This is a genomic window from Citrobacter sp. RHB35-C17 (genome assembly GCF_013816795.1).
GTDB lineage: Bacteria > Pseudomonadota > Gammaproteobacteria > Enterobacterales > Enterobacteriaceae > Citrobacter_A > Citrobacter_A amalonaticus.
The window spans coordinates 2,017,963-2,131,416 of sequence record NZ_CP057150.1 but is presented as its reverse complement, the minus strand read 5'-3'; the positions used below and the strand labels follow the sequence as shown (position 1 = coordinate 2,131,416).

Genomic DNA, 113,454 nt, shown 5'->3' with positions numbered 1-113,454 from the left:
CTGCGCTTTATCTGTTCACCGGCGTGGCGTTCGGTCTGCTGTTGACCCATCTGGGGCCCGCCCCCCGACTGGAAAAAAAGTCGCAACTCCGCCGGTTCCGGTTCAGGAGTCCCCAGCATGATCGCTAATATTGCGGTGATAACCGACAATCTGGATTATCTTCTGTGGGGACGACTGGCCGACGGTCAACCTGGCGGTGTATTGTTGACCCTGATGATGGCGCTGGGTGCGGCGGTGCTGGCCTTACCTGCCGGTATTGCCCTTGCCGCTCTCGCCTGGCGTTTTCCGGGCGTCATCCGTAAGGGATTGTTCATCTGGGCAGAGCTCATACGCGGGATACCACTGATCTTCGTTATTTTCTGGATGTGGTATCTGCTCCCTATGCTTACCGGCAGCGATCTGCCCGGTGCGGCAACGGTGACGCTGGCGCTGGCCTGGTTTACCGCTGCGTCGGTGATGCATTCTGTGTACGCGGGACTCAACGCACTACCCGCCGGACAATATGATGCGGCAATGGCGCAGGGTTTTAGCCCTGTTCAGGCATTAAGAAGGGTTCTGCTACCGCAGGTGTTACGCCATATCCTGCCCTCCCTGACCGGGATATGCATTGGTCTGCTGAAGGACACATCGCTGGCGTTTATCGTCAACGTGCCGGAACTGACGACGGTGGCGGGACAGGTTAACAGCCGGGAACAGATTTACCCGGCGGCTATCTTCATCTTTACGGGCCTGGTCTACTATCTGCTTTGCTACGGGCTGGAGAAAGCGACCCGGCGACGGTTTGCGCTTCGTTGAACGATCAGCACTCAACAAACTGGTGCGCGTCGTCGAGTCGGTATTTCACACCGGCGCGGATCCCGGCTTCACCTTCAACCGCGACGGCGAAACGCATGCGTTTGCCGTCATGATACGCCAGCGCCGCGCAGCCGCCCGGTCCCAGCACGACGGAATCCACTACCCCGCTACTGGCAACGATCGCGTTATCGCCGTTACAGATGATATGCACATTATCGCCGCTGTTAGCGATTTTCGTATTGGCGCCAAAGCTCACTATCTGGCTCAGGTCACCGTTACTGGCGACATGATTTCTTTCACCGAGCGAACTCACCCGCACACGCATCCCGCTGCTGGCGATCCGCGTTCCGTTACCGGCGCTGCTGATTCGCGTCGAATTTCCTGCGGCGGCCAGCCGCGCGCGATCCCCGGAACTGCTGATATGGCTGTTGTAGCCAACGCTGCCAATGCGCACGCAGTATCCCGCACTGGCAATTTGTGACGCATAGCCTGCGCTGGCGATCTTCATGTTATCACCCGCACAGCCCAGATTCGCGTTATCACCCGCGTTCGCCACCTGCTGATCGCCCATTGAGGCGTCTGGCCGCGCCAGTCGCGACATGGCGGAGATATCCTGGCGGGCAAAATTTTCTTCATCCAGCCAGCGCGACCAGGCGTATTCCACCAGGCTGTTCGCCCAGTCGAGATAACCTTCGCGACTCAACGCCCGATGCACATCAGCGTAGTTGCCGCCTTCAGGAAAACGGCGCAGAAACCAGCGGTACATCACCGCGCCAACCCGCCAGTTGCGTATATCTTCCCGCGTGATCAGCATACGTTAATGCCGGTGATAGCCATCGACCATGCAGCGGAACGTTTCGCCAGGCGTGCGGCCCGTAGTGCACAGGTAGAGGTGACCAAAAATAAAGAACAGGCTGATGATTGCCAGCGCGAAATGCGCCTGCAACAACCAGTAGCGTACGCCGGGGAACAGGTCGCCCACGACCTGCGGATAGAGCGCCAACAATCCGCTCAGCAGCAACAATGGCAACAATCCGTACATCACCCCGACATAGGCCGCCTGCTGTAACGGATTAAACTTCGAACGCGGTGTTGCCGGGAACGGATGCGCTTCCCCCTGCATAATGCCAAACAGATAGAAACGGGTCTGTTTCATCGCTCGCGCCACCCAACCCTGGGGACGGATAATGTAATGATGACCGTTCCCGCCCAACGCATTGATCAGCACGAAACCGACCCAGCACGCCAGCAGCAAAAATCCGCAGACTTCGTGCACCGTCAGCAAGCTTTTCATTACCGCCGCGCTGACCAGAGAGAAATGGTTGATTAGCCCGCTACCGAGCAGGAGTAAAAACAGCAAGGCATTCGACCAGTGCCACAAGCGTACCGCGCGAGAATACAGGTAAACCTTCTCACCATGCCCGGCGGCTGCCTTGTTGGCCGCGCGAAAGCGAAGCCAGGCGTGTAACCCCAGCACCAGCCACATCGCCACCAGCAGAAGTCCGGCGATCACCAGCCAGACGGGCCAATACTCGGGAGAAAATACCGGCACATAATTTGCCAGTTGGGCCTGGAACTGTTCAGCATTCTGCGACGCGTTCATACATTATCCTTTTTAATCAAATGTTGACCGAACCGACGATACAGATGGGGCTTGCCCGCGCCCGGAAGTTGATACTGGTAATAGTTATTTTCCTGTAGCCAACGCTGGATGTCCGGGCTGTCTTCGCGTCCAAACAGCAGCGCATGTTCCGGGCAGGCGGTCACGCAAATGGGCGGAAAACCTTTTGCCAGTCGTGACTCGGCGCAAAAATCGCATTTGTCCGCCACTTTGGTTTGCGGATTCAGGTAACGCACCTGATAGGGGCACGCGCCGATGCAGTAACTACAGCCAATGCAGCGCGAACTGTCGACACGAACGATCCCGTTCTCATCGCGCCACGACGCACCGGTCGGGCAAACCTCAATGCAGGGGGCATCATCGCAGTGCTGGCAGGACTGACGGAAGTAGTGATACAGCGTCTCGTTGTCATTATCTGAAACGGGAATATGCGCAATCGACAGGCGACTTCCCTGCGCGGGAACATGATTCGTTTTGCGACAGGCGCGGGTACAGATGTTACAGCCATTACATCGCGATTCATCATGGATCATGACGTAACGAACGGGGCCGCTGGCTGTTGTCTTCGCCAGCAGCGTCTGGCCGGGTCCGCTGAAGAAAATGACCGTTCCCATGCCAAGCACAAATTTTCGTCGAGTGAAGGACATCTTGTTATCCTCTAATGCTGTGGTCGCGCTCGTCCACGCTTTCCATGAATTCAGGGATTCTGAAACTGCTCAACTTCCAGCCATTCGCATAAGCCGTATGCTTTGCCGTAACTCATAAAGCGTTCGCTGAATAAATACGGCACGTCGTTCGACGACGAGACCGGGCGAATATCGGCATAGTCGGGGTGCGTTTCAATCGCGGCCAGCGCGGCTTCTATCTGCTCAGGCGCGAAACCGTAAGGTGATTGTTCCAGCATGGCGATTTTGTACGGACGCGGATAGGTCTGACAGTCAAAGCGCACCGCCAGTGCGATTGCCCGACAGATATCCTTTTCCACCACCTGAACACACATGCCGGCATAGTTGGCGGTCATGGTCTGGGTTGAGTAGTAATATTCATCCTGAGAGCCCTGCACACAGGCGATATCCTCGCCGGCGAGCCCCTCTTTGAGCGTGTCCAGTAGCGGTGTGAGCGCCGCCTCTTCTACGGAGTACGGCGGCTGCAAGAACAGCTCGCGCGCGACAAGCTGGCCGTTCGCCGAATGCTGGCGGATAAAATCCGCCATAATCTCAGCAGGGCTTTCTGCTACCGCCTGTTCATCCGCGCAGGCTATCGGCTCATGTCGCCCCTGCAACCACTGCCGCTTTTCGAGATCGACATCCGGCGCGATAAGTTGGCTCACTTCCTCTGGTTGGCTCATGTTTTTTCCTTACGCCGGCAACAGATTCTGCGCGGCCAGGTCATCGGCGACATCTTCCAGGCCGAGTCGATTCAACGTCTCACGCGTCGGGCAGCCCAATTCAGGGTGCCAGCCCATCTCTTTATAAAACAGCGTCAGGGATTCACGCATATCGTCGCGGTCCATCTTGTCGGTGCCTTCGCTAAAGACCGGAATCTTCGGATCCTTATCAAACACCCACGAGCAGATCAGATCGTGCGCATTGCGCATATCGTTGGTCTGCATCAGTTTCACCGTGTAGGCGCGATGTAGAGTGAAGATACGTTCTGCGGCTAAATCGAGACTGGCCTGAGTGGTTTCATCACCGGTTACGGCCTGAAAGAATTTGGCTTCCAGATCGAGATCCCCGCGATAGTTGCGACTTTTCAGCGGCGACACGGTCATCGGCCAGACCCAGTTACACAGCGTGACGGCGTTATGCAGGCACACTTTCAGCAACGTCCATTTGGCATATTTAATTTTTGCCGCGTTGATGGGCGTGTAATTTTTCGTTTCATCGTAGGCGTCTGGTGAACCAAACAGTTCCGCGGCGACTTCCCGCTGGAGTGTTAAAGGCAAACCCGAGCCGATGAAATTGATGTGGGTGTGGGTCATACAATCGCGGTTGAACATGCAGTTGGTGATGGCCCCCACCTGCGCCGAGGCTTCGTTGGCGTGGTGAACCGGAAAACCAAACGGTGACCACAGTTTATTTTTTTCATACGCCCAGTATTCATCACCCAGTTGCCAGCGCTCGGCAATGGCATACGACCCATCCGCCAGATGGCTAAGTTCACCCACGCGATGCGCCAGACGATAATAGAAATCCTTGATGAAATTCGGATCGCCCGCTTCCAGTTGATCCCAGCGGATCTGGGCATATTCTTCCGCCGGCAGGACGCGTTTAAACACCCCTTTGCTGTAGCAATACGTAAAGTCGCGGTGCAACTGGCCGTAGTTACACCAGATACCGTAGTCATCAAACAGATTCAGACCCACCAGGTTGCCGATGACCCGGCCATCGCCTTTGTCTTCAAAGTCCTTCGGACCGTTCGGGAAAATGGTGGTATGGACGAAGTTCGCCACGCAGGTATTCCCGCCGGTGCTCGGCACGCCAAAGTCCTTCACGCGAGGAATGTTCATCTGCGTCATGCAGCGAATCGGACAAGAATGGCAGCCGCTCATTTTCACCGTGTACTTTTCCGCTGCCGGACCTAAATCGAAGACCGATTTGTAGGTCCTGAAGCCGACGGTGTTCTGATTACCCGGCGGGATCTCGCCGGTCTCGATCGGCCCACCTTCCGCCGCGCCCCAGAACAACCCTTTGCGTGCAGTCCAGCGTGACGCGGGCGAGGAATATTCCGCCCATGCCTGCGGTGTGCTGGGCACAACATGGTTATTATTCGCGCCAATCAGCTCCGTCATCATGTAATCATTCAACCGCTTCATCTCTTTGCGATCGGCAATGTTGACACCTTTGGTCCCTTCCACGGCGATGGCTTTCAGATTTTTCGACCCCATCACCGCGCCGGTCCCTGCGCCACCGCTGTGGTTGCGGCTATTGAGCATACAGGAGAGCGGCACGAGGTTTTCACCCGCCTGACCAATCGCCGCCACGCAGGTTTCTGGTGACGTCATCCGGCAAATTTCTTCCGTGGTTGCACGGGTGCCTTTCCCCCACAGAAAATCGGCTTTTTCAATCGTGACCTTGTCGTCTTTAATATTGAGCCAGACGGGGGATGCCGCCTTGCCTTCAATGATGATGGCGTCATAGCCGGCAAATTTCATTTGTGCGGCAAAAAAACCGCCCATATGTGCATCGACAACCAGATTGCCTTTTGTGAATGTAGAGAGCGACGTGATATTAACGCGAGAACTGCATGGAGCGCCGGATCCGGTAAGCGGTCCCGTCGCAAAAACTAATTTATTGCCTTCATCAAAGGGTTTAGTGCCAGCGGGAACTTCGTCGTACATAATTTTGTAGCCGAACCCCATACCGCCGACAAATTTTTTAAATTTACTGGAATCTTCAAGGGTAATATCGCCTGTTGTAAGATTGACCCGTAAAATATTACCTGTCCAACCGTTAGCCATAATGTTTTCCTTTGCAAGATTCAAACAGTAATATCTTTCCACTCGATGATTTTTAATGCCCCGGTCGGGCAGGCACTGGCGCACTCACCGCATAACACACATTTTGATGATTTCTTCGTTTCGGTATTGACGGTGGCCATCATCCAGGGACACGCGGTAGTACAGGCGCTGCAACCGATACAACGTCGGTGGTCAACGGCAATGCAACCGTCTTCCTGGCTCCAGGTAATCGCCCCAATGGGGCACACCTTCATGCACTGCGGATCTTTGCACTGACGACAGGTGTCCGGGGTGTAGTTCAGATCGCCATACAGGCCGCCGCCGGAGCCTGGTCCCTTGTCGCCAAAGAAATAATGACGGTGAATTTTAATGCGGGAAAAGAAGGTGCCGACGGCACCATCATTGTAATTGGTACAAGAAATTTCACACCGATGGCAACCGGTACAGCGGGCGCGTTGGGTTACCAGCACCCCTTTCGGCGTGGAGATCAACCCCACGGTGCCGCTATCGATATCTTCTTGCTTACAGCCAAAAAGTGACAGTAACGCGGGCGCGATGGTTAACCCTGCCAGGCCTTTTCCTGATATACGCAGGAATTCCAGCCGCGTTAAGCCAGTATCTAATAATGGACGATCAACCTGGTTCATTTATTTTGCATCCTCTTCGCAAACGCAGTGCCGACAACACGTCCCAGGCTGATGCTAATTATGCTGAAACAGAGCCTCTGATGTTGCCTCCCACAGCTGAAGTTCTGCCATAACCGGATTGCATAAATAACGCAACTTAACGCAAATAAACTAATCCTTTAGGGTTAGGCGAAATAAATAATGGGAGTTATTGGTAGGTATGACTTTGATCATTATCAATTAAAAATGGGAAGGGAAATATTAAATGCGTAGTGATATTTATTATCATAAAGACAGTGAAACACTGTTCCACCAGATTACAAATAAATGTGAAATTGTTCCCAACTATAAATTAAAAAGCGGCCGTGATATATTAAAAAATATAGCGAATTAGCCAATAACGGTAATATTGCCCCTGAATAATTCGCGTTTCAGGAAATAAGGGATGCGTTCATCCCCTAATGCGGTTAGCTGGCCAGCGCTTTGATTACCGTTTCCATTGCCTGTTTTTCGAGGTCGCTACGCTGAATACGCTGGTTCGCCAGTGCGGTTCTCAGTACCCCGGCAATCACGATATGTTTGGGTTCCTGTCCCAGATCGCGCATTTCCAGCACCACTTTGCCAACCACTCTGCACATCTCACGGTACAGTTCATCGTCTTTTGTCAGGTTTCCCATTATTGTCTCTCATTGCTGGTCCAGTTAAACAGCATATATCAGACTGCAGGGGATGACAAAAAACAAAGAAAATCAAATAAATAACTCACGGTACTATTCAACGATATGCGTTTCTTTCAATTGTTGCCATTTGTTGACCAGTGCCGCCAGATTTGCCGCCTGCATTTTTTCCATCACCCTGGCGCGATGTACTTCTACCGTGCGTACCGCGATGTTCATCATCTGCGCAATCTCGCGGTTCATCAGTCCATTAACGACGAAACCTGCTAACTCACGTTCTTTTGCCGTAAGTGCGCGATAACAGGTGATGATCTGTTGTCGGGCTACGGCCTGTTCCGATACCACCAGCGCACGCTCCAGCGCCGTTTGCAGTGGTCTGGCGCTGACCGGTTTTTGCAAAAAGTCTACCGCCCCCTGCTTCATCTGCTCGACGGCCATCGGCACGTCGCCATGTCCGGTCAGAAACACCACTGCCAGCGTACTTTCGCGCTGGCGCAACACCGCATGGACATGCTTACCATCCATGACCGGCATCCGCATATCCAGCAGCAGTACGCCGGTCTGATACAAATCGGCCTGCGCAAGAAAAACAGCCCCTTCTTCCCAGCACGTGACCGGATAGCCCAGGCTCTCCAGAAGAAAGGCGCAGGCATCGGTGACCGCCACATCATCATCCAGTAAATGAATTATCGTCATTGCCGCTCCTGTCCTCCCGTTGAGTAAAATCCAGTACAACCGCCACGCCAGGCAGCCCGTCAGGCGCGGTCTGATTTCGCAGGTTAATCTCTCCCTGACCGTAACGTACCAGCCGCTGACAAATCACCAGCCCCAGTCCCATCCCCTCTTTCCGACTGGTTTTGAAGGGCTGAAAGGCTTGCTGCAATAATGCATCGTTGATACCGCCGCCATTATCCTGCAACGTCATGTGCACGCCCTGTGTCGACGCTGAGGCGTCAATCCACAACGCGGTGGCACCCGCCTGCGCCGCGTTGAGGATCAGATTAGCCAGCACCTGCTCCAGCAAAACCGGCGGCAGCAACATCGTCAACGCGCGATCGATATTGCTGTGTAAAATTAACATCGGAAACTGTTGTGCCATGCGTAACAGTTGCCAGACATGTTGAACCGCCTCGCGGATGCTGATGTTCTCCCACTCTTCCGTGCGGATCGGGCTTCCCTGAGCCTGACTCACCCAGCGTCGCAAATTTCGCAGCGTCTCGGCCCCGCGCTGCGCCTGCCGATCGATATGCTCGAGCGCAGGCAGTAACGCGTGCGCCGGATCCTGAGACTGCAGGCGAATCAGGCTGCCCTGCGCGTAATGGCGAATAGCCGACAGCGGTTGATTCAGTTCGTGCGCGAATCCGGAGGTCATTTCGCCGAGAACGCTCATCTGCCTGGCCGTTTCCAGCGCCTGCTCCTGCTGGCGCAACTGGACGCTGTTGCGTTCAAGTTGTTTACCACGGCGACGAACCAGCAGCATCACCCAGATGTAGTTCAGGGTCAGCAAAAGCAGGATCAGCGCAGTCCCGCCCATCAGCCACTGATGTTGTATCAGCCAGCTTTTCACATCCAGCCATAAGCGTCGCTGCTGTGGATGCTGCTGTACGTCGCGCAGTAACGCCTCCACCTGGCTGGTCGACGCCGGCGCTCCCCAATGGAACGCGGAGGTGTCAGGTGCAGCCAGCAGCGCGCGGGTGACGCGATCGGCCAGCGCATCACTGACCGCAGGCAACGCGGCAAACGACCAGTCAGGATAGAGCGGCGTACTGGCCAAACATGCAATATTTCCGGGACGGTTGAGCACCGCGACAAAATCGGTTTTATCAACCAGTCCCTCTTCGTCCATTTTTTCCAGCAGGCAGACCGGAACAATCACCGCCTGCACCGCGTTTTCACGGAGTAAATAAAGAAGCGCATCGGCTGGAAAACCAGTAAATCGCAGGTTGAGGTCGCGCTCCGGGCGCAGGCCGGCGTCGCTCAACGCTTTGTATCCCAGCAGGTAGCCGCCGAACGCCTGAGGATCAATGGCCCCCACTGTTTTACCGATCAGATCGTGCACGCTGGTGATACCGCTGTCGCGCCGGGCAAGGATCGCACTGCCAATGACGTTCCCCGTGCCGCGCGCAGAACGCAGAGACGCCAACCAGCGCAGCGGTGAATGGCTGTTCAGTTGCACAAACTGTGCCGGGTTGGTCACCACAAATTGTACGCTTGCGTTGTTGACCGCCGCCTGCATCTGGTGCAGATCCAGCGGCAGAATGTGGAACCGTTCTCCGGGAATCTGCTGATTAAGCTGCGTTTCCAGCGCCTGCCAGTGATTACGGGTGGAGACCTCACCCCGCATCGCCAGAATCCCGATATTCCATGCGCCCGCCAGCGAAGCGCCGCTGAACATTAAGGCCGACGCCAGCAGCGTCAGCCTCATCACCTTTTTACCTCTCACACCCTTATCCCCGTTGATTATGTTGTTTTAGATCAACAACCCGCCGGGTATGTGGTTAACCACAATAGAGCTGCCCCCGCCACGATTTTTACACTGTAAATCATCGACATTCTTTATTCATCACACGCAACCCAACGGCGTGACAAATGTTTCGTTGTTGCCTTGAGACGGGAGAAAAAATGGACAGCAGTAAACGGCAGTTTCTCCAGCAACTGGGCGTCCTGACCGCAGGCGCGTCGCTGGTTCCACTGGCGCAGGCGAAATTTTCTTTTTCACCTGAACGCCACGGCGGTTCCACACAGCAGCGTTACGCGATGCTTGTCGATCTGCGCCGCTGCATCGGCTGTCAGGCCTGCACCGTCAGTTGTGCGATTGAAAACCAGACGCCGCAGGGCGAGTTCCGTACCCATGTGAATCAGTATCAGGTCCAGGTGGCGGATGAGGTGACCAATGTGCTGTTACCGCGTCTGTGCAACCACTGCGACAATCCGCCCTGCGTACCGGTTTGTCCGGTGCAGGCCACCTTTCAACGCGAAGACGGCATCGTCGTGGTCGATAACACCCGCTGCGTCGGTTGTGCCTACTGTGTGCAGGCGTGTCCTTATGACGCCCGTTTTATCAATCATGAAACGCAGACCGCCGATAAATGCACGTTTTGCGTCCATCGTTTAGAGGCCGGACTTCTCCCCGCCTGCGTGGAGTCCTGTGTTGGCGGCGCGCGCATCATCGGCAATATCCGCGATCCGCAAAGCCGTATTTCGCAATTAATCCGCACCCATCATGACACCATCAAGGTGTTGAAACCGGAAAACAACACCGTGCCCCATGTCTTCTATCTGGGACTGGATGAGGCGTTTGTCTCCCCGTTGATGGGCCGCGCACAACCCGCACTCTGGCAGGAGGTCTGATAATGTCACCCTTAATCATTGAAGAGGTGCTGACCCGTCCACAGGCGGTGAGTTGGCTTCCCTGGGCAGTACAGTATTTCTTTTTCATCGGTATTGCCGCCTGCGGGGCGCTGTCTGGTGCCGTCCTGCACTGGCGGAAAAAGGATAATCCCGCCCTGGAAAACCTGACGCTGCTGATTACGCTAACCTGCGCAATCACCGCACCGCTGGCGCTAACCGCCGATCTCCACCAGACAGCCCGTGTCTGGCATTTCTATGCGTACCTTACGCCGTGGTCATGGATGCCGTGGGGTGCCCTGTTTTTGCCGCTGTTTACCGCGTTCCTCGGACTCTGGTTTCTGGCGCAGGTTTACAGGCAACTCACTGGTAAAAGTTACGTTGTCACAAAATGGTTCGCGTGTGCCAGCGCGCTGACCGCGATAGGGTTGTTGCTCTATACCGGGCGGGAAGTCTCTGTGGTGCAGGCTCGCCCCGTCTGGTTCAGTTATGCCTTTGTGCTGGTGATGTTCCTGAGTGCGCTACAAACCTTTTTAGCGTTGTTAATCGTCGGGCTGCGCGATGATTTTCCAACGCAAAAGCGCCTCGCGCTCGGACAACTGCTGACACTGCTCGCCCTTGCAGCCGTCATTATTTTCTGGGTCTGCGGCGATACGCTTTCCGGTATGGCCATCCGCCAGTGGCTGGCAATCTCCGCATCGGCACGCCATTACGCCTCAGGCTGGCTGGCATTCTGGCTGATCTCATTGCTGTTTAGCGTTATCGCCCTGCGTCGTCCGCTGTCATTGCCTCTGCGTAGCCTGCTGGCGTTGAGCGCGATGGCGCTATGCTGGCTCATGCGCTGGACGCTGCTGATTCAGGGGCAGACGCTGCCGAAATTCAACGCCCAGTTCAACCCATACGCCCTGCCCGCCGGAACCGACGGTTGGCTTGCCATCCTCGGCACCTTCGGCCTGTGGATAGCGCTGCTTATTATTATTCGCGAAAGCGTGAACGGACTCGCAAGGAGACTGCAACATGGCTAATTTAACCCGTCGTCAGTGGCTCAAAGTCGGCCTGGCCGTCGGCGGTATGGCGACATTCGCCCTCAGCTATCGTGACGTCGCGAAGCGTGCCATTGACGGCTTGATCAACGGCACCTCGGGTAAAATCACCCGCGACCACATCACCGGTAACGTGCTGATCCCGGAAGCCAACGCGCACCCGCGCTGGCAGCAGAATACGCAGCAAACCATCGCCATGACCCAATGTTTCGGTTGCTGGACACAGTGCGGCGTCAGGGTACGCGTTGATCAACAAACCAACCGGGTGCTACGTATTGCCGGCAACCCGTATCATCCGCTTTCTCATGAGCATCATATTGACGCGTCAGTGCCATTCAGCACGGCGATGGCGCAACTGGCAGGCGAGAACGGTCTTGATGCTCGCTCGACGGCCTGCGCCAGGGGCGCGACGCAACTGGAAGGCCTGTACAGCCCGTTGCGTATTCTTGAGCCGATGAAACGCGTCGGTAAACGCGGCGAAGGTAAATGGCAGCGCATCAGCTTTGAACAATTGATCAATGAAGTGGTGGAAGGCGGCGACCTGTTTGGCGAGGGTCACGTTGACGGCCTGCGCGCCATTTATGCCCCGTCGACCCCCATTGATCCGCAACATCCGGGGTTTGGTCCTAAATCCAACCAGCTTCTGGTCACCAATACCAGCGACGATGGGCGAGATACATTTTTACGCCGCTTTGCTCTCAACAGTTTCGGTAGCAAGAACTTTGGCGCGCATGGCTCCTATTGTGGACTGGCCTATCGCGCAGGTTCCGGCGCGCTGATGGGCGATCTCGATAAAAACACCCACGTAAAGCCCGACTGGGATAACGTCGAGTTCGCGCTGTTTATGGGCACCTCGCCCGCACAGTCGGGCAACCCGTTTAAACGCCAGGCCAGACAGCTTTCCAGCGCACGCCTGCGCGATGATTTCAGCTATGTGGTCGTCGCCCCGGCGCTGCCGTTAACCACCGTGTTAGCTGACGATCACGGTCACTGGTTACCCGTGATCCCCGGCAGCGACTCTGCGCTGGCGATGGCAATGATCCGCTGGATTATCGAAAACCAACGCTACAACGCCGATTATCTGGCGCTGCCCGGCGCAAAGGCCATGCAACACGCTGACGAGAAGAGCTGGACCAACGCCACGCATCTGGTGATCGCCGACGATCTTCCCGGACTGGCGGGACAGCACTTAACGCGTCGCCATCTGGACCCTTCCGCGGCCAATGATCCACTGGTTGTTAATGAACACAACGAGCTGGTCCCCGCCAGTGATTGTCTGCACGCCACGCTGTTTGCCACGCGCCAGGTCACGCTCGCCGACGGACGTAGCGTGACGGTGAAAAGCAGCTTCCAGTGTCTGAAAGAATCGGCGGAAAAAATGACGCTCACGCAGTACAGCCAACAGTGCGGTGTGGCTGAGGACAACATCATCGCGCTGGCGGATGCCTTTACCCGTCACGGACGTAAAGCGGCGGTCGTCACCCACGGCGGCATGATGGCAGGAAATGGTTTCTATAATGCGTGGGCGGTGATGATGCTGAACGCGCTGATCGGCAACCTCAGTCTGGAAGGCGGCGTCTTTGTCGGCGGCGGAAAATTCAACGGCGCAACGGACGGCCCACGCTACAACATGGCGAGTTTTCAAGGAAAGGTGAAGCCTAAAGGGCTGAGCATCGCGCGAAGCAAAACGGCGTATGAATCTTCTGAAGAGTACCGTGACAAGGTCGCCGCCGGGCGTTCCCCCTTCCCGGCTAAAGCACCGTGGTATCCGTTTGTCGCCGGTCAACTGACTGAGTTGCTGAGTTCCGCGCTGGAGGGGTATCCGTACCCGCTGAAAGCGTGGATCTCCAACATGACCAATCCCTTGTATGGCATACCCGGTTTGCGCGCGGTGGCTGAAGAAAAGCTGAAAGATCCGGCACGGTTGCCGCTGTTTATTGCCATCGACGCGTATATGAACGAAACAACAGCCCTTGCGGATTACATCGTACCGGACACGCATAATTTCGAAAGCTGGGGATTCAGCGCGCCGTGGGCTGGCGTCGCCAGTAAAGCCACCACCGCTCGCTGGCCGATTGTTACCGCTGCCACCGCCACAACCGCCGACGGTCAGCCGGTTTCGATGGAGGCATTCTGCATCGCGGTGGCAAAGCAACTGCATCTGCCGGGGTTTGGCGACAATGCGATATCCGACAGCGCAGGGAACCATTATCCGCTCAATCGTGCCGAAGACTACTATCTGCGCGTTGCCGCCAATATCGCGTTTATGGGGAAGGCCCCGGTCGCCGAAGCGGTAACGGAAGATATTGAACTCACAGGCGTCCGCCGCATTATGCCCGTCATTGAGCAGACGCTAAAGACAGAAGAAGTGCGTCGGGTGGCGTTTATCTACTCACGCGGCGGGCGTTTCGCACCGGACAAGAGCGGACGGGCAGAAAACCGGGTCGGCAACGCGTGGGAAAAACCGCTGCAAATCTGGAACGCTGAGGTTGCTGCTCATCGTCATGCTATCACTGGCGAGCGCTACAGCGGCTGTCCGGCGTGGTATCCGGCAAGACTCTCTGACGGACGTTCGGTGGACGACCTGTTCCCGCTGGCACAGTGGCCGCTCAAACTTATCTCGTTTAAGTCCAATACCATGGCCAGTGCGTCTGCGGTAATCCCACGTTTGCACCACGTTAAGCCGGTCAATCTGGTGGCGTTGAACCCGCAGGACGGTCAGCGTTTCGGGCTTTCCCATGGCGACACGGTGCGGATCACCACACCGGGTGGACAGGTTGAGGCGCAAATTAGTTTGCTGCACGGCGTAATGCCTGGAGTCATCGCGATCGAGCACGGCTATGGGCATCGGGAGATGGGCGGTGCGCAACACACGCTGGACGGTGAACCGCTGCCGTTTGATGCGAAAGTGAAATCGGGGATTAACCTGAATGACCTGGGATTTGCCGATCCGACGCGAAAAATCAGTAACACCTGGCTGGACTGGGTGTCCGGCGCCGCGGTCCGTCAGGGGCTGCCAGCAAGAATTGAGCGGGTCTGACACTTGCACGGATGGCAATGCTCGCGCGTTTTACCCGGCCTACAGGACAACGTAGGCCGGGTAAGGCGAAGCCGTCTCCCGGCAAAAACGGATCAGTTATTCACCGGAATGACCGCGCCTTTGTATTTGGCGCGGATCCACTCCTGAATCTCTTTTGAGTGCAGGACGTCAACCAGTGCGACGATATCCTTTTTCTTCTCGTCGCCACGATGCACAGTAATGATGTTGGCATACGGGTTGTTCTCACCGCTTTCCACCGCGATCGGGTCGTGGACCGGATCCAGACCAGCGTCGATAGCGTAGTTGGCGTTAATCACCACCGCATCACCTTCATCGTTGTTGTACATTTGCGGCAACAGCGCGGCTTCCACGTTAGGCAGGAACTTCAGCTTCTTCGGGTTATCCACGATGTCGCTGATGCGTGCGGTCACTTTGTCCACGCCCGGCTTCAGTTTGATTACGCCTTCTTTCTCGAAGATAGACAGAATACGCCCCTCTTCCGACACCGCATCACGCATGATGATTTTGCCGCCTTCCGGCAGATCCTTCAGTGATTTAACTTTTTTCGAATAGATGCCGATAGGCTCAATGTGGATGGCGCCCGCACTGACAAAATCGTAGGTCTTATCCCCGGCATGGTCTTTCAGCACGCTGTTCAGATAGGGAATATGCTGGAAGTAGTTGGCATCAATCTCACGGCCCGCCAGCGCGGTGTTCGGCAGGATGTAGTCCTGGAACGGTTTAATCTCCAGATCGATCCCCTGTTTCGCCAGGATCGGTTTGGCCTGTTCGAGGATTTCGGCATGCGGTACGTTAGACGCGCCCACGGTCAACGTGTCCGCCCAGGAGGCGAAGCTCAGGGCACTTAAGGTGGCTGCGGCGAGAAGTGTCAGTGATTTTTTCATGATAATGGTTTCCGTATTTTATTAGCGTTTATCTAACAGAGAAGTGATCACATCGCCGCAGAACTGGATAATGAAGACGATAACCAGAATGGTCACTGTCGCCACCAGCGTGACGTCGTTGTGGTTGCGCTGGAATCCTTCCAGATAAGCCAGATTCCCTAAACCACCTGCCCCGATCACCCCAGCCATCGCGCTGTAACTGACCAGCGCAATCAGCGTCACGGTGATACCGGACACCAGAGCGGGTGACGATTCAGGTAACAAAACCCGAAAAATTAAGGTGCCAAGACGAGCGCCCATTGAACGTGTGGCTTCAATGACGCCCTTATCCACTTCGCGCAGGGCGATCTCAACCAGGCGCGCGTAGAATGGCGCGGCACCGACAATCAGCGCCGGTAAGGCGGCATTCGCGCCAAGAATGGTGCCGACAATCGCTTTGGTAAACGGGATCAGTAAGACGATCAAAATAATGAACGGGATCGAGCGGAAAATATTCACCACCAGCGAAATGCCGCTGTACAGCGCACGGTTCTGGAACAGCCCGCCGCGTGCGGTAAGAAACAGCGCCAGTCCGAGGACGATACCGAGAACAAAGGTCGCAATCCCGGAGAGCGCGGTCATGTACAGCGTCTCCTGAGTAGCGGCAAACAATTGATCCCATTTCAGATGGGGAAACAGACTCTCAGCCATGTTGAATCACCTCACCGTCAATGCCGCTTTTTTGCAGGTCGTCCAGAATGTTATTGAGTTGCTCTTCCGACGCCACCACGTGCAGCCACAGCTGGCCGAACACGCCATGCGCCGTCTGGGTCATTTTGCCGTGCAGGATATTGAATGGCAGACCGTAGCGCAGGGTCAGTTCGCCAACGATCGGCTGATGCGTGCTGTGCCCGGTAAAGGTTAATTTAATTACCGTGCCGCCCAGTTCGCTCGCCAGTTGCGGGTTAAAGGCTTCTTCATCAGCATACTGTCCCACCTGGCGGACAAACTGCCGGGTAATCGGCTGTTGCGGATGCGTGAAGACGCTCAAGACGTCGCCCTCTTCCACCACCTGACCGTTCTCCATCACTGCCACACGATCGCAGATTTTGCGCACCACGTGCATTTCATGGGTGATCAACACAATCGTCAGTTGGAAGCGGCGGTTGATATCAAGTAGCAGATCAAGAATTTGATCGGTTGTTTGCGGGTCCAGCGCCGACGTGGCTTCATCGCACAGCAATACATCCGGGCTGTTGGCCAGCGCGCGTGCAATCCCCACGCGCTGCTTTTGCCCGCCGCTCAGCTGTGACGGAAAGGCATTTTCGCGCCCCGTCAATCCTACCAGTTCAATCAGTTCCGCCACGCGAGCCTGAATTTTTGCTTTTGGCGCACCGGCGATTTGCATTGAAAAGGCGATGTTGTCGCGCACGGTGCGCGACCACAGCAGATTAAAATGCTGGAAGACCATGCTGATTTTCAGGCGCGCCTGGCGCAGCGATTCGCCGCGAGCGGCAGTAATATCATGACCGTTGATGGTCACGCTGCCCGTGGTTGGTTTTTCCAGCCCGTTGAGCAGACGAATCAGGGTGCTTTTGCCGGCACCGCTGTAGCCAATAATTCCGTAAATCTGTCCCTGCTCCACGGTCAAATTGACATTATCAACTGCAGTAATGGATAGCCGGCCTGGCGTGAACACTTTCGAAATATTTTTCAGGACAATCATGTCGTTTGGGTATCCGCGGCTGCTTATTGTTATCCTGCCAGCGCTTTCAGCTATTTAGCAGTATGGATGTCCAAACGAGTGTAATCAGGGTAATTTAGATTTGAAATGATTTAAAAGTCATTTGTTATAACTTGAAGGAATAAGCTGGGTTGCGCAACACAGCCTGGTTTTTGCGTTTGCGCAATTGGCAGACACGACTTGTTTAATAACAATTTGTTGTGTAACTGCCTGGATGTATTCTGAAACACCGTTTCCATTTTCCTTTTGTGTCTGTTTCAGCGTATAATACGTGACAATTGTCACTTGAATGGTTTCAGCACATTGACCTGTCATACTCAGAGACTACAAAACGTCCCTTTTTGTCGGGCTGAACGACGAGCACACATTCCTCTGCACGCTCTATCGATGTCACCTATCCTTAGTGCGAGGCATCACAACTTTCGTAATACAGGTTTAGCTTCCAGTCAGTGCGTTCCGGAAGCCGGCTTTCCATATCCTTCTCAACTTAAAGACTAAGACTGTCATGAAAAAGACGAAAATTGTTTGCACCATCGGTCCAAAAACCGAATCTGAAGAGATGTTAACCAAAATGCTGGACGCGGGCATGAACGTCATGCGTCTGAACTTCTCTCACGGTGACTATGCAGAACACGGTCAGCGTATCCAGAACCTGCGCAACGTGATGAGCAAAACCGGCAAGAAAGCGGCCATCCTGCTCGACACGAAAGGTCCGGAAATCCGTACCATCAAGCTGGAAGGCGGTAACGACGTTTCCCTGAAAGCGGGCCAGACCTTTACCTTCACCACCGATAAATCCGTGGTGGGGAATAACGAAATCGTTGCCGTGACCTACGAAGGTTTCACCTCCGATCTGTCCGTGGGTAATACCGTACTGGTCGACGATGGTCTGATCGGTATGGAAGTCACCGCGATCGAAGGCAACAAAGTCATCTGTAAAGTGCTGAACAACGGCGACCTCGGCGAAAACAAAGGCGTTAACCTGCCAGGCGTTTCTATCGCCCTGCCGGCGCTGGCAGAAAAAGACAAACAGGACCTGATCTTTGGTTGCGAACAAGGCGTTGACTTTGTTGCGGCCTCTTTTATCCGTAAGCGTTCTGACGTGGTTGAAATCCGTGAGCACCTGAAAGCGCACGGCGGCGAGAAGATCCAGATCATCTCCAAAATTGAAAACCAGGAAGGCCTGAACAACTTCGACGAAATCCTCGAAGCGTCTGACGGTATCATGGTTGCCCGTGGCGACCTGGGCGTTGAAATCCCGGTTGAAGAAGTGATCTTCGCGCAGAAGATGATGATCGAAAAATGTATCCGTGCGCGTAAAGTGGTTATCACTGCGACCCAGATGCTGGATTCCATGATCAAAAACCCGCGTCCGACTCGCGCTGAAGCGGGCGACGTGGCGAACGCCATCCTCGACGGCACCGATGCGGTGATGCTGTCAGGCGAATCCGCAAAAGGTAAATACCCGCTGGAAGCGGTCACCATCATGGCGACTATCTGTGAGCGTACCGACCGTGTGATGACCAGCCGTCTGGACTTCAACAATGACAGCCGCAAATTGCGCATCACTGAAGCCGTCTGCCGTGGCGCGGTGGAAACCGCGGAAAAACTGGAAGCACCGCTGATCGTGGTGGCCACTCAGGGCGGTAAATCCGCTCGCGCAGTGCGTAAATACTTCCCGGACGCCACCATTCTGGCGCTGACCACCAACGAAGTCACAGCCCGTCAGCTGGTGCTGAGCAAAGGCGTTGTGGCGCATCTGGTGAAAGAAATCGCGTCTACTGATGATTTCTACCGTCTGGGTAAAGAGGTTGCTCAGCAGAGCGGTCTGGCTCAGAAAGGTGACGTAGTGGTGATGGTTTCTGGTGCTCTGGTACCGAGCGGCACGACTAACACAGCATCTGTTCACGTACTGTAATAATTCTCGAGTGAATTAATTCGATTAAAAAGCGCCCTCGCGGCGCTTTTTTTATTTTTCCAATAGCCACTATTAATAAAAAAGCAAATCGGATTGAGCTATCTAATTACAGATTATCTAAGACGAATCCGATGGAAGCAGCCTGTTTTCACACGGTTTTTTAGCCGTTTTTGCGCATTTCGATGCTTCTTTGAGCGAACGATCAAAAATAAGCGTCTTCTCATCAAAAAAATATTCTCAACATAAAAAAGTTTGTGTAATACTTGTAACGCTACATGGAGATTAACTCAATCTAGAGGGTATTAATAATGAATCGTACTAAACTGGTACTGGGCGCGGTAATCCTGGGTTCTACTCTGCTGGCTGGTTGCTCCAGCAACGCTAAAATCGATCAGCTGTCTTCTGACGTTCAGACTCTGAACGCTAAAGTTGACCAGCTGAGCAACGACGTGAACGCAATGCGTTCCGACGTTCAGGCTGCTAAAGACGACGCAGCTCGCGCTAACCAGCGTCTGGACAACCAGGCTACTAAATACCGTAAGTAATAGTACCTGTGTAATAGAAATGGCGCACATTGTGCGCCATTTTTTTGTCTCGCGTTCTTCCTTCCCGCTACTCTCACTACTGCGTCTGCGTCTCTTCCTGTACTGATCCATTTTGCGCTGACTGAACAGCAGGTGTAGCTTCAACCGTTGGCGTTTGCCCGGCAGAGACCGCCACCGGATAACCCGCGCGACGATACAACGCTTTATCCACCAGAGCGTCATCCACCTCTTTCGTCGCCTTAAACTGGCTGAACCCGGCAGGCAGCACATACGGCATCGTCTGTACGTTTTGTTCTTCTTCCGGCGACAGTGGTCGGTGGACCTCAACGTAGCGCAGTCCGCTCGGCTCCACAGAATATTTCACCGGTTCATTAATCACTCTCACCGGCGTTCCCGTGCGAACCTGGGAGAACAGCGCTTTGATGTCCGGGGCATTCATCCGGATACAGCCGGAACTGACGCGCAGACCCACGCTGTCTGGTTGACTGGTGCCATGAATGAGATACTCTCCATTACCGTGCGCCAGACGAAGTGCAAAGAGCCCCAGCGGGTTATTCGGCCCGGCGGGGACCACCGGCGGCAACGTAATGCCTCGCTCCAGAGAGCGCTTACGGATGCCTGCCGTTGGCGTCCAGGTCGGATTCGGGATTTTCTGCCCAACGCGGGTTTCCATCACCGGCGTTTCCAGTCCCTGTAAACCAATACCGATCGGATAGACCTGGACGATATTTTCGCCCGGCGGATAGTAGTACAGCCGCAGTTCAGCCAGATTAACGATGATGCCTTCTCGGGGCGCATCGGGCAGCAATAGTTGTGACGGGATCGTTACCAGGGTGCCCGGCTTTGGCACAGGCGCAATGGTATTATTTGCCTCCAGAATAAGCATCGCGGCAGTATCAAAACGACGGGCAATCGCCTGCAGGTTTTTATCGCCTTCCTGCACCGTATACGTTTGATTCTGTCCAACAAGGCGACTGCCTGCTGGCGGTAAGGGGTAATCCACCGCCCAGGCAGCCTGTATGGCGCTGTAAGCGCCGATAAGCATTAGAGTAATAAGAGACGCGCGTTTCATACCCAACCTCCTGTATTCACTGGCATGGCCAGAATGCTGATAATCCTGTAAGACAGCCGGCTGCCTTACCTGACAGGATGAAAGCTGTCTATTGAGTTTAGCTAAGCGTTGCTGCTTTGGTACGGATCGCGCGAATCATCGCTTCCAGACCCTGCGACCGAGACGGTGTGAGATGCTGCGCGAGCGCCATCTGTTCAAACCACGGCCGCACATCAAAATTCACGATATCCTGAGCCGTCATCTGGTGATACAGAATGAAGACGACCGCAATCAGCCCTTTCACAATGGCAGCATCACTGTCGCCCTGCAGTTCAATAACGCCTTGCGCATTCTGGCGCATCACTATCCAGACCTGACTCTGACATCCCTGAATCGTATTTTCAGGACAACGGTCCGCTGCGGATATTTCCGGCAATCGCTGTCCCAGGTCAATGATGTACAGATACTTCTCTTCCCAATTAGCGCAACGCTGAAAATTACGCAACAATTTTTCTCTATCCGGCAGCGCAGCCATAGTGCCTCCCTGTTACCCCAGTAAGCGATGAATTCGTTGCAAGCCTGTCACCAGGCGATCCACTTCTTCATGGGTGTTATACATTGCCAGCGACGCCCGGCACATCGCCGGCACCTGATAAAAAGCCATCAGCGGCATCGCGCAATGGTGTCCGGTCCGCACGGCGATCCCGTAATTGTCGAGAAAACTGCCGACGTCATAGGCGTGATGTTTGCCGAGATTAAAGGCAATCACGCCCAGACGGTCAGTGGGGCCGTACAGCGTGAGATCCGGCACCGCCTTCAGTTGCTCCAGTGCATAGTGCATCAGGTTCTGTTCGTATTCGTTAATCGCCTCCAGTCCCAGCGCTGAAACATACTCCAGCGCGGCGCCAAAGCCGATAATCCCGCCGGTATTCGGCGTCCCCGCTTCGAAGCGCCACGGCGCTTTCGTCCAGGTCGTCCCCTGCGTCAGGCTGACGGTGGCGATCATCGACCCGCCCCCTTCCCAGGGCGGCATCTGTTGCAACAGCGCCTCTTTGACATAGAGCACACCAATACCGGTCGGGCCATACAGCTTGTGACCCGAGAAGACGTAAAAATCGCAGTCCAGCGCCTGAACGTCTACCGGGTGGTGCATCACCGCCTGCGCACCGTCCACCAGCACCTTCGCGCCATGCTGATGCGCCAGCGCGATCATTTCGGCGACAGGATTTTCCGTACCCAGCACATTAGAGACGTGCGTTATCGCCAGCAGCCGGGTTTTCTCATCAAACAGGGTGGGTAGGATCTCCTGTTGCAGTGTACCGTCGGCGTTCAGCGGGATCACCCGCAGCTCAGCGCCCACCCGCGCGCACAGCATCTGCCACGGCACAATGTTGGCATGGTGCTCCATCTCACTGATGATGATGTTATCGCCCGCGTGGACGTTCTCTGGCCCCCAACTGTTGGCGACCAGGTTAATGCCTTCCGTTGTACCGCGCACAAACACCAACTCTTCCGCAGAGCGTGCGTTAATAAACAGCGATGCCAGCTTGCGCACGTTCTCCATTTTTTCGGTGGCCTGAGCGCTGAGGGTGTGGATCCCCCGGTGCACCGCCGCATAACCGTGACGATAAAACCCAGCTTCCGCGTCAATCACCTGCGCCGGTTTTTGCGCGCTGGCGGCGCTGTCGAGATACGCCAGCGGCAGACCATTCACTCCGCGCGTGAGGACTGGAAAATCCGCACGTACTGTGTCGATGGGAAATGTCATGCTACGCCTCCCGGCAGACGTTGGCCGATCCGCGCCAGCACCTGTTGTTTCAATGCCTCGTCGCTCAGCGCTTCCGTCAGTTCTGCGGCAAAGGCATAAAGAATCATCTGTTGCGCATCCCGTTTAGCAATCCCGCGCGAGCGCAGGTAGAACATCTGCTCATCGTCAATACGCCCTACCGTCGCCCCGTGACTACACTTCACGTCATCGGCGTAAATTTCCAGCTGCGGTTTGGTATCCACTTCTGCAAGCTTGCCGAGCAGCAGATTATTGTTCGTCATCTGCCCGTCCGTTTTGATCGCGTGTTGGGCAACGTTAATCAGCCCGTTAAATACCGCCCGCCCCTTATCGCTGACGATGGTTTTATGCAACTGACGACTGTTGCAATAGCCTTTGTTGTGCTCAAGCCATGTGCGGGTATCGCAGACCTCATTTTTCACCGGCATCGCCAGGCTGTTGATCCTGAGGGTCGTATTCTCGCCGTTCAGTTGTGTGCTGGTGTTGTGACGCAACACCGCATCGCCGAGCAGAAAGCTGTGGCTGTGCGCCGACGCGTCTGCCGCCAGCAAGATGTCGTTATGGGCGAAGTGATGGCTGAGCGGGTTTTCAAATACCAGCTTTATGTGATGCAGGTGCGCGTTTGCCGCCACGTTCATGGTCAGGCGCGCGCCGGTGAAATGTCGGGCATCATTCAGACTGACGTAATGCTCGATAATCGTCGCCTCCGCCCCTTCCGCCAGCTCAAGATGGTGACGATAGTGCGCCGTGTTCACCTCTTCTGCGGATACGCCCTGGGTGATGTGCATCAACAGCAGCGGTTTTGCCGGGCGCTGGTTACGCTTAACGCGAATATGGGTCACGCTACGCGCCAGGCTTTCGGTGAGATGCAAAAACACTTCCGGTTGTACCGCGACCGGCAGGGTCTGGCGCTCGTCGTTGATCGCCACCTCAAAACCGCTGTTCTCCCAACTGTCGCTGAGCGTCGGGTTGAACTGCCCGTCGACAAACACCAGTCGCAATGCCTCCACGTTAAGCGCTAACGCATCGCGCTGCGCCGGGGAAACATCGGCATAACGACTGACGAACAAGCTGTTGCTGAGTCCTTCCAGCGGTGTGTATTTCCAGTTCTCATGTTTGCGCGTTGGCAGCCCCAGACGCAGAACCTGCTGGAGATGCTGTTGTGCCTGTTCAGAACGCGTCTCACCCTGAGCTTCAAACAGGTGATGCCATTGTTGCAGCGCATTACTGCTGTTCGGTAAGCCAGCCATATCCCTGCTCCTCCAGTTGTTTGACCAGCGTGAAATCGCCAGACTTCACAATCCGTCCCTGATACAGGACGTGGACAAAATCCGGCTTGATATAGTCAAGGATGCGCTGATAGTGGGTGACAATAATGAACGAGCGCTTACCGTCACGCAGTGAGTTGACCCCATCGGCAACCACTTTCAGGGCATCAATATCCAGCCCGGAGTCCGATTCATCGAGAATGCACAGTTCCGGCTCAAGCACCGCCATTTGCAGAATGTCATTCCGCTTCTTCTCGCCGCCGGAAAAACCGACGTTTACCGAGCGAGTTAGCAGATCTTCCGGCATCTTCAGCAGCGCGATTTTCTCTTCCATCAGATCCTGAAAATCGAAGCGATCAAGCGATTCCTGGCCGCGATACGTACGCACCGCATTGAGCGCTGTTTGCAGGAAAAACTGATTGCTGACGCCGGGGATTTCCACCGGATACTGGAAGGCCATAAAGATACCTTCGCCTGCTCTTTCTTCCGGCGCCAGGTCGAGCAGGTCTTTGCCTTTAAACATCACCGACCCGCCGGTGACCTCGTAATCTTCACGCCCTGCCAGCGTCGCAGAAAGCGTACTTTTCCCGGAGCCGTTCGGTCCCATAATGGCATGCACTTCCCCCGGACGAACCTCAAGGTTCAACCCACGCAGGATGGCTTTTTCTTCCACACTGACCTGTAAATCTTTAATCGTTAACATGTTTCTTCCTTAACCGACGCTGTGTTCAAGGCTAATGGCTAAAAGTTTTTGTGCTTCGACGGCAAACTCCAGCGGCAACTCGGAGAACACGTCTTTACAGAACCCGTTGACGATCATTGAGATCGCATCTTCTTCGCTGATACCGCGCTGCAGACAATAGAACAGCTGATCTTCACCAATCCGTGAGGTGGTCGCTTCGTGCTCCAACTGCGCGCTGTTGTTGCGGCATTCAACATACGGGAAGGTATGCGCTCCGCAGTCGGCGCCAATCAGCATCGAGTCGCACTGGGTAAAGTTACGGGCATTGGTGGCGGTCGGCATAATTTTGACCAGTCCGCGGTAGCTGTTCTGGCTGTGTCCGGCGGAAATCCCCTTCGAAATAATGGTCGAGCGGGTGTTCTTGCCGATGTGGATCATCTTGGTACCGGTGTCCGCCTGCTGATGACCGCTGGTTAACGCCACCGAATAAAATTCGCCGATCGAGTTGTCGCCGCGCAGAATACAGCTGGGGTATTTCCAGGTGATGGCTGACCCCGTTTCCGACTGGGTCCAGGACATTTTGCTGTTCTCGCCCTCACACAACGCGCGTTTGGTGACGAAGTTCAGAATGCCGCCGGTGTTGTTATCGCCAGGGAACCAGTTCTGGACGGTGGAGTATTTCACCTCGGCGTCTTTGTGGATGATGACCTCCACGACCGCCGCGTGCAGCTGATAGCTGTCGCGCACTGGTGCGGAACAGCCTTCGATATAGCTTACATAGCTGCCTTCATCCGCTACCAGGATCGTGCGTTCAAACTGCCCGGTCTTTTCGGCGTTAATGCGAAAATAGGTTGAAAGCTCCATCGGGCAGCGCACGCCTTTCGGCACATAGATAAAAGTGCCATCAGAGGCGACTGCGGCATTCAACGCGGCGAAGAAGTTATCGTTGCCGGGCACGACGGTGCCAAGATACTGTTTCACCAGTTCGGGATGATCGTGTATCGCCTCACCAAAGGAGCAGAAAATGATCCCCTGCTCCGCCAGTTTTTCACGATAAGTGGTGGCAACGGAGACGGAGTCAAAAATGGCATCCACCGCGACTTCACGGCCTTCGCGTACCGGTACGCCAAGTTGTTCAAACGCAGCCTCAACTTCTTTGCTGAGAAAGGCGTTTGCCCCGGTTTGCTGGACCGCCCCCGGCTCAGAGGCGCAGGTCTCATCGCAATTCCCGCACGACGGCGCGGAATAGTAGCTGTAATCCTGATAATTCAGTTTCTCGTAGTGCGCCTTCAGCCAGTGCGGCTCCGGCATGTCGACCCACGCTCTGTACGCATTCAGGCGAAACTCCAGCATCCACTCCGGTTCATTACGTTTGGCCGAAATGGCGCGCACCACCTCTTCGTTGATCCCTTTCGCCAGCTCGTCTGTTTGCAGTTGGGTAAAGAAACCCTCTTTATAATTCAGGGGGCCGCCGGTCCAGGTTTTGACATCGTCAGTTGCTTCAGTATTACGAGACATAGTACCGCCTATACCCCAAAGCTTTCGCCACAGCCGCATTCGTTCTGGGCTTTCGGGTTATGAAATTTGAATAACTGGTTTAATCCTTCACGGACGTAATCCACTTCCGTGCCGTCGATAAACGGCATCGCCTGTAACGGGACATAGAGCTTCGCGCCTTCAACCTCAAACAGCAGATCGTCTTTTTCCGGATCGCTGACGGTATCCAGCACATAGCCAAAACCCGCGCATCCCGTCTGTTTAACGCCCAGGCGCACGCCCAGCATGCCCGGCTGCTTTGCGACCAGTTCGCGAATATGGGCCGCTGCCGCCGGGGTTAGCGTCAATCCGCGCCAGGCAAAATCGTCCGGATTAAATGTTCCTGAATGCAATTCCATAGGGTTACCTCGCATAGTGAGCCATCAGGCTATAACACCATGTTAGTGATAACGATTCTCACTTCAACCCCTCAACAGCAAGGGCATTACGGTGTTTCACCTGTTTTGACCGCTTTTATTAAGCATAGACCCTGCCACGTGGGTTAAAAGGAATGGATGAATTTGTTCAATGTACTGATTAATAATGACTTTATCGTCTGTCATCGACCGGACTGGTCAAAACAGTAAAGATGTATAGAAAATGACTATTTCAGGAATAGGAATGACGTGAGAAGCGTGAAAGCACAGAAAAACAAAACCCTTAAGGTTGTCAGTAACAGCCCTAAGGGTTCCGGCCCCATCCGGCGCTTATCTCCGGCACTCATGATGGCTTAGCTCTTGAAGGGGCGATAAGAATAGTCTCATATCGGCAAAGGTCATTTTTAACACAAATTGCTATCTGCTGTTTTATACGTCAGATCAATTCATGGATTTTACGGCATGGCGGTCTGGATCGCCTCCAGAAACAACCGAAGCCCGGCGGGCTGATGTTCACGGGAAAGATACAGGCCGTACACGGCAAGGCGTCGGGGTTGCAAGGTTGGTAGCAGGCGAACCAGTCGTCCCTGAGCCAGTCCGTCACGCGCTTCCTTTTCCGGCACCAGCGCTATCCCCATGCCTGCCAGCGCGGATTCACAAAGTAAAGACGAGATCCCGGCACTCAAATTCCCCTTGATCGCCACCGAGACCGCCTCGCCCTGCTCGTTGAGAAAGTGCCACGTTTTTCCTGCAAACCCACTGTAATACAGACAGTTATGCTGAGTGAGATCCTCCAGCGTCTGTGGGGTGCCGTGCTGACGCAAATACGCCTCTGATGCGCAGAGAACCGATTCGCAATCGCCAAGCCGGCGGGCAATCGCGCCAGGCTCCGGGTTATCGGTAATGCGAATTGCGACATCAATACGTTCACCGACCAGACTGACTGGCTGATTGTTTATCTCAACTTCAATGCGCAGTTCGGGATAACGCGCTAAAAATCCCGGCAGCATCGGGGCGAGAATATGCATTGCCGTAAAGTGCGCGCAGGCGACGCGTAGCGTTCCGCTGGGAATATCTGCCGCCGACGCCGCGCTAATCGCTTGTGAGAGCTGTGCCAGCGTTCGCGTCTTCACCAGCGCCTCCTCCCCGGCGGGGGTAATTGTCAGCCTGCGCGAGGTGCGATGAATCAGCCGCGCCCCGGCCCATTTCTCCATCTCATCAAGATAGCGGCTCACCATCGGCCGGGAGAGACCCAGTGCCCGCGCCGCCGCACTCAGACTGCCTAAATCGCAGATATGATTGAATACCGTCGCCGCCATCACTCTGTCCATCGCCACCCATCCGATCGTTTTATGAAACTCAGCATGTTCTGATACGGGAATTCTAACAGATCTCAATTCCCTTAAAATACAGGCCACACACAAGACCATTTCATCTGCATAAGGCTATTCCTCATGAAAAGTAAACTGCTGGCCCTGCTGTTGCCTGCTGTCGCCTCCCCCCTGTTTGCCGCGCCGCTGCAACTTGACGTCTATAACCCGCAGGAGAACGCCATTTTCCCTGTCTCCTCAACGTTAGTATCCGGTCCGACGGAAGCGATATTGTTTGATGCGCAGTTCAGCACTAAAGACGGTGAAAAGCTGGTGGAGATGATTAAATCCCGTGGCAAGACGCTGAAAACCATCGTGATTACCTCCGGCGATCCGGATTTCTATTTCGGCCTGCAGCCGATTGTGAAAGCCTTTCCTGACGCGAAGGTACTGGCCACGCCACAGGTTGTTGAGCATATTCGCGCCACCAAAGAGGCTAAGTTGCAGTACTGGGGACCTCAGATGAAAGAGGGTGCGCCAACGGCGCTGACCGTCCCGCAGGCAACCACAGAAACGCGTTTTCGCATCGATGGTGAAACGCTGGAACTGCGTCATCCCAGTGATTACGCGGCCTATGTTTGGGTGCCAGCGAACCGGACCATTCTCGGCGGCACGGGCGTGGCGTCAGGCATTCACGTCTGGACCGCTGACACCCAGACACCAGCGCAACGCGCATCATGGCGTCATGTTCTGACTGAAATGGATAGTCTAAAGCCTGCACAGGTTATTCCGGGTCATTACCTTGGTGAGCGCCCTGAAGGCGATCGGGCCATCCGCTTCACGCAGGATTATCTGCAATCGTTCGAACAGGCGCTGGCGGCGAAGCAAGGTTCGCCCTGGGTCATTAAAACGATGAAAGCGGCGTGGCCGGGACTGGCAGAGGAAAGTTCGCTGGAATTGAGCGCGAAAGTGAATTCTGGCGAGATGGCGTGGTAATACCGCCAGTGAGGAACAAAAAAACCCGACGCGCATGTCGGGTTCTTTTTACGTTAACGATCGCTGAATCAATGAACGCCAAGGCGCCAGGCAAAGTAGATCTCTTCTTTTAATTCAGTGGAAGAGAGCGTCAGTAAATCGGCAAATTCCAGCTCAAGTTGTTTCAGTCTTTTGAGATACTGGGCTGGAGAAAGCTCTGTTTTATCACGACGTAAAAACTCAATTGCCAGTTGGGCCGGGTCTAGTTGGCTAGTCATATCATCCTCGCTTATGGTCAAAACCTGCACAGTATATCACCTTTCGCTGTGCAGATTATGACCAAAAGCAATACTGATCACACTTTTTTTGTGACAACGTCACACAACTGCCGTGGTCAGCCGCGAAGTACAGCACAGTCGCTGCTGCTCATCATAGATGTCAATCTGCCAGACCTGATGACGGGCGCCGGTATGAATCGCCTTACAGATCCCCTTCACGCGCCCTTCCCGCGCTGAGCGAACATGGTTAGCGTTAACTTCCAGCCCCACCACTTTCTGCTCGCCCTGGGTGCACAGATAACCGGCAACCGAGCCGATGCTTTCTGCCAGCACGACAGAAGCGCCGCCGTGCAGCAGACCGAACGGCTGCTTCGTGCGTCCGTCGACGGGCATTGACGCTTCAAGCGTATCGTCGCCGATATGCTCAAAGCGAATATCCAGCAGGCCGACCATATTGCCTTCACCCATCGCATTGAGGGCGTCGAGGGTCACTTCACGTTTCCAGATCATCCAATAATCTCCAGTAATGCCTGTACAGGATGACGCACGCCCGTGCCTTCAACCCGTTTCACCTGGCTGCGACAGGAATATCCCGTTGCAAGGCAACGGCTACGCGGTAGCCGTTCCATCGCCTGATGCCATGACAGTTCATAAATGCCCAGCGAACTCGCATGGTTCTTCGCCTCATGACCGTAAGTACCAGCCATGCCGCAACAGCCCACGCTCACGTTTTCCAGCTTCGCGCCAACGCGGGCAAAGATCGACGCCCATTGCGCGGGCGCGCCGGGCAGCGCGGTCACTTCGGTACAATGGCCAAAGAAATACCAGGATTCGCCGCTAACCTCGCGCGGTTCCTGCGAAGCCAGCGCGGTTGCCAGCCACTCATTGGCGAGCTGGACGTGGAAATCACCGCGCGCGTCACCTAACGCCAGCTTGTACTCATCGCGATAACAGAGCACCAGCGCCGGATCAACACCGACCATCGGCATCCCCAGTTTTGCCACGCGGTTCAAAAACTCAGAGGTTTTTTTGGCGGTCTTCGCAAAGCGGGTCAGGAATCCTTTAATGTGCTGCGCTTTACCGTTTGGCGAGAACGGCAACAGAACCGGCTGCATCCCCAGCTTCTCAATCAAACGGACGAAATCAGCCACCACCTGCGCATCGTAATAGCTGGTGAACGGGTCCTGCACCACCAGCACCGTATTGGCTTTCTGCGCAGCCGACAGCGCTTCAAGCTGTTCCAGCGTCATATTCGCCGATCGATGCCCGACCATCTGTTGTTGCAGCGACGGCGTCGAGAGCAATGGCAGATCGACCATGCCGATATGCTTTGCGGACAGCTTGCGCACCAGCGGCTGATTAATAAAGAAGTTAAAGGTTTTCGGCGCCCGGGCCATCAACGGCGCATAGGTTTCAACCGTCGCCACCAGATAGTCACGCAGCGGACGCAGGTAGCGGGTATGGTAAAGTTGCAGGAAACGCGAACGGAATTCCGGCACATCGATTTTGATCGGACACTGCGTCGAGCACGCCTTACAGGCCAGACAGCCGGACATCGCCTCTTTTACTTCATGCGAGAAATCATACTCGCCCTTGTTGGCGTGCCAGGTGTTACGAGTACGCGCGATCAGAGAACGCAGGCTGGGTCGTTTACTTGCCAGCGCATTTTCCAGTCGCACCGGATCGACACCGCGATCCGCCAACAAACGTAACCATTCGCGCACCAGCGTCGCACGCCCTTTGGGTGAGTGGATACGATTGAGGCTGATTTTCATCGATGGGCACATCGGGCTCTTCGCATCGAAATTAAAGCACAAACCGTTGCCGTTACATTCCAGCGCGCCGCGCCAGGTCTGGCGCACGGCCAGCGGAATTTGCCGGTCCCAGGTGCCGCGTTTAACCGCGTCGACTTTCATCATCGGTGCGTCGATGCCTTCAGGCGGACATATTTTCCCCGGATTCAGCCGGTTTTGCGGATCGAACGCCGCTTTAATCTTCCGCAGTTCCGCGAAAAGTTCATCACCGAAAAACGCCGGGCTGTACTCAGCGCGGAAACCTTTGCCGTGTTCCCCCCACAGCAGACCGCCATATTTTGCCGTCAGCGCCACCACTTCATCGGAGATTTGCTTCATCAGCACCTCCTGCTGTGGATCGCACATATCCAGCGCAGGACGCACATGCAGCACCCCGGCGTCAACGTGACCGAACATGCCGTAGCTCAGACCGTGACCATCAAGCAGTGCGCGGAACTCCGCGATGTAATCAGCAAGATGTTCCGGCGGTACGCAGGTGTCCTCGGCAAAGGGAATCGGTTTTGCCGCCCCTTTCGCATTACCCAGCAGGCCCACCGCTTTTTTACGCATGGCATAGATACGCTCAACGCCCGCCAGTTCAGTGCATAGCTGCCAGCCAATCACGCCAGCCTCTTCACGGGCAATCAGTTCATCAAGCCGCTCGCACAGGGAAGCCACCTGCGCGTCGATAACCGTTTCATCATCCCCGGCGAATTCGACAATGTTCAGGCCGAGCATTTCTTTGTCCGGGACATCGGTAATCAATTCGCTCACTGAATGCCAGACGATGTCTTCACGCGCCAGGTTCAGCACTTTTGAATCAACCGTCTCCACCGACAGCGCGCGCGCGTCCACCATAAACGGCGCATTGCGCAGCGCGGAGTCAAAAGAGTCGTATTTCACGTTCACCAGTCGACGCACTTTCGGCAGCGGCGTAATGTCCAGTCGCGCTTCCGTAATGAACGCCAGCGTCCCTTCCGAGCCGGTGAGAATTCGGGTCAGATCGAATTCGCTCATGTCATCGTTAAACACGTGACGCAAATCGTAGCCCGTCAGGAAGCGGTTCAGTTTGGGAAATTTATCAATAATTAACTGACGGTTATCGCGGCAGCGTTCAAACACAGTGCGATAGATACGGCCAATCGTGGTGTTGCTCTGACCGAGCGTTTGCGCCAGTGCGATCGGCAGCGGCTGAGTGTCGAGAATATCGCCGCCCAGCAGCACGGCCCGCACCCCCAGCACGTGATCGGATGTCTTCCCGTAGACCAGAGAACCCTGTCCGGAGGCGTCGGTATTAATCATCCCACCCAGCGTTGCCCGGTTACTGGTGGACAATTCCGGGGCGAAAAAATAGCCGTATGGCTTCAGAAACTGGTTCAGTTGATCCTTGATCACCCCCGCTTCCACCCGCACCCAGCCCTCTTCCGGGTTGATTTCGATGATGCGGCTCATATAGCGGGACATATCGACAATGATGCCCTGATTGAGCGCCTGTCCGTTCGTGCCGGTACCGCCGCCGCGCGGTGTGAAAATCAGCGAGGCAAAGCGTGGCAGCGCCGCCAGGCGGGCAATGAGCGCCACATCAGCCGTTGAACGAGGGAAAACCACGGCATCGGGGAGAAGTTGATAGATACTATTATCTGTCGACATTGTCAGACGATCGGCATAACTGGTTGCCGTATCGCCGGTAAATCCTTGTTGCTCCAGCTCTTGCAAAAAATTGAGCACCAGCTGAACGACGCCGGGTGCCTGAGAAATTTGTGGAATCATTATCGTGACCCTTTCCTGCGGTCTGTGTGTTGTGGGAGTTAATCGTTTGCTTATTGTTGTATCACATTTTTTTCTAATACACCCAACAGAAATACTGGCAGAATCCGCCTGTCAAAAACCGCTGAAATTGCTCATCATTATGAGACGTGTTTCGAGCGGTCGCGTCGCGTCAACGATCTGACGCACTACATAGGTGAAAAGAGTTTATGGTCAATATTCGTCAGCCCAGGGATATCGCACAAGTGCTGCTGTCGGTGCTGTTTTTAGCCATCATGATTGTGGCGTGTCTCTGGATTGTTCAACCTTTTATTCTGGGCTTTGCCTGGGCCGGGACGATCGTCATTGCGACCTGGCCCGTTCTACTGCGCCTGCAAAAATTACTCTGGGGCCGCCGTTCGCTGGCGGTTCTGGTGATGACACTTTTATTAGTACTGCTGTTTGTGATCCCGATTGCCCTGCTGGTCAACAGTATCGTTGACGGCAGCGGACCGCTGATCCACGCCGTCACGAGCGGGGATATGACGTTGCCGGACCTGGCCTGGTTGAACAGCATTCCGCTGGTTGGCGCCAAACTGTATGCCGGCTGGCATAACCTGCTGGATATGGGCGGTACGGCGATTATGGCGAAGGTTCGCCCGTACATCGGTACCACAACAACCTGGTTTGTCGGTCAGGCCGCTCACATCGGTCGTTTTATGATGCACTGCAGCCTGATGCTGTTATTCAGCGCCCTGCTGTACTGGCGTGGAGAGACGGTGGCGTTGGGTATTCGTCATTTTGCCTACCGTCTGGCGGCAAAACGCGGAGACGCAGCGATGCTGCTGGCCGCCCAGGCGATCCGCGCGGTGGCGCTGGGCGTGGTTGTCACTGCCCTGGTGCAGGCGGTGCTGGGCGGCATCGGTCTGGCCGTGTCCGGCGTACCCTATGCCACACTGCTCTCCGTGGTGATGATCCTCTCCTGTCTGGTTCAACTGGGGCCGTTACCGGTATTGATTCCGGCCATTATCTGGCTTTACTGGAGCGGCGATACGACCTGGGGCAGCGTGCTGCTGGCCTGGAGTTGCGTGGTGGGCACACTGGATAACGTCATTCGCCCGATGCTGATTCGTATGGGCGCGGACTTGCCGCTGATCCTGATCCTCTCCGGCGTCATTGGCGGCCTGATTGCGTTTGGCATGATTGGGCTGTTTATCGGTCCGGTACTGCTGGCCGTTTCATGGCGACTGTTCTCGGCCTGGGTTAACGAAGCGCCTGTGCCGACCAGCGAACCTGAAGAGATCCTCGAAGAACTGGGTGAAATCGAAAACCTTAAAAAATAGCACGATAGCAGGCGACTGCGGTCGCCTGAATGTTTAGCACAGCTAATCAATAGTGTAGCGCGATGCCTCTGTCTTTCCTGTTCCCGCTTCGTTGTCCCTGATTTGTATCGCAAATTCTTTACAGTCTTTAAACTATTGAGACGAATCTGATCGACGCTAAAACACCCCATACCCTATTATTAGCTCACGGTTATAGATCAAGACATTGATTTATAAGTATGGAAATCCCCTGAGTGAAACAACGAATTGCTGTGTGTAGTCTTTGCCCATCTCCCACGATGGGCTTTTTTTTATCCTGACATGGCGGCTGTCTCACCGCAAAATAATCCTTCCCTCTGCCTTTATCCCTCTTTTTTTCAGGGGAATTCCCCTTTTCACATGCCGATAACAAATAATATTGCACAAGATACTGCGACTCTCTTCACGCCGAAATCAACCTGATAATGTTATTTATGCTTTACTGTTTTTTAATATGAGGTCATTCAATGATGAACGCTTATGAGCTACAGGCATTACGTCATGTTTTTGCAATGACCATTGATGAGTGCGTATCGTGGATTGCGCCAGATTATAATGCCGCCGACTGGCAGCGGTGGGAAAATGGCGAATGTGAACTCCCTCCCGCCATTGTTGAAACGCTGCTGGAAATGCGTAGAAAAAGAAAATTACGTATTAATGCTATTATAGAGAAGATAAACAATCGCATTGGTAATAATACCATGCGTTTCTTTTCTGATTTAACCGATTTTCAGTCGGTCTATCGTGATGGCAGTTTTCTTGACTGGAAGATTTATCAATCCGTTGCTGCCGAACTCTATGCCCACGACCTGGAACGATTGTGTTAGACCACATATTTCCTGCCACTGGCGATTCATACTAAGAAACTTCAAATATAGAGACTCATTGTACTTTTAAGGCACGGGTATTTACCCCGTACCAGGGAAAATCATTAGCCATTTCGCTGAGCAGGCATCATGAAAAATCACTATTTCCCCACTGCGATGGGGCTATATCTCAATTACCTGGTGCACGGTATGGGAGTCATCCTGATGAGTCTCAACATGGCATCGCTCGAACAACAGTGGCAGACCAATGCCGCTGGGGTGTCAGTCGTGATCTCCTCATTAGGCATCGGGCGCTTAAGCGTGCTGTTTTGCGCCGGATTATTATCCGATCGGTTTGGCCGCCGCCCCTTCATCATTCTGGGGATGCTTTGTTATGTGACGTTCTTTTTCGGTATTCTGACGACCCATAATATCATCATCGCTTATGCGTTCGGCGTCCTCGCGGGCATGGCGAACAGTTTCCTGGACGCCGGGACCTATCCCAGCCTGATGGAGGCCTTTCCCTCTTCGCCGAGCACCGCCAACATTCTGATTAAGGCGTTTGTCTCCGGCGGACAGTTTTTACTGCCCATCATCATCAGTCTGCTCGTCTGGGCAGAACTGTGGTTTGGCTGGTCATTTATCGTTGCCGCCGCCATCATGCTGGTTAACGGTCTGTTTTTACTGCGCTGCGCCTTTCCACCGCATCCTGGACGCCGCCTCGCGCCGGTCACACCGACACACGAACCGCACCAGCGCCCGGCTGAAAGACATCGCTGCGCATTTATCGACCTTGCCAGCTATACCCTGTACGGCTACATCTCAATGGCGACGTTTTATCTCATCAGCCAGTGGCTGGCGCAGTATGGTCAGTTTGTCGCCGGGATGTCGTATACCCTGTCGATCAAACTGCTGAGTATCTACACCTGCGGTTCGCTGCTTTGCGTTTTGATTACCGCCCCGCTGGTGCGCAAAACGGTGCGTTCAACCACCTTGCTGATGCTGTACACTTTTGTTTCGTTTGTCGCGCTATTGACGGTGTGCCTGCATCCCACGATGTATGTCGTGATCGTCTTTGCCTTTGTGATCGGCTTTTCATCAGCCGGGGGCGTAGTGCAAATCGGTCTGACCCTGATGGCCGCCCGCTTTCCGCATGCCAAAGGGAAAGCCACCGGCATTTATTACAGTGCGGGCAGCATTGCTACCTTTACGATCCCGCTGGTCACGGCCCATCTCTCACAAAGGAGCATCGCCGATATTATGTGGTTCGATACCGGTATTGCCGCCGTGGGGTTCTTGTTGGCGCTATTTATTGGCTATCGCAGCCGTCTCGAAACGAAACGTCAATTGATGATGTCACCGGTGGCGCAATAAGGCTGAATCCGCCGAATGCAATATTCTTATCACTGACTGCAATATAGTTTGTATAACACCGTTATTAACAATAAAACGTCGCAGGATACGTGGGTTTTCACACTTTCGTCTGCAATATACCTGGTAACGAAAACGTCATGTTATGTAGTTCATGTCGTTTCACCATCGTATATTAATAAAAAATCGCCGGATATAAAAACGCTGGCGAAAGCAGAATTAAATTAACCGGCAAGGAGCTTTGAAAAAATGTCACAGAATCAGGCTTTCAGCACGCCATTTTTCCTGGCGGTCATCTGTATTTATCTCAGCTATTTTCTCCACGGTATTAGCGTCATTACGCTGGCGCAAAATATGACCTCACTCGCCGCGAAGTTTTCTACCGACAGCGCAGGGATCGCCTATTTAATTTCCGGCATCGGACTTGGTCGTCTGGTGAGTATTCTGTTTTTTGGCGTCCTGTCGGATAAATTCGGTCGTCGGGCGATCATTTTGTTGGGTGCCGCGTTATATATTCTCTTTTTCTTCGGCATCCCTGCCAGTCCTAACCTGATGGTGGCCTTTGTCCTCGCCGTCTGCGTTGGCGTGGCCAACTCTGCGCTTGATACCGGAGGCTACCCGGCACTGATGGAATGTTTCCCGAAAGCGTCAGGTTCCGCGGTGATCCTCGTCAAAGCAATGGTCTCCTTCGGACAGATGCTCTATCCGATGCTGGTCGGCTATATGCTGCTCAACAACATCTGGTACGGCTATGGCGTGATCATTCCTGGCATTCTGTTTGTACTGATCACCCTGATGTTACTGCGCAGTCAATTCCCCGGCCAGTTGGTGGATGCCAGCGTCGCTAAAGAGTTACCGCAGATGAACAGCAAACCGCTGGTCTGGCTGGAAGGAGTGGCTTCCGTCATGTTTGGCGTGGCGGCGTTTTCCACCTTTTACGTTATCGTGGTCTGGATGCCGAAATACGCCATGGCCTTCGCCGGAATGGAAGAAGCGGATGCGCTGAAAACCATCACGTATTACAGCCTGGGTTCGCTGGTCTGCGTCTTTATCTTTGCCGCACTGCTGAAAAAAATGGTTCGCCCCATCTGGGCTAACGTCTTTAATGCCGGACTGGCCACCGTTACCGCAGCTGTCATTTATCTCTGGCCGTCACCGCTGGTGTGTAACGCGGGCGCGTTTGTGATTGGCTTCTCTGCCGCGGGCGGGATTTTACAACTGGGCGTGTCGGTGATGTCGGAATTCTTTCCGAAGAGCAAAGCCAAAGTCACCAGCGTTTATATGATGATGGGCGGCCTCGCGAATTTTGTTATTCCGCTGATTACCGGTTACCTCTCCACCATCGGCCTGCAATACATCATTTTACTGGATTTCGCTTTTGCCCTGCTGGCCTTTATCACCGGCATTATCGTTTTTGTTCGCTATTACCGGGTCTTTAATATTCCACAAAACGATATCCGTCTGGGCGAACGTTATTTTTCAACAAAAAGTTAAGCGACAATTTAAGGAGTCATGTTATGGATGTAACCGCGAAATATGAACTGATCGGCTTAATGGCTTATCCAATCAGACACAGTTTGTCGCCTGAAATGCAAAATAAGGCGCTGGAGAAAGCCGGATTGCCGTTTACCTATATGGCCTTTGAGGTCGACAACAGCACCTTCGCTGGCGCTATCGAGGGGCTGAAAGCGTTAAAAATGCGCGGGACCGGCGTATCGATGCCCAATAAACAGCTGGCCTGTGAATTTGTTGATGAACTGACCCCGGCGGCGAAGCTGGTTGGCGCGATTAATACCATCGTCAATGATGACGGCTACCTGCGTGGTTACAATACCGACGGCACCGGTCACATTCGCGCAATCAAAGAGAGTGGTTTCGATATCAAGGATAAAACCATGGTATTACTGGGTGCGGGTGGCGCCTCCACGGCCATTGGTGCGCAGGCAGCCATTGAGGGGATCAAAGCGATTAAACTCTTTAACCGCAATGATGAATTTTTCCAGAAAGCAGTGGACTTCGCTAAGCGGGTGAATGAAAACACCGACTGCGTGGTGACGGTGACAGACCTTGCTGACCAGCAGGCCTTCGCTGACGCGCTGGCGACAGCGGATATCCTGACCAATGGCACTAAAGTCGGCATGAAGCCGCTGGAAAATGAATCGATTGTCAGTGACGTGAGCCTGCTACGTCCGGAACTGCTGGTTACCGAATGCGTTTACAACCCGCATATGACGAAGTTATTGCAACAAGCGCAACAGGCCGGTTGCAAAACAATCGATGGTTACGGCATGTTGTTGTGGCAAGGCGCTGAACAGTTCAAACTGTGGACCGGCAAAGATTTTCCGCTGGAATACGTAAAACAGGTGATGGGGTTTGCGGCCTGACGGCCAGGAACTAAGACTGATAAAAGGTATTAAATGAAAACCGTAACCGTAAAAAACCTCGTGATTGGCGAAGGGGCTCCAAAAATAATCGTCTCGCTGATGGGCAAAGATATCGCCAGCGTCCGCGCAGAAGCGCAGGCCTATCGCGACGCGGATTTCGACATTCTGGAATGGCGCGTTGACCATTTCGCCGATGTCGCCTCTGCTGATGCCGTCCTGGAGGCTGTCCGCGCGATCCGCACTGAACTGCCCCAGACTCCCCTGCTGTTTACGTTCCGTAGTGCGAAGGAAGGGGGTGAACAGGCCATTTCAACCGACGCCTATCTCGCGCTGAATCGCGCGGCGGTCGATAGCGGCCTGGTGGATATGATCGATCTCGAACTGTTTACCGGTGATGAATTGGTCAAGGCGACAGTAGACTACGCGCACAGCAAAAACGTCAGCGTGATCATGTCCAACCATGATTTCCACAAGACGCCAGCAGAAGAAGAGATCGTTGCACGGCTGCGCAAAATGCAGGAACTGGGTGCCGATATTCCGAAGATCGCCCTGATGCCGCAGAATCACAGCGATGTTCTGACGCTGCTTTCCGCTACGCTGAAAATGCAGGAACAGTACGCTGACCGTCCGGTGATCACCATGTCGATGTCCAAAACCGGTGTGATTTCACGGCTGGCCGGTGAAGTCTTCGGCTCCGCGGCGACCTTTGGCGCGGTTAAAAAGGCTTCGGCACCGGGACAAATATCCGTTAGCGATCTGCGTACGGTATTAACGATATTACATCAGGCGTAATTAACGAAATAAAGGCGGGACAGATTCTCTCCCGCCATTAAATATATATTTTATTCCACAGTGAATATTCCACATGAATATTCAGCGGAGGCCTGCGCCTGAACACAGCGGCGTAGGGCTTCTGCCGGGTATCCAGGAGTTTATATGAAACCTGAAAGACCACCACGCGTTAATGGTCGCGTGCCTGTGCTCTCGGCCCAGGACGCAGTAAATTATATTAAAGATGAAGATGTACTGTGTATATTAGGCGCAGGCGGCGGTATTCTGGAAGCCACCACCTTAATTACCGCTTTAGCCGATAAGTATAAGCAAACGCAAACGCCACGGAATTTATCGATTATCAGTCCGACGGGTCTGGGCGATCGCGCCGATCGCGGAATCAGCCCGCTGGCTCAGGAAGGCCTGGTGAAATGGGCTCTGTGCGGGCACTGGGGGCAGTCGCCGCGTATTTCGGATTTAGCGGAACAAAATAAGATTGTCGCCTATAACTATCCACAAGGGGTGCTGACTCAGGCTCTGCGTGCGTCTGCCGCCCACCAGCCGGGGATCCTCAGCGATATCGGGATTGGCACCTTCGTCGACCCGCGCCAACAGGGGGGCAAGCTCAATGAGGTCACCAAAGAAGACCTTATCAAGCTGGTGGAGATTGATAACAAAGAATATCTCTACTACAAAGCGATTGCGCCTAACGTCGCGTTTATCCGCGCCACCACCTGCGACAGCGAAGGCTATGCCTCGTTTGAAGATGAGGTGATGTACCTCGACGCGCTGGTGCTGGCTCAGGCGGTGCACAACCACGGTGGCATCGTGATGATGCAGGTGCAGAAAATGGTCAAGAAGGCCACGCTGCATCCTAAATCCGTACGTATCCCCGGCTATCTGGTGGATATCGTGGTGGTCGACCCAGACCAGACGCAACTGTACGGCGGCGCGCCGGTGAACCGATTTATCTCGGGCGATTTCACCCTCGACGACAGCACCCAGCTCTCCCTGCCCCTCAACCAACGCAAACTGGTTGCCCGTCGCGCCTTGTTTGAAATGCGTAAAGGTGCGGTCGGTAACGTTGGCGTCGGCATCGCGGATGGCATTGGACTGGTGGCCCGTGAGGAAGGCTGTGCAGATGACTTTGTACTGACCGTTGAAACCGGCCCCGTGGGTGGGATCACCTCCCAGGGTGTCGCTTTTGGCGCAAACGTCAACACTCGCGCCATTCTTGATATGACCTCACAGTTTGACTTCTACCATGGCGGTGGGCTGGACGTCTGCTATCTGAGCTTTGCGGAAGTTGACCGCCACGGCAACGTCGGGGTGCACAAATTTAACGGCAAAATCATGGGAACTGGCGGCTTTATCGATATCAGCGCGACCTCAAAGAAAATTGTTTTCTGCGGCACGCTAACCGCTGGCAGTCTGAAAACAGAAGTGGCCGACGGTAAATTAACCATCGTCCAGGAAGGCCGGGTGAATAAATTCATCAGCGAACTGCCGGAAATCACCTTTAGCGGAAAAATCGCCCTCGAGCGCGGTCTGGACGTGCGCTACATCACCGAACGCGCGGTATTTACGCTAAAAGAGGACGGTCTGCATCTTATTGAAATTGCCCCTGGAGTGGATCTGGAGCGCGATATTCTGGCGAAAATGGATTTCGCACCGGTTATTTCACCAGACCTGAAACTGATGGATGAAAGATTATTTATCGACGCCACCATGGGTTTTGAACTGCCGGAAGCGGCGAATTAAAAGGAGTATGATGATGGACTTTTCTTTAACCGAAGAGCAAGAGCTGCTGCTTGCCAGTATCCGGGAACTGATCACCAGCAATTTTCCGGAAGAGTATTTCCGCACCTGCGACCAGACGGCGACCTACCCCAGAGAGTTTATGCGTGCGCTGGCGGATAACGGGATTTCCATGCTGGGCGTACCGGAAGAGTTCGGCGGTATTCCGGCAGACTATGTCACCCAAATGCTGGCCCTGATGGAAGTGTCAAAATGCGGCGCCCCGGCCTTTCTGATCACCAACGGGCAGTGTATTCACAGCATGCGCCGTTTCGGCTCGCCAGAACAACTGCGGAAAACGGCGGAAAGCACGCTGGAGACCGGCGATCCGGCCTATGCCCTGGCGTTAACCGAGCCAGGTGCGGGTTCTGACAACAACAGCGCCACCACCAGCTACACGCGCAAAGACGGCAAGGTGTACCTGAACGGCCAGAAAACGTTTATTACCGGCGCCAAAGAGTACCCATACATGCTGGTGCTGGCGCGCGATCCCGAGCCAAAAGATCCGAAGAAAGCCTTTACCCTCTGGTGGGTGGAGTCCAACAAGCCTGGGATCAAAATCAATCCGCTGCACAAAATCGGCTGGCATATGCTCAGCACCTGCGAAGTCTATCTCGACAACGTTGAGGTGGATGAAAGCGACATGGTGGGCGAAGAAGGCATGGGCTTTCTCAACGTGATGTATAACTTTGAGATGGAACGTCTGATCAACGCTGCGCGCAGTACCGGCTTCGCCGAATGCGCCTTTGAGGATGCCGCACGTTATGCCAACCAGCGCATTGCGTTTGGCAAACCGATTGGACACAACCAGATGATCCAGGAAAAGCTGGCGCTGATGGCAATCAAAGTCGACAACATGCGCAATATGGTGCTGAAGGTGGCATGGCAGGCCGATCAGGAGCAGTCACTGCGTACCAGCGCCGCGCTGGCGAAACTGTATTGTGCCCGCACCGCGATGGAAGTGATTGACGATGCAATTCAGATTATGGGCGGGCTGGGTTATACCGACGAAGCGCGTGTCTCCCGATTCTGGCGCGATGTCCGTTGTGAACGGATTGGCGGCGGGACGGATGAGATCATGATTTATGTCGCAGGTCGGCAGATCCTGAAGGATTATCAGAACAAGTAAGCGACAGGCCGGATACGGTACTTGCATCGTATCCGGCCATTCAAACGCTTACCGATGATGACACATATACTCAGACGTCGGACAACAGGCAGGCCTGCTCTGTCAGGCTGTTTTTAAACTGTTTACGATAATCGCCTGGCGAACAGCCGACGTGGCGCAAAAAAAGCTTCGCGAAGTGGTCGACATTTTCATACCCGACGCGCCAGGAAATTTCGGCCTGTGAATAATCAGTATTGGTTAAGGCAAATTTCGCTTCGGTCATCCGCCGCTGAATCACATAATTAATCGGTGAAATATGGTACTCGCGGGTGAATTCGTGACAAATATAGCTGACGCTGGCACGAAATTTTTTTGATAACTGCTCAAGCGTAATTTTCTCCCGATAATTATTATTGAGATAGACCAGAATATCTTTAATCAGAACATCTTTTTTAATATGTCCTTGTTCCGAACGATATGCATTTTTAAAGTTCTCAAAGAAGAGCACCGTCAACGCATAGGCAAAAGCATCGCAGACGGACGACGTCAGGCCATTTTTACTTTGCGGCAGCATCACCCCGAGCTCATTAAAAATACTTTTGATCACTTCTTTTCCCTGGCCGACGGCAACCACCGGACAGGAATGCGATTGTAGCAGTTGGTTTTCCTCCCAGCCCTGAAAGCGAAAGCCATACAGCGCACAGGTGTAGGTGGTGGCTGGCGCGTTCACATCCGATGTCACGGCGTGTAACCGCCCCCGCTCCACCACGACAATATCATCTTCGTGAGCCACATAAAGGGAAGAGTCGATCGTTAATCTGACGATGCCTTTTTTGACATAAATCAGCTCGGTCTCATTGTCATGAACATGATGACCGGACTCCCAACGGGGATCATCACTAATGACAAATCGGGAAAATCGCGGGGTTTTGCCCTGGTCAAAAAGGCTTTCCATGGCATTATCAAAGCAGCGTTGATACATGACAACCTCCACAAGCAGAAATTTATCCTGAACAATATAATGAGGATAAAATAAAGCGAGTATGGCGGTTATACAACTGTATTTAGTAAGGGCAAAACAAGATTATTTCCCTCACCTGCAAGATAATACGTTTAATTTTCTCAAATGATTTTCTACTCATTTCTTTTGTACGAGCGATCCCACTTTTTTTGCAAGATACCTGGTAACGAAAACAGATTGCTCCGTCGATAAAAAGCCGCCGTCTGTCGCACACTATTTCCAGTCAATTTTCACTTTCCGCCGGGGTGGCCTGATTGTCACTGTCGGTATGCGACTCACAGGAGATGCCATGAAAATAATAACCTGCTTTAAGCTGGTGCCTGAAGAACAGGACATTGTTGTTACGCCCGAGCAAGCGCTGAGCTTTGACAATGCGGACGCCAAAATCAGTCAGTTCGATCTCAACGCCATTGAGGCCGCAACGCAGTTGGCCACCGAGGCAGAGGATGAGATCGTGGCACTGACGGTGGGCGGCTTATTATTGCAAAACTCTAAAGTGCGTAAGGATGTGCTCTCCCGCGGGCCACATGCACTGTATCTGATGCAGGATGCACAGCTGGAACACGCGCTGCCAAAAGACACGGCGCAGGCCATTGCCGCCACGGTGGAAAAAATCGGATTCGATCTGCTCCTGTTTGGTGAAGGGTCTGGGGACCTTTATGCACAACAGGTTGGTCTACTGGTCGGTGAGATCCTGCAACTGCCAACCCTTAACGCCGTCAGCAGCCTCCAGCGTCAGGGCGATAAGCTGCTTGTAGAACGTACGCTGGAAGAGGACGTTGAGGTGATAGAACTGACACTTCCGGCCGTTATCTGCGTGACATCGGATATTAACGTGCCACGCATCCCCTCAATGAAAGCCATTCTTGGCGCCGGGAAAAAGCCCGTACACACATGGCAGGCAAGCGACATCGGCTGGAGTCAGGGCGAGCTGCGAGCAGAACTGGTTGCCATTACTGTACCACCACAAACGGCGCGTAAGCACATCATTCTGGATAACGATTCGCCGGAAGCCATCGCCGAACTGGCTGAACACCTGAAAAAAGCCCTGAACTGAGCCCAACGGAGAACACAATCATGAGTCAATTAACCCACGTCTGGGTATTTAGCGATAACGTTGAACGCTACGCAGAGCTGATGGCTGGCGCACGTCAGTGGGGTCAACAGGTCTATGCCATTGTTCAGGGTTCTGAGCAGGCGGCGCAGGTTAAGCCGCTCGGTGCCGACGGCATCATCGTACTGGATAAACCCTCCGACCTGCAGCGAATCGAAAATTACGCCGAAACGCTGGCCGCGCAAATCCGGGAAAAAGGCGACGGTCTGCTGCTGATGGCTGCAACCAAGCGCGGCAAAGCGCTGGGCGCGCGTCTGAGTATTCAGCTGGATGCGGCCATGGTTAACGATGCGACGGCAGTGAGCGTTGAAGAGAACGCGCTGTTTGCCGAGCATCGTATGTATGGCGGCCTGGCGTTTGGCAAAGAAAAACTGAACAGCCCGCTGGCCATTATCACTCTCGCCCCTGGTGTACTGGAGCCGATTGAGGCGGATCACATGCATGACTGCCCGGTGGTTACCGCCGAGTGGGTGGCCCCGCGCCAGGAGATCTTGTGTCAGGAACGTCGCGCCAAATCGCTCAGCAGCGTTGATTTAAGCAAAGCAAAACGCGTGGTAGGCGTCGGTCGCGGCCTGGCGGCACAAGACGACCTGAACATGGTGCGCGAACTGGCCGCCGTACTCGGCGCGGAAGTGGGCTGTTCACGCCCTATCGCCGAAGGGGAAAACTGGATGGAGCGCGAGCGTTACATCGGCGTTTCCGGCGTACTGCTGAAGTCCGAACTGTATCTGACGCTGGGTATTTCCGGACAGATCCAGCATATGGTGGGCGGCAATGGCGCGAAAGTGATTGTCGCCGTGAACAAAGATAAAAACGCGCCAATCTTTAACTATGCCGATTACGGACTGGTGGGCGATATCTACAAAGTGGTCCCTGCCCTGATCGCGCAGTTGCGCTAATTCTCTCCTTGACCCACATCTCCCGCTGTGCAAACGGCGGGAAGGGAGCTTTAAGCATGTCGGATGAAAAATTTGATGCCATCGTCGTCGGTGCTGGCGTAGCGGGCACGGTGGCGGCGTACATCATGGCAAAAGCCGGACTCGATGTTCTGGTCATCGAGCGCGGTAACAGCGCGGGCAGTAAAAATATGACCGGGGGGCGTCTCTACGCCCATGTGATTGAGCGGATTATGCCCGGATTTGGCGAGAAGGCGCCCGTTGAACGCAAAGTCACCCGCGAGAAAATCTCGTTTATGACGGAAGAAAGCGCGATCACGCTGGATTACCATCGCGAACAGCCGGATGTACCGACTCAGGCATCGTACAGCGTGTTGCGCAACCGTCTCGACCCGTGGCTGATGGAGCAAGCCGAAGCGGCTGGCGCACAATTTATCCCTGGCGTGCGCGTGGATGCGCTGATTCGTGAAGGCAACCAGGTCACAGGCGTACAGGCTGGCGACGATATTCTCGAAGCCAACGTGGTGATCCTCGCTGATGGCGTCAATTCAATGTTGGGCCGTTCGCTGGGCATGGTACCTGCCTCATCGGCGCACCATTACGCTGTCGGTGTGAAAGAGTTGATTGGCCTCTCCCCGGAGCAAATCAACGACCGTTTTAATCTGTCCGGAAATGAAGGCGCGGCGTGGTTATTCGCAGGATCACCGTCAAACGGCCTGATGGGCGGCGGGTTCCTTTATACCAATCGCGATTCCGTCTCCCTCGGTCTGGTATGCGGGCTGGGCGACATGGCCCATGCGCAGAAAAGCGTACCGCAGATGCTGGAAGATTTTAAACAGCACCCTGCCGTTCGTCCGTTGATTCAGGGCGGCAAATTGCTGGAGTACTCGGCACATATGGTGCCAGAAGGCGGACTGGCGATGGTGCCGGAGCTGGTAGGCGACGGTGTGATGATTGTCGGTGACGCTGCGGGCTTTTGTCTGAACCTCGGTTTTACGGTACGCGGAATGGATTTAGCCATCGCCTCTGCCGAAGCGGCGGCACACGCCGCAATTGGGGCCAAAGAGCGCAAGGACTTCTCTGATCGCACGCTTGCGCAATACAAACACGAGCTGGAGAAAGGGTGCGTTATGCGTGATATGCAGCATTTCCGTAAGATCCCGGCGCTGATGGAGAATCCGCGCCTGTTCACCCAGTACCCGCGAATGGTGGCGGACATCATGAATGACATATTCACCATTGATGGCAGCCCGAATCAGCCGATGCGCAAAATGATCCTGTCACATGCAAAACAGATCGGGCTGATGAATCTGCTCAAAGATGGCATTAAGGGAGTCACGGCGCTATGAGCCAGGAAAATCGCGTTAACGTCGACGTCAAACTGGGCGTCAATAAATTCCATGTTGATGAGGGCCATCCGCACATCATTCTGGCGGCGAACCCGGACAGCAAAGAGTTTCAAAAATTGCTGAATGCCTGCCCTGCCGGACTCTATAAGCAGGATGAGGCAGGTACGATTCACTTTGATTCCGCGGGCTGTCTGGAGTGCGGAACCTGCCGGGTGCTGTGTGGTGAGACGATCCTCGAAAAATGGGAGTACCCCGCAGGCACGTTTGGCGTGGATTTCCGCTACGGCTGAAACGACGGATGGGCACAAATGCCGGAGAGTGACGCCAGGCGTCTTATCCGGCCTGCAATCCCCTACTACCCCCTTGATAGACCGGGAACCTCCGATGAGTGTCACATTAACGTTTGACGCCGGGCGGCGGGACGCATACCGCAAGCTTGGCTTTTGGGGCGATGCCTCGCTGGGAGACTACTGGCAACATACCGCACGCAGCGTGCCAGACAAAATCGCCGTCGTGGATAACCACGGTACGGAATTCACTTACGCCGCCCTCGACCACGCGGCAAGCTGTCTGGCGAGCTGGATGTTGGCGAACGGCATTCAGCCCGGCGACCGCGTCGCTTTTCAGCTTCCCGGCTGGTGCGAATTTACCGTTATCTATCTCGCCTGTCTGAAAACCGGCGCCGTATCCGTTCCCCTGCTGCCCGCCTGGCGCGAAGCCGAGCTGGTGTGGGTGCTGAACAAGTGCCAGGCAAAACTGTTTTTCGCCCCAACCGTGTTTAAACAGACGCGCCCGGTCGATTTGATCTTGCCCCTGCAAAACCAGTTGCCACATCTGCAACACGTTATCGGCGTCGATAAACTGGCACCGGCGACAACCTCGCTCGCCCTCAGCCAGATCGTTGCGGACAACGCGCCACTTGCCCGTCATATTCAGGTTCACGGCGACGAGCTGGCCGCCGTGCTGTTTACCTCTGGCACCGAGGGACTGCCAAAAGGCGTCATGCTCAGCCACAACAATATTCTCACCAGCGAGCGGGCCTACTGCGCGCGTCTGAATCTGACCTGGCTGGACGTCTTTCTGATGCCAGCGCCGCTGGGACACGCCACCGGTTTTTTACACGGCGTGACGGCACCGTTTCTGATCGGCGCGCGCAGCGTGCTACTGGATATTTTTACCCCAACGGCCTGCCTTGCGCTTCTGGAGCAACAGCGCTGTACCTGCGTCTTAGGGGCGACGCCGTTTGTGTACGACCTGCTCTGTACCGTGGAACAGCAGCCTGCCGACCTCTCTTCGCTGCGTTTCTTTTTGTGCGGAGGAACGACCATTCCGCAGCGCATTGCTCGCGACTGCCAGCAGCGCGGCATTAAACTGCTCAGCGTTTATGGTTCGACGGAAAGCTCGCCGCATGCGGTAGTGAATCTCGACGATCCCCCTTCCCGTATGATGAATACCGATGGCTACGCGGCGGCAGGCGTGGAGATCAGAATTGTTGATGAGGCGCGTAATCCCGTGCCTCCGGGCGTTGAAGGGGAAGAGGCATCGCGCGGACCGAACGTCTTTATGGGCTATCTTGACGAGCCTGAGTTAACCGCCCGGGCGCTGGATAGCGAGGGCTGGTACTACAGTGGCGATCTCTGTCGGATGGACGAGGCGGGCTACATTCAGATAACCGGGCGCAAGAAAGATATTATCGTTCGGGGCGGAGAAAACATCAGCAGTCGCGAAGTGGAAGATATTCTGTTGCAGCACCCCCGCATTCACGATGCCTGTGTGGTTGCTATGCCGGACGAACGTTTAGGCGAGCGTTCCTGTGCCTACATCGTGCTGAAAGCGCCGCATCATTCACTGTCGCTGGAAGAAGTGGTTGCCTTCTTTAGCCGTAAACGGGTAGCGAAATATAAGTATCCAGAGCACATTGTGGTGGTCGAAAAGTTACCCAGAACGGCATCCGGGAAGATCCAAAAGTTCCTGTTACGCCAGGATATTATTCAACGATTAGCGTCGGAATGCCGTGAGGCATAAATTGCCGGATGGCGGCGCATCGCCATCCGGCAGTACCTTACTTCTTCAATTCCGCCAGGCTCAGCCAGGTCTGGACAACGGTATCCGGGTTCAGCGACAGGCTGTCGATCCCCTCTTCCATCAGCCAGGCGGCAAAGTCTTCATGGTCAGACGGACCCTGACCGCAAATCCCGACGTATTTACCCTGTTTCTTCGCGGCGCGAATCGCCATCGACAGCAGCGCTTTCACCGCGTCGTTACGCTCATCAAACAGCTCTGATACCACACCAGAGTCACGATCCAGACCCAGCGCCAACTGTGTCATGTCGTTAGAACCGATCGAGAAGCCGTCAAAGTATTGCAGGAACTGTTCAGCCAGCAGGGCGTTGGACGGGATCTCACACATCATGATGATCTTCAGACCATTTTCGCCGCGTTTCAGCCCCTGACGCGCCAGCTCTTCCACGACCGCTTTTGCCTGCTCAACGGTACGGACGAACGGGATCATGATTTCGACGTTAGTCAGTCCCATCTCATTACGCACGCGTTTCACCGCGTCGCATTCCAGCGCAAAGCAATCACGGAAGCTGTCCGACACATAGCGACCCGCGCCACGGAAGCCCAGCATCGGGTTCTCTTCCTCTGGCTCGTAGCGTTCACCACCCACCAGGTTTGCGTACTCGTTCGACTTAAAGTCGGACAAACGCACAATCACGCGTTTCGGCCAGAACGCCGCGCCGAGGGTGGCGATCCCTTCCGTCAGGCGACCTACGTAAAATTCACGCGGAGAATCAAAGCCTTTCATCATCTCGCGGATTTCGTTTTGCAGTTTGGCATCTTGATCGTCAAACTCCAGCAGCGCACGCGGGTGGACGCCAATCATACGGTTGATGATAAATTCCAGACGCGCCAGGCCAACGCCTTCGTTTGGCAGACAGGCGAAGTCAAACGCCCGATCCGGGTTACCGACATTCATCATCACCTTCAGCGGCAGATCCGGCATCGTATCGACGCTGGAGCTCTTAACGCTGAAGTCGAGCATGTCGGCGTACACGTAGCCTGTATCGCCTTCTGCGCAGGAAACGGTGACCTTCTCGTCATCCTTCATGCGCTCAGTGGCATCGCCGCAGCCTACCACCGCCGGGATCCCCAGTTCACGCGCGATAATGGCCGCGTGACAGGTACGACCGCCACGGTTAGTGACAATCGCCGCCGCTTTTTTCATGATCGGTTCCCAGTCCGGGTCGGTCATGTCGGTGACCAGTACGTCGCCAGGCTCAATGCGGTTCATCTCGCTGATATCATGAATGACTTTTACCGGGCCTGCCCCGATGCGGTGACCGATAGCACGGCCTTCCGCAATGATTTTGCCCTGCGTGTGCAGCGTGTAACGCTCCATCACCTGGCCGCGAGAACGCACGGTTTCCGGACGAGCCTGGACGATGAACAGTTTGCCGGTATGACCATCTTTCGCCCACTCGATGTCCATCGGACGACCGTAGTGTTTTTCAATCTGTACCGCCTGCTTCGCCAGTTCCTGCACTTCGTCGTTGGTGAGGGAGAAAATATCACGGCTTTCCTGCGGCACATCTTCAATGGTGACCTGTTTGCCGTGTTCCTGGGTCGGCGCATAGACCATGCGGATTTTTTTCGAGCCCATCGTGCGGCGCACAATAGACGGGCGATTGGCCGCCAGCGTCGGTTTGTGGACATAGAACTCATCCGGGTTTACCGCGCCCTGCACCACCATCTCGCCTAGCCCCCACGCGGAGGTGATAAACACCACCTGGTCAAAGCCAGATTCAGTATCGATGGAGAACATCACGCCGGACGACGCCAGATCGGAACGCACCATCCGCTGGACACCCGCAGAGAGCGCCACACCACGGTGGTCATAGCCCTGGTGAACGCGATAGGAGATTGCGCGGTCGTTAAACAACGAGGCAAACACGTGCTTCACGGCGACCAGTACTGCGTCAAAGCCCTGGACGTTGAGGAAGGTTTCCTGCTGCCCGGCAAAAGAGGCATCCGGCATATCTTCCGCAGTGGCAGATGAACGCACGGCGAAAGAAGCATGTTGATCGTCCGCGGAGAGTTGCGCGTAGGCATCACGGATAGCATTTTCCAGCTCAGGCTGGAAAGGAGTGTCGATAATCCACTGGCGGATCTGCGCGCCGGCCTTCGCTAACGCGTTAACATCGTCAATATCCGTTTGATCCAGCAGTTCATAGATGCGCTGGTTTACACCGCTTTGGTCCAAAAACTGGTTAAACGCATCGGCGGTTGTGGCAAAACCATTCGGTACCGATACACCCATACCGGAAAGGTTAGTAATCATTTCACCCAGGGAGGCATTTTTGCCCCCAACTCTGTCTACATCATTCATGCCGAGTTGGTTATACCAAAGCACCAGCGGTGACGAGCCATTGTTGGACATCGAACAATCCTTTTGTGATAAATGAACGAGTTTAGGAAACGCTTAATTACGTATTTATCTTTGCATATTTAACCCGCTTAAAAAAACGGTGAATCGTTCAAGCAAATATATTTTTTATTTTTTCGGACAGTTTACCCATTTGCGCAAACCCGCGAATGGCGGGCGATCCCCACAAAATGTGTCGGTATAAACATCTGTTCCATAAAATGAAATGCACTTTTCATAAAATATAAAAATACCATTTCATTTTCAAAATAAGCGTTATTTTCTACGCTTCAGAGTAATTTTAATTTATGCTTTCAGAGAATTATGACTGACTTTCAGGGTGTGAAAATGGATAATGCTGTAGATCGTCACGTGTTTTATATTTCCGATGGAACGGCAATTACCGCTGAAGTGTTGGGCCATGCGGTGATGTCACAGTTCCCCGTCACTATCAGCAGTATTACGCTGCCGTTTGTTGAAAATGAGAACCGCGCCCGCGCCGTTAAAGACCAAATCGACGCCATTTATCAACAAACCGGCGTGCGCCCTTTGGTGTTCTATTCGATTGTATTACCGGAGATCCGTTCCATCATTCTGCAAAGCGAAGGCTTCTGTCAGGATATCGTGCAGGCGCTGATCACCCCGCTACAGCACGAGATGAAACTCTACCCCACGCCGATTGCTCACCGGACGCACGGGCTGAATCCGGGTAACCTGAACAAGTACGATGCGCGAATCGCCGCCATTGATTATACCCTTGCCCACGATGACGGCATTTCGTTGCGCAACCTGGACCAGGCGCAGGTGATTTTGTTAGGCGTCTCGCGCTGCGGCAAAACGCCCACCAGCCTCTACCTGGCAATGCAGTTTGGCATCCGCGCGGCAAACTATCCTTTTATTGCCGACGACATGGACAATCTGGTTCTGCCTGCATCGTTAAAACCCCTGCAACATAAGCTGTTTGGTCTGACGATTGACCCTGAACGACTGGCCGCCATCCGCGAAGAACGCCGGGAAAACAGTCGCTATGCCTCCCTGCGTCAGTGCCGTATGGAAGTGGCCGAAGTCGAGGCGCTCTACCGTAAGAACCAGATCCCGTGGTTGAACAGTACTAACTATTCAGTTGAAGAGATTGCCACCAAAATCCTCGATATCATGGGATTAAGTCGACGCATGTACTAATAAACTAGTTCACGAGTTCTGTTTTTTTGTTATCATACCGTTCTGCCGCGAGGTGTGACGCACCTCGCACTTGAAATCAGCAGGGATTGGTTTAAGGTTGTGCCCATCACTTCCCGGTACCTCTGCCGTAGAAGCCACAAATTTCTGAGAATTATCATGAACAGAACCGATGAACTGCGTACCGCGCGTATAGACAGTCTGGTCACGCCCGCTGAACTTGCGCAACGGCATCCTGTGTCGCCCGCCGTCGCCAGCCACGTCACCGACTCCCGACGCCGGATAGAAAGAATATTGAATGGTGAAGACCGCCGCTTGCTGGTTATTGTAGGTCCGTGCTCCATTCACGATCTCGATGCCGCACTGGAGTATGCCACGCGTTTACAGGCGCTGCGCACGCAGCATCAGGCGCGCCTGGAAATCGTCATGCGCACCTATTTTGAAAAACCACGTACCGTTGTCGGCTGGAAGGGACTCATTTCCGACCCGGATCTCAACGGCAGCTATCGCGTGAATCACGGCATTGAACTGGCGCGTAAACTGCTGTTGCAGGTCAATGAACTGGGCATCCCAACCGCGACGGAATTTCTCGATATGGTGACCGGTCAATTTATTGCCGACTTGATCAGTTGGGGCGCCATTGGCGCGCGGACCACCGAAAGCCAGATCCACCGCGAAATGGCCTCGGCGCTCTCCTGCCCGGTCGGCTTTAAAAACGGGACCGACGGAAATACCCGTATCGCCGTTGACGCGATCCGCGCTTCCCGCGCCAGCCATATGTTCCTCTCACCCGATAAAACCGGTCAGATGACCATTTATCAGACCAGCGGCAACCCTTATGGCCATATCATTATGCGCGGTGGCAAAAAGCCGAACTACCATGCTGAAGATATTGCTGCAGCCTGCGATACGCTGCATGAATTTGATTTACCAGAACATCTGGTCGTCGATTTCAGCCACGGCAACTGCCAGAAGCAGCATCGCCGTCAACTGGATGTCTGTGATGATATTTGCCAGCAAATCCGTAACGGATCGACAGCCATCGCCGGCATTATGGCGGAAAGCTTCCTGCGTGAAGGTACGCAGAAAATTATCAGCGGGCAGCCACTGGTTTATGGTCAGTCGATAACCGATCCTTGCCTTAACTGGGAAGACACTGAACTGCTGCTGAGCAAACTGGCCTCGGCGGTGGACAGCCGCTTCTGATCGTCCGCCCATCCGTACAGGGTGGGCATATTCTCCCCCCCTTTTCGCAAACTACCACATTTAATACTTGTTGTTATCGTGCACTTTATTGATAATAAAAATCATTGTTACATTAATTATTATTAATAAATCGTGATACCCGTATGGATAACATTGAGTCCCCCCGCCTTAAGGAACGAGAAAACGCGGCTCTCCCACCTGCGCCCATCCGCAAGATCAGCAGTCAGAAACTGTTAGGTGATGACGGTAAAGTGATTATCGATCACAACGGTCAGGAATACCTGCTGCGTCAAACGCAGGCAGGTAAACTCTTGCTGACCAAATAGCGCTTCAGCTTGAACAGCTGACTTCCAGGCGTTTGCCCCAGTCCGGCGGACGCTGGCTGTAGTCATCATCGCGATCGCGGAAAGGCTCGCGCAATATGGCATGTAAGCGATGCAGTTCACTCATATCGCCTTTCTCCGCCGCCGCAATCGCCCGCTGCGCCAGCCAGTTACGCAGCACCACCGCAGGATTGGCGCTCAGCATTAGCGACTGACGCGCAGCATCATCGACTGCATCGCGCTGCAAACGCGTTCTGTAACGTGTGAACCAGTCATCAAAGGCGTCGCGATCGATAAATTCGTCGCGCAGTGGAGAGGAGGCATTCTGCTGCTCTGTCATGCTTAGCATGCGGAAAGTACGGGTATAGTCACTGTGCTCGCGGGCCATCAGGCTGAACAATTCGTTCAACAGATCGTTGTCATCTTTTTGTTCGGTCATGAACCCCAGTTTCTGCCGCATCCGCTGACCGTAGCGCGTCAGTAGCGCCACCTGGTACCCGTCGAGGGCATCATTGAGCGCCTCAACGGTGATGAAGGGCGACAGACTTTGCGCAAGGCGCTGAAGATTCCACAAACCTACCGCCGGTTGATTGTCAAAGCTGTAGCGCCCCTGGTGGTCAGAATGGTTGCAAATGAAGCCCGGTTCATAGTCGTCCAGGAACCCAAACGGACCGTAGTCCATCGTCAGCCCGATGATCGACATGTTATCGGTGTTCATCACCCCGTGCGCGAAACCCACGGTTTGCCAGTCGGCGATCAGTGACGCGGTCCGCGCGACCACGTCGCGAAACCAGAGAATGTACTTATCGGCGTCTTGCTGGAGATGCGGCCAGTAATGACGAATGGCGAAATCCGCCAGTTGCTGAACTTTTTCCGGCTCGCGACGGTAATAGAAATGCTCAAAATGACCGAAGCGCAAGTGGCTTTGCGCCAGTCGCATCAGCATCGCCCCCGCCTCCACCGTTTCGCGGTAAACTGGTGTTTCACTGGTGACAATCGTCAGCGCCCGGGTCGTTGGTATCCCCAGGTAGTGCATCGCTTCACTGGCAAGGCTTTCTCGGATCGTGGAGCGCAATACCGCACGACCATCACCCATGCGCGAATACGGCGTCAAACCCGCGCCTTTCAGGTGCCAGTCCATTGTGCTGCCATCGGCAAGCAACTGCTCACCGAGCAGAATACCGCGCCCGTCACCCAGTTGACCCGCCCAGACGCCGAACTGATGACCGCTATAGACCTGCGCCAGCGGAGACATCCCCGGCAACAGCGCCTCGCCGCCCCAGACACCCGCCGGGCTGTCAGGATGAAAAAGGGAATCGGGGATGCCCAGTTGTTCGGCAAGCGCATCGTTGTGCCAAATCAGTCGCGAGTGATTCAGCGGTGTTGGCGACAGTGCGGTAAATGTTGCTGGCAGTTCATCGCGCCAGCGGGCTGTGAAAGACAGGGTCATAGGGCCTCCTGCCTGTAGTGTAGACGGTTAATTCCGTCATAAACACCAGCAAACAGAAAGGTTATCCGTGGAGTAATTGGGTGACCTGACTGGCCGAGACGACAGGCCACAGCCCGCCCTGCATACCGCTAAAACCGAATGGCGTCACGCGGGTCAACATCGCTTCGCTGTCGATACCGGCGATCATCAGCGATTCGCAATAAGGCGACACTTGTGTAAGGATGGCGCGCATGAACGGTTCGAAGGAAAGACGAGTGGCCCGACGATGGACAAAATTCCGGTCCAGGATAATTCGTTTAAATAATCCATCGAATATGGCTTTGTTGGCACTTTCCCCTGCACCGAAATTGGCCAGTACCAGAGGAAAACGTTCAGCCAGCGCATTCAACGTTTTATTCTCTTTGCCTTCAGACAGTTCGGGAAAATTCTCATTAATCATGAGTTCGAGAAACGAAAACCGTTTAACGGCAGAAACGCACTCACTATTGGTTAATAATAACGGTACAACTGCCGGGGTTATATAAATCCAGGCGACAAGTTTATGTTGAATAAAAAAATGTTGGCACGTTTCGATCAGCGCCAGCTTTTCGATAAATAACTGGCACTGTTCTTCGTGAGAAAGTCGCGGAAGCACCAGTTCAGTTGGGATACGAACGTCACCGTCTTCACTGACAAAGTTCGCGATAACGCTTAAACCGATAAGTTTTCGTTGTACATTCCTGGCGGGCTGAAAATAGAGTTCAGAATGATACACATTATCCAGTGAAACATTCATCACGGCAGTCCCACATACAGGGAGTGATTCGGCAACCTATTACACAGGATGTCGTCATCCATCTTTTTTAATGCCAGAAGGAAAATGTTCATGTTGTCCTTTTCACCCGGAGCCCCGGTTCCTTAGTATTCAGCTTATCCTGATTATAAACGCTTATCCAGCATTGTTCTTTTTCGGCAATAAAAGCGAGGGACATCCTCAATCGAAATAACGCCCTACGACTAAATGCGTCTCGCCTGCCAAAAGTTTTTCCGCCAGTAGACATTATCCAGCGACGAACGCATCACACCACGACTGGTTGATGCATGAATAAACTGACCGTTAGTATCATAAATACCCACATGTAAACCGCTCTCTCCCGACCCGGTTTTGAAAAACACCAGATCGCCAGGCAACAAGTCGTCTTTATCGATTTCCGTCCCCAGTTTTGCCTGTTGACGGGTTTCGCGTGGCAGCTGCAAAGAGAACTGATCGCGCATGGTCATCAGCACAAAACCGGAACAATCCACACCACCGCGACTCATGCCGCCGTAACGATAGGGCGTCCCGCGCCAGGTCTGGAGTTGATCATTTAACCCGGCAATTACGGTAATGGAATCAGAGAGCCGGGCATTGGGCGGCGGCGCTCGGTGGCTACTACATCCGGCCAACAACAGTGCTGTGCAAAAAAGAAACCAGAAACGCATTCAGGCGAATCCTCTGTATTTTTATTCTTCACCCCTTATAGCGGGTATTTACGCGGGTTTTCAAGAAACCATTTCGTTTAAGTGGTTGATATAATCATTCTGTGACCTTCGATGTCAAGACGCCGGAAGTGCAGACCATACGCCTGCGCTAAATGCGCTGGCGTCAGCACTTCATCACGTGGACCGCTGGCGAGCAGTTTCCCCTGTTTGAGCAACCACGCCCGGTGCGCGTGGCGCAAGGTATGATTCAGGTCGTGACTGCTCATCACGATGGCAATCCCCTGCTGGCACAGGCGGTGCAGAATGCGATCCAGCGCATTTTGCTGCGCGACATCAAGGCTGTTCATGGGCTCATCGAGGAGCAATAGCTGCCCCTGTGGGTTGGTCTCTGGCGCGATTTGCAGGATCACCGCGGCAAGACGGACGCGCTGCCATTCCCCACCTGAGAGCTCCTTCGCATTGCGTTCAAGTTTGTCCGCCAGCCCCAGCGACTCGGCCACCGCCATCAACTGGTCTGTGCGCGTTTTGTCTGGCTGATGTAGCGTCAGGAAGTGCCATACCGGCATCGCGAAGGGCGGATTTTGCTGCTGCGCCAGATAAGCACGATGGCGGGCAAGTTTAGCGGCGGGCCACAATGCCAGCTCAGTCCCCGCCAGAGCGATCGTTCCCGCCCCACTGGTTAACCCTGCCATCCGCGCCAGCAGCGTGCTCTTTCCGGCGCCGTTCGGCCCCACAAGATGCAGGATCTCCCCTGCCCGAATCTCGCCGGACAGAGGCCCTAACCGGGTCGATTCCGCCACATCCTGTAACTGCATCACTGAAGACATTATTTAGCCAACGCGAGTTTGATGCTTTCCATCACAATCGGATCTTCCGGCGTCATATCCGGAGAGAAACGCTGTATCACTTTGCCATCACGGCCTACAAGGAACTTCTCAAAGTTCCACAGGATATCGTCAGGATAGAGCGGCGCACGCCCTTTGCTGGCCATTCGCTCATAGAAACCACTCTCTTCAGGGGCTACAGCCGTCGGTGCCGCCTCAATCAGTTTCTGGTACAGCGGATGACGCCCCTCCCCGTTTACCTCAATCTTGCTGAACATCGGGAAGGTCACGCCCCAGGTCGTCGCGCACCAGGTTTTGATCTCGTCATCACTGCCAGGTTCCTGCCCAAGGAACTGATTGCAGGGAAAGCCCAGCACAATAAAGCCACGGTCGGCCCACGCTTTCTGAATATTTTCCAGTTGCTCATACTGTGGGGTAAGTCCGCATTTTGAAGCTACGTTAACAATCAGCAGAACATTACCTGTGTATTTCTCAAGCGTGGTCACTTCGCCATCAATCGTTGTCACTACCGTGTTCAGAATCGAGTCTTGCATAGCCTCTCCAGGATCGTGAGTGATTCAAATACCAGCTTCTAATCATAGACTGTCTTGTCGTACCTAACGTCCGGCTTTGAGTAACAGCCAGATAAAAACCGGTGCGCCGAGCGTCGCGGTGACCACGCCAATCGGCAATTCGGCGGAGGCCAGCGCCAGGCGAGCGACCACATCGGCCAGCAGCAGCGCAATGGCCCCCGCCAGCGCACAGGCAGGTAACAGCACGCGATGGTCCGTTAAGCCGCACAGGCGTAAAATATGGGGGATGACCAGGCCAATAAAACCAATGGCCCCGGCCAGCGCCACGCTGACACCGACCATCCATCCGGTGGCAACCACCAACAGATTTCGCCAGAACCACAAGGGGAGTCCCAGTTGTCGGGCAGAGGTTTCCCCCAACGCCAGCATGTTCATCGCCTGCGACTGGCAGCAGATCCACACCAGCACCGGAATCAGGGCCAGCATCAGCCAGGACTGCTCCCAGTTAACGCCACCGAATCCCCCCATCATCCAGTACATCAACTGACGCAGATCGAATGAGGTAGAAAAATAGATGGCCCAGGTCATCAGCGCACTACAGATAATCCCCAGCGCCACGCCGGCAAGCAGCAGGCGGCTGGTCGAAAGATGACGACGGGCAAAACGCAGGAGGATCAACGTGATGACCAGCGCACCGGCAATCGCGCACAGTCCAAGCGCCCAGTGCGGCAGTATACCCTTCCCCAGCAGCACGGCGGCGATCAGCCCCACGCCCGCACCGTTGGAGACGCCGAGCAACCCCGGCTCCGCGAGCGGGTTTTCAAACAGCGCCTGCATCACTGCGCCGGACAAAGCCAGCGCCGCGCCCACCAGCAGAACCGCCAGCGCGCGCGGAAGGCGAATTTGCCAGACAAAGAGTTCGCCACGGGGCGTCAGCCAGTCAGCGGGCGATATCCACTGCTCTCCGGCGCACAGGCTCAACCACAGTGTCAGTAACATCAGTACCGACAGACTCAGGATCCAGCGCACATGTTGTCGCTGTTGTTGACGGGCAAAAGTCAGCATGATTTCCGTTCAACTGAAAAGGATGTCATTGATTCTACGGTGCGATACCCCCGCAGAAAAGAAAAAAGGCCGCAAAAGCGGCCTTTTTGGTTAGATCTGATTACTCATCTTTGGGCGAAGCGTTTTCGACTCGGCTCTTTAACTTCTGTCCGGGTCTGAAGGTCACCACGCGCCGTGCTGTAATGGGAATATCTTCGCCCGTTTTCGGGTTACGTCCCGGACGTTGATTCTTATCACGCAGATCGAAGTTACCAAAACCAGAGAGTTTTACCTGCTCACCGTTTTCCAGAGCACGACGGATCTCTTCGAAAAACAGTTCGACCAGTTCTTTGGCATCCCGCTTGCTAAGCCCAAGCTTATCAAACAGATATTCTGACATTTCAGCTTTTGTAAGCGCCATAGGTTCAATCCCTCAATGATGCCTGGAATCGCTCTTTTAATGCCTCTACACATTTGGCGACGGTAGCGGCAATCTCCTCTTCTTCGAGTGTACGGCTGGTATCCTGAAGGATCAGGCTAATGGCGAGGCTCTTATACCCCTCCGCAACACCCTTACCACGGTACACGTCAAATAAGTTTACGCCAACTACCTGATTTACGCCAACTTTCTTACACTCGGATAAAATATCAGCAGCGGGAACGTTTTCGGCGACGACCACAGCGATGTCGCGACGGTTCGCCGGGAAGCGTGAAATCTCGCGCGCCTGAGGCACCACGCGGTCTGCGAGCTTGTTCCACTCCAGTTCGAACACCAGAGTACGGCCATTGAGATCCAGCTTACGTTCCAGCTCAGGATGAACAACACCAATGAAACCAATGCGTTCACCTTTCAGATAAATCGCGGCTGACTGTCCCGGATGCAGTGCCGGATTGGCTTCTGCTCTGAACTGAATGTCACCGAGTTTACCGGTCAGATCCAACACCGCTTCCAGATCGCCCTTCAAATCATAGAAATCAACGGTCTCTTTTGCCAGATCCCAGTGCTCATCATAGCGGTTACCGCAAATAACCCCCGCCAGCATCAGATCCTGACGAATGCCCAGATTGGCCTGGGTATCCGGTACAAAACGCAGCCCACTTTCAAAAATACGTACGCGGTTCTGTTGACGATTCTGGTTATAGACCACCGTTGCCAGTAACCCCGTCCACAACGACAGACGCATTGCCGACATTTCACTGGAGATCGGGCTTGGCAGCAGCAGCGCCTCTTCACCCGGATGGAGCAACTGCTGCACTTTCGGGTCAACAAAGCTGTAAGTAATGACTTCCTGGTAGCCTTTGTCATTCAATAGCGTTTTCACACGCTTCAGCGACAAATTCGCTTCACGGTGCGTCCCCATAATCAGACCCGCCTGGATCGGTTCATCAGGGATGTTGTCGTAGCCATACACGCGGGCGACTTCTTCAACCAGGTCTTCTTCAATTTCCATGTCGAAGCGCCAACTTGGCGCAACGGCTTGCCACTCGCCTTGACCTTCGGTCACTTCACAGCCCAAACGGCGCAGGATATCGCTGACCTGTGCATCGGCAATGTGATGGCCAATCAGACGATCCAGCTTGCTGCGACGCAGCGTAATGGTCGCGCGCTTCGGCAGCGTGGTTTCATCCGTCACATCAATGATCGGACCAGCTTCGCCGCCGCAGATGTCAATCAGCAAACGGGTAGCACGTTCCATCGCTTTGTACTGCAGAGCCGGATCCACACCGCGCTCATAACGGTGAGACGCATCGGTATGCAGACCATGACGACGTGCGCGACCGGTAATTGACAGTGGGCTGAAGAAAGCGCATTCCAGCAGCACATTTTGCGTTTCATCATTCACGCCAGAATGCTCACCACCGAAGATACCGCCCATCGCCAGCGCTTTATGATGATCGGCAATCACCAACGTATCAGCGTTAAGCTTTGCTTCTGTGCCATCAAGCAGTACCAGCGTTTCGCCCTCTTTCGCCATGCGCACGACAATCCCGCCTTCAATGCGGTCTTTATCAAAGGCGTGCATCGGCTGACCCAGCTCAAGCAATACATAGTTGGTCACGTCAACCACGGCATCAATGGAGCGGATACCGCAACGGCGCAGTTTTTCTTTCATCCACAGCGGGGTTGGCGCTTTCACATTGATGCCTTTGACGACGCGACCCAGATAGCGCGGGCAGGCGTCGGTGGCGTCTACGGTAATCGGCAGAACATCAGTGATGGTTGCTGCTACCGGCGTGATTTCCGGCTCAACCAGCGGCGCTTTGTTCAGCACAGCCACGTCACGGGCGACACCGATGATGCCTAAGCAGTCAGCACGGTTAGGGGTCACGCTGATCTCAATGGTGTTGTCATCAAGCTTCAGGTATTCGCGGATGTCGGTACCGATCGGCGCATCGGCCGGCAGTTCAATAATGCCGCTGTGATCGTCGGAAATCCCCAGCTCGGAGAAGGAGCACAGCATGCCTTCAGACGGCTCGCCACGCAGCTTAGCGGCTTTAATTTTGAAATCGCCCGGCAGAACGGCACCGATGGTGGCAACCGCCACTTTCAGCCCCTGACGGCAGTTTGGCGCGCCGCAGACGATGTCCAGCAGACGCTCACCACCGACATTCACTTTCGTCACGCGCAGTTTGTCCGCATTCGGATGCTGGCCGCATTCAACCACTTCACCCACGACGACGCCATTAAATGCACCGGCAACCGCTTCAACACCGTCAACTTCCAGGCCTGCCATGGTGATTTGATTCGACAGCGCGTCGCTATCGATAGCCGGGTTAACCCACTCGCGTAACCACAGTTCACTGAATTTCATTGTTTTATCCTGCCTTTATTTAAACTGTTTGAGGAAACGCAGATCGTTTTCGAAGAACGCTCGCAGGTCAGTCACACCGTAACGCAACATGGTTAGACGCTCCATCCCCATCCCAAATGCGAAACCTGAGTAGATTTCCGGGTCGATACCAACGTTACGCAGAACGTTCGGATGCACCATGCCGCAGCCCAGCACTTCCAGCCATTTACCGTTTTTACCCATCACGTCCACTTCGGCAGACGGCTCAGTAAACGGGAAATAGGAAGGACGGAAACGAATCTGCAAATCTTCTTCAAAGAAGTTACGCAGGAAGTCATGCAGCGTCCCTTTCAGATTGGTAAAGCTGATGTTGGTATCCACAATCAGGCCTTCCATCTGATGGAACATCGGGGTGTGCGTCTGATCGTAGTCGTTACGATACACGCGACCCGGCGCGATAATGCGAATCGGCGGCTGCTGATCTTTCATGGTACGGATCTGTACGCCGGATGTCTGGGTACGCAGCAGACGCGTTGCATCAAACCAGAAGGTGTCGTGATCGGCGCGAGCCGGGTGGTGACCAGGAATATTCAGCGCATCGAAGTTGTGGTAGTCATCTTCGATTTCCGGGCCGGTCGCCACGGTAAAGCCAAGCTCGCCAAAGAAGCTTTCAATGCGATCGATGGTACGGGTGACCGGATGCAGACCGCCATTTTCAATGCGACGCCCCGGCAAAGAAACGTCGATGGTTTCCGCTGCCAGACGCGCATTCAGCGCGGCGTTTTCCAGATCTGCCTTACGCGCGTTGAGTGCCTGCTGTACCTGCTCTTTCGCTTCGTTAATCACCGCACCGGCGGCAGGACGTTCTTCAGCTGGCAGCTCGCGCAGCGTCGTCATCTGAAGGGTCAGGTGCCCTTTTTTGCCCAAATATTCGACGCGCACATTGTCTAACGCGGCAACATCTGACGCCTGGTTAATGGCCGCCTTCGCACTGGCTACCAGTTCTGCGAGATGTGACATGGTTTTCCTCATTGTGTCGGTGAAGACACCGGTTCGTTGAACGTAATCTCTCGATTTCGGGCACAAAAAAAGCCTCCATCAGGAGGCTTTTTTGCGCTGTTTTTCGTTTCTTCTTTCACGCGCTAGCCTCCTGAAGTCAGGTGCTAAAGTAAAAAAAGAAGCGGAAAATAGCAGCATTCATGCTTGCGTTACCTTGTGTGGTAAAAACCGGAGAACCTTTATTGAAAAGGGTTACGGATCAATTGTCAACTTATTGACGGAACAACAAATAAAAGAGAGGGAGCCAGGCTCCCTCTTTTCACTGGCTTATGCCAGAGCTGCTTTCGCTTTTTCGACCAGAGCGGTGAACGCTACTTTGTCGAATACGGCGATGTCAGCCAGGATCTTACGGTCGATTTCAACAGAGGCTTTTTTCAGGCCGTTGATGAATTTGCTGTAAGAAATACCGTTCTGACGTGCTGCTGCGTTGATACGCGCAATCCACAGTTGACGGAACTGACGCTTACGTTGACGACGGTCACGGTAAGCATACTGACCTGCTTTGATGACGGCCTGGAAGGCAACGCGGTATACGCGAGAACGCGCACCGTAGTAACCTTTGGCTTGTTTCAAAATTTTCTTGTGACGTGCGCGTGCAATTACACCACGTTTTACGCGAGCCATAGTGCTCTCCTGTATCTATTCTGATTTGCCCCCCTTTCACCACAGTGAAATCGGTTGGGCATTAAAAATTTAAAAAAACGTTAACGGCTTATGCGTACGGCAGGCACGCGATAACCAGACCCAGATCGCCTTTAGAAACAAGGCCTTTTGGACGCAGGTGACGTTTACGCTTAGTTGATTTTTTGGTCAGAATATGACGCAGGTTTGCGTGCTTACGCTTAAATCCACCACCACCGGTTTTTTTGAAGCGCTTAGCAGCACCGCGTACGGTCTTAATTTTTGGCATTTTAATAACTTCCACTTCGCATTGTTAATAAATGAAACCCAGGCGAGCAAAACCTGTGAAGCCCAAAGGCTCCACAGGAAATACTACTTGAAGGCCTACTGTTTCTTCTTGGGAGCGAGCACCATGATCATCTGGCGGCCTTCGATCTTCGTTGGGAAGGATTCGACTACTGCCAGTTCACTCAGATCGTCACGAACGCGCGTCAGCACTTCCATACCAATCTGTTGGTGGGCCATCTCACGACCGCGGAAACGCAGTGTGATCTTGGCCTTATCGCCATCTTCCAGAAAGCGAATCAGGCTGCGGAGTTTTACCTGATAATCGCCATCGTCGGTACCAGGACGGAATTTAATTTCCTTAACCTGGATAACTTTTTGCTTTTTCTTCTGTTCCTTAGAAGACTTACTCTTTTCATAAAGGAACTTGCCGTAGTCCATGATACGACAAACTGGCGGTTCGGCGTTAGGGCTGATTTCAACTAAATCTACTCCAGCCTCTTCAGCTTTTTCGATTGCTTCTCTCAGACTCACAATACCCAGCTGCTCGCCTTCCAGACCTGTTAAGCGAACTTCCTGGGCGCGAATCTCGCCATTGATACGATTCGGACGTGCCGTTTGAACTCGTTTTCCGCCTTTAATACCTTATTCCTCCAGTTGTTGAAGACTGCGGCTGCGAATCTCTTGTTGCAGCTTCTCAATCACTTCACTTACGTCAAGGCTGCCCAGGTCTTTCCCGCGGCGAGTGCGAACGGCAACTTTGCCTGCTTCCACTTCTTTATCACCACAGACCAACATATAAGGGACACGACGTAAAGTGTGCTCGCGGATTTTAAAGCCTATCTTCTCATTTCTCAAGTCTGCTTTTACACGAATGCCCGCATTTTGAAGTTTCTGCGTCAATTCGTTAACGTATTCAGACTGTGAATCAGTAATGTTCATCACCACTACCTGAACCGGCGCAAGCCAGGTCGGGAAGAAGCCAGCGAACTCTTCAGTCAGGATACCGATAAAACGTTCCATAGACCCAAGAATTGCGCGGTGAATCATTACCGGTACCTGACGCTCATTGTTTTCGCCCACATAGGAGGCGCTCAGACGAGACGGCAGGGAGAAGTCCAGCTGTACTGTACCGCACTGCCATGCGCGATCGAGGCAGTCATACAGGGTAAATTCAATTTTCGGACCGTAGAAGGCGCCTTCACCCAATTGATATTCAAATGGGATATTGTTTTCTTCCAGCGCAACGGCCAGGTCCGCCTCAGCACGATCCCACATTTCGTCGCTACCGATACGTTTTTCGGGACGAGTGGAGAGTTTGACAACGATTTTCTCGAAGCCAAATGTGCTGTACATATCGTAGACCATACGGATGCAGGCGTTAACTTCATCGCGGATTTGCTCTTCAGTACAGAAGATATGCGCATCATCCTGGGTGAAGCCGCGTACACGCATCAGACCATGCAACGCGCCTGACGGCTCGTTACGGTGGCAGCTACCAAACTCTGCCATACGCAGCGGCAGGTCGCGGTAGGATTTCAGGCCCTGATTAAAGATCTGTACGTGACCCGGACAGTTCATCGGCTTGATGCAGTATTCACGGTTCTCTGAAGAGGTGGTGAACATCGCATCTTTGTAGTTGTCCCAGTGCCCGGTTTTTTCCCACAGCACGCGGTCCATCATGAACGGCCCTTTCACTTCCTGATACTGATACTCTTTGAGCTTGGAACGCACAAAGACTTCCAGTTCGCGGAAAATAGTCCAGCCGTCGTTATGCCAGAACACCATACCCGGCGCTTCTTCCTGCATGTGATACAGGTCAAGCTGCTTACCAATTTTACGGTGGTCACGTTTTGCCGCTTCTTCCAGACGTTGCAGATAAGCGCTGAGGGCCTTTTTATCTGCCCAGGCCGTTCCGTAGATACGCTGCAACATCTTATTGTCGCTGTCGCCGCGCCAGTACGCGCCTGCGGTTTTCATCAGTTTAAAGTGATGGCAGAAGCGCATATTCGGCACGTGCGGACCGCGGCACATGTCGACATATTCTTCATGATGATACAAACCAGGTTTGTCATCATGGGCAATGTTTTCATCAAGAATGGAGACTTTATAGATCTCGCCACGCTTCACGAAGGTTTCACGCGCTTCGTGCCAGCTGACTTTCTTCTTAATGACGTCGTAATTTTTCTCAGCGAGCTCGTGCATCCGCTTCTCGAGCGCATCGATATCTTCCTGGGTCAACGTACGGTCAAGGTCTACGTCATAGTAGAAGCCGTTGTCGACAACCGGACCGATAGCCATTTTGGTATTCGGCCAAAGTTGTTTGATCGCATGACCTAACAGGTGCGCGCAGGAGTGACGAATAATCTCCAGCCCTTCTTCATCTTTTGCGGTGATGATAGAGAGCGTCGCATCATTTTCGATCAGGTCAGAAGCATCAACCAGCTCGCCATTAACACGGCCAGCAAGGGTGGCTTTCGCCAGACCTGGACCAATGTCCAGCGCAACATCCATAGGGCTTACAGCGTGGTCGTAATGGCGTTGACTGCCATCAGGAAGAGTAATAACAGGCATGTTATGTCCTTATTTGCAGTGGTGACCCATACGCAAGATCACATACAAAGAGAAAATTTATTTGTTTACAGTTAGTTGTGCAGCCATCTAACCAACAATTGCTAAATTGGCGCACAATCTGGTACACATCCGCTTTCGCTACGCAAGCGCGGCAATGTGGTCGACCGATGGTAACACTAAAAAAAGGGAGAATGCACCCTTCTGTTTTATATTGGGCCGGATCATGACGTCAGCAAGCGTTTTTCGCCACCTCCTCTCACCTGCCCTGAAGGATTGTCCTGGAGACAGAATGAATATCCATTCACTGACTGGCTGACAGTTTTGTTACACTAGGATTAACCGTCTGAAATCGACAGGATATAAATGATGCCATCAAATCGCTTCGCCAAAAAACACTGGAAAATGGTGGTCGTCCTGATCGTCATCTGTGGCGCAATGTTATTGCTACGCTGGGCGGCAATGATTTGGGGATAGCCGCGAAACGCTGCGCCGTCGTGATTCAGGCAGCGTGGACATTCTGGACAAAAGCGCTGACGGGTAAATCGACGTCAGACACCGTAATAAAAAAGCCAGACTGGCGAACAGTCTGGCCTCAGTTTACATCCGGTAGCCCAGAGAGACGGTAGTACGTCTGTCCGTATGCTCCGGTGCCGTTTCCGGCGGTTCGGAGTTCCACGTCACGTTGTACGCCACCTTCAAACCAAAGTGCTCATTGATTGCCACATTCAGCGCCGTCTCGGAGTTCAGCGTCGTATCTTCAGCACCGAACACCGACACGCCTTGCGTAAATTTGGTGTTGTCTGAAATCTGCCAGGCATACGCGCCAGAGGCATAGCCCAGCGGCTGCGTTTCCGTCGTGCCATCCGTATGTTCGTCGTACCGTACGCCCGGACCGAATTCAAAACGGAAACTGTGTACGGGACCGTTAAGGAACTGGCGACCATAACCGGCAGTGAACACGTCGCGCTCACGGTAGCCGTTATAACGGTCCGTCAGCCAACTCGCCTGGCCAAAAAGATAGTCATAATCGGTCACGTTGTAACGACTACGACCGCCAACCGCATATTTCTCTGAAGAGCGTTCATCATTGGAAGAGGTGTTGCTCGCGTTCCCCCACAGTGACCAGGCCGTTGTTTGGCCGTACCAGGTCATGGTCGTGTCCGCGGTCAAAGAAGAACTTTTCGTGTTGCCTGACTGCGCAAGATAACCGGCATTGAGATTGCCTTCGAAGGGTTTCTTCGCACTTGAGGGGTCATCCATGACAGTAAAAACGGAATCATCGGCAGTTGCATACATCGACGCAAACATGCCCCCCGCCAGCAGAACGGCAGCGGGAACTGTCTTTAAAAGCTTCATTTATAAAGAGTCCGTACAACAAAAAAAGAGACCATTACGGTCCCGGAAACTTTCAGAGGGATCAATGACAAACGCCCCAGGAAAGGTAACAAATTATAAAAAGGCTCGAATAACATAGCAATGAATTCTTATTTCATTTTTTGAATAAGAGAGCTCTCAAAACAATTAAATATTTATATATCCTTACGGTAAATTAAATAAATAAACTTTAATTAATCATATTGTTAATGACTTCACTTTAGGGCTATTCGGTGCCAGACTGAACATAGCCTAACAGGAGGTAACGATGGTACGTATCTATACGTTGACGCTTGCGCCCTCTCTCGATAGCGCAACGATCACTCCGCAAATCTATCCCGAAGGGAAACTCCGCTGTACTGCCCCGGTATTTGAGCCTGGCGGCGGTGGCATAAATGTCGCTCGCGCCATCGCCCATCTGGGCGGAACGGCAACCGCTATTTTCCCCGTCGGGGGGGCAACCGGTGAACACCTGGTGACCCTGCTCGCTGACGAAAACGTTCCGGTCGCAACCATTGATGCAAAAGACTGGACGCGTCAGAACCTGCACGTTCATGTCGAATCCAGCGGAGAACAGTATCGCTTTGTGATGCCCGGCGCGGCTCTGAATGACGATGAGTTTCGCCAGATAGAAGAGCAGGTTCTGGAGATCGAGTCCGGTGCCATTCTGGTGATCAGCGGTAGTCTGCCGCCAGGCGTTAACGTTGAAAAACTCAGCCAGTTAATTACCGCCGCGCAGAAACAGGGGATCCGTTGCATCATTGACAGCTCCGGCGAGGCGCTGACGGCCGCGTTAGCGATTGGCAATATCGAACTGGTTAAACCCAATCAGAAAGAACTCAGTGCCCTGGTTAATCGCGAACTGACGCAACCTGATGACGTGCGCAACGCGGCGCAGGAAATTGTCCGCAGCGGCAAGGCACAGCGCGTCGTCGTCTCGCTCGGTCCTCAGGGTGCACTGGGCGTGGACAGTAAAACCTGCGTACAGGTTGTGCCGCCGCCGGTTAAAAGCCAGAGCACCGTGGGCGCGGGCGACAGTATGGTGGGAGCAATGACCCTCAAACTGGCTGAAGGCGCCTCGCTTGACGATATGGTGCGCTTCGGCGTGGCGGCCGGTAGCGCCGCCACCCTCAACCAGGGAACACGCCTGTGCTCCCATGACGATACACATAAAATCTACGCTTACCTTAGCCAGCCATAATAAATCCCCCTCTCTTCGAGGGGGGAATTTTGCGTAAACCTGTCGGCTTACGCGTTCACCGTCTATGCTACAAACTCATGAGATTACAAAGGGGTGTCAAATGGCCAGTGGGGAAATCACCCGATATGTTGTTACTATCACGTTCCACGAGGACTCCTTAACGGAAATAAATGAACTGAATAATCATCTTACCCGTGCCGGTTTTCTACTCACCCTTACGGATGATGACGGAAATGTGCATGAACTGGGAACCAATACCTTTGGGTTGATTAGCGCCCAGAGTCCGGACGAGGTCAAAGCTCTGGCCGCGGGACTGGCTGAAAGTGCGTTAGATAAAGTGCCGGAGGTCAGCGTGGTGACCTGGGACGAGTGGGATCTCAGCGGACAATAAATGCCATTACCACGAAAACACGTCCACGGTGTGCGTTAGTTCGTGTTTTTTAACCGCATCTTTGCGCTAACCTTATGATCTGGCAGACAACATGGGGAGAGACATCATGTGGCAGGCTATCAGTCGTCTTTTAAGCGAGCAACTCGGTGAAGGCGAAATCGAACTGCGTAACGAACTGCCTGGCGGAGAAATTCATGCCGCGTGGCATTTACGCTATGCGGGACGCGATTTCTTCGTTAAATGTGATGAGCGAGAACTGCTTCCAGGCTTCACGGCAGAAGCCGACCAATTAGAACTGTTATCACGCAGCCATACGGTGACGGTCCCCAAAGTGTGGGCGGTGGGTGCGGATCGTGATTACAGCTTTCTGGTGATGGATTATCTCCCTCCCCGCCCCCTGGATGCGCACAGTGCGTTTATTCTGGGGCAGCAGCTTGCCCACCTGCATGAATGGAGCGATCAACCGCAGTTTGGGCTGGACTTCGATAACGCGCTCTCGACCACGCCGCAACCCAATGCCTGGCAGCGCCGCTGGTCTACCTTCTTCGCCGAACAGCGCATTGGCTGGCAACTCGAACTGGCGGCGGAAAAAGGGATTGCCTTTGGTAATATCGACGCCATCGTCGAGCACGTGCAACAGCGTCTCGCCTCCCACCAGCCACAACCTTCTTTATTACACGGCGATCTGTGGTCCGGGAACTGCGCGCTCGGGCCAGACGGTCCGTATCTGTTTGACCCAGCCTGTTACTGGGGAGACAGAGAGTGTGACCTGGCGATGTTGCCGCTGCATACTGAACAGCCGCCGCAAATTTATGATGGTTATCAGTCAGTGTCGCCGCTGCCGTTAGATTTTCTCGACCGGCAACCGGTATATCAACTGTATACCTTGCTCAACCGGGCAAGACTGTTTGGCGGCCAGCACCTGGTGATTGCGCAGAAGGCAATGGACAGACTACTCGCGGCGTAATCATGGTTAACATCAATTGGCCGCCGGATGGCGGCCTTTCAGACCGCTAATAAAGAAGGAAAAAACGTGGTTTTTCCTTTTTTGTGGTTATCAGCCGAAAATCAATGAATTGATTTTCCTCGTTTATAATCAGGCGCTCTCGGCTTGTCCGGTAACGGAACGAGGTTTGTCATCACTCTCAAAGACCGCCGGATGGCGGCCTTTTTGTTCAGACAAATCCCAGCAGGGAAAAAAACACATAGCCGGCAATGATGATAATCACCGGCAGGATGTAGAGCGGGAAAAACTGCAGAAAAATCGTGTGATGCGGCACCACGATCCGTGACTCGATCTGCTCGCGTGACAACCCTTCGCTGCCCTTGGCTTTCTCCAGAATCAACTGGTCTTCAACGCCTTCACGTAAAAACCGCGCCTGGCGGCTCATGCGCGCGCCGGAATCCTGCATCGCCAGCCCGATAAAAATCAGCGCAAAAATCAGCCAGAACAGAATGTTCAGGCTATTCTGGAAATCCGGCGTCGGCGAGTTGTACCAGAAGAGGTTCAGAAACGGGGTATTCACTCGCATCATGTCGATCATGACGTGGGCAAAATCGAGCATCACCGCGTTAATCCCTTCCTGCTTTTCGCTGTGCGCGTACATAAATTTCAGGGCTGAAATCAGCGTGGAGAGAAGCGCCGGGATAAATATCACCCATCCTAAGATCCTTTTTAACACTGCAATGCGTCCAGCTTGTTGATACGTCATGAGTTCCCCTTGATGAAGACGCGTCGTTTTGGCTTAAGTCTACCTGCTGATAACCCTTTTCGCCCGATCTTTAAAAACGTTATGATAGCGGCTAACGCTGAATACCCTACATTTAATGCTCAACAGGAGAGGTTGTAATGTCAACCCCGCGTCAAATTCTTGCGGCCATATTCGATATGGATGGATTGCTGATTGATTCCGAGCCGCTGTGGGATCGGGCTGAACTGGACGTGCTGTCCAGCATCGGCGTCGATATCACTCGTCGTCACGAACTCCCGGATACGCTGGGACTGCGCATCGATATGGTTGTCGATCTCTGGTTTGCTCAGCAGCCGTGGAACGGGCCGAGCCGCCAGGAGGTCACCGATCGCGTCATTACCCGTGCCATCACGCTGGTTGAAGAGACGCGTCCGCTATTACCGGGCGTCAAAGAAGCGGTCGCGTTGTGTAAAGCGCAAGGTTTGAAAGTCGGACTGGCGTCAGCATCCCCTCTGCATATGCTGGAAAAAGTACTGGCGATGTTCGACCTGCGGGAGAGCTTTGATGCTATCGCTTCCGCGGAGAAACTACCCTACAGCAAGCCACATCCCCAGGTTTACATCGACTGCGCGGCGAAACTGGGCGTTGACCCGTTATGTTGTGTGGCGCTGGAAGATTCCGTCAACGGTATGGTGGCATCGAAAGCCGCGCGGATGCGCTCCATCGTCGTACCGGACAAAGAGGTGCGACACGATCCGCGCTATATCCTCGCCGACGTCAGGCTTAACACACTCACGGAACTGACCATCGCCGATTTACTTGGCTAACCGGGATCGGGCAATGGCCACATTGCCCGTCTTGCCAACAGTCAAAATTAAAACGACGTTTCATTTTTATTGTATTCTTTCGGTTCCTCTCCTATCCTTCTTTCAGGCACATAACAGATAAAAACGGATAGCCGAGGTCATTATGATTCTGGATGCATTTCGTCTCACAGGTAAAGTCGCCATTGTCACCGGTTGTGATACCGGGCTCGGGCAAGGGATGACGGTTGCGCTGGCGCAAGCCGGTTGCGATATCATCGGCGTGAACCGCAAAGTCCCTCATGACACCGCCGCCAAAGTTGAAGCGCTGGGTCGCCGCTTTTTCGCCATACAGGCCGATCTAAGCCAACAGGAAGTCATCGCGGACGTTATCGCCCAGGCGGTAGAGAAATTCGGTCGCATCGACATTCTGGTGAATAACGCCGGGACCATTCGTCGCGAAGACGCACTCAGTTTTACTGAAAAGGACTGGGACGACGTGATGAACCTGAATCTCAAGTCGCTCTTCTTTCTCTCCCAGGCCGTTGCACGCCAGTTCATCGCCCAGGGCAGGGCGGAAAAATCATCAACATCGCGTCAATGCTGTCGTTTCAGGGCGGTATTCGCGTCCCGTCCTATACGGCCTCAAAGAGCGGTGTTCTGGGCATTACCCGACTGTTAGCGAATGAGTGGGCGCAGCATCAGATTAACGTCAACGCTATCGCCCCCGGTTACATGGCAACCAACAACACCCAACAACTGCGGGAAGATGCTGAACGCAATAAAGAGATTGTCGATCGTATCCCGGCGGGCCGCTGGGGAACGCCAGACGATCTGCAGGGTCCGGTCGTTTTCCTCGCCTCGAAGGCAGCAGATTACATCAACGGTTATACGCTGGCCGTCGATGGCGGTTGGTTAGCGCGTTAAACGCGCATTATTGACAAAGAGTTACAACGTCACCACTTCCGCCCACTGTATAAAAATCCTATACTGTACGAATTCACAGTTTATCAGGTTTTATCATGACGGCGGAAGGTCACCTCCTCTTTTCCATTGCCTGCGCGGTGTTTGCTAAAAACGCGGAACTCACGCCCGTGCTCGCACAGGGTGACTGGTGGCATATTGTTCCTTCCGCTATTCTGACCTGTCTGTTACCGGACATTGATCACCCAAAGTCATTTCTCGGTCAGCGACTAAAATGGATTTCGAAACCGATCGCCCGTGCGTTCGGCCATCGCGGATTCACTCACAGTCTGCTGGCCGTCTTTGCGCTACTGGCGACCTTCTACCTGAAAGTGCCGGAGAGCTGGGTTATCCCCGCCGATGCCTTGCAGGGTATGGTGATAGGCTATCTGAGCCATATCGCCGCCGATATGCTAACCCCAGCGGGCGTCCCCCTGCTCTGGCCCTGTCGCTGGCGCTTTCGCCTGCCGATTCTGGTCCCGCAGAAAGGTAATCAACTGGAGCGATTTCTCTGCATGGCGCTGTTTGCCTGGGCGGTATGGATGCCCCAGACCTTGCCCCAGAACAGTGCAGTTCGCTGGTCATCCGATATGATTAATACACTGCAATGGCAGTTCAATCGCTTTATAAAGCATCAAATCGACCAGTAAAGCAGCGAAATTATCATTTTTGGCATAAACAATTCCATTTGAATATAAGAGCCAGGTCACAGTTCTGCTAACCTTGCGGCAACAGGATCGCTGTGACACAGCGGGACGAATAATAAAATCAGGAGAACGGGGATGAATTTTCCATTAATCGCGAACATTGTGGTGTTCGTCATTCTGCTGTTTGTGCTGGCGCAAGCCCGTCATAAACAGTGGAGTCTGGCAAAGAAAGTGCTGGTCGGTCTGGTCATGGGTGTGGTCTTTGGCCTTGCGCTGCACACCATCTATGGCTCTGACAGCCAGGTGCTGAAAGATTCCGTCCAGTGGTTCAACATTGTTGGTAACGGCTATGTGCAACTGCTGCAAATGATCGTCATGCCGCTGGTATTTGCCTCGATTCTGAGCGCGGTCGCCCGTCTGCATAACGCCTCACAGTTGGGGAAAATCAGCTTCCTGACCATCGGGACCCTGCTGTTTACCACATTGATTGCCGCACTGGTCGGTGTGCTGGTGACCAATCTGTTTGGCCTGACCGCTGAAGGTCTGGTTCAGGGCGGTGCCGAAACGGCGCGACTGAATGCCATTGAAACCAACTATGTCGGTAAAGTGGCCGATCTCAGTGTCCCGCAGTTGGTGCTCTCCTTTGTACCGAAAAACCCGTTTGCCGATCTGACCGGCGCGAACCCGACGTCCATTATTAGCGTGGTCATTTTTGCCGCCTTCCTCGGCGTCGCCGCGCTGAAACTGCTCAAAGATGACGCGCCGAAAGGTGAACGTGTGCTGACCGCAATCGACACCCTGCAAAGCTGGGTGATGAAACTGGTCCGCCTGGTCATGCAGTTAACGCCTTACGGCGTTCTGGCGCTGATGACTAAAGTGGTAGCGGGTTCTAACCTGCAGGACATCATTAAGCTGGGTAGCTTCGTCATTGCCTCGTATCTCGGTCTCGGCATTATGTTCGTTGTCCACGGCGTACTGCTGGGTGTTAACGGCGTGAGCCCGCTCAAGTACTTCCGCAAAGTGTGGCCGGTTCTGACCTTCGCGTTTACCAGCCGTTCCAGCGCCGCCTCTATCCCGCTGAACGTGGAAGCGCAAACCCGTCGTCTGGGCGTGCCGGAATCTATCGCGAGCTTCGCCGCCTCCTTTGGTGCGACGATTGGCCAGAATGGCTGTGCTGGTTTGTATCCGGCCATGCTGGCCGTTATGGTGGCGCCGACGGTCGGTATTAACCCGCTGGATCCTCTCTGGATTGCGACGCTGGTCGGCATTGTGACCGTCAGCTCTGCCGGGGTAGCCGGTGTCGGTGGCGGTGCCACGTTCGCCGCGCTGATCGTACTGCCTGCGATGGGGCTGCCTGTCACGCTGGTGGCGCTGCTCATCTCCGTTGAGCCGCTGATTGACATGGGCCGTACCGCGCTGAACGTCAGCGGGTCAATGACCGCCGGTACGCTGACCAGCCAGTGGCTGAAGCAAACCGATAAAACCATTCTGGACAGTGAAGACGACGCCGAACTGGCGCATCACTAAACGTCCCCAAAACAGAAAACCGCCCTTCGAGGCGGTTTTTTTATGCCGGAATTAATCCGCTATTTCGTTTTCCTGACGAATCTGATTTGCCCAGCGCTGGGCAGATTCCGCCTCGCTGAACGCCGGCGATCGCTGGAACGACTCCCCCATTAAGACAAACGCGACATACTTCCCGCGCAAGATCCACACGTCACGAAACGCGTCCATTTTTATTGCATGTTCGGGCGGTGCAGGTTCAACACGCGGAACATAACTAATAACCGGGCGATTTTGTTGGCGAAGAGGTTTCATCATTAATTGCTTCACTAAGACAAATTCAAAAATCAGAAAAGAACTATCTTAGCCGATTTTACCCCCGCCCGTCCTGCTCCTGGCGTGCGCTTTCCCCTGTCAACCAACGCTGGCATCCGCGTTCTGCCCGGCGGGATCACACGAGTGGACTATAGTTAGAGGGTTTTTGACAAAAAAACATCGACCCTTTCAGCAATGAAAAATGGAGACGAGTTCAATGTCGCATAATGAGAAAAATCCCCATCCACATCAATCACCGGTGCACGATCCGCGCGAAGCAAAACCGGGTCTGGACTCTCTGGCTCCTGATAATGAGTCGTATCGCCCTGTTCCTGAACCGACGCCTCCAGGCGCGCAACCTACCGCGCCCGGCAGTCTGAAAGCCCCGGATACCGGCAATAAAAAGCTGAGCGATCTGGAAACGGTACGCAAGGGCAGCGAGAATTTTGCCCTCACTACTAACCAGGGCGTACGCATTGCTGATGACCAGAATTCATTGCGTGCAGGCAGTCGTGGACCTACGCTACTTGAAGATTTCATCCTGCGCGAAAAAATCACCCATTTTGACCACGAGCGCATTCCCGAGAGGATCGTCCATGCACGCGGCTCGGCAGCTCACGGCTATTTCCAGCCCTACAAAAATCTGAGCGACATCACCAAAGCCGACTTTCTCTCTGACCCGGATAAAATCACCCCGGTCTTCGTACGTTTTTCCACTGTTCAGGGCGGCGCAGGCTCGGCGGATACGGTGCGTGATATCCGTGGTTTTGCCACCAAGTTTTATACCGAAGAAGGCATTTTTGATCTGGTTGGCAATAATACCCCTGTCTTTTTTATTCAGGACGCGCATAAATTTCCTGACTTTGTCCATGCGGTAAAACCGGAGCCGCACTGGGCGATACCGCAGGGACAAAGTGCGCATGACACCTTCTGGGATTACGTGTCGTTACAGCCAGAAACCCTGCATAACGTCATGTGGGCGATGTCCGATCGCGGCATTCCGCGCAGTTATCGCACCATGGAAGGCTTTGGCATTCACACTTTTCGGCTGATCAACGCCGAGGGTAAGGCCACCTTCGTTCGTTTCCACTGGAAACCTCTGGCAGGTAAAGCCTCACTGGTATGGGATGAAGCGCAGAAGCTGACCGGTCGCGACCCGGACTTCCATCGCCGGGAACTGTGGGAAGCCATTGAAGCCGGTGATTTCCCGGAATATGAACTGGGACTGCAATTGATCCCGGAAGAGGACGAGTTGAAATTCGACTTTGACTTACTGGATCCGACCAAACTGATCCCCGAAGCGCTGGTTCCGGTGCAGCGCGTCGGTAAAATGGTACTCAACCGCAACCCCGATAATTTCTTCGCCGAAAACGAACAGGTCGCCTTTCATCCCGGCCATATCGTTCCCGGCATTGATTTCACGAACGATCCGCTGTTGCAGGGGCGTTTGTTCTCCTATACCGATACGCAGATTAGCCGTCTTGGCGGACCTAACTTCCACGAAATCCCAATCAACCGCCCGACCTGCCCGTATCACAACTTCCAGCGTGACGGCATGCACCGCCAGGATATTGATACCAACCCGGCCAACTATGAACCCAACTCCATCAATGACAACTGGCCGCGTGAAACGCCGCCGGGACCGAAACGCGGCGGCTTTGAGTCATATCAGGAACGCATCGAAGGTAACAAAATCCGTGAACGTAGCCCCTCGTTTGGCGAATATTACGCCCATCCGCGTCTGTTCTGGTCAAGCCAGACGCCCGTGGAACAGTTGCATATCATCGATGCCTTCAGCTTTGAACTGAGTAAGGTTGTTCGTAGCTGGATCCGTGAACGGGTGGTCGACCAACTGGCGCACATCGACATTAACCTCGCGCAGGCGGTCGGGAAGAATCTGGGGATCGCGTTAAGCGATGAACAGACACAAATTGCACCGCCGCCAGAGGTGAACGGACTGAAGAAAGATCCTTCACTCAGTCTGTATGCCGTGCCGGACGGCGATATCAAAGGCCGCGTCGTCGGGATTTTGCTCAACGGAAAAGTGAAATCCGCCGATCTGCTTTCAATACTCCAGGCGCTTAAGGCGAAAGGCGTCCACGCGAAACTGCTTTACTCCCGCATGGGCGAGGTGGTCGCAGATGATGGTTCAACGCTGACCATCGCCGCCACTTTTGCCGGAGCACCGTCTCTCACCGTGGATGCAGTCATTGTGCCGTGCGGTGACATCGCCGATATTGAGGACAACGGCGACGCGCAGTACTACCTGCTGGAAGCCTATAAGCATCTCAAACCTATTGCACTCGCCGGTGAAGCACGACGCTTTAAAGCGCGACTGCATATCGACAGTCAGGGAGAGGAAGGCGTTGTTGAAGGCGCTGATGCGGATAGCCGTTTTATGGATGAGCTGTTTACATTGATGGCAGCTCACCGTGTCTGGTCGCGCACGGCTAAAATCCCGGCCGTACCAGCCTGAGGCAAATCGCGGGCAAAAAAAGCGGCGCACCACGCGCCGCAAACTCAGGAGTCAGACATCAAGAAAACTGCCCAGACGGTAGCCACGTTCTGCAATCGCATACTTGAGCGAGGCCGACGTCAGCACGTCCAGTTCAGTCAAGCGGGGGTAACAATAGGCGCTCTGACGGATGATATTGTCGATAAACGCCGGGTGACACATCACTTCCAGTGAGGATTCTCCACGTTTTGCTGAAGCATCGAGAGCCTGCAGAAACAACGCTTCCGAAATCGCTTCCCCGTAAAACTCACTGCTGAACCCTTGCGAGCTACGCAGCGTCGCCGGAAGATCGCCTGCCTGGAACACCGGCTGACGATCAATGCGCAGCGCAAGATTACGCTCTGCGGCAAATCGCGCGACAAGGGGGAAGATCTGCGGGAACATATGCACATGGTGATGGCTATCCAGGTGCGTCGGCTCCCGTCCGAACAGGTCGATGAAACGCTGGTACTGACTGGCAAGCTCACGGGCGATTGCATCCAACGGCAGCGTATCTTCCTCTGCCATCTGCCAGATCCATTTTCCCAGACACCCTTCACGGGTTAATCCCGGCATCTCGGTCAGCGGTTTTCCCAGCGTCAGAACAAAGTGCATCCCTAACGCCAGCGTCGGCAGATCGCGGCTTAAGGCGACCGCATGCTCAATGGCATCACCGTTCACCAACGCCGTGGTCGAGGTCACCACGCCGTGGCGACAGGCCTCCACGATGCCGTAGTTTTGCCCTTTGCTCAGACCAAAATCATCCGCGTTTACAATCAATAAGCGTTCCATAGCCGACCTCTTTAGTGTTGTGCGTCTTTAAGCTTCGCAATGCACCCGGCAAAGTTTGGCAGCCACTTTTCGTGCGCCAGAATCAGTTCACGCGCCAGCCCTTCTGCGTCGTGGTCTGAGTGCACCAGCGGGCTCAGGTTCAGCGCCAGCAACACATCGTTAAACTCACCACTCAGCGCCGCGTTACTGGCAGCGACTTCAAAACCTTTGATGGTATAGATCAATCCCAACACTTTCTCGTCAAAATGGGTGATACGCGGCGTCGGCGTTGCCCCATTGCGACCCAGCGTACAGGTCATCTCTACCGCCCAGTCGGCCGGAATGTTATCGACGTGGCCGTGATGCGGAATGTTGACGTAATGCTCGGTTTGCTTGTCATTAAAAATGGCATTGATGACTTCACAGGCGGCGTCAGAGTAGTACGCGCCACCGCGCTGCTCCAGCTCCTTCGGCTTGACGTTCAGCTCCGGGTTCTTATACAGATCGAACAGCTGTTTCTCGACCTTCTGTACCACCTGAGCCCGCGCGCCCCCCTTGTAGTACTCGCCTATCTCGATCGCCAGCATCTCTTTTTGCTTGAAGTAGTACAGCAAATACGAGCATGGCAGCAGATTCAGAGAGCGAATCAGCCCTTCGCTGAACGGCAGATCGAAAATGTTTTTCACCGTGGAGGCTTTAAGTTGGCCCGAGGCTACGCCATCCAGCAGTTCGGCAAAGCGTGACTGCCCGTTGACGATCACGTCTTTAATGAACACCATGTGGTTGAGACCAAACAGGTCGATCGACAGGTCATCACTCTCTTTCAGTGCCAGCACATCGTGGATGAACATCTTCATCCCGACCGGAATGTTGCACACGCCAATAAAGCGTTTGAAGTTCGTATGACGATAGACCGCTTCGGTCACCATGCCTGCCGGGTTAGTAAAGTTGATCACCCAGGCATTCGGGCACAGTTCTTCCACATCGTTAATAATGTCGAAAATCACCGGGATCGTGCGCAGCCCTTTGAACAGACCACCGGCACCGTTGGTTTCCTGACCCAGGTAGCCGTGGCTCAGCGGAATACGCTCATCCAGTTCACGCGCTTTCAACTGTCCTACGCGCAGCTGCGTGGTCACGAAATCGGCATCTTTCAGCGCTTCACGGCGATCCAGGGTTTTAAACACCTTCATCGGCACGCCTGCTTTTTCGATCATACGCTGGCAAAGTTGATAAATAATATCCAGTTTCTCTTCACCGCCTTCGACGTCAACCAGCCACAATTCGGAAACCGGCAGCTCGTGGTAGCGTTTAATAAATCCTTCCAGCAATTCCGGGGTATAGCTGCTGCCACCACCAATGGTGACGACTTTTAATTTCTGGCTCATCGTTTCTCCCTTCAGTGCTTAACACTGGCGTGAATGATGCTCTGCCCTTCTGTCAGATATGACGCAGACGTCCCGCGTCACTAATGGGCAAGCGTAAACCTGGTTGTTGAGTAAAATAATTACTGATTATATTGCGTGAGTTTTTTTCTGTAGCTATTAGGCGTAAATGACGTCATTTTTTTAAACGTCTTAATAAACAGACTTGGACTACTGTATCCCGCTTCATACGCAATATCTGTTACGGAGTAGTTAGTCATCTCCAGCTGTTTCTTGGCAAAGTTAATGCGAATTTCATTAATCAATTGCATCGGCGTTTTGCTGTAATAACGCTGGGTCGCTCGCGTCAGGTATTCCTGAGATTTTGCCGACAGGGAAACCATATTTTCCAGCGCGTTTTCACCAAAATGCGCTTTATCATGCATGGTTTCCACGGTGGCTTTCAGCCACTGCGGAATATCATCCAGAACCTGTTCTTCACGATAATGGCGCAGGCGGTTGATAATGTAGAAGGTGACCACTTCGACAAACTCTTCCAGCCCGGTATCACGAAAGTTGAGCGAGGCAATAACCGTTTCGACATAGGTTAAAAATGCGCTGTTGGTGCGATAGACCTGCGATGCCACGAAACAGAACGGCATGAGCGGGCTGTAGTGCTGTTCAAAAAAACGTTTACTGATGCCAACGTTGAGAATGCGCGTCGAGCCGAACTCGTAGAAGCTCTGATGGTGCGAACCGAGCGGGACAAACACAAAGTCACCCCGTTCCAGCAGCACGCGTTTACCGTTGATCTCCTGGTAATAGCGCCCCGTGAGCACCAGCGTAAACTCATAGTAATCGTGCTGATGCAGACCACAGGCGCTCTCTGTCTTGTTGTAGATAAAGACATGGAAATTTTTACCGTTAAACAACTGTTGTTCACGGGCAATGGTGATTTCCGGTGCGGTCGCCTGATGTTGCATCATCAACTCCTTACTATTTCAGCTTCTCGTGAAGCTCAATCAACTCTGCCACCAGTTCGCGTGCCAGCATTGACGTCATCAGGTGATCCTGTGCGTGAACCAGAACCAGACTGACTTTCATTTTACCTTCGCCCTGATCGCCTTCAATCAGTTTCGTCTGCACCAGATGGGCTTCGTTCAACGCCATGCGCGACTGCTCCATCATCGTTTTCGCGGCGTCGAAGTCGCCCTGCTTCGCCTGTTTTAAGGCCGCGTAGGCCAGGCTGCGCGCCTGTCCGGAGTTGATGATAAGCCCCATCACCACTTCTTCGAGCTCTTCGGCTTCGGTTTGGGTATCAGTAATATTCTCGAGATCCATCATAAATCATTCCTCTTTGACGGCCCGGCATGCGTTGCCACATGCCGGGTTAAACTTAGAATTTCAGTGCGTTAGCGATATCTTCTTCGCTCTCTTCTTTGTCGATTGCGTTTTGCGCTTTGTTCGCAACCACCACGAACGGCAGGTAAATCAGCGTCGCAATCCCTAAGTTGAACAAGGCGACCAGCAGAGCCGCAACGCTCCCGTTGGTGTTAAAGAACGCCCCCAGCCCGGTTGGCATGGTCCACGGTGCGATGTTCGTAATTGGTGGGATGATCCCCAGGTAATACGCTATCAGCGTGATCGCGGCCAGAATCGGCTGAACCAGAATGAACGGGATGAACATCACCGGGTTCATGATGATCGGCAGACCAAACAGAATCGGTTCGTTAATCTGGAAGATACCTGATGGCAGAGCCAGTTTCGCCACCTGACGGTAATCCGCGCGGCGAGAGGCGATAAAGATAGCCAGGATCAGACCCAGCGTTGCACCACTACCGCCGAGGAAGATAAAGGAGTCGAGCATCGGCTTCGCCCAGACGTGGAACGTCTTACCGGCAGCCAGCGCGGCATCCACTGAACCGTACTGCTGATAGATAGCGATGTTTTCCAGCGCCCATGGGGTCATGATACCGCTGTCGAGCGCCGTCAGCGCCAGGGAACCGTGGATACCGAAGAACCACAGCAGCGGAACAAAGAGTACATACGCCCAGCCTACCACACTGCCCAGCGAAGCCAGCGGTGTCGAGATGGTGTCCATAATGATCTGGTGGAAGTTAGTTCCCCAGGTCGTCAGCGCCCAGGCGATGATCCCCATAATAGAGAGGATAATAAAGCCTGGAATCAATGCTGAGAATGAACGAGAGACAGATGCCGGTACGCTATCGGGTAATTTAATGACCCAGTTGCGATGGACAATAAAGGTAAACATTTCGGCGACCACCAGACCGATAATAATACCGGAAATGATATTCGCGCCGCCCAGCCAGTTCGCCCCAACCGCATAGGCTTCACCCACGCTATAAGGCGTGACGGTCATAAAGGCCGCGACCGATAACAGGCCGGCCGCCAGGGCGTCGACTTTGCGCTCTTCCGCCAGCGCCATACCGATAAAGAATGGCGCCATCAGTGACATAATACCCAGCGTACCGTTATAGACGTTTCCGCCGATGCCCTTCAGACTATTGAGATTTTCAATGGTTGACGCATCCAGCCGAATACCGAGGGAATAAAAAAACGACCCCTCCCCAAAGCTCAGGAAAACGTTATTGATTAATACAAACATAGCCCCCGCGAGGGTTAATGGCATTAAACGAATAAAACCGTTTTTGATTGCATTAACGTGTGGCTGCTTTCCTATTTTGACAGCAAAAGGAAGGAGTACCTTTTCAAGTGAAGCAATGACGTTACTCATAGAAAAATACCCTTAAAAACCGCAATTAATTATTGCGGTATATGTAAATGAAATAACTCTTTGACGGGAAAATTTAAAATATTAATTTGCAGCGGCTTTTTTAATTGCTGCAACTGCAGCCTTAAGCACGCCTAAACCATCGACTTTGCCATACAGCAGCGAGTCAATCACTTCTACAGGTTTGTTCGGTAACAAACGCTGAATTTCGGGCAACATATAACCAATTTGTGGACCTAATAATACAACGTCAGCATTGGGTCCTTTTTCTCCGGCAAGGGTTTCCGGGAATGCTTCAATAATAACCGGGACTTCATACTTTTCCGCCTGCGCGCGCATCTTTGACACTAACAAAGAGGTAGACATACCCGCAGAGCAAAACAGATAAATGTGTTTCTTTTCCATTCAGACCTTCCTCATGTGCGATTATCTGTCAACCAGCCACGCCGCAAGTCTCTACCTGCTTCTATGCTCTGGATAACCTGCGTAACCGAAAACTTATTTCTGTGTCTGAAATGAGTATACGGCATCGCACCTGCTGATGGTATTTCCTTGACCAACTAAATTGTCTCTCATTGACCTGGCGTTATGACCCCCTTCACACTTCGGGTAAATAATTCGCATCAATAAATAAGATCATCTTCGTTACAAAAAAACCGGCCAGGGGCCGGTTCGTTGACTTGTACAGGCAGTAGACAGTTATTGTGACTTCGCTGCCTGCGGGTCGGTATCGTATTCAGCGCAGCTCTGGTATCCTGAGTTGATCACATGACCGGTATCATCCAGCGCCACGAAATAGGTCTCTGCTTTACCATCACGTTGACCCAGGATGTAGGTCTGGCAGGTACCACGAGCATGGATCATGCTCACCTCAGACGACGGTTTTCCGGCAATCTGTGCAACCTGCGCGCGGCTCATGCCTTTTTTCACATCTTTGACCACAGGCTGGACAAATTGGTCTTTGGTACGGTCGTACGCCGTACACCCTGCCAGCATCGTTAATACAGCTGCTGCACTGAAAATTCCTGCAATAGTCCTGTTCATTTTCCGTCCTCTTGTTTATCAGCGTGTTATATAAGCCTGGAATACATTTTGACATTTTTCAAGCTAACGCTTAGCACGCGAATATTTTGCCAGATTCCGTTCAGACGGCAGGATGTCGTTTTAAGCGCCACTCAGCCTGCGTTCACTTGTCGTTTTCACAGCAAAGGGTTAGCTTTAACACAGTCTGATTTTATTCTTTATACATTGGGGAGGGGGTAAATGACTCTGCAACACGAGATCATCAAAGCGCTTGGTGCAAAACCGCACATTAATCCAGAAGAGGAAATTCGCCGCAGCGTGGATTTCCTGAAGGCATATCTGCAACGTTATCCCTTCCTGAAAAGTCTGGTGCTGGGTATCAGCGGAGGACAAGACTCGACGCTGGCAGGCAAACTTTGCCAGACCGCCATTAGCGAGTTGCGTGCTGAGACCGGTAACGACGCACTGCAGTTTATCGCCGTTCGCCTGCCTTATGGCGTTCAGGCTGATGAGCAGGATTGTCAGGACGCCATCGACTTTATCCAGCCGGACCGCGTGCTGACCGTCAATATCAAAGGTGCGGTACTGGCGAGCGAACAGGCTTTGCGTGAAGCCGGTATTGAACTGAGCGATTTCGTTCGTGGCAATGAAAAAGCCCGTGAGCGCATGAAAGCACAGTACAGTATCGCGGGCATGACCAGCGGCGTGGTGGTGGGTACCGATCATGCGGCGGAAGCCATTACCGGTTTCTTCACCAAATACGGAGACGGCGGTACGGATATTAACCCGCTGTTTCGCCTCAACAAGCGCCAGGGGAAACAACTACTGGCGGCATTAGGTTGCCCGGAGCACCTTTATAAGAAAACACCCACCGCGGATCTCGAAGACGATCGCCCTTCTCTGCCGGATGAAGCCGCGCTGGGCGTGACCTATGAGAATATTGATGACTATCTGGAAGGAAAAGCGGTGGATGCCGCTATCGCGAAAATCATTGAAGGCTGGTATCTGAAGACAGAGCATAAACGCCGTCCGCCGATTACCGTGTTTGATGACTTCTGGAAACAGTAAGCATGAACCGGCCGGATGGCAACGCCATCCGGCAGTCGCGCCGCAGTCGCCCACGCCCTCTCTTTTTTAATCGTAATACCACTGTTATACTGGATGCATAACCAGCATCCGGAGTTTACCGTGGCACGGCGTCAATCAGTTCCTCGTCTTGAGTTTGAAGCAGCAGCAGTTTACGAATATCCTGAACATCTGCGCCCTTTCCTGGAGTCGCTCCCGAGCGTGCCTGGTGTTTACCTGTTTCACAGTGAAAGCGACACCCTGCCACTTTACATTGGTAAAAGTGTCAATATCCGCAGTCGGGTACTGTCGCATTTACGCACACCGGAAGAAGCCGCCATGTTGCGCCAGTCCAGGCGTATCTCCTGGATCGGTACCGCCGGTGAAATCGGCGCGCTATTACTCGAGGCACGGCTGATTAAAGAGCAACAGCCGCTGTTTAATAAACGCCTGCGCCGCAACCGCCAACTCTGCGCATTAACGCTCCGGGATGGAAAAGTGGATGTCGTCTATTCGCGTGACGTTGATTTCTCCCACGCTCCGGATCTGTTCGGTCTTTTTGCCAACCGCCGCGCAGCGCTTGCCGCCTTACAGTCACTCGCTGACGAACAAAGATTGTGTTACGGGCGACTGGGTCTTGAACCCCTGAGCCGTGGCCGAGCCTGCTTTCGCGCCGCGCTAAAACGCTGCGCTGGCGTCTGCTGTAATAAAGAATCGCCACAGGAGCACGACGCCCGTTTACAGGCATCGCTGGAAAAACTGCGCGTTATCTGCTGGCCGTGGAAAAACGCCATTGCGCTCAGAGAGAGTCGTGCGCAAATGACGCAGTATCACGTCATTAATAACTGGCTATGGCTGGGGGCGGTCGATACGCTGGAGGATGCGGCGACGCTGGTCCAGACGCCAGCCGGTTTTGATCATGACGGTTACAAGATTCTCTGTAAGCCGCTCGTTGCCGGAACCTGTGAAATCATTGAACTGAATCCGGGGAATACCCCTGCAACCAGGTGATCTCGCTGAATAACAGTTTCCCTTCTGCTTTCAACAACCGTAGCGTATGTTTTCCGTCGTGCCAGCAGGCGCCCTGATCGGCAGTCAGGAGCTTATCGCCCAGTTGCCAGGCTCCGCTAATAACAAACACCACGCCGCCGCGTGAGCCAAACGTGGTAAAGGTACGATCGGCCACCCGCACTTTCGCCTGGCAGGAGTCACGCCGGGTCATGATATTAAAATCCATCGACATCTGCCCTTCCGTCAGTCTGGCCTTCACCACACGCTCGCCGGCAAAGGTAAACGGCTGGTGCTGCTTAAGGGTATGGCTGAAGGCGCCCTGACTTTCCAGCGTCACTTCGCTGCCTTCCAGCAGGGTAATCACCCGCTCGATACCAGGAAAGAGCGAAAACTCGCCATTACCGGCGATAGAAGCAATGCTGGCACGCCAGTGAAAATCGCGGGTCGCCGGAGGAAAACAGCAAATTTCACGCGTTTCACCAGCACCGTTGCGCCAGAGACTGACCGGCATCTTGCGGATATCAAAGTATTCCATCATCGCTCCTGATAAACATTATGCGGCATAATAAAGCACAACGTCGTTATCGGCAGCCATGATGATTTTCCATAGGGGTATGAAAAAGAAAAAACCGCCGATCCTGTCCATCGCCTCAGTGGAGAGGATGGACAAGACCGGCGGTCTTCGAATAAGTCTGCTCAGCGATTACTCAGCAGGTACAGGCATTTTACCGTCACGCGCCGGACGTTCTGTCAGACGCTTCTCAAAATTGGCATTAAACTGTTTTTTCTGTTCCGGGGTCAGAATGTTGTAGATCTTATTCTGCGTTTCCATGTGTGCCAGCATGTTCGCTTTGCGCTGTTCTTCCATCTTCGTAATCTGCGCTTCTGCTTTCGCTTTATCGAAGGTATCGCTGGCAATGATGTCGTGGATTGCGCGGCGTTCTTCAACCGGCGGACGCTTCATCTGGTCACGCTTATTCTTCATGATGTCGCGAATCTGTTGTTTCTGAGCATCGGTCAGATTCAGATCTTTAAACATCATGTCATGATGTGGGCCGAATTTACCTTTATGCTGCATCATCGGTTTGGCGTCTGCCGGTGCCGCGGTGGTGGTATCCGCTGCGTGAGCCAGGTTCGCAGCGCCCAGTGCCAGAGTTGAAGCCACAAACAGTGCAGTTAATTTACGCATAATCTTTATCCTTCCTTTCAGTTATTTTACGGCTTTCTTGTCACTTATGAAGAAGTACAGTGCCGTGTTGACGAGATTAACTTTAACGGCTTAATCGTCAATTAGTCAGAGCATCAGTAAAACAATGAAAGTGTAAAAAACATTTTTTCGCCAATTGTGGAGAAAAAAAGAAATTATTGCGAAGAGTTGAAAGAAAAAATGACAACAGCATGATTTTGCAGGGAATATGAAGAACTATACCTGAGCACTGATGATAAATAAAGCAGCTCTCCAGGAATAGTCCGGATTAATTTCCTGGCGCACGATAAATTAAAACCCACAGGCCCTCGCCTGCGGGTAACAGGTTAGCGCAATTTCTCCAGCATCAGGCCCGCACGTAATCCCGGCGCCACGCCAGGGTTGGGAAAAAGAACGTATTCCACGTCATGAGTGACGACAAAACGCTCGTCACCCTCTTCCGCCAGCAGCGTTCCGGCGGTAAAGGGAGTGAAGTTGAGCGTCTGGCTGTCCATGTGCAGTACAAATGCGTCGCTGCGTCGGGTGATCTGCGACGCCACCCGATAGCGGACTGGCGGAGTGCCGACTGCATGGTCAATTTGCCCCGACAGTAAACAGGTCAGCGCGGCAGACGTCGGCGCAAACTGGCGGAGATCGTTGTGACCGAATGGCAAGGCTTTGCCAAGCTCCAGGGTACAGGCGAGCGCACCGAAGTGTTGAGCACTAAAGTGCGTAAACGTGCCTCCCGGCGTTTGATGAAACACCAGCGCTTCCAGTCCTGCGGCACCCAGCCAGCCAAGAAACGTCTCATCCCAGGGGATGGGACGCTGTGGCAACACGCCGAAGCGCAAATGGTAAGAACCACGGATGGCGGTATGTAAATCGAGATGCCAGCGCACCGACTCCGTGCCCGTCGCATAAAAATTTTCCAGACACTGTTCCAGTTGACGTGCGCGCTGCGTCTCACCGCTTTCGGCAAACTGTTGCCAGCGCCCGCCAAACATCCGGTTCATATCGCTGTGGCAGTAGCGCTTCCCGGCAGCCAACGCCTGTGGGTTGCCGAGGATCACCAACAGCCGCCAGCGTAGCGTTATCTCCCCCTTAGACAACGCCAACAGCAGCGTATTGAGCATCTCCACCGGCGCGGTTTCGTTGCCATGAATACCGGCGGAGATCACCAGCGTACGGTCGGTCACCGTGACGGGGGTGAGTTCGAGAATACCGGCGTCAACCCAATGCCAGCGAAATCCCGCGCCTTCGCCTTCCCGAACCTCCGGCATCGTTCCCGCCAGCGTGGCGGCGAGGAAATCATCCATGCCCGCCTCCCGATTGCTGGAACGGATAGACAGAACCAAGCTGCAACAGTTGAGTCAGTGAATCCAGCGCTTCGCGCCCTTCACGCAGCAGTTGCGGGTCGGCGAGATCCGCGGCGGTCAGGCGGTCGCGATAGTAGCGATCCACCCAGTCGTTGAGCGTCGTAAACAGAACGTCATTCATTATTACCGCCGGATTGACCGCCTGGTATTCTTCTGCGGTCAACACCACCCGCAGCCGCAGGCAGGCTGGCCCACCGCCGTTTGACATGCTCTCGCGCAGGTCAAACACCCGCATGTCGCGGATCGGGTTATCGGCTTCCAGCAGGTTCGTCAGATAGCGCCATACGCCCGCGTGTTCGCGGCACTCCTGTGGCAGGACCAGCATCATCGAACCGTCATCGCGGCTCAACAATTGACTGTTAAACAGATACGTCGCGACCGCATCCGGCACCGACACGTCAGCTGCTGGCACCACAACAGGGGTAAAGCCGGGCACCCGGGCGCGCAGTTGATTCATAACCTCATGTTGTCTCGCAAAGGACTGTTCATGACAGAACAGCACCTCCCGGTTCGCGACCGCAATTACATCGTTATGAAACACACCAAGGTCGATGACATCCGGATGCTGCTGAGCAAAAATACACTGCTGTGGATTCACCTGATTCAGGCGAGCTACCGCCTCGCTGGCTTCACGGGTTTGACGCGCCGGATAGCGGGAAGGTCGCGTATTGCTCCCCTCTTCACGCCCGTAGACAAACAGCTGCATCCCCGGCTCGCCATACTCCCCGCCGAGGCGATTATGGTTAGCCGCCCCTTCATCGCCGAGCATCGCCACCTGCGGCAGCGCGGAATGCACGGCGAAATAACGTTCATCGCGGAAGATCGCCCGCAGCAACGCCTCCGTGGTGGGCGCCTCGAGTGAACGGTGGAATTTATTATTGAGGTTCGCGACCGTCAGGTGCACTTTGCCATCCAGCGTATCCGCTGACGGCGCCACCGTCGCCGCGTTGGCTACCCACATCGGCGACGCGGAGCTGACGCTGGAGAGCCAGTGCGGCGCCTGACGCGCCACTTTCTCAATCACCTGCTCATCGCTACCGCTAAATCCCAACTGGCGTAATGCAGGAATAAAAGGCCGCTCGTGCGGCGGAATCACCGCCTGCGGATATCCCGCATCCGCCAGCGCCTTCATTTTAAGCAGTCCCTGTTTCGCCGCCAGACGGGGATTTGAAACCTGATGACGATGCCGGGTGGACGCCTCGTTGCCGAACGACAGCCCGGCATAATGATGCGTCAGCCCTACCAGCCCATCGAAATTGACCTCACGTGCTTTCATACGGACTCCTCACGCGAAAAATCGAGGCCGGGGCTCAGCGTGGCTGGCAACGTCAGCGCCGGGGATTCCAGACTGGCCATCGGCCAGGCGCAATAATCGGCGGCATACCACGCGCTGGCGCGATGGTTTCCGGAAGCGCCTACGCCACCAAACGGCGCGGTGCTGGCAGCGCCGGTGAGCGGCTTGTTCCAGTTGACGATCCCCGCGCGCGCTTCCAACAGTAACTGGTCGAACTGCGCACGATCGGGCGAAACCAGTCCACAGGACAAACCAAAGCGGGTGTTATTGGCCATCGCGATCGCCTCGTCAAAGCGCTCATAGCGCCAGACGCCAAGCAGCGGACCGAAAACCTCTTCATCAGGCAGATTTGCCACGCCCGTCAGCTCAATAATGCCAGGTGACAGCAGTGAGGTACCGGCCTGTAACAAACGCGGCGCCAGCAGCGTCTGTCCGCCGAGAGATTCAAGCTGTTGCCAGGTATCAAACACATGACGCGCCGCCTGTTCGGTGATCAGACCGCCGATAAACGGCTGTGGCTCATCGTCCCAGCGACCTGGCTGGATACGCTGGCTGACGGCCACCAGCCGGGCGAGAAATGCGTCACCCTGCGCGCCTTTTTTTACCAGCAGGCGACGTGCGCAGGTACAGCGCTGTCCCGCCGTCACAAACGCGGACTGAATAGTCAGGTGCACCGCCGCATCGATATCCTCTGGATCCTCAATAATCAGCGGGTTGTTGCCGCCCATTTCGAGAGCAAGGATTTTTTCCGGTTGTCCGGCAAGCTGGCGATGCAGTTGATAGCCCGTATTCGCACTGCCGGTAAACAGCAGTCCGTCGAGAGCATCCAGCGCGCTCAGCGCCTGTCCTGTTTCCCGACCGCCCTGCAACAGATTCAGCACGCCATTCGGTAGACCGGCCTGTTCCCAGAGCCGCATCACCGCTTCTCCGGTCCACGGCGTCAGTTCGCTGGGCTTAAAGAGGATGGTGTTACCCGCCAGCAGTGCCGGCACAATGTGTCCGTTCGGCAGATGTCCCGGAAAGTTATAAGGGCCAAATACCGCCAGCACGCCATGCGGGCGGTGACGAAGCGTCGCCGCGCCGTCGGGCAACTCACTCTGATGCTCGCCGGTGCGGGCGTGATAGGCCTTGATGGAAATCGAGATTTTGTTGATCATCGCCGTCACTTCCGTCGCCGCTTCCCAGCGTGGCTTGCCGGTTTCACGGGCGATAATGGCGGTCAGATCCGCTTTATTGCTCTCCAGCAGCCCGGCGAATTTTTCCGCAATCGCCTGCCGCTCGCTGAAGGGGCGTCTGGCCCAGGCCGGAAACGCGGTGCGGGCAGCACGAGCCGCCTGCATCACCTGCGCGGCATCGGCATCGTGACCTTCCCAGAGGACGTTGCCCTGCACAGGATCCTTCTTCACCCGACGTTCACCCTGACCGGTCACCCAGTCACCGTTAATCCATAAAGTCATACCGTTTTCTCCTCTGCGCAGAGACGGACAAAACGAACCCGATCGCCTGCGTGACATTTCAGGGCATCCAACTGCGCGGCGGTCAGTACCAGCCTCTCTGTATGAGGATCGGCGCGCACCAACATGACGCGGAAGTGGTGGTAGTTTTCATTCGCCACCAGGCAGGCCGGGAAATCACCGGTTGCGGGCTGCCCTTCGACGACTTCTATCAGCCGACTTTTGCGGATCGCCCGCACCCGGTCGATATCACACTCCAGCGTCGGGCCGCCGTCGAAAATGTCGATGTAGTTACGATAGCGAAACCCTTCTTTCTCCAGCACCGCGCGCGCCGGAGCGGTTTGCGGGTGCACTTCGCCAATGACTGCCTGCGCCTCGTCAGAGAGGAAGTGGGTATAAATCGGATGCTTGGGCATCAGTTCGGCGATAAACGCTTTCTGCCCGGTACCGCAGAGAAAATCAGCTCGCGTAAACTCCATCGAGAAAAAGCGTTTCCCCAGGCTTTGCCAGAACGGAGAATAGCCGTGCTCGTCGATCACGCCGCGCATTTCCGCGACCACTTTTTCATTAAAACGGTCGCGAAACGCGGCCATAAACATGAAGCGCGATTTCGACAGCAAATAGCCGTTGCCCTCTTTGCGCCAGTCGGGATCGAGGAACAGCGTGCACAGCTCACTGCTGCCGGTGTGATCGTTACTGAGAAACAGCGTCGGCAGCGCGTTATAAACGTTCAGCTCTTTTGAAGCATGCACCAGCGTCCCTACGCGATAGTTATACCAAGGGTCGTTAAGCCCCACGGCGACTTCAATCGCGCAAATCCCCGCCACAGTGCCGGTTTCCAGATCCTCCAGCACAAAGACATAGCCTTGTTCACTTTTCGGCAATTCGCCCCGCCAGGTTTTCAGGGAACGATCAATACGCGCCGCCAACGTGGCTTCATTCGCGGGTAATGAGGTCAGCCCACCGCCGGTTTTACTGGCCAGTTGCATCAGCGCGCTAATATCAGCATGCTCAATGGGACGGATCACCATCATGATGAACCTCCGGCTTTAATCTGTTCGCAGGCCAGCGCAAAACGGTCGAGCCCGCTGGCGACCTCTTCCTGCGTGACGTTCAACGCCGGTGCAAAACGCACCACGTTGCCCCCGGCAATCAGCACCATTACGCCCGCGTTCGCCGCTTCCTGGGAAATCTGTTTGGCTTTTCCGGCGAACGTATCATTCAGCACGCAGCCAATCAGCAGTCCCAAACCGCGGATTTCACTGAACAGTCCGGTGTGCAGGTTAATGGCGTTCAGACGCTCCACAAACCAGTCATGGCGCTGTTTCACCCCGTTCAGCATCGCAGGCGTATTGATGATATCGAGTAATTTCCCGGCAACGGCAGTCGCCAGCGGATTACCGCCATAGGTTGTGCCGTGTGTCCCGACGGTCATCACGCTGGCACATTTTTCACTGGCCAACAGCGCGCCAATCGGGAACCCGCCGCCCAGCGCTTTGGCGGTAGTCAACAGATCCGGCGTCACGCCATAGTGCATGTAAGCGTACAGTTCGCCGGTGCGCCCCACGCCAGTCTGTACTTCATCAAAAATCAGCAACGCATTATGTCGATCGCACAGCTCGCGAAGCCCTTGCAGGAAGGCCTGGGTTGCAGGTACAACGCCCCCTTCCCCCTGCACCGGTTCGACGATGACCGCACAGGTGGTATCGTCAATCAGCGTGCTGGCAGAGTTAATGTCGTTGTAGACGGCGTGGCGGATATCCGGCGGCAGCGGCGCGAAATCCTGCGAATAGGCCGGTTGTCCTCCGGCGCTGACCGTGAACAGCGTACGACCGTGGAAGGCGTTCTTGAACGCGACAATGCCGCTCTTATTGCTGCCGTAGTGGTCGTGCGCATATTTGCGCGCCAGTTTCAGCGCCGCCTCGTTGGCCTCAGCCCCGGAGTTGCAAAAGAAGATGCGATCGGCAAAGGTGGCGTCGATTAGCTTTTTCGCCAGTCGTAACGCTGGCTCGTTGGTGTAGCCGTTGCCGGTGTGCCAGAATTTGCTCGCCTGCAAATTCAGCGCTTCACGCAGTTCCGGATGCGCGTGTCCCAGGGCATTGACCGCAATGCCTCCCGCGAAGTCGATATACTCTTTACCCTGCTGATCCCACAAGCGTGAACCTTCGCCACGGACCGGAATAAAAGGCGCCGGTGCATAAACGGGCATCATCCATTCATCAAAATTTTCACGCGTAATTGACTGAGACATAGCGACCTCATCGGTAAATAAATAGTTATTTATATGTTAATAAAAAGTAGTGTTTGCGCTGTAAATGTAGATTGCAGTCTTCGTGCCAGCCAGTGGAAAAAATGCATAAACGGGTGTGTGGAACGGAAAATCAACGAGTTATAGCCCAGCGATATTCACTATATGTGCATAGAAAGTGAATATGTTTGCGTGAAAGAGGAATAAATAGAGGAAAAACCGCAATATTATGCACAGTCCAGATATAATTCTGGAAATGTGATCATCTACGAAATTTACAGGAAATTACTGCGCCATTTTGACGCAATCCGCCCTAAAACAGGGCAAGCATTGCCCCATTGTTAACACCATTCACACCCATTGCCGGAATCTCACCATTATGGGCAGTCAGTTTGCGGAAATTCTGCTACCATCCATGCACTATTCATCCTGTAAAATGGCAGCGACTATGAAATTTGTCTCTTTTAATATCAACGGCCTGCGCGCCAGACCACATCAACTGACAGCCATTGTCGAAAAACACCAACCCGATGTCATTGGCCTGCAGGAGACAAAAGTTCACGACGACATGTTCCCGCTCGAAGATGTCGCAAAACTCGGCTACAACGTTTTCTACCACGGGCAAAAAGGTCACTATGGCGTGGCGCTGCTGACCAAAGAGACCCCCATCGCCGTGCGCCGGGGTTTTCCCGATGATGGCGAAGAGGCGCAGCGCCGCATCATCATGGCGGAAATCCCCTCTCCGCTGGGCAACCTGACGGTAATCAACGGCTACTTCCCGCAGGGTGAAAGCCGCGACCATCCGATTAAATTCCCGGCCAAAGCGCAGTTTTATCAGAACTTACAAAACTATCTCGACAACCAACTGAAGCGCGACAATCCGGTGCTGATCATGGGGGATATGAATATCAGTCCGTCCGATCGGGATATCGGCATTGGCGAAGAGAACCGCAAGCGCTGGCTGCGAACCGGCAAATGTTCGTTCCTGCCGGAAGAGCGTGAATGGATGGACCGCCTGCTGAACTGGGGCCTGGTTGACACCTTCCGCCACGCGCACCCGGAAACCACCGACAAATTCTCGTGGTTTGATTACCGTTCGAAAGGGTTTGATGATAACCGCGGTCTGCGTATCGATTTGCTGCTGGCAAGCCAGCCGCTGGCGGACCGTTGTCTGGAAACCGGTATCGACTATGAAATTCGCAGCATGGAAAAACCGTCTGATCATGCGCCGGTATGGGCGAAATTTAAGGTCTGATGCTCAACCGTGAACGCCAGAAAAATAGGGCTTGCGGGCGCACTGATCCTCTGTCTTGCCGGGGTGCTCTGGGTGTTGCCCCCCGGCCTGCTCACGCTGGAGACGCTTAAGCGCGAACATTCACTGTTGGCGGACTGGCAACGCCTGTCCCCTTTTCTCAGTGCAAGCCTCTATTTTCTGCTCTATACCGTCGTCGCGGCGCTGTCGATTCCTGGCGCGGCGCTGCTGACGCTGCTTGGCGGCGCGCTGTTTGGCCTCTGGCAAGGCACGTTGCTGGTCTCTTTTGCCTCAACGCTGGGCGCCACGCTCGCCATGCTCACCAGTCGTTACCTGCTGCGTGACTGGGTAGCGCGGCGGTTTTCCCGGCATATGGCCACGGTGAATCACGGGATGGCGCGGGACGGCGTCTTTTATCTTTTTGCGCTACGCCTGATACCCTTGTTTCCATTTGTTGTCGTCAACCTGCTTGCAGGTCTCACCACCGTTGGCGTGCGCCGCTACTGGTGGGTCAGCCAGTTGGGGATGCTGCCTGCCACCGTGGTTTATCTGAATGCCGGACGCCAGTTAAGCCAGTTAACATCAATACGTGACATTATTTCTCCCGCTATGCTGACCGCTTTTGCTCTGTTAGGGCTATTACCACTGGCCTCCCGTTGGCTGGTCACACATTTTTTTCAGGAGTAATTATGCGCTGGGGATTACTACTCGCGAGTCTGTTGCTGGCCGCTCCGGGACACGCCGAACAACGCTGGCAGCAGATCCAGAATGAGGCCAGAGGCCAGACTGTCTGGTTCAACGCCTGGGGCGGTGACAGCGCCGTTAACCAGTATCTTGACTGGGTCAGTGGCGAGATGAAAACCCACTATGCGGTCAATCTTAAAATCGTGCGTCTCGCCGATGCCGCTGATGCCGTGAAGCGCATCCAGACGGAAGCCGCCGCCGGGCGAAAGACCGGTGGTTCTGTCGACCTGTTGTGGGTTAACGGCGAAAATTTTCGCACATTGAAAGAGGCTGGATTGCTGCAAACCCAGTGGGCGGAAACGCTGCCCAACTGGCGCTATGTTGATACGCAAAAACCGGTACGTGAAGATTTTTCAATTCCCACTGACGGGGCTGAGTCTCCGTGGGGGGGCGCGCAGTTGACGTTTATTGCAGATCGCGACGTGACGCCGCAGCCGCCTCAAAGTCCGCAGGCGCTGTTGGCATTTGCCCGGGCACATCCAGGCACCGTCAGTTACCCGCGACCGCCGGACTTTACCGGCACGGCGTTTCTGGAACAGTTATTAATCTCGCTGACTGACAATCCGCACGCGCTCACCGTCGCGCCAGACGCCGCCACCTTTGCCGATGTAACCGCGCCGCTGTGGCGCTATCTCGACGCGCTGCATCCGAGTCTGTGGCGAGAAGGGAAAGATTTCCCGCCATCTCCGGCGCGGATGGACGCGCTACTTAAGAGCGGGACATTGCGCCTGTCGTTGACCTTTAACCCGGCGCACGCTCAGCAAAAGATCACCCGCGGTGAATTGCCAAAACACAGCTACAGCTTTGGTTTTACCGCGGGGATGATTGGCAACGTGCACTTTGTCGCCATTCCGGTTAACGCCCGCGCCAGCGCCGGAGCGAAACTGGTCGCCAACTTCCTGCTCTCTCCTGACGCACAGCTGCGTAAGGCCGATCCAACAGTCTGGGGCGATCCGTCGGTGCTGGATGCGAAAAAACTGCCCGCCGCACAACAGGCCGCACTGGAAGCGCGCATTCCGGACGGGCTGCCCGCCGTGCTGCCTGAACCTCATGCGGCCTGGGTTAACGCACTGGAGCAAGAATGGCTGCGCCGCTACGGATCGCGCTAATGTTTCTCGCCTGGCTGGGCATGGCGGCGATTTATGCGCCAATACTGCCTGCCGGTATGTTGCTGATCGCGCCCGCGCTGTCACTGGCAAACTGGCAGGCTCTTTTTACCGATCCGCAGTTACCGCAGGCGTTGCTGGCGACCGTGGTGTCGGTATTCATCGCCGCCGCTGGCGCGCTGTTTATTGCGTTAACAATCGTGGTGGCGCTCTGGCCCGGCTTACGCTGGCGACGGTTGAGTACCCGCCTGCCGTGGTTGCTGGCGATTCCCCATGTCGCGTTTGCCAGCGCCGCGCTACTGCTTTTCGCTGAAGGCGGACTGCTCTGGCACGCCCTGCCGTTTCTCTCGCCTGCGATTGATCGCTACGGCATCGGGCTGGGCGTGACGCTGGCCGTGAAAGAGAGCGCTTTCGTGCTGTGGATTTTATCCATTTTACTGAGTGAGAAACGCCTCGCTCAGCAGATCATCGTCCTGGATTCGCTGGGCTACAACCGCCGACAGACGCTCTGCTGGTTGATCTTACCCACTATCGCCCCCGCACTAGGAGCCGTAATGCTGGCCGTGGTGGCGTGGACGATTTCGGCGGTGGATGTTGCCATTATCCTCGGCCCCGGCAATCCGCCGACGCTGGCGGTCCTCTCCTGGCAATGGCTTAGTCAGGGAGACAGCGAACAGCAGATCAAAGGCGCACTGGCAAGCCTGCTCTTGCTGGCGCTGCTCGCCCTTTTTGCCCTCGCGGGTTATCAGCTCTGGCGTAGCTGGCGACGCACGCTTCCTGACGTCAGTGGCGTACGTCAACACCGCGTTTCGCCCCTAACGGGGAAAACGCTGTCATTGTCGCTGCCCGCGACGGGAGTGCTCTGCACGGTATTACTGGCCTTTCTGGCGCAGCAATCTACGCTCAATCTCGATGCGTTAACCCACAGCGTAACAATCGGAGTGGCCGCCAGCGCGCTGGGACTGGTCATTTTGCTGCTATGGCTGGAATGGGGACCGCAACGCGGACATCGTTGGGTCTGGCTGCCAATCCTTCTTCCGGCGCTGCCGCTGGTGATGGGCCAATACGCGCTGGCGTTGCATCTTGAACTGGACGGTCAGTTTGCCTCGCTCATCTGGGGACATCTGCTGTGGGTGGTGCCGTGGATGTTGTTTGTCCTGAAACCGGCCTGGCAACGCATCGACCCTCGTCTGCTGCTGATTGCCCAGACGCTGGGCTGGTCACCGATGAAAATCTTTTGCTGCGTAAAATGTCCGCAGATTTTGCGTCCTGTACTGGTGACGCTGGCCGTCGGTTTCTCCGTCAGCATCGCGCAGTATATGCCGACCCTGTGGCTGGGCGCAGGCCGTTTCCCGACGCTGACGACGGAAGCGGTGGCCCTCAGCAGCGGCGGCAGTACCGGTATTCTGGCCGCGCAGGCGCTCTGGCAATTGCTGTTACCGCTGGTCGCGTTTACGCTAATGGCCGGACTCTCGTTATGGGTCGGCCACCGCCGACAAGGATTGCGCTAATGCTCACCGTTCGCCATCTTTCCCTGTTTCTCCATCAGACCCCGCTGTTTGGCCCGTTAACCTTCGAAGTGGCAAAAGGTGACATTGTCACATTAATGGGTCCCTCCGGCTGCGGCAAGTCTTCGCTGCTGGCCTGGATGGTGGGTGCGCTGACGCCACCGCTGCATGTCCGCGGTGAACTGTGGCTGGGTGAGCAGCGTCTGGATACGCTCCCCACCGCCCGTCGGCAGATCGGTATTTTATTTCAGGATGCCCTGCTGTTTGATCACTTTACGGTGGGACAAAACCTGCTATTAGCGCTTCCTGCCAGTCTGAAAGGCACAGCGCGGCAGGATGCGGTTCAGCACGCGCTTGACCGTGCGGGCATGGCGGGATTGTCTTCTCGCGATCCCGCCACGCTATCCGGTGGTCAGCGCGCACGGGTTGCGCTGCTTCGCGCCCTGCTGGCGCAGCCTAAAGCGTTGCTGCTGGATGAGCCGTTCAGCCGTCTTGATGCTGATCGTCGGGCAGACTTTCGTCAGTGGGTCTTTGATGAAGTGCGTCGGCTGGACATTCCCGTTGTTCAGGTCACCCATGACGCGCAGGATATTCCGCCGGGCGGTCACGTTTTGCCGTTATCTTCCGCCTTGTGAAACTGCTTACATACTGCGTTAACGCAAAGTTTTTCCGCTACCGCGAGCACAGAATGGCGCCTCCTTATCTCAACGTCGGGCAATTCGATGAAACGTGTTTCTCAAATGACCGCGCTGGCTCTGGCTTTAGGGCTCGCTTGCGCTTCCACCTGGGCTGCTGATATGGCGCAGGTACTTAACTTCCAACAACTGGCGCAAAAACAGGGTACGGCTATCGATACCCGTCCCTCCGCGTTTTATAATGGCTGGCCACAGTCACTAAACGGTCCGTCCGGACACGAACCTTCCGCCCTCAACCTCTCTGCCCGCTGGCTTGATACCATGAGCGACGAACAGCTCGCGACCTGGATCCAACAGCATCAACTGAAGGCCGACGCCCCTGTCGCGCTGTACGGCAACGACAGCGACGTGCAGGCGGTGAAAAACCGGCTGAAAAAGGCTGGACTGCAACAGGTTGCCACGCTGAGCGACGCGTTGCAGGATCCGGCGCGTCTGCAACGACTGCCGCATTTCGAGCAACTGGTTTATCCGCAGTGGCTGCATGACCTGCAACAGGGTAAAGCGGTTACCGCGAAACCGGCCGGCGACTGGAAAGTGATAGAAGCCGCCTGGGGCGCGCCGAAGTTTTATCTGCTCAGCCATATTCCAGGCGCGGATTACATCGACACCAACGAGGTGGAAAGTGAACCGCTGTGGAACAAAGTGCCTGATGACAGTCTGAAAGCGATGCTGGCGAAACACGGTATCCGTCATGACACGACGGTGATCCTGTACGGACGCGATGTTTACGCGGCCGCGCGGGTGGCGCAGATCATGCTGTATGCCGGAGTGAAAGACGTGCGTCTGCTCGATGGCGGCTGGCAGACCTGGTCCGACGCCGGGCTGCCGGTCGAGCGCGGCACGCCTGCGAAAGTTAAACCGGAGCCCGATTTTGGCGTGACCATTCCGGCGCAACCCCAGCTGATGCTTAATATGGAACAGGCGCGCGGACTGTTGCACCGTCAGGATGCGTCGCTGGTCAGTATTCGCTCCTGGCCAGAATTTATCGGCACCACCAGCGGCTACAGCTATATCAAGCCAAAAGGTGAAATTGCCGGGGCGCGCTGGGGACATGCCGGTAGCGACTCGACGCATATGGAAGATTTCCATAACCCGGACGGCACCATGCGCAGCGCAGATGACATCGCCAGCATGTGGAAGCAGTGGCACATTCTGCCGGATCAGCACGTCGCCTTTTACTGTGGCACCGGCTGGCGCGCGTCAGAGACGTTTATGTACGCCCGGGCGATGGGCTGGAAAAACGTCTCGGTTTATGACGGCGGATGGTACGAATGGAGCAAAGACCCGAAAAACCCGGTCTCCGCAGGTGAGCGCGGCCCGGACAGCAGTCTGTAATGGATTGCCGGATGGCGGCGCTTGCGCGCCATCCGGCGTTCACTGTTGTAACCCCTTCAGCGTCAGATAACCATTCCAGACGCGGGTCAACGTCGTCATCCAGCACAGTGTGCCGAAGATCCACGCCAGCACGGCAAACTTCTCCGGGAAAAGACACGCCAGTACAAACACCAGGATCGTTTCCGTTCCCTCGGTCAATCCCCCCAGATAATAAAACGATTTATGCGCATAGCCGGGGTTGTCGATATTGTGCTTCGCGGCCAGCGCGGCAAAGGCGAGAAAACTGCTGCCGGTGCCGATAAACGCAAACAACAGCCAGCTCCCTGCCAGCGCATTCTGCTGTGGGTCGGCCAGAATGAAGCCGAACGGCACCAGCGCGTAAAACAGAAAATCGAGAGAGATATCAAGAAAACCGCCCGCATCGGTCAATCCTCTGCGTCGCGCCAGCGCGCCGTCAAGCCCGTCCAGCAGACGATTCAGGACAATCGCCACCAGCGCCGCCAGATACCAGCCCAGCGCCAGAAACGGCAACGCCAGTACGCCGAGGCCAAACCCAACCAGCGTCAGACCGTCCGGGGAAACCCCTGGCCTGTCGAGCACGCCTGCGCAACGGTGAAGCAGCGGTTTAAGCCGTGGATGCAGATGCCGGTCAAGCACGCGGCGCTCCTTTGAGACTGTCGCACAGTCCCTGCGAAGGAATATCCAGCGCGGCATTGAAACGCGCCGAGAGGTTCTGAAAAGCCAACAGCGCGGTCATCTCGCTAATAACGTCATCGCTGAAATGCTGCTTCATTTGTGCTTTCAGGGCATCATCTACCCGCGGTGGCGTGGCGGTCACCGCGTCAGCATAAGCCAGCGCAACGCGCTCTTCTGGTGTAAAAAGCGACGATGCCTGCCAGTCCGCCACGGCCAGCACTTTGTCCATCGCGCCGCTACGCTCTGCCAGTCGCAGGCTGTTGGCATCCACGCAGAATGCGCAGTGGCAGACCTGCGACACGCGCGTCATCAATAATGCCCGCATCACCGGCGTCAGACGCGCACGTTTACGCTCAAGAAACCCGACAAACAGCGCCACCAGCCAGAACAAAAACGGCATCCGCCCCCACCAGCGCGTCGGATGTAATACCTCTCCGTAGTGTTTTCTTTGCGTCATCACGAGAGGATTGAGACTGGCGGGGAGACGGGTCAACGGCGTTACCCACGGTTGCGGATCGTTCAAGGCAGACTCCTGGGACTTCAGGTCAATCAAAGATGACGATAGTATGTCACTTTCTGCTGTTGAACATTGACGAATATGATGAAAACCCTCGACGTTGTTGCCGCGATTATTGAACGTGATGGCAAAATTTTGCTCGCCCAGCGCCCGCCGCAGGCGGATCAGGCAGGTTTATGGGAATTTGCCGGTGGCAAAGTGGAAGCGGGCGAAACGCAGCCGCAGGCGCTGGTCCGCGAACTGCGCGAAGAGTTAGGCATTGAGGCCACGGTGGGGCGCTATATTGCCAGCCACCAGCGTGAAGTCTCCGGGCGGTTGATTCATCTGCATGCCTGGCATGTCCCGGCGTTCAGCGGAGAAATGATGGCGCATGAGCACCAGCAACTGGTGTGGTGCGAGCCGCACGTCGCGCTGGACTATTCGCTCGCCCCCGCTGATATTCCGCTACTTAACGCCTTTATGGTTTTACGCGACGCCAGACCAGCGGATTCGTACTGAGCGTTTTCTCGTCGCGCTGGCACTGCAACAGCACGCCATCGGCTTTAATTACCGCCCCTTCTGAATAATTCTGATCCTGATAAATGCAGCACTGATTACAGGGCTGCGCGCGCTGTCCACCGGAACTGAAGACCTCCGGCGGCACGTTCACCTGCACATCCGGGCGAAGGTTTTGGTTCGCCAGGCTGGATAAAGAGAGTGTCATCAACGCTGCCGCTATCGCGATAAAACGCATAGGGTTTCCTTACTATTTCGGGTCTGTTCTTAGTATAACGGTAACCCGCGCGGGAAACTTTACTCTCTTCTGTCATCGCTTTTCGTTATGACAGCCGTCTGGTTATTAATTTGTCTGGCACCGGCATTTTTTTCTTGCTATCCGTCACATTCCTGATGGTATAGTCAAAAACTGCAAACACATATCCACAAAAAACACAATTACAACCACATTTAAATATAAGAGGTTTTTATATCTATGGATCAGACATGCTCTCTGGAATCATTCCTCAACCATGTACAAAAGCGCGACCCGAATCAAACCGAGTTCGCGCAAGCCGTCCGTGAAGTTATGACCACCCTGTGGCCATTCATTGAGCAAAACCCGCGCTATCGTGAAATGTCGTTGCTGGAACGGTTGGTTGAGCCAGAGCGTGTGATTCAGTTCCGTGTCGTGTGGCTGGACGATCGTAATCAGGTCCAGGTTAACCGCGCCTGGCGCGTGCAGTTCAACTCGGCGATTGGCCCGTACAAAGGCGGGATGCGCTTCCACCCTTCCGTTAACCTGTCGATCCTGAAGTTTCTCGGCTTTGAGCAAACCTTTAAAAACGCACTGACCACCCTGCCGATGGGCGGTGGTAAAGGCGGTAGCGATTTTGATCCGAAAGGCAAAAGTGAAGGCGAAGTGATGCGTTTCTGTCAGGCGCTGATGACGGAACTGTACCGTCATTTGGGTCCGGATACTGACGTTCCTGCCGGTGATATCGGCGTGGGTGGCCGTGAAGTGGGCTTTATGGCCGGGATGATGCGTAAGCTCTCCAACAACAGCGCCTGCGTGTTTACCGGCAAAGGGCTCTCCTTCGGCGGCAGTCTGATCCGTCCGGAAGCAACCGGTTACGGTCTGGTCTACTTCACCGAAGCGATGCTCAAGCGTCATGGTCTGGGCTTTGAAGGGATGCGCGTAGCGGTTTCCGGTTCCGGTAACGTGGCGCAGTTCGCCATTGAAAAAGCGATGGAATTTGGCGCTCGCGTGGTGACGGCCTCCGACTCCAGCGGCACCGTCGTGGATGAAAGCGGCTTTACGAAAGAGAAACTGGCGCGTCTGTGCGAAATTAAAGCCAGCCGTGACGGCCGCGTGGCGGACTACGCCCGTGAGTTTGGCCTGACCTATATGGAAGGCAAACAGCCGTGGTCAGTGCCGGTCGATATCGCACTGCCGTGTGCCACACAGAACGAGCTCGACGTCGAAGCGGCTCGCGTGCTGATTGCTAACGGCGTGAAAGCGGTGGCGGAAGGGGCAAACATGCCAACCACCATCGAAGCGACCGATCTGTTCCTCGAAGCCGGCGTGCTGTTTGCACCGGGCAAAGCGGCGAACGCCGGTGGCGTTGCCACCTCCGGCCTGGAAATGGCACAGAACGCGGCGCGTCTGAGCTGGAAGGCGGAGAAAGTGGATGCCCGTCTGCACCACATCATGCTGGATATTCACCATGCCTGCGTCGAGTACGGCGGTGAAAGCAAACAGACCAACTATGTCCGTGGGGCGAACATCTCTGCCTTCGTGAAGATTGCCGACGCCATGTTTGGTCAGGGTGTGATTTAAGTCCCCCCAAACCGAATTACAGGCCCGCCTCTGCTGATGGCGGGCTTTTTTTCGCCGCACGTTTACGAGGCGCGCTCTTCTTCTTCTCTCCACCATCACCACCAGGCGCAACAATGCCACGGAAGCGACGCACCGGCGTACTGCGCGCCTGATCGATCAATTGATACAGCGTGCCCACCAGCGGCTGCATGAAATCCTGATAGCGGCACTGCTTTTCGCTGATTTGCGTCAGAATTGACTCCCAGTGGGCAGTCATGTCCGGACGGGTCGCCATCTCCGGCAGCGAGTGGAACAGCGCTTTCCCGGCATCGGTTGAGTGGATATAGCGCCCTTTTTTGACCAGAAAACCGCGCTTAAACAGCAGTTCGATGATCCCGGCGCGGGTGGCCTCGGTGCCCAGCCCGTCCGTTGCACGGAGGATCTTTTTCAGATCTTTATCCTGCACGAAGCGCGCAATCCCGGTCATCGCCGACAGCAGCGTGGCATCGGTAAAATGGCGTGGCGGCTGGGTCTGACGTTCAACCACTTCGCCCTTTTCACACAGCAGTTCATCGTCTTTCGCCACCACCGGCAGCGGCGTGCCGTCGTTCTCTTCATCCCGCTCTTTACTGCCCAGCAGCGTTCGCCAGCCCGCTTCGGCAAGGAATCGGGCCTTAGCGACGAATTTACCCTTCGCGATATCCAGTTCAATCACGCATTTACGGAATACCGCATCCGGGCAAAATTGCATCAGGTATTGACGGGCTACCAGGTTATACACCTTCGCTTCATTGTCCGTCAGAGTGATACTGTTGCTGCGTGCAGTAGGAATAATGGCGTGGTGAGCATCAACCTTTTTATCATCCCAGCAGCGATTACGGGTATCGGGATTTACCGCCGGTTGCGGCAGCAGATCCGGCGCATGCACGCCGATGGCGTTCATTACCGCATGCCGTCCAGCGAAGTGCTCTTCCGGCAGATAGCGACAGTCAGAACGCGGATAGGTAATCAGCTTGTGGGTTTCATACAGCTTCTGGCAGATGTCGAGCACGTTCTGCGCGCTCAGGCCAAAGCGTTTCGCCGCTTCAATCTGTAAAGCTGACAGCGAGAACGGCAACGGCGCAGATTCTGATTCCCGTTTATCGTTATAGCTGGTGACTATCGCCGGTTGGCCGTTGATGCGGTTGACCACATGCTCCGCCAGCGGACGGTGTAACAATCGTCCCTCTTCGTCCTGATACGGTTCGCACGCTTCGCTCGGCTGCCAGATCGCGGTGAAGCGTTCCTCTGCAGGGGTCACGATATGTGCTTTCACTTCAAAAAAATCTTTGGCAACGAAGTTTTCGATCTCTTCATCGCGTCGGACAACCAGCCCGAGTACCGGCGTTTGTACGCGCCCGACGGAGAGCACCCCCTGATAACCGGCGTTACGCCCGAGAATGGTATACGCACGGGTCATGTTGATGCCGTACAGCCAGTCCGCGCGGGCACGGGCCAGCGCCGACACGCATAACGGCACAAATTCGCTGTTTGAGCGCAGACGTTCAATCGCACGTTCAACGGCCTGTGGGTTGAGATCGTTAATCAGACAGCGCTGCACCTGCTGACGCTTTTCCGGCGCCAGTTGCAGGTAATCCAGCACCTCGTCCACCAGCAGTTGCCCCTCGCGATCCGGGTCTCCCGCATGGATAACCTCACTGGCCTCATGCAGAAAACGCTTAATCACGTTGAGCTGTTTGGTCACGGAAGGACGCGGCTGCAATTGCCACTTTTCCGGCACGATCGGCAGATCGGCCAGGTTCCAGCGCGCATAACGACTGTCATAGACATCAGGCTGCGCCTGTTCAAGCAGGTGACCAATACACCAGGTCACCACCTGGCCGTTACCACATTCAATAAAGCCATCGCCCTTACGGTGCGGTTTAGGCAACACATCAGCAATGGCGCGCGCCAGACTCGGCTTTTCGGCAATAAACAACCGCATTGGGTTAACGGATCTCAACCATGGCGCGACCGCCACGGGCTTCAACCAGCTCACCAATCGCCGTCAGGTCAATGCCAAACTCGGCGGCGGTGGCTTTCACTTCTTCTTCGGCCTCTGGCGTTACCGCCAGCAGCAGACCGCCGGACGTTTGCGGATCGCACAGCAGGGAGCGCACTGCCTGCGGCATTTCCCCCATCAGGTGGCCGTAGCTGGCAAAGTTACGCTCGGTGCCACCCGGCACAGCCCCCAGGCGGATGTACTCTTCGACGCCCGGCAGTTTAGGGATGTCCTGATAGCGGATCTGCGCCTGGACGCCTGCACCCTGGCACATCTCGCTGAGGTGGCCCAGCAGACCAAAGCCGGTGACATCGGTCATCGCTTTCACGCCGTCAATGTTGGCAAATGACGCTCCGGCAATGTTCATGCGACACATGACTTCCGTCGCCAGCCCCTGATGTTCAGGTTTTAGCAGCGACTTTTTCTCTGCAGTAGTCAACACGCCAATGCCTAGCGGTTTGGTCAGGAACAGTTTGCAACCGGCCTCGGCGGTGCTGTTTTTCTTCACCCGCTCAGTGGGAACAATGCCGGTGACGGCCAGACCGAAGATCGGCTCCGGCGCGTCAATCGAGTGGCCGCCCGCCAGCGCAATGCCCGCCTGACGACATGCAAAGCGTCCGCCTTCAGTCACCTCACGGGCGATTTCCGGCGACAGCTTGCTGATAGGCCAGCCCAGGATCGCGATCGCCATAATCGGTTTGCCGCCCATCGCGAAAATATCGCTGATGGCGTTGGTCGCCGCAATGCGGCCAAAATCAAACGGATTATCGACAATCGGCATAAAGAAGTCGGTGGTACTGATGACGCTGGTACCATTGCCCAGATCGTACACCGCCGCGTCGTCACGGGTTTCATTTCCCACAAGCAGGTTCGGGTCGACAAACTTCGCCTGCTCGCTGTGCAGGATGGTTTCCAGCACTTTCGGGGAAATTTTACAACCGCAACCCGCTCCGTGGCTGTACTGTGTTAAACGAATAGCATGCTCGCTCATGGACATCTCCTGTCATTGCAATCGGGCTATGGTAGCGCTCATTCCATGACGTGATAAGAGAGAGTGTCCGAATTCCGGCGTCTTTGCTCAGAATCCAGACAGTTTTGCCTGATTAACTAAAATTTCGTCACGAAAGGTGCGGTATCCGGCACGCTAATGGTGGTGGAGGCTTTCAGTTGCGGTGTGCCGAGATAAAGAAATCCGACAATTTTATCCTGTGGGCGACAGTCAAACGCGTCGCGCACCACCGGACTGTCGGTTAAGGCTCCGCTACGCCAGATCCCGCCGAAGCCCTGTGCGATAGCCGCCATTTGCATCGCCATCACTGCACAGCCTGCAGACATTTCCTGCTCCCAGACCGGGACCTTATGATTTTCATCGCATTTTGCGACCACGGTGATGATAAGAGGCGCGCGAAACGGAGCGCTACGCGCTTTTTCGATCCCTTTTTCATCACTTCCGGCGGCAATCGCCCCCTTTTCCAGCACCGCGCTGAAGCGTTCGCGCCCCTCGCCTTCGATAACGAAGAAGTGCCACGGTTGCAGGGTCTTATGATCCGGCGCGCGCATGCCCGCACGGAGAATATTTTGCAGTTGCTCACCGGCAGGTGCAGGCTCGGCCAGGCGAGAAGCGCTACGGCGGTTAACAAGTAATTCAAGTGCATCCATTTGGTTAACTCCTGTCAGGGTGAATATTCACAAAATTAACACGAGAGCAGATTTTGTTACAGCGCCGACAGTGATTCCTGCTGACAAGAGACGGCAGGGTCATTAGGATAGCCACATCTCATACACCTGACTCAGGTGTAGTATTGGTAACGGTAGGGAGAATACATGCGAACCCTGTGGCGATTCATTGCCGGTTTTTTTAAATGGACGTGGCGACTGCTTAATTTTGTCCGCGAGATGGTGCTTAACCTGTTCTTTATCTTCCTTGTCCTGGTGGGTGTCGGGATCTGGATGCAGGTCAGCAGCAATAACACCAGCGATAAAGTCGGTCGCGGTGCCCTGATGTTAGATATTTCCGGGGTGATCGTCGATAAGCCGTCCAGTACCAGTCGTCTTGGCGCTCTTAGCCGTCAACTGCTCGGTGCCAGTTCCGACCGCTTACAGGAAAACTCCCTGTTCGATATCGTCAATACCATTCGTCAGGCCAAAGACGATCGCAATATCACCGGTATTGTGATGGACCTGAAAAACTTCGCCGGTGCCGATCAGCCGTCAATGCAGTATATCGGTAAAGCGCTGCGTGAATTCCGCGACAGCGGTAAGCCAGTCTATGCCGTTGGCGATAATTTTAGTCAGGGTCAGTATTACCTTGCCAGCTTCGCCAATAAAATCTGGCTTTCGCCGCAGGGTTCCGTTGATATCCACGGTTTTGCCACTAACGGACTGTATTACAAATCCCTGCTGGATAAGCTGAAAGTGTCGACGCATGTGTTCCGCGTGGGCACTTATAAATCTGCCGTCGAGCCGTTTATTCGTGACGACATGTCGCCTGCGGCGCGGGAAGCAGACAGCCGCTGGATTGGCGAGCTGTGGCAGAACTACCTGAATACCATTGCCGCCAACCGTCAAATCCCGGCAGAGCAGGTCTTCCCTGGCGCTCAGGGCGTGCTTGATGCGCTGACGAAAGCCGATGGCGATACGGCGAAGTATGCGCTCGACAGCAAACTGGTCGACGCCCTGCTTTCCAGTGCCGAAGTGGAAAAAGCGCTGACGAAAGAGTTTGGCTGGAGTAAGGCAGAGAATAACTATCGCGCGATCAGCTACTACGATTACACGCTTAATCCGCCTGCGGATACGGGCAGCGCCATCGGCGTGGTCTTTGCCAACGGAGCCATCATGGATGGTGAAGAAACACCGGGGAATGTCGGCGGAGATACCACCGCTGCACAAATTCGTGATGCGCGCCTGGATCCGAAAGTGAAAGCCATCGTTCTGCGCGTCAACAGCCCTGGCGGTAGCGTGACGGCGTCGGAAGTGATTCGTTCGGAACTGGCCGCTGCACGTGCTGCCGGTAAACCGGTGGTCGTATCGATGGGCGGAATGGCCGCCTCTGGCGGCTACTGGATCTCTACGCCTGCCAGTTACATTGTGGCCAACCCGAGCACGCTGACCGGTTCGATTGGTATCTTCGGCGTGATTAATACCGTTGAGAACAGCCTTGACTCAATCGGCGTACACACCGACGGCGTTGCCACGTCACCGCTGGCCGATATTTCGCTGACTAAAGCCCTGCCGCCTGAAGCGCAGCAGATGATGCAGTTGAGCATTGAGAATGGCTATAAGCGCTTTATCACCCTGGTGGCGCAGGCACGTAAATCCACACCTGAGCAGATTGATAAAATCGCACAGGGCCACGTCTGGACGGGTCAGGACGCCAAAGCGAACGGCCTGGTCGACAGCCTGGGTGACTTCGATGATGCGGTGGCTAAAGCGGCTGAACTGGCGAAACTCAAAGAGTGGCATATCGACTATTATCAGGATGAGCCAACCTTCTTTGATATGATCATGGACGGTATGTCAGGTTCTGTCCGCGCCATGCTGCCACAAGCGATTCAGGCGATGCTCCCCGCGCCGCTGGCCTCAGCGGCCAGTACGGTCAAAGCGGAAGGTGATAAGCTCGCCGCGTTCAACGATCCGCAAAACCGTTATGCGTTCTGTCTGACCTGCGCGAACGTGCGTTAATCCTCACGCCCTCTTCCTGCGAAGAGGGCTTTTCTCTGAGCGACAAGATACTAGCATGCAGAAGAAATCGATTTACGTTGCCTATACCGGCGGGACCATTGGTATGCAGCGCTCCGAACAGGGTTACATTCCGGTCTCCGGACACCTTCAGCGCCAGCTGGCGCTGATGCCTGAATTCCATCGTCCTGAAATGCCCGACTTCACCATTCATGAATATGCCCCGCTGATGGATTCGTCAGATATGACGCCGGAAGACTGGCAGCATATCGCCGATGACATCAAAACCCATTACGATGAGTACGATGGTTTTGTGATCCTACATGGTACCGACACCATGGCGTTTACCGCCTCTGCGCTCTCGTTCATGCTGGAGAATTTGGGTAAACCGGTGATTGTGACAGGGTCACAAATCCCGCTGGCGGAGCTGCGTTCTGACGGACAAATCAATCTTCTCAACGCACTTTACGTCGCGGCAAATTATCCGATCAACGAAGTCACGCTGTTTTTTAACAACCGTCTGTTTCGCGGCAACCGCACGACAAAAGCGCATGCCGACGGTTTTGACGCTTTCGCCTCCCCTAACCTCCAGCCGCTGCTGGAAGCGGGTATCCACATCCGCCGTCTGGGGACGCCGCTGGCTCCCCGTAGTGAAGGCGAGCTGATTGTTCACCCGATCACGCCACAACCCATTGGGGTCGTCACCATTTATCCGGGGATCTCCGCCGATGTGGTGCGCAACTTCCTGCGCCAGCCGGTAAAAGCGCTAATTCTGCGTTCCTACGGCGTCGGCAATGCGCCGCAAAATAAAGAGTTCCTGAAAGAACTTAGCGAAGCCAGCGAGCGCGGCATCGTGGTTGTGAACCTCACGCAGTGCATGTCGGGGAAAGTGAACATGGGCGGTTATGCCACTGGCAATGCTCTGGCGCATGCTGGCGTCGTTGGCGGTGCTGATATGACCGTAGAAGCAACACTGACCAAACTGCATTATCTGCTCAGCAAAGGGCTGGATACGGATGCGATTCGCGAGGCGATGACGCAAAACCTGCGTGGCGAACTCACGCCGGACGACTAAGGAGGATCGAATGACACACCGTGCGCTGTTACTGGTCGATTTACAAAACGATTTCTGCGCCGGCGGCGCGCTGGCGGTCCCGGAGGGCGACAGCACCGTTGATATCGCAAACCAGCTGATTGCAGGGTGCCAGACCCGCGGTGATGCGGTCCTCGCAAGCCAGGACTGGCACCCTGCGAACCACGGGAGCTTCGCCAGTCAGCATCGGGCAGAACCTTACAGCCAGGGTCAACTCGACGGCTTGCCGCAAACCTTCTGGCCCGATCACTGCGTGCAGAATACGGACGGCGCGGCGTTTCATCCGTTGCTGAACCGCAAGGCAATAGAGGCCGTTTTTCATAAGGGCGAGAATCCGCTGGTCGACAGCTACAGCGCTTTTTTTGATAACGGACGTCGGCAGACAACCGGACTCGACGCGTGGCTTCGCCAGCATGACGTGCATGAACTGATCGTCATGGGGCTGGCCACCGACTATTGTGTCAGGTTTACGGTGCTGGATGCTCTGCAACTGGGCTATACGGTGAATGTCATTACCGATGGCTGTCGCGGCGTGAACATTCAGCCACAGGACAGTGCCCATGCCTTTATGGAGATGGCAGCAGCAGGCGCTACGTTGTATACCCTCGCTGACTGGGAAGAAACTCAGCGTTAACAGTCTGTTTTGCTGGCCACTGAGTATTACGTTACCCGAGTGGCCATTTTCCCATAAGAAAATCGAAGTAAATTTCACCCCCCCTTAGCAAAAAGCAGGAAGGCAAAAAAACGCCATAAATGAAAGTTTTTATATTGAATCGCAGTATTAGCGATAGCAACCAGACAGACTGGAATATAAATCAGAAATAGAAACTCGATAATTAGCCGAATCCAGTTTTCCGTAGGCAAACTGATTTGTTTTTCAAAATAAAATGTATGAGCTGATAAATGTATCTGGAGTAACAGCATATAAGGTATAACACCAGTTACCCAGCATACGAACCACAATGGACTATTGCCAGTAATCCAACGATAAAGTGCCTGCCTGCTTCTTTTTCTCATACAGTAGTAAACTCTATAACAGTCTGGAGACAGAAAGAAATGTAACTTAAGATACCTTTAATTACTGCCAGCATGGCCAGAATTCGCCAGGCCATTGGCCCCTTATAATTTTTTATACTCATAGCCGTCGCCCATAACGTCAAAGGGGCTAAAGCAATTCCCAGACTTACAAAGATGTTCAAAATGAGCATACCGGTGAGGATATTCTCCCATCAGCCACTTTAAGGAAATATTATAACTTCGTTTGATGATATTCACCTTGCTGATTTATATATTACCTGAGTCTGTTATAAGAATGACATATTAAAATGAGGAAGATTCATTTCAACTTCTGATTTCGGACTTGCAGACATCGAATATTTATTAAACGTCAACCAGCATATTAAAGATATCAGTGAGTAACGCGATGAGACGTTTGATCTTGTTGGCAGAATGCCTCTTGCACTGCGTATCTGTCGTATCCGCATTTCTGGGTTGTCTGGGCACATACGGAAACGCGCTCCGTCCAATGCGAATAATGCCCTGCATGTCCGCATGGGGCATTTTTTTCGTAAGCGGTGGGATGGGGTGTGTCACACGAAACGGGATCGGTTATGATGGCCCTAACCCGTTGCGTCAGCGTTTGACGCATCGTTTCATTTTCAACTGGAGGCATGGGATTGTATGGCTTTTATCCCTAAAAATTACGCCCGTCTGGAAGTAGGTTACCGGGAAAAGGCGCTGAAACTTTTCCCGTGGGTCTGCGGCCGCTGCTCCCGCGAGTTTGTTTACTCAAACCTTCGCGAACTGACGGTGCACCATATCGATCACGATCATTCCAATAACCCGGAAGATGGCAGCAACTGGGAAATGTTGTGCCTGTACTGCCACGATCATGAGCATTCCAAATATACGGAAGCCGACCAGTATGGTTCCACGGTTGTAGCGGGCGAGGATGCGCAAAAGAGCGTCGGCGAAGCCACGTACAACCCTTTCGCCGACCTGAAAGCCATGCTGAATAAAAAATAATCCGCCGCGTTAGCCCGGCAGTGCGACCAAATGCCGGGCTTCCACTGCGCGCTATCAGGATTTGAACGTCGCAATCGGTTCTGGCGTGATGCCGAAATCCACTTTCAGCTGCTGTTTGCTCTTCATCACCATCTGCCCATTGGTGTCGATCGTCATATGTTGCGCATCCGTATTGTGGCGCGCCTGCCAGAGCATCACCAGTTGCAGACTATTATCTTTTTGCTCCGGGGTCAGCGCGACGCCGTCCGGCCATTTTCCCAGTTCAACGGCGGTGGATAAACGCTGATACACTTCCGGCGTCATGCTGTTAATTATCTCATCAAGATTCATGATAAGTCCGCTCCTATGGAATAATTTGCTGAATCGTTTTTTCAACCTTTCGTCTGGGCACCGTTTTCGTCGTCGATGAAGCTCAGAGAAGCTGAATTGACACAGTAACGTTCGCCGGTGGGTTGCGGACCATCGGGGAAGACATGCCCCAGGTGCGCATCGCAGTTTCCACAGCGAATTTCAATGCGTTGCATACCGTGTGAAAAGTCCTTGATGTAACGAATCGACTCTTCACTTACCGGCTCGTAGAAGCTCGGCCAGCCGCAGCCGGAATCGTATTTGGACTGGGAGGTAAACAGCGGCGCATCGCAGATCAAACAATGATAGACGCCGTCACGTTTGTTATGCAGTAACTGACCGGTAAACGGCGGTTCTGTACCGTGATTCTGCGTCACGTAGAACTGCATTTCAGACAGGTTTTTTTTCAGATCTTCTGCAGAAGGTTTGTTCGCCATTTTGCTCACATCTCACTTTTCATGACGCTGACATTGCGCGACAGATTCTAACAAAACATTAACACCTGAGTGCAGACTTTTGTTCTAAACTTGATCCTTGCGAAATGGCAGCTTGTGAATCGTGATGCGAATCACATTTTTATCTCGGTTGCCCTTTAAAATTCGGGGCGCCGCCCCCATGTGGTTTCAAGCCCAATGGAAGAGTGAGGCGAGTCAGCCGTGCAAAGCTTGTACAGAGGATTGATTTGTCGCAATGATTGACACGATTCCGCTTGACGCTGCGTAAGGTTTTTGTAATTTTACAGGCAACCTTTTATTCACTAACAAATAGCTGGTGGAATATATGACTATCAAAGTAGGTATCAACGGTTTTGGCCGTATCGGTCGCATTGTTTTCCGTGCTGCTCAGAAACGTTCTGACATCGAGATCGTTGCAATCAACGACCTGTTAGACGCTGATTACATGGCTTACATGCTGAAATATGACTCCACTCACGGCCGT

111 protein-coding genes, 1 other RNA gene, 1 pseudogene and 1 other annotated feature (2 of these 114 cut by a window edge) are annotated in these 113,454 nt (G+C 54.3%); of the genes and pseudogenes, 49 read left to right on the top strand and 64 right to left on the bottom strand.

Going from position 1 to position 113,454, the window contains the following annotated elements; genetic code table 11:
• Positions 1-128: the final stretch of an amino acid ABC transporter permease gene (locus HVZ37_RS10090; protein ID WP_181628476.1), read on the top strand. Its footprint begins 655 nt before the window's first position; 128 of the gene's 783 nt are visible here — the last part of the coding sequence; the start codon falls outside the window, past its left edge; the stop codon is at positions 126-128.
• Positions 118-795 carry an amino acid ABC transporter permease gene (locus HVZ37_RS10085; protein WP_109740208.1) on the top strand — a complete coding sequence of 226 codons (678 nt, stop codon included), beginning with the start codon at positions 118-120 and terminating at the stop codon, positions 793-795. The genes HVZ37_RS10090 and HVZ37_RS10085 overlap by 11 nt, the downstream gene beginning before the upstream one ends.
• Positions 796-799: 4 nt before the next feature.
• Here the strand turns inward: HVZ37_RS10085 and ydhT are convergent, their stop codons facing one another.
• The 9 genes from ydhT to ttrS form a co-directional block, all read right to left on the bottom strand.
• Positions 800-1,609 carry a protein YdhT gene (gene ydhT, locus HVZ37_RS10080; protein ID WP_109740207.1) on the bottom strand — a complete coding sequence of 270 codons (810 nt, stop codon included), beginning with the start codon at positions 1,607-1,609 and terminating at the stop codon, positions 800-802.
• Between the two features lie 3 nt (positions 1,610-1,612).
• On the bottom strand, positions 1,613-2,398 hold the full coding sequence (phsC, locus tag HVZ37_RS10075) for a thiosulfate reductase cytochrome B subunit (RefSeq protein WP_044254716.1): 786 nt from the start codon (positions 2,396-2,398) through the stop codon (positions 1,613-1,615).
• On the bottom strand, positions 2,395-3,063 hold the full coding sequence (locus tag HVZ37_RS10070; protein WP_044326967.1) for a 4Fe-4S dicluster domain-containing protein: 669 nt from the start codon (positions 3,061-3,063) through the stop codon (positions 2,395-2,397). The genes phsC and HVZ37_RS10070 overlap by 4 nt, the downstream gene beginning before the upstream one ends.
• Before the next feature lie 50 nt (positions 3,064-3,113).
• A complete protein-coding gene (locus HVZ37_RS10065; protein WP_044254721.1) occupies positions 3,114-3,764 on the bottom strand; it encodes a YdhW family putative oxidoreductase system protein in 651 nt (216 codons plus the stop codon).
• A 9-nt stretch (positions 3,765-3,773) separates the two neighbouring features.
• Positions 3,774-5,876 (bottom strand): aldehyde ferredoxin oxidoreductase, encoded by a 2,103-nt coding sequence (locus HVZ37_RS10060; RefSeq protein WP_043000828.1) that lies wholly within the window; start codon positions 5,874-5,876, stop codon positions 3,774-3,776.
• A gap of 20 nt (positions 5,877-5,896) precedes the next feature.
• Positions 5,897-6,523 (bottom strand): ferredoxin-like protein, encoded by a 627-nt coding sequence (locus HVZ37_RS10055; RefSeq protein ID WP_043000829.1) that lies wholly within the window; start codon positions 6,521-6,523, stop codon positions 5,897-5,899.
• A 446-nt stretch (positions 6,524-6,969) separates the two neighbouring features.
• Positions 6,970-7,179, bottom strand: a complete 210-nt coding sequence (gene fumD / locus HVZ37_RS10050) for a fumarate hydratase FumD (protein WP_044254724.1) — start codon at positions 7,177-7,179, stop codon at positions 6,970-6,972.
• A 93-nt stretch (positions 7,180-7,272) separates the two neighbouring features.
• Positions 7,273-7,875: a tetrathionate respiration response regulator TtrR gene (gene ttrR, locus HVZ37_RS10045; RefSeq protein WP_109740205.1), complete on the bottom strand. Its 603-nt coding sequence runs from the start codon at positions 7,873-7,875 to the stop codon at positions 7,273-7,275.
• Entirely contained in the window at positions 7,850-9,622 is a 1,773-nt protein-coding gene (gene ttrS / locus HVZ37_RS10040; protein ID WP_090050018.1) for a tetrathionate respiration histidine kinase TtrS, read from the bottom strand. The genes ttrR and ttrS overlap by 26 nt, the downstream gene beginning before the upstream one ends.
• Before the next feature lie 179 nt (positions 9,623-9,801).
• Between ttrS and ttrB the strand changes: the two genes are divergently transcribed.
• Genes ttrB through ttrA form a run of 3 tightly spaced genes read left to right on the top strand, consistent with a single transcriptional unit; the run spans position 9,802 to position 14,610 of the window.
• The gene (gene ttrB / locus HVZ37_RS10035; protein WP_181628395.1) at positions 9,802-10,530 is read left to right on the top strand and encodes a tetrathionate reductase subunit TtrB; all 729 of its coding nucleotides are present in this window, start codon (positions 9,802-9,804) and stop codon (positions 10,528-10,530) included.
• On the top strand, positions 10,530-11,552 hold the full coding sequence (gene ttrC / locus HVZ37_RS10030) for a tetrathionate reductase subunit TtrC (RefSeq protein WP_142765084.1): 1,023 nt from the start codon (positions 10,530-10,532) through the stop codon (positions 11,550-11,552). The genes ttrB and ttrC overlap by 1 nt, the downstream gene beginning before the upstream one ends.
• Positions 11,545-14,610 (top strand): tetrathionate reductase subunit TtrA, encoded by a 3,066-nt coding sequence (gene ttrA / locus HVZ37_RS10025; protein ID WP_181628394.1) that lies wholly within the window; start codon positions 11,545-11,547, stop codon positions 14,608-14,610. The genes ttrC and ttrA overlap by 8 nt, the downstream gene beginning before the upstream one ends.
• A 92-nt stretch (positions 14,611-14,702) precedes the next feature.
• Here ttrA and HVZ37_RS10020 read toward each other — a convergent pair whose 3' ends face one another.
• The 3 genes from HVZ37_RS10020 to HVZ37_RS10010 are packed head-to-tail and all read right to left on the bottom strand — an operon-like array spanning position 14,703 to position 17,220.
• Entirely contained in the window at positions 14,703-15,515 is an 813-nt protein-coding gene (locus HVZ37_RS10020) for a MetQ/NlpA family ABC transporter substrate-binding protein (RefSeq protein WP_061070180.1), read from the bottom strand.
• A 21-nt stretch (positions 15,516-15,536) separates the two neighbouring features.
• A complete protein-coding gene (locus HVZ37_RS10015) occupies positions 15,537-16,205 on the bottom strand; it encodes a methionine ABC transporter permease (protein WP_181628393.1) in 669 nt (222 codons plus the stop codon).
• Entirely contained in the window at positions 16,198-17,220 is a 1,023-nt protein-coding gene (locus HVZ37_RS10010; protein WP_054176649.1) for an ATP-binding cassette domain-containing protein, read from the bottom strand. The genes HVZ37_RS10015 and HVZ37_RS10010 overlap by 8 nt, the downstream gene beginning before the upstream one ends.
• A gap of 523 nt (positions 17,221-17,743) precedes the next feature.
• Between HVZ37_RS10010 and pykF the strand changes: the two genes are divergently transcribed.
• Positions 17,744-19,156 carry a pyruvate kinase PykF gene (gene pykF, locus HVZ37_RS10005; RefSeq protein WP_043000839.1) on the top strand — a complete coding sequence of 471 codons (1,413 nt, stop codon included), beginning with the start codon at positions 17,744-17,746 and terminating at the stop codon, positions 19,154-19,156.
• Positions 19,157-19,464: 308 nt separating this feature from the next.
• Complete coding sequence (gene lpp / locus HVZ37_RS10000) at positions 19,465-19,701, top strand: murein lipoprotein Lpp (protein ID WP_001082307.1); 237 nt, start codon at positions 19,465-19,467, stop codon at positions 19,699-19,701.
• A 76-nt stretch (positions 19,702-19,777) separates the two neighbouring features.
• Here the strand turns inward: lpp and HVZ37_RS09995 are convergent, their stop codons facing one another.
• The 8 genes from HVZ37_RS09995 to HVZ37_RS09960 all read right to left on the bottom strand — a co-directional run bounded on the left by HVZ37_RS09995 (position 19,778) and on the right by HVZ37_RS09960 (position 27,732).
• Positions 19,778-20,773, bottom strand: coding sequence for a L,D-transpeptidase family protein (locus tag HVZ37_RS09995; RefSeq protein WP_043000840.1), 996 nt, complete (start codon positions 20,771-20,773; stop codon positions 19,778-19,780).
• 97 nt (positions 20,774-20,870) lie between these two features.
• Entirely contained in the window at positions 20,871-21,287 is a 417-nt protein-coding gene (gene sufE / locus HVZ37_RS09990; protein WP_181628392.1) for a cysteine desulfuration protein SufE, read from the bottom strand.
• Between the two features lie 12 nt (positions 21,288-21,299).
• Entirely contained in the window at positions 21,300-22,520 is a 1,221-nt protein-coding gene (sufS, locus tag HVZ37_RS09985) for a cysteine desulfurase SufS (RefSeq protein WP_181628391.1), read from the bottom strand.
• Positions 22,517-23,788, bottom strand: coding sequence for a Fe-S cluster assembly protein SufD (gene sufD / locus HVZ37_RS09980; RefSeq protein WP_130097612.1), 1,272 nt, complete (start codon positions 23,786-23,788; stop codon positions 22,517-22,519). The genes sufS and sufD overlap by 4 nt, the downstream gene beginning before the upstream one ends.
• Complete coding sequence (gene sufC / locus HVZ37_RS09975; protein ID WP_043000844.1) at positions 23,763-24,509, bottom strand: Fe-S cluster assembly ATPase SufC; 747 nt, start codon at positions 24,507-24,509, stop codon at positions 23,763-23,765. Before sufC ends, sufD begins: the two co-directional genes overlap by 26 nt.
• A 9-nt stretch (positions 24,510-24,518) precedes the next feature.
• Complete coding sequence (sufB, locus tag HVZ37_RS09970; protein ID WP_044254746.1) at positions 24,519-26,006, bottom strand: Fe-S cluster assembly protein SufB; 1,488 nt, start codon at positions 26,004-26,006, stop codon at positions 24,519-24,521.
• A gap of 8 nt (positions 26,007-26,014) precedes the next feature.
• Positions 26,015-26,383 carry a Fe-S cluster assembly scaffold SufA gene (sufA, locus tag HVZ37_RS09965; RefSeq protein ID WP_043000846.1) on the bottom strand — a complete coding sequence of 123 codons (369 nt, stop codon included), beginning with the start codon at positions 26,381-26,383 and terminating at the stop codon, positions 26,015-26,017.
• 473 nt (positions 26,384-26,856) lie between these two features.
• Entirely contained in the window at positions 26,857-27,732 is an 876-nt protein-coding gene (locus tag HVZ37_RS09960; protein WP_181628475.1) for a LysR family transcriptional regulator, read from the bottom strand.
• A gap of 123 nt (positions 27,733-27,855) precedes the next feature.
• Here HVZ37_RS09960 and HVZ37_RS09955 point away from each other — a divergent pair, with 123 nt between their 5' ends.
• Positions 27,856-28,707, top strand: a complete 852-nt coding sequence (locus HVZ37_RS09955; protein WP_099434098.1) for a Vmh family MBL fold metallo-hydrolase — start codon at positions 27,856-27,858, stop codon at positions 28,705-28,707.
• 68 nt (positions 28,708-28,775) lie between these two features.
• Here HVZ37_RS09955 and HVZ37_RS09950 read toward each other — a convergent pair whose 3' ends face one another.
• The 3 genes from HVZ37_RS09950 to HVZ37_RS09940 form a co-directional block, all read right to left on the bottom strand.
• Complete coding sequence (locus tag HVZ37_RS09950) at positions 28,776-28,964, bottom strand: YdiH family protein (protein ID WP_042282711.1); 189 nt, start codon at positions 28,962-28,964, stop codon at positions 28,776-28,778.
• Positions 28,965-29,063: 99 nt separating this feature from the next.
• Positions 29,064-29,474, bottom strand: coding sequence for a 1,4-dihydroxy-2-naphthoyl-CoA hydrolase (gene menI, locus HVZ37_RS09945; RefSeq protein ID WP_043000849.1), 411 nt, complete (start codon positions 29,472-29,474; stop codon positions 29,064-29,066).
• Positions 29,471-32,527, bottom strand: a complete 3,057-nt coding sequence (locus tag HVZ37_RS09940) for an FAD-binding and (Fe-S)-binding domain-containing protein (protein ID WP_181628390.1) — start codon at positions 32,525-32,527, stop codon at positions 29,471-29,473. The genes menI and HVZ37_RS09940 overlap by 4 nt, the downstream gene beginning before the upstream one ends.
• Positions 32,528-32,733: 206 nt before the next feature.
• On the opposite strand from HVZ37_RS09940, the gene ydiK reads away from it, so the two are divergent.
• The 9 genes from ydiK (at position 32,734) to HVZ37_RS09895 (ending at position 42,122) form a co-directional block, all read left to right on the top strand.
• Positions 32,734-33,846, top strand: coding sequence for an AI-2E family transporter YdiK (gene ydiK, locus HVZ37_RS09935; protein ID WP_043000851.1), 1,113 nt, complete (start codon positions 32,734-32,736; stop codon positions 33,844-33,846).
• Between the two features lie 186 nt (positions 33,847-34,032).
• An RNA gene (gene rprA / locus HVZ37_RS09930) (antisense sRNA RprA) lies at positions 34,033-34,140 on the top strand.
• Between the two features lie 194 nt (positions 34,141-34,334).
• On the top strand, positions 34,335-34,691 hold the full coding sequence (locus tag HVZ37_RS09925) for a YdiL family protein (protein WP_156595503.1): 357 nt from the start codon (positions 34,335-34,337) through the stop codon (positions 34,689-34,691).
• Between the two features lie 129 nt (positions 34,692-34,820).
• Positions 34,821-36,044 (top strand): MFS transporter, encoded by a 1,224-nt coding sequence (locus tag HVZ37_RS09920; protein ID WP_181628389.1) that lies wholly within the window; start codon positions 34,821-34,823, stop codon positions 36,042-36,044.
• Positions 36,045-36,290: 246 nt separating this feature from the next.
• Positions 36,291-37,535, top strand: a complete 1,245-nt coding sequence (locus tag HVZ37_RS09915) for an MFS transporter (RefSeq protein ID WP_181628388.1) — start codon at positions 36,291-36,293, stop codon at positions 37,533-37,535.
• Between the two features lie 23 nt (positions 37,536-37,558).
• Entirely contained in the window at positions 37,559-38,425 is an 867-nt protein-coding gene (ydiB, locus tag HVZ37_RS09910) for a quinate/shikimate dehydrogenase (RefSeq protein WP_181628387.1), read from the top strand.
• Between the two features lie 33 nt (positions 38,426-38,458).
• Complete coding sequence (gene aroD, locus HVZ37_RS09905; RefSeq protein WP_181628386.1) at positions 38,459-39,217, top strand: type I 3-dehydroquinate dehydratase; 759 nt, start codon at positions 38,459-38,461, stop codon at positions 39,215-39,217.
• Between the two features lie 144 nt (positions 39,218-39,361).
• A complete protein-coding gene (locus HVZ37_RS09900; protein WP_109740197.1) occupies positions 39,362-40,957 on the top strand; it encodes an acyl CoA:acetate/3-ketoacid CoA transferase in 1,596 nt (531 codons plus the stop codon).
• 13 nt (positions 40,958-40,970) lie between these two features.
• Positions 40,971-42,122 (top strand): acyl-CoA dehydrogenase, encoded by a 1,152-nt coding sequence (locus HVZ37_RS09895; protein WP_042319326.1) that lies wholly within the window; start codon positions 40,971-40,973, stop codon positions 42,120-42,122.
• A 70-nt stretch (positions 42,123-42,192) separates the two neighbouring features.
• Here HVZ37_RS09895 and HVZ37_RS09890 read toward each other — a convergent pair whose 3' ends face one another.
• A complete protein-coding gene (locus tag HVZ37_RS09890) occupies positions 42,193-43,083 on the bottom strand; it encodes an AraC family transcriptional regulator (RefSeq protein ID WP_044254771.1) in 891 nt (296 codons plus the stop codon).
• A 328-nt stretch (positions 43,084-43,411) separates the two neighbouring features.
• Here HVZ37_RS09890 and HVZ37_RS09885 point away from each other — a divergent pair, with 328 nt between their 5' ends.
• The 5 genes from HVZ37_RS09885 (at position 43,412) to fadK (ending at position 48,506) form a co-directional block, all read left to right on the top strand.
• Positions 43,412-44,179 (top strand): electron transfer flavoprotein, encoded by a 768-nt coding sequence (locus HVZ37_RS09885; RefSeq protein ID WP_044254775.1) that lies wholly within the window; start codon positions 43,412-43,414, stop codon positions 44,177-44,179.
• Positions 44,180-44,199: 20 nt separating this feature from the next.
• The gene (locus tag HVZ37_RS09880; protein WP_181628385.1) at positions 44,200-45,135 is read left to right on the top strand and encodes an electron transfer flavoprotein subunit alpha; all 936 of its coding nucleotides are present in this window, start codon (positions 44,200-44,202) and stop codon (positions 45,133-45,135) included.
• Positions 45,136-45,191: 56 nt separating this feature from the next.
• Entirely contained in the window at positions 45,192-46,481 is a 1,290-nt protein-coding gene (locus tag HVZ37_RS09875; RefSeq protein ID WP_181628384.1) for an FAD-dependent oxidoreductase, read from the top strand.
• On the top strand, positions 46,478-46,771 hold the full coding sequence (locus HVZ37_RS09870; RefSeq protein ID WP_043000861.1) for a ferredoxin family protein: 294 nt from the start codon (positions 46,478-46,480) through the stop codon (positions 46,769-46,771). The genes HVZ37_RS09875 and HVZ37_RS09870 overlap by 4 nt, the downstream gene beginning before the upstream one ends.
• 94 nt (positions 46,772-46,865) lie before the next feature.
• Complete coding sequence (fadK, locus tag HVZ37_RS09865; RefSeq protein WP_181628383.1) at positions 46,866-48,506, top strand: medium-chain fatty-acid--CoA ligase; 1,641 nt, start codon at positions 46,866-46,868, stop codon at positions 48,504-48,506.
• A gap of 37 nt (positions 48,507-48,543) precedes the next feature.
• Here the strand turns inward: fadK and ppsA are convergent, their stop codons facing one another.
• On the bottom strand, positions 48,544-50,922 hold the full coding sequence (gene ppsA, locus HVZ37_RS09860; protein WP_181628382.1) for a phosphoenolpyruvate synthase: 2,379 nt from the start codon (positions 50,920-50,922) through the stop codon (positions 48,544-48,546).
• 333 nt (positions 50,923-51,255) lie between these two features.
• Between ppsA and ppsR the strand changes: the two genes are divergently transcribed.
• From ppsR to hemP, 3 genes are all read left to right on the top strand, one after another.
• The gene (gene ppsR, locus HVZ37_RS09855; RefSeq protein ID WP_043000864.1) at positions 51,256-52,089 is read left to right on the top strand and encodes a posphoenolpyruvate synthetase regulatory kinase/phosphorylase PpsR; all 834 of its coding nucleotides are present in this window, start codon (positions 51,256-51,258) and stop codon (positions 52,087-52,089) included.
• A gap of 156 nt (positions 52,090-52,245) precedes the next feature.
• Positions 52,246-53,292, top strand: a complete 1,047-nt coding sequence (aroH, locus tag HVZ37_RS09850; protein ID WP_043000865.1) for a 3-deoxy-7-phosphoheptulonate synthase AroH — start codon at positions 52,246-52,248, stop codon at positions 53,290-53,292.
• A gap of 143 nt (positions 53,293-53,435) precedes the next feature.
• Complete coding sequence (hemP, locus tag HVZ37_RS09845) at positions 53,436-53,618, top strand: hemin uptake protein HemP (protein WP_044254783.1); 183 nt, start codon at positions 53,436-53,438, stop codon at positions 53,616-53,618.
• A gap of 4 nt (positions 53,619-53,622) precedes the next feature.
• Here hemP and selO read toward each other — a convergent pair whose 3' ends face one another.
• The 14 genes from selO to thrS all read right to left on the bottom strand — a co-directional run bounded on the left by selO (position 53,623) and on the right by thrS (position 66,258).
• The gene (selO, locus tag HVZ37_RS09840; RefSeq protein ID WP_181628381.1) at positions 53,623-55,065 is read right to left on the bottom strand and encodes a protein adenylyltransferase SelO; all 1,443 of its coding nucleotides are present in this window, start codon (positions 55,063-55,065) and stop codon (positions 53,623-53,625) included.
• A 61-nt stretch (positions 55,066-55,126) separates the two neighbouring features.
• Positions 55,127-55,840 carry an EAL domain-containing protein gene (locus HVZ37_RS09835; RefSeq protein WP_181628380.1) on the bottom strand — a complete coding sequence of 238 codons (714 nt, stop codon included), beginning with the start codon at positions 55,838-55,840 and terminating at the stop codon, positions 55,127-55,129.
• Positions 55,841-56,061: 221 nt separating this feature from the next.
• Positions 56,062-56,526, bottom strand: a complete 465-nt coding sequence (locus HVZ37_RS09830; protein WP_043000869.1) for an NlpC/P60 family protein — start codon at positions 56,524-56,526, stop codon at positions 56,062-56,064.
• 77 nt (positions 56,527-56,603) lie between these two features.
• Positions 56,604-57,353 carry a vitamin B12 ABC transporter ATP-binding protein BtuD gene (gene btuD / locus HVZ37_RS09825; RefSeq protein ID WP_044254789.1) on the bottom strand — a complete coding sequence of 250 codons (750 nt, stop codon included), beginning with the start codon at positions 57,351-57,353 and terminating at the stop codon, positions 56,604-56,606.
• Entirely contained in the window at positions 57,353-57,904 is a 552-nt protein-coding gene (locus HVZ37_RS09820; protein WP_044254791.1) for a glutathione peroxidase, read from the bottom strand. Before HVZ37_RS09820 ends, btuD begins: the two co-directional genes overlap by 1 nt.
• A gap of 63 nt (positions 57,905-57,967) precedes the next feature.
• Positions 57,968-58,948, bottom strand: a complete 981-nt coding sequence (gene btuC, locus HVZ37_RS09815) for a vitamin B12 ABC transporter permease BtuC (RefSeq protein ID WP_043000872.1) — start codon at positions 58,946-58,948, stop codon at positions 57,968-57,970.
• A 100-nt stretch (positions 58,949-59,048) separates the two neighbouring features.
• On the bottom strand, positions 59,049-59,348 hold the full coding sequence (ihfA, locus tag HVZ37_RS09810; RefSeq protein ID WP_001229265.1) for an integration host factor subunit alpha: 300 nt from the start codon (positions 59,346-59,348) through the stop codon (positions 59,049-59,051).
• Positions 59,349-59,352: 4 nt separating this feature from the next.
• Positions 59,353-61,740: a phenylalanine--tRNA ligase subunit beta gene (pheT, locus tag HVZ37_RS09805; protein WP_044254795.1), complete on the bottom strand. Its 2,388-nt coding sequence runs from the start codon at positions 61,738-61,740 to the stop codon at positions 59,353-59,355.
• Positions 61,741-61,755: 15 nt separating this feature from the next.
• Positions 61,756-62,739 carry a phenylalanine--tRNA ligase subunit alpha gene (gene pheS / locus HVZ37_RS09800; protein WP_044265459.1) on the bottom strand — a complete coding sequence of 328 codons (984 nt, stop codon included), beginning with the start codon at positions 62,737-62,739 and terminating at the stop codon, positions 61,756-61,758.
• A 62-nt stretch (positions 62,740-62,801) separates the two neighbouring features.
• Positions 62,802-62,925, bottom strand: a sequence feature (Phe leader region).
• Positions 62,876-62,920: a pheST operon leader peptide PheM gene (gene pheM / locus HVZ37_RS09795; protein ID WP_001386830.1), complete on the bottom strand. Its 45-nt coding sequence runs from the start codon at positions 62,918-62,920 to the stop codon at positions 62,876-62,878. It overlaps the preceding feature by 45 nt.
• Positions 62,926-63,045: 120 nt before the next feature.
• Complete coding sequence (gene rplT / locus HVZ37_RS09790; RefSeq protein ID WP_000124850.1) at positions 63,046-63,402, bottom strand: 50S ribosomal protein L20; 357 nt, start codon at positions 63,400-63,402, stop codon at positions 63,046-63,048.
• An 88-nt stretch (positions 63,403-63,490) separates the two neighbouring features.
• Positions 63,491-63,688 (bottom strand): 50S ribosomal protein L35, encoded by a 198-nt coding sequence (gene rpmI, locus HVZ37_RS09785; RefSeq protein ID WP_003030583.1) that lies wholly within the window; start codon positions 63,686-63,688, stop codon positions 63,491-63,493.
• Between the two features lie 95 nt (positions 63,689-63,783).
• Entirely contained in the window at positions 63,784-64,326 is a 543-nt protein-coding gene (infC, locus tag HVZ37_RS09780; RefSeq protein WP_043000875.1) for a translation initiation factor IF-3, read from the bottom strand.
• Between the two features lie 3 nt (positions 64,327-64,329).
• Positions 64,330-66,258 (bottom strand): threonine--tRNA ligase, encoded by a 1,929-nt coding sequence (gene thrS / locus HVZ37_RS09775; protein ID WP_043000876.1) that lies wholly within the window; start codon positions 66,256-66,258, stop codon positions 64,330-64,332.
• A 366-nt stretch (positions 66,259-66,624) separates the two neighbouring features.
• On the opposite strand from thrS, the gene yniD reads away from it, so the two are divergent.
• A complete protein-coding gene (gene yniD, locus HVZ37_RS09770; RefSeq protein ID WP_086512613.1) occupies positions 66,625-66,732 on the top strand; it encodes a small membrane protein YniD in 108 nt (35 codons plus the stop codon).
• Between the two features lie 123 nt (positions 66,733-66,855).
• Here yniD and HVZ37_RS09765 read toward each other — a convergent pair whose 3' ends face one another.
• On the bottom strand, positions 66,856-67,614 hold the full coding sequence (locus tag HVZ37_RS09765; protein ID WP_043000877.1) for a YdiY family protein: 759 nt from the start codon (positions 67,612-67,614) through the stop codon (positions 66,856-66,858).
• 286 nt (positions 67,615-67,900) lie between these two features.
• Between HVZ37_RS09765 and pfkB the strand changes: the two genes are divergently transcribed.
• The 3 genes from pfkB to HVZ37_RS09750 all read left to right on the top strand — a co-directional run bounded on the left by pfkB (position 67,901) and on the right by HVZ37_RS09750 (position 70,191).
• On the top strand, positions 67,901-68,833 hold the full coding sequence (gene pfkB / locus HVZ37_RS09760) for a 6-phosphofructokinase II (protein WP_044254802.1): 933 nt from the start codon (positions 67,901-67,903) through the stop codon (positions 68,831-68,833).
• A gap of 100 nt (positions 68,834-68,933) precedes the next feature.
• Positions 68,934-69,224: a type V toxin-antitoxin system endoribonuclease antitoxin GhoS gene (gene ghoS, locus HVZ37_RS09755; protein WP_044327536.1), complete on the top strand. Its 291-nt coding sequence runs from the start codon at positions 68,934-68,936 to the stop codon at positions 69,222-69,224.
• Positions 69,225-69,330: 106 nt separating this feature from the next.
• Complete coding sequence (locus HVZ37_RS09750) at positions 69,331-70,191, top strand: fructosamine kinase family protein (protein ID WP_043000880.1); 861 nt, start codon at positions 69,331-69,333, stop codon at positions 70,189-70,191.
• Between the two features lie 208 nt (positions 70,192-70,399).
• Here the strand turns inward: HVZ37_RS09750 and HVZ37_RS09745 are convergent, their stop codons facing one another.
• A complete protein-coding gene (locus HVZ37_RS09745; RefSeq protein WP_043000881.1) occupies positions 70,400-70,936 on the bottom strand; it encodes a YniB family protein in 537 nt (178 codons plus the stop codon).
• Between the two features lie 137 nt (positions 70,937-71,073).
• Between HVZ37_RS09745 and hxpB the strand changes: the two genes are divergently transcribed.
• The 4 genes and pseudogenes from hxpB to tcyP all read left to right on the top strand — a co-directional run bounded on the left by hxpB (position 71,074) and on the right by tcyP (position 74,855).
• Positions 71,074-71,742 carry a hexitol phosphatase HxpB gene (hxpB, locus tag HVZ37_RS09740; RefSeq protein WP_043000882.1) on the top strand — a complete coding sequence of 223 codons (669 nt, stop codon included), beginning with the start codon at positions 71,074-71,076 and terminating at the stop codon, positions 71,740-71,742.
• A 142-nt stretch (positions 71,743-71,884) separates the two neighbouring features.
• Positions 71,885-72,645, top strand: a pseudogene (kduD, locus tag HVZ37_RS09735) (2-dehydro-3-deoxy-D-gluconate 5-dehydrogenase KduD).
• Positions 72,646-72,740: 95 nt separating this feature from the next.
• Positions 72,741-73,331 (top strand): metal-dependent hydrolase, encoded by a 591-nt coding sequence (locus tag HVZ37_RS09730; protein ID WP_043000884.1) that lies wholly within the window; start codon positions 72,741-72,743, stop codon positions 73,329-73,331.
• 132 nt (positions 73,332-73,463) lie between these two features.
• Entirely contained in the window at positions 73,464-74,855 is a 1,392-nt protein-coding gene (gene tcyP / locus HVZ37_RS09725; protein ID WP_054176635.1) for a cystine/sulfocysteine:cation symporter, read from the top strand.
• A 51-nt stretch (positions 74,856-74,906) separates the two neighbouring features.
• Here tcyP and cedA read toward each other — a convergent pair whose 3' ends face one another.
• Positions 74,907-75,149, bottom strand: a complete 243-nt coding sequence (gene cedA, locus HVZ37_RS09720) for a cell division activator CedA (RefSeq protein WP_043000886.1) — start codon at positions 75,147-75,149, stop codon at positions 74,907-74,909.
• 214 nt (positions 75,150-75,363) lie between these two features.
• Between cedA and katE the strand changes: the two genes are divergently transcribed.
• On the top strand, positions 75,364-77,622 hold the full coding sequence (gene katE, locus HVZ37_RS09715) for a catalase HPII (RefSeq protein ID WP_044265464.1): 2,259 nt from the start codon (positions 75,364-75,366) through the stop codon (positions 77,620-77,622).
• 51 nt (positions 77,623-77,673) lie between these two features.
• Here the strand turns inward: katE and chbG are convergent, their stop codons facing one another.
• From chbG to osmE, 7 genes are all read right to left on the bottom strand, one after another.
• Complete coding sequence (chbG, locus tag HVZ37_RS09710) at positions 77,674-78,432, bottom strand: chitin disaccharide deacetylase (protein WP_181628379.1); 759 nt, start codon at positions 78,430-78,432, stop codon at positions 77,674-77,676.
• An 11-nt stretch (positions 78,433-78,443) separates the two neighbouring features.
• The gene (locus HVZ37_RS09705) at positions 78,444-79,799 is read right to left on the bottom strand and encodes a 6-phospho-beta-glucosidase (RefSeq protein WP_043000889.1); all 1,356 of its coding nucleotides are present in this window, start codon (positions 79,797-79,799) and stop codon (positions 78,444-78,446) included.
• Positions 79,800-79,918: 119 nt separating this feature from the next.
• Positions 79,919-80,758 carry a transcriptional regulator ChbR gene (gene chbR / locus HVZ37_RS09700; RefSeq protein WP_181628474.1) on the bottom strand — a complete coding sequence of 280 codons (840 nt, stop codon included), beginning with the start codon at positions 80,756-80,758 and terminating at the stop codon, positions 79,919-79,921.
• A 13-nt stretch (positions 80,759-80,771) separates the two neighbouring features.
• A complete protein-coding gene (gene chbA, locus HVZ37_RS09695) occupies positions 80,772-81,119 on the bottom strand; it encodes a PTS N,N'-diacetylchitobiose transporter subunit IIA (protein WP_043000891.1) in 348 nt (115 codons plus the stop codon).
• 52 nt (positions 81,120-81,171) lie between these two features.
• Positions 81,172-82,530 carry a PTS N,N'-diacetylchitobiose transporter subunit IIC gene (gene chbC / locus HVZ37_RS09690; RefSeq protein ID WP_044265468.1) on the bottom strand — a complete coding sequence of 453 codons (1,359 nt, stop codon included), beginning with the start codon at positions 82,528-82,530 and terminating at the stop codon, positions 81,172-81,174.
• An 81-nt stretch (positions 82,531-82,611) separates the two neighbouring features.
• Complete coding sequence (gene chbB / locus HVZ37_RS09685) at positions 82,612-82,932, bottom strand: PTS N,N'-diacetylchitobiose transporter subunit IIB (protein WP_042319411.1); 321 nt, start codon at positions 82,930-82,932, stop codon at positions 82,612-82,614.
• 294 nt (positions 82,933-83,226) lie between these two features.
• Positions 83,227-83,571 carry an osmotically-inducible lipoprotein OsmE gene (gene osmE, locus HVZ37_RS09680; RefSeq protein WP_043000893.1) on the bottom strand — a complete coding sequence of 115 codons (345 nt, stop codon included), beginning with the start codon at positions 83,569-83,571 and terminating at the stop codon, positions 83,227-83,229.
• Positions 83,572-83,790: 219 nt separating this feature from the next.
• Here osmE and nadE point away from each other — a divergent pair, with 219 nt between their 5' ends.
• Together nadE and cho are read left to right on the top strand one after the other, a co-directional pair.
• Entirely contained in the window at positions 83,791-84,618 is an 828-nt protein-coding gene (gene nadE / locus HVZ37_RS09675) for an ammonia-dependent NAD(+) synthetase (protein ID WP_044254823.1), read from the top strand.
• A gap of 120 nt (positions 84,619-84,738) precedes the next feature.
• On the top strand, positions 84,739-85,626 hold the full coding sequence (cho, locus tag HVZ37_RS09670; RefSeq protein WP_061070682.1) for an excinuclease Cho: 888 nt from the start codon (positions 84,739-84,741) through the stop codon (positions 85,624-85,626).
• Here the strand turns inward: cho and ves are convergent.
• The 7 genes from ves to HVZ37_RS09635 all read right to left on the bottom strand — a co-directional run bounded on the left by ves (position 85,586) and on the right by HVZ37_RS09635 (position 93,187).
• Positions 85,586-86,161: an environmental stress-induced protein Ves gene (gene ves, locus HVZ37_RS09665; protein ID WP_043000895.1), complete on the bottom strand. Its 576-nt coding sequence runs from the start codon at positions 86,159-86,161 to the stop codon at positions 85,586-85,588. The two genes, cho and ves, sit on opposite strands and share 41 nt — an antisense overlap.
• A gap of 168 nt (positions 86,162-86,329) precedes the next feature.
• Entirely contained in the window at positions 86,330-86,815 is a 486-nt protein-coding gene (gene spy, locus HVZ37_RS09660; protein ID WP_130097622.1) for an ATP-independent periplasmic protein-refolding chaperone Spy, read from the bottom strand.
• Positions 86,816-87,159: 344 nt separating this feature from the next.
• Positions 87,160-88,128: a succinylglutamate desuccinylase gene (astE, locus tag HVZ37_RS09655; RefSeq protein ID WP_061070198.1), complete on the bottom strand. Its 969-nt coding sequence runs from the start codon at positions 88,126-88,128 to the stop codon at positions 87,160-87,162.
• On the bottom strand, positions 88,121-89,464 hold the full coding sequence (astB, locus tag HVZ37_RS09650; RefSeq protein WP_061070199.1) for an N-succinylarginine dihydrolase: 1,344 nt from the start codon (positions 89,462-89,464) through the stop codon (positions 88,121-88,123). Before astB ends, astE begins: the two co-directional genes overlap by 8 nt.
• Positions 89,461-90,939 (bottom strand): succinylglutamate-semialdehyde dehydrogenase, encoded by a 1,479-nt coding sequence (gene astD / locus HVZ37_RS09645; RefSeq protein WP_054176631.1) that lies wholly within the window; start codon positions 90,937-90,939, stop codon positions 89,461-89,463. Before astD ends, astB begins: the two co-directional genes overlap by 4 nt.
• Positions 90,936-91,970 (bottom strand): arginine N-succinyltransferase, encoded by a 1,035-nt coding sequence (gene astA / locus HVZ37_RS09640; RefSeq protein WP_043000900.1) that lies wholly within the window; start codon positions 91,968-91,970, stop codon positions 90,936-90,938. Before astA ends, astD begins: the two co-directional genes overlap by 4 nt.
• Positions 91,967-93,187: an aspartate aminotransferase family protein gene (locus HVZ37_RS09635; protein WP_181628378.1), complete on the bottom strand. Its 1,221-nt coding sequence runs from the start codon at positions 93,185-93,187 to the stop codon at positions 91,967-91,969. The genes astA and HVZ37_RS09635 overlap by 4 nt, the downstream gene beginning before the upstream one ends.
• A 445-nt stretch (positions 93,188-93,632) precedes the next feature.
• Here HVZ37_RS09635 and xthA point away from each other — a divergent pair, with 445 nt between their 5' ends.
• From xthA to HVZ37_RS09605, 6 genes are all read left to right on the top strand, one after another.
• A complete protein-coding gene (gene xthA / locus HVZ37_RS09630; RefSeq protein WP_043001945.1) occupies positions 93,633-94,439 on the top strand; it encodes an exodeoxyribonuclease III in 807 nt (268 codons plus the stop codon).
• Positions 94,440-94,463: 24 nt separating this feature from the next.
• A complete protein-coding gene (locus HVZ37_RS09625) occupies positions 94,464-95,123 on the top strand; it encodes a VTT domain-containing protein (protein ID WP_224267593.1) in 660 nt (219 codons plus the stop codon).
• Between the two features lie 2 nt (positions 95,124-95,125).
• Positions 95,126-96,289 carry an ABC transporter substrate-binding protein gene (locus tag HVZ37_RS09620; protein WP_044254841.1) on the top strand — a complete coding sequence of 388 codons (1,164 nt, stop codon included), beginning with the start codon at positions 95,126-95,128 and terminating at the stop codon, positions 96,287-96,289.
• Positions 96,262-97,797 carry an ABC transporter permease subunit gene (locus HVZ37_RS09615; RefSeq protein ID WP_061070201.1) on the top strand — a complete coding sequence of 512 codons (1,536 nt, stop codon included), beginning with the start codon at positions 96,262-96,264 and terminating at the stop codon, positions 97,795-97,797. The genes HVZ37_RS09620 and HVZ37_RS09615 overlap by 28 nt, the downstream gene beginning before the upstream one ends.
• Positions 97,797-98,429: an ATP-binding cassette domain-containing protein gene (locus HVZ37_RS09610; RefSeq protein WP_061070202.1), complete on the top strand. Its 633-nt coding sequence runs from the start codon at positions 97,797-97,799 to the stop codon at positions 98,427-98,429. Before HVZ37_RS09615 ends, HVZ37_RS09610 begins: the two co-directional genes overlap by 1 nt.
• An 87-nt stretch (positions 98,430-98,516) precedes the next feature.
• The gene (locus HVZ37_RS09605) at positions 98,517-99,824 is read left to right on the top strand and encodes a rhodanese-like domain-containing protein (RefSeq protein ID WP_054176627.1); all 1,308 of its coding nucleotides are present in this window, start codon (positions 98,517-98,519) and stop codon (positions 99,822-99,824) included.
• A gap of 39 nt (positions 99,825-99,863) precedes the next feature.
• Here HVZ37_RS09605 and HVZ37_RS09600 read toward each other — a convergent pair whose 3' ends face one another.
• Both HVZ37_RS09600 and HVZ37_RS09595 read right to left on the bottom strand, forming a co-directional pair.
• Complete coding sequence (locus HVZ37_RS09600) at positions 99,864-100,481, bottom strand: CDP-alcohol phosphatidyltransferase family protein (protein WP_061070203.1); 618 nt, start codon at positions 100,479-100,481, stop codon at positions 99,864-99,866.
• Entirely contained in the window at positions 100,474-101,043 is a 570-nt protein-coding gene (locus HVZ37_RS09595) for a carboxymuconolactone decarboxylase family protein (RefSeq protein ID WP_044254855.1), read from the bottom strand. The genes HVZ37_RS09600 and HVZ37_RS09595 overlap by 8 nt, the downstream gene beginning before the upstream one ends.
• 78 nt (positions 101,044-101,121) lie before the next feature.
• On the opposite strand from HVZ37_RS09595, the gene HVZ37_RS09590 reads away from it, so the two are divergent.
• Positions 101,122-101,535: a pyrimidine (deoxy)nucleoside triphosphate diphosphatase gene (locus HVZ37_RS09590; protein WP_044327844.1), complete on the top strand. Its 414-nt coding sequence runs from the start codon at positions 101,122-101,124 to the stop codon at positions 101,533-101,535.
• Here the strand turns inward: HVZ37_RS09590 and HVZ37_RS09585 are convergent.
• On the bottom strand, positions 101,495-101,740 hold the full coding sequence (locus HVZ37_RS09585) for a YnjH family protein (protein WP_230324161.1): 246 nt from the start codon (positions 101,738-101,740) through the stop codon (positions 101,495-101,497). The genes HVZ37_RS09590 and HVZ37_RS09585 overlap by 41 nt on opposite strands.
• Positions 101,741-102,007: 267 nt before the next feature.
• Between HVZ37_RS09585 and gdhA the strand changes: the two genes are divergently transcribed.
• Entirely contained in the window at positions 102,008-103,351 is a 1,344-nt protein-coding gene (gene gdhA / locus HVZ37_RS09580; protein ID WP_044254857.1) for an NADP-specific glutamate dehydrogenase, read from the top strand.
• Positions 103,352-103,367: 16 nt separating this feature from the next.
• Here gdhA and topB read toward each other — a convergent pair whose 3' ends face one another.
• The 3 genes from topB to HVZ37_RS09565 form a co-directional block, all read right to left on the bottom strand.
• Positions 103,368-105,314, bottom strand: a complete 1,947-nt coding sequence (topB, locus tag HVZ37_RS09575; protein WP_043000912.1) for a DNA topoisomerase III — start codon at positions 105,312-105,314, stop codon at positions 103,368-103,370.
• Between the two features lie 4 nt (positions 105,315-105,318).
• Complete coding sequence (selD, locus tag HVZ37_RS09570; protein ID WP_043000913.1) at positions 105,319-106,362, bottom strand: selenide, water dikinase SelD; 1,044 nt, start codon at positions 106,360-106,362, stop codon at positions 105,319-105,321.
• A gap of 116 nt (positions 106,363-106,478) precedes the next feature.
• Complete coding sequence (locus HVZ37_RS09565; RefSeq protein WP_043000914.1) at positions 106,479-107,030, bottom strand: NAD(P)H nitroreductase; 552 nt, start codon at positions 107,028-107,030, stop codon at positions 106,479-106,481.
• Between the two features lie 165 nt (positions 107,031-107,195).
• On the opposite strand from HVZ37_RS09565, the gene sppA reads away from it, so the two are divergent.
• The 4 genes from sppA to yajD all read left to right on the top strand — a co-directional run bounded on the left by sppA (position 107,196) and on the right by yajD (position 112,167).
• Positions 107,196-109,052 carry a signal peptide peptidase SppA gene (sppA, locus tag HVZ37_RS09560; RefSeq protein WP_099434083.1) on the top strand — a complete coding sequence of 619 codons (1,857 nt, stop codon included), beginning with the start codon at positions 107,196-107,198 and terminating at the stop codon, positions 109,050-109,052.
• 55 nt (positions 109,053-109,107) lie between these two features.
• Positions 109,108-110,124 (top strand): asparaginase, encoded by a 1,017-nt coding sequence (ansA, locus tag HVZ37_RS09555; RefSeq protein WP_043000916.1) that lies wholly within the window; start codon positions 109,108-109,110, stop codon positions 110,122-110,124.
• A 10-nt stretch (positions 110,125-110,134) separates the two neighbouring features.
• On the top strand, positions 110,135-110,776 hold the full coding sequence (gene pncA / locus HVZ37_RS09550) for a bifunctional nicotinamidase/pyrazinamidase (protein ID WP_061070207.1): 642 nt from the start codon (positions 110,135-110,137) through the stop codon (positions 110,774-110,776).
• Between the two features lie 1,046 nt (positions 110,777-111,822).
• A complete protein-coding gene (yajD, locus tag HVZ37_RS09545) occupies positions 111,823-112,167 on the top strand; it encodes an HNH nuclease YajD (protein ID WP_042319478.1) in 345 nt (114 codons plus the stop codon).
• Positions 112,168-112,221: 54 nt separating this feature from the next.
• Here the strand turns inward: yajD and HVZ37_RS09540 are convergent, their stop codons facing one another.
• Positions 112,222-112,497 carry a YeaC family protein gene (locus HVZ37_RS09540; RefSeq protein ID WP_043000919.1) on the bottom strand — a complete coding sequence of 92 codons (276 nt, stop codon included), beginning with the start codon at positions 112,495-112,497 and terminating at the stop codon, positions 112,222-112,224.
• 41 nt (positions 112,498-112,538) lie between these two features.
• On the bottom strand, positions 112,539-112,952 hold the full coding sequence (gene msrB / locus HVZ37_RS09535) for a peptide-methionine (R)-S-oxide reductase MsrB (protein WP_043000920.1): 414 nt from the start codon (positions 112,950-112,952) through the stop codon (positions 112,539-112,541).
• Between the two features lie 343 nt (positions 112,953-113,295).
• Between msrB and gapA the strand changes: the two genes are divergently transcribed.
• Positions 113,296-113,454, top strand: partial view of a glyceraldehyde-3-phosphate dehydrogenase gene (gene gapA, locus HVZ37_RS09530; RefSeq protein WP_043000921.1) — the start only. The gene runs 837 nt beyond the window's last position; the window shows 159 of its 996 coding nt (coding positions 1-159); its start codon is at positions 113,296-113,298; the stop codon falls past the right edge of the window.

What these genes read in the sequence shown, in the direction of transcription:
- HVZ37_RS09880 (WP_181628385.1), top strand. Translation starts at nt 44,200, where the DNA reads ATGAGTCAATTAACCCACGTCTGGGTATTTAGCGATAACGTTGAACGC.
- HVZ37_RS09750 (WP_043000880.1), top strand. Translation starts at nt 69,331, where the DNA reads ATGTGGCAGGCTATCAGTCGTCTTTTAAGCGAGCAACTCGGTGAAGGC.
- HVZ37_RS10085 (WP_109740208.1), top strand. Translation starts at nt 118, where the DNA reads ATGATCGCTAATATTGCGGTGATAACCGACAATCTGGATTATCTTCTG.
- sufS (WP_181628391.1), bottom strand. Translation starts at nt 22,520, where the DNA reads ATGACATTTCCCATCGACACAGTACGTGCGGATTTTCCAGTCCTCACG.
- HVZ37_RS09590 (WP_044327844.1), top strand. Translation starts at nt 101,122, where the DNA reads ATGAAAACCCTCGACGTTGTTGCCGCGATTATTGAACGTGATGGCAAA.
- sppA (WP_099434083.1), top strand. Translation starts at nt 107,196, where the DNA reads ATGCGAACCCTGTGGCGATTCATTGCCGGTTTTTTTAAATGGACGTGG.
- HVZ37_RS10060 (WP_043000828.1), bottom strand. Translation starts at nt 5,876, where the DNA reads ATGGCTAACGGTTGGACAGGTAATATTTTACGGGTCAATCTTACAACA.
- btuC (WP_043000872.1), bottom strand. Translation starts at nt 58,948, where the DNA reads ATGCTGACTTTTGCCCGTCAACAACAGCGACAACATGTGCGCTGGATC.
- thrS (WP_043000876.1), bottom strand. Translation starts at nt 66,258, where the DNA reads ATGCCTGTTATTACTCTTCCTGATGGCAGTCAACGCCATTACGACCAC.
- pheT (WP_044254795.1), bottom strand. Translation starts at nt 61,740, where the DNA reads ATGAAATTCAGTGAACTGTGGTTACGCGAGTGGGTTAACCCGGCTATC.
- rplT (WP_000124850.1), bottom strand. Translation starts at nt 63,402, where the DNA reads ATGGCTCGCGTAAAACGTGGTGTAATTGCACGCGCACGTCACAAGAAA.
- gdhA (WP_044254857.1), top strand. Translation starts at nt 102,008, where the DNA reads ATGGATCAGACATGCTCTCTGGAATCATTCCTCAACCATGTACAAAAG.
- HVZ37_RS09870 (WP_043000861.1), top strand. Translation starts at nt 46,478, where the DNA reads ATGAGCCAGGAAAATCGCGTTAACGTCGACGTCAAACTGGGCGTCAAT.
- astA (WP_043000900.1), bottom strand. Translation starts at nt 91,970, where the DNA reads ATGATGGTGATCCGTCCCATTGAGCATGCTGATATTAGCGCGCTGATG.
- selO (WP_181628381.1), bottom strand. Translation starts at nt 55,065, where the DNA reads ATGACCCTGTCTTTCACAGCCCGCTGGCGCGATGAACTGCCAGCAACA.
- HVZ37_RS09605 (WP_054176627.1), top strand. Translation starts at nt 98,517, where the DNA reads ATGAAACGTGTTTCTCAAATGACCGCGCTGGCTCTGGCTTTAGGGCTC.
- HVZ37_RS10020 (WP_061070180.1), bottom strand. Translation starts at nt 15,515, where the DNA reads ATGAAAAAATCACTGACACTTCTCGCCGCAGCCACCTTAAGTGCCCTG.
- HVZ37_RS09820 (WP_044254791.1), bottom strand. Translation starts at nt 57,904, where the DNA reads ATGCAAGACTCGATTCTGAACACGGTAGTGACAACGATTGATGGCGAA.
- HVZ37_RS09610 (WP_061070202.1), top strand. Translation starts at nt 97,797, where the DNA reads ATGCTCACCGTTCGCCATCTTTCCCTGTTTCTCCATCAGACCCCGCTG.
- chbC (WP_044265468.1), bottom strand. Translation starts at nt 82,530, where the DNA reads ATGAGTAACGTCATTGCTTCACTTGAAAAGGTACTCCTTCCTTTTGCT.
- HVZ37_RS10070 (WP_044326967.1), bottom strand. Translation starts at nt 3,063, where the DNA reads ATGTCCTTCACTCGACGAAAATTTGTGCTTGGCATGGGAACGGTCATT.
- nadE (WP_044254823.1), top strand. Translation starts at nt 83,791, where the DNA reads ATGACTCTGCAACACGAGATCATCAAAGCGCTTGGTGCAAAACCGCAC.
- HVZ37_RS09955 (WP_099434098.1), top strand. Translation starts at nt 27,856, where the DNA reads ATGAAAAGTAAACTGCTGGCCCTGCTGTTGCCTGCTGTCGCCTCCCCC.
- HVZ37_RS09995 (WP_043000840.1), bottom strand. Translation starts at nt 20,773, where the DNA reads ATGAAACGCGCGTCTCTTATTACTCTAATGCTTATCGGCGCTTACAGC.
- hxpB (WP_043000882.1), top strand. Translation starts at nt 71,074, where the DNA reads ATGTCAACCCCGCGTCAAATTCTTGCGGCCATATTCGATATGGATGGA.
- xthA (WP_043001945.1), top strand. Translation starts at nt 93,633, where the DNA reads ATGAAATTTGTCTCTTTTAATATCAACGGCCTGCGCGCCAGACCACAT.
- chbB (WP_042319411.1), bottom strand. Translation starts at nt 82,932, where the DNA reads ATGGAAAAGAAACACATTTATCTGTTTTGCTCTGCGGGTATGTCTACC.
- sufD (WP_130097612.1), bottom strand. Translation starts at nt 23,788, where the DNA reads ATGGCTGGCTTACCGAACAGCAGTAATGCGCTGCAACAATGGCATCAC.
- HVZ37_RS09540 (WP_043000919.1), bottom strand. Translation starts at nt 112,497, where the DNA reads ATGAATCTTGATGAGATAATTAACAGCATGACGCCGGAAGTGTATCAG.
- yniD (WP_086512613.1), top strand. Translation starts at nt 66,625, where the DNA reads ATGCCATCAAATCGCTTCGCCAAAAAACACTGGAAAATGGTGGTCGTC.
- HVZ37_RS09635 (WP_181628378.1), bottom strand. Translation starts at nt 93,187, where the DNA reads ATGTCTCAGTCAATTACGCGTGAAAATTTTGATGAATGGATGATGCCC.
- btuD (WP_044254789.1), bottom strand. Translation starts at nt 57,353, where the DNA reads ATGTCTTCAGTGATGCAGTTACAGGATGTGGCGGAATCGACCCGGTTA.
- cedA (WP_043000886.1), bottom strand. Translation starts at nt 75,149, where the DNA reads ATGATGAAACCTCTTCGCCAACAAAATCGCCCGGTTATTAGTTATGTT.
- HVZ37_RS09915 (WP_181628388.1), top strand. Translation starts at nt 36,291, where the DNA reads ATGTCACAGAATCAGGCTTTCAGCACGCCATTTTTCCTGGCGGTCATC.
- HVZ37_RS09940 (WP_181628390.1), bottom strand. Translation starts at nt 32,527, where the DNA reads ATGATTCCACAAATTTCTCAGGCACCCGGCGTCGTTCAGCTGGTGCTC.
- sufA (WP_043000846.1), bottom strand. Translation starts at nt 26,383, where the DNA reads ATGGAATTGCATTCAGGAACATTTAATCCGGACGATTTTGCCTGGCGC.
- HVZ37_RS09890 (WP_044254771.1), bottom strand. Translation starts at nt 43,083, where the DNA reads ATGTATCAACGCTGCTTTGATAATGCCATGGAAAGCCTTTTTGACCAG.
- aroD (WP_181628386.1), top strand. Translation starts at nt 38,459, where the DNA reads ATGAAAACCGTAACCGTAAAAAACCTCGTGATTGGCGAAGGGGCTCCA.
- ydiK (WP_043000851.1), top strand. Translation starts at nt 32,734, where the DNA reads ATGGTCAATATTCGTCAGCCCAGGGATATCGCACAAGTGCTGCTGTCG.
- ansA (WP_043000916.1), top strand. Translation starts at nt 109,108, where the DNA reads ATGCAGAAGAAATCGATTTACGTTGCCTATACCGGCGGGACCATTGGT.
- osmE (WP_043000893.1), bottom strand. Translation starts at nt 83,571, where the DNA reads ATGAACAGGACTATTGCAGGAATTTTCAGTGCAGCAGCTGTATTAACG.
- ppsA (WP_181628382.1), bottom strand. Translation starts at nt 50,922, where the DNA reads ATGTCCAACAATGGCTCGTCACCGCTGGTGCTTTGGTATAACCAACTC.
- HVZ37_RS09765 (WP_043000877.1), bottom strand. Translation starts at nt 67,614, where the DNA reads ATGAAGCTTTTAAAGACAGTTCCCGCTGCCGTTCTGCTGGCGGGGGGC.
- selD (WP_043000913.1), bottom strand. Translation starts at nt 106,362, where the DNA reads ATGAGCGAGCATGCTATTCGTTTAACACAGTACAGCCACGGAGCGGGT.
- HVZ37_RS09615 (WP_061070201.1), top strand. Translation starts at nt 96,262, where the DNA reads ATGGCTGCGCCGCTACGGATCGCGCTAATGTTTCTCGCCTGGCTGGGC.
- HVZ37_RS09745 (WP_043000881.1), bottom strand. Translation starts at nt 70,936, where the DNA reads ATGACGTATCAACAAGCTGGACGCATTGCAGTGTTAAAAAGGATCTTA.
- HVZ37_RS09620 (WP_044254841.1), top strand. Translation starts at nt 95,126, where the DNA reads ATGCGCTGGGGATTACTACTCGCGAGTCTGTTGCTGGCCGCTCCGGGA.
- astE (WP_061070198.1), bottom strand. Translation starts at nt 88,128, where the DNA reads ATGGATGATTTCCTCGCCGCCACGCTGGCGGGAACGATGCCGGAGGTT.
- ttrB (WP_181628395.1), top strand. Translation starts at nt 9,802, where the DNA reads ATGGACAGCAGTAAACGGCAGTTTCTCCAGCAACTGGGCGTCCTGACC.
- HVZ37_RS09900 (WP_109740197.1), top strand. Translation starts at nt 39,362, where the DNA reads ATGAAACCTGAAAGACCACCACGCGTTAATGGTCGCGTGCCTGTGCTC.
- HVZ37_RS10065 (WP_044254721.1), bottom strand. Translation starts at nt 3,764, where the DNA reads ATGAGCCAACCAGAGGAAGTGAGCCAACTTATCGCGCCGGATGTCGAT.
- HVZ37_RS10015 (WP_181628393.1), bottom strand. Translation starts at nt 16,205, where the DNA reads ATGGCTGAGAGTCTGTTTCCCCATCTGAAATGGGATCAATTGTTTGCC.
- tcyP (WP_054176635.1), top strand. Translation starts at nt 73,464, where the DNA reads ATGAATTTTCCATTAATCGCGAACATTGTGGTGTTCGTCATTCTGCTG.
- ghoS (WP_044327536.1), top strand. Translation starts at nt 68,934, where the DNA reads ATGGCCAGTGGGGAAATCACCCGATATGTTGTTACTATCACGTTCCAC.
- ppsR (WP_043000864.1), top strand. Translation starts at nt 51,256, where the DNA reads ATGGATAATGCTGTAGATCGTCACGTGTTTTATATTTCCGATGGAACG.
- lpp (WP_001082307.1), top strand. Translation starts at nt 19,465, where the DNA reads ATGAATCGTACTAAACTGGTACTGGGCGCGGTAATCCTGGGTTCTACT.
- chbR (WP_181628474.1), bottom strand. Translation starts at nt 80,758, where the DNA reads ATGCAACATCAGGCGACCGCACCGGAAATCACCATTGCCCGTGAACAA.
- ydiB (WP_181628387.1), top strand. Translation starts at nt 37,559, where the DNA reads ATGGATGTAACCGCGAAATATGAACTGATCGGCTTAATGGCTTATCCA.
- katE (WP_044265464.1), top strand. Translation starts at nt 75,364, where the DNA reads ATGTCGCATAATGAGAAAAATCCCCATCCACATCAATCACCGGTGCAC.
- HVZ37_RS09885 (WP_044254775.1), top strand. Translation starts at nt 43,412, where the DNA reads ATGAAAATAATAACCTGCTTTAAGCTGGTGCCTGAAGAACAGGACATT.
- ves (WP_043000895.1), bottom strand. Translation starts at nt 86,161, where the DNA reads ATGGAATACTTTGATATCCGCAAGATGCCGGTCAGTCTCTGGCGCAAC.
- fumD (WP_044254724.1), bottom strand. Translation starts at nt 7,179, where the DNA reads ATGGGAAACCTGACAAAAGACGATGAACTGTACCGTGAGATGTGCAGA.
- HVZ37_RS09730 (WP_043000884.1), top strand. Translation starts at nt 72,741, where the DNA reads ATGACGGCGGAAGGTCACCTCCTCTTTTCCATTGCCTGCGCGGTGTTT.
- HVZ37_RS09565 (WP_043000914.1), bottom strand. Translation starts at nt 107,030, where the DNA reads ATGGATGCACTTGAATTACTTGTTAACCGCCGTAGCGCTTCTCGCCTG.
- chbG (WP_181628379.1), bottom strand. Translation starts at nt 78,432, where the DNA reads ATGGAACGCTTATTGATTGTAAACGCGGATGATTTTGGTCTGAGCAAA.
- HVZ37_RS09950 (WP_042282711.1), bottom strand. Translation starts at nt 28,964, where the DNA reads ATGACTAGCCAACTAGACCCGGCCCAACTGGCAATTGAGTTTTTACGT.
- hemP (WP_044254783.1), top strand. Translation starts at nt 53,436, where the DNA reads ATGGATAACATTGAGTCCCCCCGCCTTAAGGAACGAGAAAACGCGGCT.
- astB (WP_061070199.1), bottom strand. Translation starts at nt 89,464, where the DNA reads ATGAAAGCACGTGAGGTCAATTTCGATGGGCTGGTAGGGCTGACGCAT.
- ydhT (WP_109740207.1), bottom strand. Translation starts at nt 1,609, where the DNA reads ATGCTGATCACGCGGGAAGATATACGCAACTGGCGGGTTGGCGCGGTG.
- menI (WP_043000849.1), bottom strand. Translation starts at nt 29,474, where the DNA reads ATGATCTGGAAACGTGAAGTGACCCTCGACGCCCTCAATGCGATGGGT.
- spy (WP_130097622.1), bottom strand. Translation starts at nt 86,815, where the DNA reads ATGCGTAAATTAACTGCACTGTTTGTGGCTTCAACTCTGGCACTGGGC.
- HVZ37_RS09875 (WP_181628384.1), top strand. Translation starts at nt 45,192, where the DNA reads ATGTCGGATGAAAAATTTGATGCCATCGTCGTCGGTGCTGGCGTAGCG.
- HVZ37_RS09585 (WP_230324161.1), bottom strand. Translation starts at nt 101,740, where the DNA reads ATGACACTCTCTTTATCCAGCCTGGCGAACCAAAACCTTCGCCCGGAT.
- HVZ37_RS09705 (WP_043000889.1), bottom strand. Translation starts at nt 79,799, where the DNA reads ATGAGCCAGAAATTAAAAGTCGTCACCATTGGTGGTGGCAGCAGCTAT.
- yajD (WP_042319478.1), top strand. Translation starts at nt 111,823, where the DNA reads ATGGCTTTTATCCCTAAAAATTACGCCCGTCTGGAAGTAGGTTACCGG.
- topB (WP_043000912.1), bottom strand. Translation starts at nt 105,314, where the DNA reads ATGCGGTTGTTTATTGCCGAAAAGCCGAGTCTGGCGCGCGCCATTGCT.
- phsC (WP_044254716.1), bottom strand. Translation starts at nt 2,398, where the DNA reads ATGAACGCGTCGCAGAATGCTGAACAGTTCCAGGCCCAACTGGCAAAT.
- ttrR (WP_109740205.1), bottom strand. Translation starts at nt 7,875, where the DNA reads ATGACGATAATTCATTTACTGGATGATGATGTGGCGGTCACCGATGCC.
- pheS (WP_044265459.1), bottom strand. Translation starts at nt 62,739, where the DNA reads ATGTCACATCTCGCAGAACTGGTAGCCAGTGCGAAGGCGGCCATTAAC.
- HVZ37_RS09960 (WP_181628475.1), bottom strand. Translation starts at nt 27,732, where the DNA reads ATGGACAGAGTGATGGCGGCGACGGTATTCAATCATATCTGCGATTTA.
- ihfA (WP_001229265.1), bottom strand. Translation starts at nt 59,348, where the DNA reads ATGGCGCTTACAAAAGCTGAAATGTCAGAATATCTGTTTGATAAGCTT.
- chbA (WP_043000891.1), bottom strand. Translation starts at nt 81,119, where the DNA reads ATGATGGATCTCGAGAATATTACTGATACCCAAACCGAAGCCGAAGAG.
- pykF (WP_043000839.1), top strand. Translation starts at nt 17,744, where the DNA reads ATGAAAAAGACGAAAATTGTTTGCACCATCGGTCCAAAAACCGAATCT.
- HVZ37_RS09830 (WP_043000869.1), bottom strand. Translation starts at nt 56,526, where the DNA reads ATGCGTTTCTGGTTTCTTTTTTGCACAGCACTGTTGTTGGCCGGATGT.
- HVZ37_RS09920 (WP_181628389.1), top strand. Translation starts at nt 34,821, where the DNA reads ATGAAAAATCACTATTTCCCCACTGCGATGGGGCTATATCTCAATTAC.
- msrB (WP_043000920.1), bottom strand. Translation starts at nt 112,952, where the DNA reads ATGGCGAACAAACCTTCTGCAGAAGATCTGAAAAAAAACCTGTCTGAA.
- HVZ37_RS10010 (WP_054176649.1), bottom strand. Translation starts at nt 17,220, where the DNA reads ATGATTGTCCTGAAAAATATTTCGAAAGTGTTCACGCCAGGCCGGCTA.
- HVZ37_RS10055 (WP_043000829.1), bottom strand. Translation starts at nt 6,523, where the DNA reads ATGAACCAGGTTGATCGTCCATTATTAGATACTGGCTTAACGCGGCTG.
- sufE (WP_181628392.1), bottom strand. Translation starts at nt 21,287, where the DNA reads ATGGCTGCGCTGCCGGATAGAGAAAAATTGTTGCGTAATTTTCAGCGT.
- fadK (WP_181628383.1), top strand. Translation starts at nt 46,866, where the DNA reads ATGAGTGTCACATTAACGTTTGACGCCGGGCGGCGGGACGCATACCGC.
- rpmI (WP_003030583.1), bottom strand. Translation starts at nt 63,688, where the DNA reads ATGCCAAAAATTAAGACCGTACGCGGTGCTGCTAAGCGCTTCAAAAAA.
- sufB (WP_044254746.1), bottom strand. Translation starts at nt 26,006, where the DNA reads ATGTCTCGTAATACTGAAGCAACTGACGATGTCAAAACCTGGACCGGC.
- astD (WP_054176631.1), bottom strand. Translation starts at nt 90,939, where the DNA reads ATGACTTTATGGATTAACGGTGACTGGGTGACCGGTCAGGGTGAACGT.
- pfkB (WP_044254802.1), top strand. Translation starts at nt 67,901, where the DNA reads ATGGTACGTATCTATACGTTGACGCTTGCGCCCTCTCTCGATAGCGCA.
- HVZ37_RS09925 (WP_156595503.1), top strand. Translation starts at nt 34,335, where the DNA reads ATGAACGCTTATGAGCTACAGGCATTACGTCATGTTTTTGCAATGACC.
- HVZ37_RS09895 (WP_042319326.1), top strand. Translation starts at nt 40,971, where the DNA reads ATGGACTTTTCTTTAACCGAAGAGCAAGAGCTGCTGCTTGCCAGTATC.
- sufC (WP_043000844.1), bottom strand. Translation starts at nt 24,509, where the DNA reads ATGTTAACGATTAAAGATTTACAGGTCAGTGTGGAAGAAAAAGCCATC.
- HVZ37_RS09835 (WP_181628380.1), bottom strand. Translation starts at nt 55,840, where the DNA reads ATGAATGTTTCACTGGATAATGTGTATCATTCTGAACTCTATTTTCAG.
- pncA (WP_061070207.1), top strand. Translation starts at nt 110,135, where the DNA reads ATGACACACCGTGCGCTGTTACTGGTCGATTTACAAAACGATTTCTGC.
- ttrA (WP_181628394.1), top strand. Translation starts at nt 11,545, where the DNA reads ATGGCTAATTTAACCCGTCGTCAGTGGCTCAAAGTCGGCCTGGCCGTC.
- aroH (WP_043000865.1), top strand. Translation starts at nt 52,246, where the DNA reads ATGAACAGAACCGATGAACTGCGTACCGCGCGTATAGACAGTCTGGTC.